The 83,407-nt window shown below is 60.8% G+C and carries 64 protein-coding genes and 1 pseudogene; 25 read left to right on the plus strand and 40 right to left on the minus strand.

What is annotated here, in order from left to right:
- Positions 1–201 precede the first annotated feature (201 nt).
- On the minus strand, positions 202–1,548 hold the full coding sequence (locus Q8K09_RS04440) for a class II 3-deoxy-7-phosphoheptulonate synthase (RefSeq protein WP_305253774.1): 1,347 nt from the start codon (positions 1,546–1,548) through the stop codon (positions 202–204).
- Positions 1,549–1,809: 261 nt separating this feature from the next.
- Here Q8K09_RS04440 and Q8K09_RS04445 point away from each other — a divergent pair, with 261 nt between their 5' ends.
- Entirely contained in the window at positions 1,810–2,583 is a 774-nt protein-coding gene (locus Q8K09_RS04445; protein ID WP_370869484.1) for a spermidine synthase, read from the plus strand.
- On the opposite strand, the gene Q8K09_RS04450 is transcribed toward Q8K09_RS04445, so the two are convergent.
- A complete protein-coding gene (locus tag Q8K09_RS04450) occupies positions 2,580–3,371 on the minus strand; it encodes a crotonase/enoyl-CoA hydratase family protein (protein WP_305253775.1) in 792 nt (263 codons plus the stop codon). The two genes, Q8K09_RS04445 and Q8K09_RS04450, sit on opposite strands and share 4 nt — an antisense overlap.
- Before the next feature lie 457 nt (positions 3,372–3,828).
- Here Q8K09_RS04450 and Q8K09_RS04455 point away from each other — a divergent pair, with 457 nt between their 5' ends.
- Positions 3,829–5,547, plus strand: coding sequence for a DEAD/DEAH box helicase (locus tag Q8K09_RS04455; RefSeq protein ID WP_304868984.1), 1,719 nt, complete (start codon positions 3,829–3,831; stop codon positions 5,545–5,547).
- 105 nt (positions 5,548–5,652) lie between these two features.
- Here Q8K09_RS04455 and Q8K09_RS04460 read toward each other — a convergent pair whose 3' ends face one another.
- Positions 5,653–5,871, minus strand: coding sequence for a hypothetical protein (locus tag Q8K09_RS04460; protein WP_305253776.1), 219 nt, complete (start codon positions 5,869–5,871; stop codon positions 5,653–5,655).
- A 138-nt stretch (positions 5,872–6,009) separates the two neighbouring features.
- Positions 6,010–6,777 (minus strand): class III extradiol ring-cleavage dioxygenase, encoded by a 768-nt coding sequence (locus Q8K09_RS04465; protein ID WP_305253778.1) that lies wholly within the window; start codon positions 6,775–6,777, stop codon positions 6,010–6,012.
- Between the two features lie 102 nt (positions 6,778–6,879).
- On the opposite strand from Q8K09_RS04465, the gene Q8K09_RS04470 reads away from it, so the two are divergent.
- Complete coding sequence (locus tag Q8K09_RS04470) at positions 6,880–7,539, plus strand: thiopurine S-methyltransferase (protein WP_305253779.1); 660 nt, start codon at positions 6,880–6,882, stop codon at positions 7,537–7,539.
- Positions 7,540–7,668: 129 nt separating this feature from the next.
- On the opposite strand, the gene htpX is transcribed toward Q8K09_RS04470, so the two are convergent.
- From htpX to Q8K09_RS04490, 4 genes are all read right to left on the minus strand, one after another.
- Positions 7,669–8,541, minus strand: a complete 873-nt coding sequence (gene htpX / locus Q8K09_RS04475; RefSeq protein ID WP_305253780.1) for a protease HtpX — start codon at positions 8,539–8,541, stop codon at positions 7,669–7,671.
- 90 nt (positions 8,542–8,631) lie between these two features.
- Positions 8,632–9,084 (minus strand): hypothetical protein, encoded by a 453-nt coding sequence (locus Q8K09_RS04480; protein WP_305253781.1) that lies wholly within the window; start codon positions 9,082–9,084, stop codon positions 8,632–8,634.
- Positions 9,084–9,827 carry an SDR family NAD(P)-dependent oxidoreductase gene (locus Q8K09_RS04485; RefSeq protein WP_305253782.1) on the minus strand — a complete coding sequence of 248 codons (744 nt, stop codon included), beginning with the start codon at positions 9,825–9,827 and terminating at the stop codon, positions 9,084–9,086. The genes Q8K09_RS04480 and Q8K09_RS04485 overlap by 1 nt, the downstream gene beginning before the upstream one ends.
- Positions 9,828–9,839: 12 nt before the next feature.
- On the minus strand, positions 9,840–11,051 hold the full coding sequence (locus Q8K09_RS04490; protein WP_305253783.1) for a pyridoxal phosphate-dependent aminotransferase: 1,212 nt from the start codon (positions 11,049–11,051) through the stop codon (positions 9,840–9,842).
- Between the two features lie 242 nt (positions 11,052–11,293).
- Here Q8K09_RS04490 and msrB point away from each other — a divergent pair, with 242 nt between their 5' ends.
- The 3 genes from msrB (at position 11,294) to Q8K09_RS04505 (ending at position 12,795) form a co-directional block, all read left to right on the plus strand.
- Entirely contained in the window at positions 11,294–11,692 is a 399-nt protein-coding gene (msrB, locus tag Q8K09_RS04495) for a peptide-methionine (R)-S-oxide reductase MsrB (protein ID WP_305253784.1), read from the plus strand.
- 150 nt (positions 11,693–11,842) lie between these two features.
- On the plus strand, positions 11,843–12,328 hold the full coding sequence (locus Q8K09_RS04500) for a glutathione peroxidase (protein ID WP_305253785.1): 486 nt from the start codon (positions 11,843–11,845) through the stop codon (positions 12,326–12,328).
- The gene (locus Q8K09_RS04505; RefSeq protein WP_305253786.1) at positions 12,325–12,795 is read left to right on the plus strand and encodes a MarR family winged helix-turn-helix transcriptional regulator; all 471 of its coding nucleotides are present in this window, start codon (positions 12,325–12,327) and stop codon (positions 12,793–12,795) included. Before Q8K09_RS04500 ends, Q8K09_RS04505 begins: the two co-directional genes overlap by 4 nt.
- Here Q8K09_RS04505 and Q8K09_RS04510 read toward each other — a convergent pair.
- Positions 12,779–15,112, minus strand: coding sequence for a response regulator (locus Q8K09_RS04510; protein ID WP_305253787.1), 2,334 nt, complete (start codon positions 15,110–15,112; stop codon positions 12,779–12,781). The two genes, Q8K09_RS04505 and Q8K09_RS04510, sit on opposite strands and share 17 nt — an antisense overlap.
- Before the next feature lie 99 nt (positions 15,113–15,211).
- Between Q8K09_RS04510 and Q8K09_RS04515 the strand changes: the two genes are divergently transcribed.
- Both Q8K09_RS04515 and Q8K09_RS04520 read left to right on the plus strand, forming a co-directional pair.
- Complete coding sequence (locus Q8K09_RS04515) at positions 15,212–16,102, plus strand: ATP-binding protein (RefSeq protein ID WP_305253788.1); 891 nt, start codon at positions 15,212–15,214, stop codon at positions 16,100–16,102.
- Complete coding sequence (locus Q8K09_RS04520) at positions 16,099–16,575, plus strand: GAF domain-containing protein (protein ID WP_305253789.1); 477 nt, start codon at positions 16,099–16,101, stop codon at positions 16,573–16,575. The genes Q8K09_RS04515 and Q8K09_RS04520 overlap by 4 nt, the downstream gene beginning before the upstream one ends.
- A gap of 102 nt (positions 16,576–16,677) precedes the next feature.
- Here Q8K09_RS04520 and Q8K09_RS04525 read toward each other — a convergent pair whose 3' ends face one another.
- Positions 16,678–17,088: a PA2817 family protein gene (locus Q8K09_RS04525; RefSeq protein WP_305253790.1), complete on the minus strand. Its 411-nt coding sequence runs from the start codon at positions 17,086–17,088 to the stop codon at positions 16,678–16,680.
- A gap of 166 nt (positions 17,089–17,254) precedes the next feature.
- Entirely contained in the window at positions 17,255–19,702 is a 2,448-nt protein-coding gene (locus Q8K09_RS04530; protein WP_305253791.1) for an acyl-CoA dehydrogenase, read from the minus strand.
- Positions 19,703–19,863: 161 nt separating this feature from the next.
- Here Q8K09_RS04530 and Q8K09_RS04535 point away from each other — a divergent pair, with 161 nt between their 5' ends.
- On the plus strand, positions 19,864–20,520 hold the full coding sequence (locus Q8K09_RS04535; protein ID WP_305253792.1) for a transglutaminase family protein: 657 nt from the start codon (positions 19,864–19,866) through the stop codon (positions 20,518–20,520).
- A gap of 120 nt (positions 20,521–20,640) precedes the next feature.
- Here Q8K09_RS04535 and folE read toward each other — a convergent pair whose 3' ends face one another.
- From folE to Q8K09_RS04555, 4 genes are all read right to left on the minus strand, one after another.
- Complete coding sequence (gene folE, locus Q8K09_RS04540; protein ID WP_305253793.1) at positions 20,641–21,189, minus strand: GTP cyclohydrolase I FolE; 549 nt, start codon at positions 21,187–21,189, stop codon at positions 20,641–20,643.
- Positions 21,190–21,264: 75 nt separating this feature from the next.
- Complete coding sequence (locus tag Q8K09_RS04545; RefSeq protein ID WP_305253794.1) at positions 21,265–21,840, minus strand: Smr/MutS family protein; 576 nt, start codon at positions 21,838–21,840, stop codon at positions 21,265–21,267.
- Positions 21,841–21,994: 154 nt separating this feature from the next.
- Positions 21,995–22,315, minus strand: a complete 321-nt coding sequence (locus Q8K09_RS04550) for a hypothetical protein (RefSeq protein ID WP_305253795.1) — start codon at positions 22,313–22,315, stop codon at positions 21,995–21,997.
- Between the two features lie 113 nt (positions 22,316–22,428).
- Positions 22,429–23,025 carry a cysteine hydrolase family protein gene (locus tag Q8K09_RS04555; RefSeq protein ID WP_305253796.1) on the minus strand — a complete coding sequence of 199 codons (597 nt, stop codon included), beginning with the start codon at positions 23,023–23,025 and terminating at the stop codon, positions 22,429–22,431.
- A gap of 149 nt (positions 23,026–23,174) precedes the next feature.
- Between Q8K09_RS04555 and Q8K09_RS04560 the strand changes: the two genes are divergently transcribed.
- Positions 23,175–23,312: a hypothetical protein gene (locus tag Q8K09_RS04560; protein WP_305253797.1), complete on the plus strand. Its 138-nt coding sequence runs from the start codon at positions 23,175–23,177 to the stop codon at positions 23,310–23,312.
- A 32-nt stretch (positions 23,313–23,344) separates the two neighbouring features.
- Here the strand turns inward: Q8K09_RS04560 and nhaD are convergent, their stop codons facing one another.
- Positions 23,345–24,574 carry a sodium:proton antiporter NhaD gene (gene nhaD, locus Q8K09_RS04565; protein ID WP_305253798.1) on the minus strand — a complete coding sequence of 410 codons (1,230 nt, stop codon included), beginning with the start codon at positions 24,572–24,574 and terminating at the stop codon, positions 23,345–23,347.
- A 237-nt stretch (positions 24,575–24,811) separates the two neighbouring features.
- Here nhaD and prmB point away from each other — a divergent pair, with 237 nt between their 5' ends.
- Entirely contained in the window at positions 24,812–25,732 is a 921-nt protein-coding gene (prmB, locus tag Q8K09_RS04570; protein ID WP_305253799.1) for a 50S ribosomal protein L3 N(5)-glutamine methyltransferase, read from the plus strand.
- Between the two features lie 78 nt (positions 25,733–25,810).
- Here prmB and Q8K09_RS04575 read toward each other — a convergent pair whose 3' ends face one another.
- Both Q8K09_RS04575 and Q8K09_RS04580 read right to left on the minus strand, forming a co-directional pair.
- Entirely contained in the window at positions 25,811–26,437 is a 627-nt protein-coding gene (locus tag Q8K09_RS04575; protein WP_305253800.1) for a LysE family translocator, read from the minus strand.
- A gap of 139 nt (positions 26,438–26,576) precedes the next feature.
- On the minus strand, positions 26,577–27,926 hold the full coding sequence (locus Q8K09_RS04580) for an NCS2 family permease (protein ID WP_305253801.1): 1,350 nt from the start codon (positions 27,924–27,926) through the stop codon (positions 26,577–26,579).
- Between the two features lie 694 nt (positions 27,927–28,620).
- Here Q8K09_RS04580 and Q8K09_RS04585 point away from each other — a divergent pair.
- The gene (locus Q8K09_RS04585) at positions 28,621–29,391 is read left to right on the plus strand and encodes a GntR family transcriptional regulator (protein ID WP_305253802.1); all 771 of its coding nucleotides are present in this window, start codon (positions 28,621–28,623) and stop codon (positions 29,389–29,391) included.
- 226 nt (positions 29,392–29,617) lie between these two features.
- Here the strand turns inward: Q8K09_RS04585 and guaD are convergent, their stop codons facing one another.
- The 4 genes from guaD to xdhA form a co-directional block, all read right to left on the minus strand.
- Positions 29,618–30,922: a guanine deaminase gene (gene guaD, locus Q8K09_RS04590; RefSeq protein WP_305253803.1), complete on the minus strand. Its 1,305-nt coding sequence runs from the start codon at positions 30,920–30,922 to the stop codon at positions 29,618–29,620.
- An 89-nt stretch (positions 30,923–31,011) separates the two neighbouring features.
- On the minus strand, positions 31,012–31,845 hold the full coding sequence (gene xdhC / locus Q8K09_RS04595; protein WP_305253804.1) for a xanthine dehydrogenase accessory protein XdhC: 834 nt from the start codon (positions 31,843–31,845) through the stop codon (positions 31,012–31,014).
- Positions 31,846–32,069: 224 nt separating this feature from the next.
- Positions 32,070–34,466: a xanthine dehydrogenase molybdopterin binding subunit gene (xdhB, locus tag Q8K09_RS04600; protein ID WP_305253805.1), complete on the minus strand. Its 2,397-nt coding sequence runs from the start codon at positions 34,464–34,466 to the stop codon at positions 32,070–32,072.
- Entirely contained in the window at positions 34,459–35,898 is a 1,440-nt protein-coding gene (gene xdhA, locus Q8K09_RS04605) for a xanthine dehydrogenase small subunit (RefSeq protein WP_305253806.1), read from the minus strand. Before xdhA ends, xdhB begins: the two co-directional genes overlap by 8 nt.
- A 429-nt stretch (positions 35,899–36,327) precedes the next feature.
- Between xdhA and Q8K09_RS04610 the strand changes: the two genes are divergently transcribed.
- The 4 genes from Q8K09_RS04610 to ligA all read left to right on the plus strand — a co-directional run bounded on the left by Q8K09_RS04610 (position 36,328) and on the right by ligA (position 44,599).
- Positions 36,328–36,987, plus strand: a complete 660-nt coding sequence (locus Q8K09_RS04610; protein ID WP_304868924.1) for a GntR family transcriptional regulator — start codon at positions 36,328–36,330, stop codon at positions 36,985–36,987.
- A gap of 1 nt (position 36,988) precedes the next feature.
- Entirely contained in the window at positions 36,989–40,477 is a 3,489-nt protein-coding gene (smc, locus tag Q8K09_RS04615) for a chromosome segregation protein SMC (RefSeq protein WP_305253807.1), read from the plus strand.
- A gap of 422 nt (positions 40,478–40,899) precedes the next feature.
- Positions 40,900–41,727 (plus strand): cell division protein ZipA, encoded by an 828-nt coding sequence (zipA, locus tag Q8K09_RS04620; protein WP_305253808.1) that lies wholly within the window; start codon positions 40,900–40,902, stop codon positions 41,725–41,727.
- Between the two features lie 493 nt (positions 41,728–42,220).
- On the plus strand, positions 42,221–44,599 hold the full coding sequence (gene ligA, locus Q8K09_RS04625; RefSeq protein WP_305253809.1) for an NAD-dependent DNA ligase LigA: 2,379 nt from the start codon (positions 42,221–42,223) through the stop codon (positions 44,597–44,599).
- Positions 44,600–44,701: 102 nt separating this feature from the next.
- Here the strand turns inward: ligA and Q8K09_RS04630 are convergent, their stop codons facing one another.
- The 6 genes from Q8K09_RS04630 to Q8K09_RS04655 form a co-directional block, all read right to left on the minus strand.
- Entirely contained in the window at positions 44,702–46,348 is a 1,647-nt protein-coding gene (locus tag Q8K09_RS04630) for a BatD family protein (protein ID WP_305253810.1), read from the minus strand.
- Positions 46,345–48,084: a VWA domain-containing protein gene (locus Q8K09_RS04635; RefSeq protein ID WP_305253811.1), complete on the minus strand. Its 1,740-nt coding sequence runs from the start codon at positions 48,082–48,084 to the stop codon at positions 46,345–46,347. The genes Q8K09_RS04630 and Q8K09_RS04635 overlap by 4 nt, the downstream gene beginning before the upstream one ends.
- Positions 48,081–49,112, minus strand: coding sequence for a VWA domain-containing protein (locus Q8K09_RS04640; RefSeq protein ID WP_305253812.1), 1,032 nt, complete (start codon positions 49,110–49,112; stop codon positions 48,081–48,083). Before Q8K09_RS04640 ends, Q8K09_RS04635 begins: the two co-directional genes overlap by 4 nt.
- Positions 49,105–49,599, minus strand: coding sequence for a DUF4381 domain-containing protein (locus tag Q8K09_RS04645; RefSeq protein WP_305253813.1), 495 nt, complete (start codon positions 49,597–49,599; stop codon positions 49,105–49,107). Before Q8K09_RS04645 ends, Q8K09_RS04640 begins: the two co-directional genes overlap by 8 nt.
- Positions 49,596–50,480, minus strand: coding sequence for a DUF58 domain-containing protein (locus Q8K09_RS04650; RefSeq protein WP_305253837.1), 885 nt, complete (start codon positions 50,478–50,480; stop codon positions 49,596–49,598). The genes Q8K09_RS04645 and Q8K09_RS04650 overlap by 4 nt, the downstream gene beginning before the upstream one ends.
- Positions 50,481–50,623: 143 nt before the next feature.
- A complete protein-coding gene (locus Q8K09_RS04655; protein ID WP_305253814.1) occupies positions 50,624–51,583 on the minus strand; it encodes a MoxR family ATPase in 960 nt (319 codons plus the stop codon).
- A 529-nt stretch (positions 51,584–52,112) separates the two neighbouring features.
- On the opposite strand from Q8K09_RS04655, the gene Q8K09_RS04660 reads away from it, so the two are divergent.
- Positions 52,113–56,966: an NAD-glutamate dehydrogenase gene (locus Q8K09_RS04660; protein ID WP_305253815.1), complete on the plus strand. Its 4,854-nt coding sequence runs from the start codon at positions 52,113–52,115 to the stop codon at positions 56,964–56,966.
- A 158-nt stretch (positions 56,967–57,124) separates the two neighbouring features.
- Here Q8K09_RS04660 and Q8K09_RS04665 read toward each other — a convergent pair whose 3' ends face one another.
- Positions 57,125–58,030 (minus strand): DUF6685 family protein, encoded by a 906-nt coding sequence (locus tag Q8K09_RS04665; protein ID WP_305253816.1) that lies wholly within the window; start codon positions 58,028–58,030, stop codon positions 57,125–57,127.
- Between the two features lie 150 nt (positions 58,031–58,180).
- Between Q8K09_RS04665 and Q8K09_RS04670 the strand changes: the two genes are divergently transcribed.
- Both Q8K09_RS04670 and Q8K09_RS04675 read left to right on the plus strand, forming a co-directional pair.
- Positions 58,181–58,402 carry a DUF2835 domain-containing protein gene (locus Q8K09_RS04670; RefSeq protein ID WP_305253817.1) on the plus strand — a complete coding sequence of 74 codons (222 nt, stop codon included), beginning with the start codon at positions 58,181–58,183 and terminating at the stop codon, positions 58,400–58,402.
- A 111-nt stretch (positions 58,403–58,513) separates the two neighbouring features.
- The gene (locus tag Q8K09_RS04675) at positions 58,514–59,542 is read left to right on the plus strand and encodes a quinone-dependent dihydroorotate dehydrogenase (RefSeq protein WP_305253818.1); all 1,029 of its coding nucleotides are present in this window, start codon (positions 58,514–58,516) and stop codon (positions 59,540–59,542) included.
- Between the two features lie 161 nt (positions 59,543–59,703).
- On the opposite strand, the gene rmf is transcribed toward Q8K09_RS04675, so the two are convergent.
- Positions 59,704–59,919, minus strand: coding sequence for a ribosome modulation factor (gene rmf / locus Q8K09_RS04680; RefSeq protein ID WP_305253819.1), 216 nt, complete (start codon positions 59,917–59,919; stop codon positions 59,704–59,706).
- Positions 59,920–60,359: 440 nt separating this feature from the next.
- Between rmf and rlmKL the strand changes: the two genes are divergently transcribed.
- On the plus strand, positions 60,360–62,633 hold the full coding sequence (gene rlmKL, locus Q8K09_RS04685) for a bifunctional 23S rRNA (guanine(2069)-N(7))-methyltransferase RlmK/23S rRNA (guanine(2445)-N(2))-methyltransferase RlmL (RefSeq protein WP_305253820.1): 2,274 nt from the start codon (positions 60,360–60,362) through the stop codon (positions 62,631–62,633).
- Between the two features lie 196 nt (positions 62,634–62,829).
- Here the strand turns inward: rlmKL and Q8K09_RS04690 are convergent, their stop codons facing one another.
- The 5 genes from Q8K09_RS04690 to Q8K09_RS04710 form a co-directional block, all read right to left on the minus strand.
- Positions 62,830–63,069, minus strand: a complete 240-nt coding sequence (locus tag Q8K09_RS04690; RefSeq protein ID WP_305253821.1) for a YheU family protein — start codon at positions 63,067–63,069, stop codon at positions 62,830–62,832.
- Positions 63,070–63,233: 164 nt separating this feature from the next.
- Positions 63,234–65,987, minus strand: coding sequence for a hybrid sensor histidine kinase/response regulator (locus tag Q8K09_RS04695; RefSeq protein WP_305253822.1), 2,754 nt, complete (start codon positions 65,985–65,987; stop codon positions 63,234–63,236).
- A 90-nt stretch (positions 65,988–66,077) separates the two neighbouring features.
- Positions 66,078–67,268 carry an osmoprotectant NAGGN system M42 family peptidase gene (locus Q8K09_RS04700; RefSeq protein ID WP_305253823.1) on the minus strand — a complete coding sequence of 397 codons (1,191 nt, stop codon included), beginning with the start codon at positions 67,266–67,268 and terminating at the stop codon, positions 66,078–66,080.
- 111 nt (positions 67,269–67,379) lie between these two features.
- A complete protein-coding gene (gene ngg / locus Q8K09_RS04705; RefSeq protein WP_305253824.1) occupies positions 67,380–69,116 on the minus strand; it encodes an N-acetylglutaminylglutamine synthetase in 1,737 nt (578 codons plus the stop codon).
- 146 nt (positions 69,117–69,262) lie between these two features.
- Positions 69,263–71,032: an N-acetylglutaminylglutamine amidotransferase gene (locus Q8K09_RS04710; RefSeq protein ID WP_305253825.1), complete on the minus strand. Its 1,770-nt coding sequence runs from the start codon at positions 71,030–71,032 to the stop codon at positions 69,263–69,265.
- Between the two features lie 111 nt (positions 71,033–71,143).
- Between Q8K09_RS04710 and Q8K09_RS04715 the strand changes: the two genes are divergently transcribed.
- Positions 71,144–71,617, plus strand: a complete 474-nt coding sequence (locus Q8K09_RS04715; protein ID WP_305253826.1) for a MarR family winged helix-turn-helix transcriptional regulator — start codon at positions 71,144–71,146, stop codon at positions 71,615–71,617.
- Positions 71,618–71,861: 244 nt separating this feature from the next.
- Here Q8K09_RS04715 and Q8K09_RS04720 read toward each other — a convergent pair whose 3' ends face one another.
- The 3 genes from Q8K09_RS04720 to mnmC all read right to left on the minus strand — a co-directional run bounded on the left by Q8K09_RS04720 (position 71,862) and on the right by mnmC (position 74,752).
- Positions 71,862–72,131: a metal-sensing transcriptional repressor gene (locus tag Q8K09_RS04720; RefSeq protein WP_305253827.1), complete on the minus strand. Its 270-nt coding sequence runs from the start codon at positions 72,129–72,131 to the stop codon at positions 71,862–71,864.
- Positions 72,128–72,688, minus strand: coding sequence for a DUF3365 domain-containing protein (locus Q8K09_RS04725; RefSeq protein WP_305253828.1), 561 nt, complete (start codon positions 72,686–72,688; stop codon positions 72,128–72,130). The genes Q8K09_RS04720 and Q8K09_RS04725 overlap by 4 nt, the downstream gene beginning before the upstream one ends.
- An 81-nt stretch (positions 72,689–72,769) precedes the next feature.
- Positions 72,770–74,752 (minus strand): bifunctional tRNA (5-methylaminomethyl-2-thiouridine)(34)-methyltransferase MnmD/FAD-dependent 5-carboxymethylaminomethyl-2-thiouridine(34) oxidoreductase MnmC, encoded by a 1,983-nt coding sequence (gene mnmC, locus Q8K09_RS04730; protein WP_305253829.1) that lies wholly within the window; start codon positions 74,750–74,752, stop codon positions 72,770–72,772.
- A gap of 200 nt (positions 74,753–74,952) precedes the next feature.
- On the opposite strand from mnmC, the gene pap reads away from it, so the two are divergent.
- Entirely contained in the window at positions 74,953–76,440 is a 1,488-nt protein-coding gene (pap, locus tag Q8K09_RS04735) for a polyphosphate:AMP phosphotransferase (protein WP_305253830.1), read from the plus strand.
- A gap of 155 nt (positions 76,441–76,595) precedes the next feature.
- A complete protein-coding gene (locus tag Q8K09_RS04740; RefSeq protein ID WP_305253831.1) occupies positions 76,596–77,780 on the plus strand; it encodes a thiolase family protein in 1,185 nt (394 codons plus the stop codon).
- A 191-nt stretch (positions 77,781–77,971) separates the two neighbouring features.
- On the opposite strand, the gene Q8K09_RS04745 is transcribed toward Q8K09_RS04740, so the two are convergent.
- A complete protein-coding gene (locus tag Q8K09_RS04745) occupies positions 77,972–78,181 on the minus strand; it encodes a DUF6316 family protein (RefSeq protein WP_305253832.1) in 210 nt (69 codons plus the stop codon).
- Positions 78,182–78,435: 254 nt separating this feature from the next.
- On the opposite strand from Q8K09_RS04745, the gene Q8K09_RS04750 reads away from it, so the two are divergent.
- Positions 78,436–79,425, plus strand: a complete 990-nt coding sequence (locus Q8K09_RS04750) for a DMT family transporter (RefSeq protein ID WP_305253833.1) — start codon at positions 78,436–78,438, stop codon at positions 79,423–79,425.
- Positions 79,426–79,841: 416 nt separating this feature from the next.
- Positions 79,842–82,016 carry a catalase/peroxidase HPI gene (gene katG / locus Q8K09_RS04755; protein WP_305253834.1) on the plus strand — a complete coding sequence of 725 codons (2,175 nt, stop codon included), beginning with the start codon at positions 79,842–79,844 and terminating at the stop codon, positions 82,014–82,016.
- A 324-nt stretch (positions 82,017–82,340) separates the two neighbouring features.
- Here the strand turns inward: katG and Q8K09_RS04760 are convergent.
- Positions 82,341–83,070: pseudogene (locus Q8K09_RS04760) on the minus strand (WYL domain-containing protein).
- Positions 83,071–83,407: the final 337 nt, after the last annotated feature.

An 83,407-nucleotide genomic window follows, 5' to 3' on the forward strand; every position in this document is an offset into this window, starting at 1 on the left:
CTGGAACACCTGCTTTGCCAAATCGACACCAATTCGCTTAAATTTCATGGTGACTCCTCCCTTCGTGACTTTTGTTTTGACAACTCTAGTCTGGCGCATAGACGCCGTAGGAGGGGGGAGTCCATTTCATTGGGCTACAAATAAGTGCTGCTCACTTGGCTTAAGTGAACAGCATTGGGCTCCTACGGAGGGCTTTGCGCTCTAGCGTCTTACCTGCTTCAGCGTTTCGGCGATCAGGAAGGCCAGTTCCAGGGATTGGTCGGCGTTCATCCGCGGGTCGCAGTGGGTGTGGTAGCGATCCGACAGGCCATCTTCGGTGATCGGTCGGGCGCCGCCGATGCACTCGGTGACGTTCTGTCCTGTCATCTCAATATGGATGCCGCCGGCATAACTGCCCTCGGCCTGGTGCACGGCGAAGAACTGCTTCACTTCGGCGAGAATCTGCGCAAAATCCCGGGTCTTGTAGCCGCTGGACGCCTTGATGGTGTTGCCGTGCATCGGGTCGGAGCTCCACAGCACCTGCTTGCCTTCGGACTGCACCTTGCGCACCAGGCGCGGCATATGGGCTTCGACCTTGTCCGCGCCCATGCGCACGATCAGGTTGAGGCGGCCCGGATCGTTGTCCGGGTTGAGGATGTCGATCAGGCGGATCAGCTCGTCCGGGTCCATGCTCGGGCCGACCTTGACCCCGATCGGGTTGCGGACGCCGCGCAGGAACTCGACATGGGCACCGTCCAGCTGACGGGTGCGATCGCCGATCCACAGCATATGGGCCGAGCAGGCGTAGTTGCCGCCGGTGAGGCTGTCCTTGCGCACGAAGGCTTGTTCATAGTTGAGCAGCAGCGCTTCGTGGGCGGTGAAGAAGCTGGTCTCGCGCAGTTGCGGCGAAGTGTCCATGCCGCAGGCGCGCATGAAGGCCAGGGTTTCATCGATGCGGTCGGCCAGGTGGCTGTATTTTTCCGCCAAGGCCGAGTTGGCGATGAAATCGAGGTTCCACTGGTGCACCTGGTGCAGGTCGGCAAAGCCGCCCTGGGCGAAGGCGCGCAGCAAGTTGAGGCTGGCGGTGGACTGATGGTAGGCCTGCAGCAGGCGTTCCGGGTCTGGCACTCGGCTTTTTTCGTCGAAACCGATGCCGTTGACGATATCACCGCGGTAAGCCGGCAGGGTTACGCCGTCGATGGTTTCATCGTTGGCCGAGCGCGGCTTGGCGAACTGGCCGGCCATGCGCCCGACTTTCACCACCGGACAGCCGGCGGCAAAGGTCATGACGATGGCCATCTGCAGCAGCACCTTGAAGGTGTCGCGGATTTTCGCCGCACTGAACTCGGCGAAGCTCTCGGCGCAGTCGCCACCCTGCAGCAGGAAGGCGCGGCCCTGGGTCACCTCACTGAACTGTCGGCGCAGCTCACGGGCTTCGCCGGCAAACACCAGTGGCGGGTAGCCAGCCAGGGTTTGCTCGACGTTGGCCAGGTGGGCGGCATCGGGGTAGTGCGGCTGCTGCTGGATCGGTTTGCTTCTCCAGCTTTCGGGGCTCCAGGCTTGCGACATGATGATTCTCGGCTTCAGACAGTTTATTGGCAGACGGGCATGGTAACCGATCAGCCTGCGCCTTCAAGCCGATAGCCGTGATAGAGCCGCTGCATGACGCCGCTCAGTTGTGCGCCGGGATGCCTCGGTTTGGGTGTGGCGCAAGCACCGGCCAAGCACGTCGCAGTGAATTATCGCGTGACCCGGCGCGGGTGCTTCACTGACAATTGCCACCTTTACCCGAGTACGATTGGTCGGGGTTGTCAGGCTGGAGAGCGATGAATGCCAGGTTTACCCCCTGTGGAAGAAATGAAAGACGAAGTATTGCTGGCCGAAGTCCAGGATGAGTTCGGCGTGATCCGTGTGGTCGAAATCGGCGAATACCGTTTTTTGGAGTTTGGCGACTCGATCGAGCAGAGCTGTGTGTTCACCGCTGACCCGAGTTGGCTGGAATACGATTACACCCGCGCCATGCTGCTCGGTGCTTTGTGCCATAGCGCACCAGAGAGCGCGCTGTTTCTCGGGCTTGGTGCCGGCAACCTGACCCAGGCGTGCCTCAAGTTCTTGCCGCTGGATGATGTCGAAACCATCGAGCTGCGCCCCGAGGTGCCGCGCCTGGCCATGCAGTACCTCGGTCTGGAGGACGACCCGCGTTTGACCATCCGCATCGGCGACGCCCTCGACCTGCTGGAAACCGCGGAAAGCGCTGATCTGATCTTTGTCGATCTCTATACCGATCATGGCCCCGGTGTTGGCCACCTGGCCTGGCGCTTCCTGGAAAACTGCCAGAAGCAGCTGAATCCCGGTGGCTGGCTGATCATTAATCAGTGGGCTGGCAATGACGGTAAGCCGCTCGGCGCCCCGCTGCTGCGCGGTCTTTATCATCGGCATTATTGGGAATGCCCGGTCAAGGAAGGCAATGTCATCCTGCTGGTGCCGGCTGATCTTGAACAGCAGCTCGATTTGGGTGATCTGTGCGCTCGAGCTACGGCCCTAGCGCCACAGCTGGGTTACTCCCTGCAGCCGCTGATCGAGGCGCTACGCCCAGCCAGTTAGCGACCCTTGAAGTCGCCGGGGCGGCGCTCAAGCATGGCTCGCACGCCTTCCTGGGCGTCCTCGCTGGCCATCAGGCGAACTACGGTTGGGTGCAGGTTGGTCGCGGCGGCGGCTTCACCGTCGCTTACGGCCTGCCGCGCCGAGGCCAGGGTAGCTTGCACGCCGAGCGGTGCCTGGGCGGCGATTCGCTCGGCCAGTTTAAGTGCGCGAGGCAGCAGGTCTTCGCTGGCCAGTACTTCCTGCACCAGGCCCAGGCGGTAGGCTTCGTGGGCGTCGAACTCGTCGCCAGTGAGCAGCCAGCGCATGGCGTTGCCCCAGCCGGCGCTCTTGTGCATGCGCAAAGTGGCGCCGCCGAACGGAAAAATCCCGCGCTGCACTTCCATCTGGGCGAAGCGGGTATTGCTGGCGCACAGGTTGATGTCCGAGGCGAGCATCAGTTCGATGCCGATGGTGTAGCAATAGCCCTGTGCCGCCACTATCACCGGTTTGCTTACCCGCGGGCCGCCGAACACCCCCCAAGGGTCGCAGCCTCCGGTCGGAACCTGCCAGCCTGCGGTAAAGCTGGCGGCGACATTGGCCAGATCCAGTCCGGCGGTAAAGTGTTCACCATGGGCGAAGACCAAGGCCACGCGCGCCTCGTCGTCGCGCTCGAATTCGCCATAGGCCAGGCACAGGTCATTAAGCAGATCGAGATCGAAGGCATTGCGCTTGGCCGTGCGATCCAGGCCGATCAGCATGATCCGCTCGCGTTTCTCACGGCTGACGCGACCACTAGTGCTTTGATTCATGGCAGAAATCCTTGCGCAGAAAATGTCATGCAACAGGGTATAGCAGGGCGCCTGAAAACCGCACGCCGCGACACTCATCTAGCGTTATTGGGCGGGTTTTTTGCGCTGTTCGGGCCACGTTAGTCGGCATGTGGCGGTGTTCACAACGCTATATAGAGGCATTCATAAAGCAGGAGAGAGCTTTTGTTTGCAGTGCGAGGTGAAATACCGTCTGGCGGTGTAATTGTTTTAATTATAGGAAAACCATCACAACTGCCAGGTTTTCCGGTATAGTGCGCGCCGGTCAATTCATGGCCACGTTCAGGTTACACAACTCGCCCGGAGGTCACCTTCGGCAGTCGGTTCGCTTAGCGGACTATCCTTGACGATTCACTTACAACCACGTTTTCGCAAATCCCCGCCGACACGGCTGCCAGGGTGACTTTAAAGTCTTACACGGCATGCGCAGCTTTGGAGCATGGGTCTTTGCGGATGCACTAGAGGCAGACCCATGACCCAAGAACTCGGCGGCTTCGCCGCTCTTAACCTTCATCCAAACATCCTGGCCGCAGTTATCGCGACTGGCTACGAAGAGCCTTCGGCAATTCAGTTGCAGTCGATTCCGGTAATTCTCGCTGGTCACGACATGATTGGTCAGGCGCAAACCGGCACCGGCAAAACCGCTGCTTTCGCGCTACCAATTCTCAGCCGTATCGATCCGACCAAGCGTCAGCTGCAGGCGTTGATTCTTGCGCCAACCCGCGAGCTGGCTCTGCAGGTCGCTACCGCTTTTGAGACTTACGCCAAGCAAATGCCTGGGCTTAACGTCATCGCCGTATACGGCGGCGCGCCGATGGGCCCGCAACTGAAAGCCATCCGCAATGGTGCACAGGTTGTAGTTGCTACTCCGGGCCGCCTAGTCGATCACCTGCGCCGTGACGAGAAAGTGTTGTCCACCATCCAGCACCTGGTGCTTGATGAGGCGGACGAAATGCTCAAGCTGGGCTTCATGGATGACCTTGAGGTCATTTTCAAGGCCATGCCGGAAACCCGTCAGACCGTATTGTTCTCGGCTACCCTGCCGCATTCGATCCGCGCCATTGCTGAAAAGCATTTGCGTGATCCGAAGCATGTCAGGATCGAAACCAAGACCCAGACCGTGACTGCCATTGAGCAGGCTCACTTGCTGGTTCACGCCGACCAGAAGCACGCCGCCGTACTGCGTCTGCTGGAAGTCGAAGAGTTCGATGCGCTGATCGCCTTTGTGCGTACAAAGCAAGCGACTCTGGATCTGGCCGCCGTGCTCGAAGCCCGTGGCTACAAGGCCGCTGCCCTGAACGGCGACATCGCCCAGAACCAACGTGAGCGGGTGATTGAGTCCCTCAAGGATGGTCGCCTGGACATCGTTGTCGCCACCGACGTAGCAGCCCGTGGTCTGGACGTGCCGCGCATCACTCACGTGATGAACGTCGACATGCCCTACGATCCGGAATCCTACGTACACCGTATCGGTCGTACCGGCCGTGCCGGTCGTACTGGTCGCGCACTGTTGCTGGTAACGCCGCGCGAGCGCCGCATGCTGCAGGTGATCGAGCGTGTGACTGGGCAGAAAGTCAGTGAAGTACGCCTGCCCGACGGCCAGCAAGTGTTGGATGCGCGGATCAAGAAGCTGACCTCAAGCCTGGCACCGCTGGTCGCCGACGCCGAAGCCAGCCATGGCGAGCTGCTCGACCGTCTTACCGCTGAAATCGGTTGCAGCCCGCGTGCCCTGGCCGCTGCGCTGCTGCGTAAGGCGACCAATGGTCAGGCTTTGACCTTGGCCGAAGTCGAGCGCGAGCAACCGCTGGTACCAACCAGTGCGCCGCGTGAACGTAGCGAGCGGAGTGGCGAACGCAGCAGTGAGCGCTCCGATCGCGGCGACAGCCGTGAGCGTCGTGCACCAGTAGCATTGGCCGAAGGCCGTGCCCGTTGCCGTACTGCGCTGGGCGCGCGTGACGGTATCGCCGCCAAGAACTTGCTGGGCGCCATCCTCAATGAGGGCGGTCTGGTTCGCGAAGCCATTGGTCGCATCCAGGTGCGTGAAAGCTTCAGTCTGGTCGAGCTGCCGGAAGACGGTCTGGAGCGTTTGCTGAGCAAACTGAAAGACACCCGTGTTGGTGGCAAGCCGCTGAAGCTGCGTCGTTATCGCGAAGATTGATTCGCGTTAAGCGCTAAGGATCCGCATTAGCGTTAATTAAAAAGCCCCGCATTGTTGAGATGCGGGGCTTTTTTGTTTTGCGTCTAGCGGTCTATAGCGGCGCTATTATCGTTTGCTGCCTACTGCGAGCATAAGACCGCCGGCCACTATGGCGGCAATCCCGGCCCACATAGGAATGTTGACGGTTTCCTTCTCTTGAACTGAAAGCTCGAGCGGGCCGAGTTTGACCGCGGTGGTGTCCTTGGTATAGCTGAAACCACCATAAGTCAGCGCCAGAGTTCCGACTACCACAAGTGCTATGGCTGCAAGCCTGATTGAGTTCATGTCGTCCACACCTTCTGCGTGACACCTGAGCCTTGTGGCCGAGGGTTGTGCAGATGATTGAAGCACAGATAGCTGAGGTTCCGTGATCGATACCCTTGGGCGCTGGCTCATGCCTTAGTTTGAACGTGCCTTGAGTGTTCAGGCAAAGCTGTAGATGTCCATGCCCAGGGCGCCGAGGGTGAAGCCGCTGTGCTCGACCTTGAATTGCCCGCCAGCGCCGCGGGCGAAGAACAGCGGTAATAGATGCTCATCGCTGGGGTGGTTGTGTGCGGCCGCCGGAGCGCGTTGGCGATAGTCGTGCAATGCCTGCTCGTCGTTGGCTGCGAGTCGAGCCACCATCCAGTCGCGAAAATGTTGAGCCGATGGTTCGATCACCTCGGGGCCAGCGTGCCGGTCGAGTGCGCCGAGGTTGTGGGTGATGCTGCCGGAGCCGATCAGCAATACGTCTTGCTGGCGCAGGGCGGTGAGGGCGCGACCGATGCGCGTTTGAAGTTCAGGGCCCAGGCGACTGGGCAGCGACAGTTGTACGACCGGGATGTCGACGGCCGGATACATCAGCGACAACGGTACCCAGGCGCCGTGATCGAGCGGGCGGTCGGGGTCGAGTTGTGCGCGAAGGTCGGCTGCGCCGAGCAGCGCCTGGATATCTGCGGCAAGCTGCGGATTACCGGGCGCGGGGTAGCGCACCTGATACAGCTGCAGGGGGAAGCCGCCAAAGTCATGCCAGGTTTCCGGTTGGGCGGCGCTGGTGATGCGCAGCGCAGTGCTTTCCCAGTGCGCGGAAACCACCAGGATGGCCCGTGGTCTGGGTAGCGCTGCGGCCAGGCGGGCCAAGGCCGGACCGCTGGCGCCGGGCTCCAGAGCGAGCATTGGCGAGCCGTGGGAGATAAAGAGTGAAGGCAGCATGAGCTAGGTTCCTGCAGTAGGATGTTGCTATCTTCGTGGTTGGTATTATCAAATTCCAGTATAAATTATTGAGCTATTTGATCGAATTTTAAGGAGGCAAGAGTGGACGAGGCATTCTGGCAGACACGCTGGGCGCGCGATCAGATCGGTTTTCATCTGGATCAGGTCAATCCCTATCTGCAGCGCCACTGCTCGGTGCTAGAGCTGCAACCTGGCGCGCGAGTGCTGGTGCCGCTATGCGGCAAGAGCCTTGATCTGGTTTGGCTAGCGGGGCAGGGCTATCGCGTGTTGGGCGTCGAACTGGCGCAGAGGGCGGTCGAGGATTTCTTCGCCGAACACGGCTTGCACCCAGAGATCAGCCAGGACGGCGAGTTCAAGGTCTATCGCGCTGGTGCGGTGGAACTCTGGTGTGGCGATTTCTTCGCCCTGAGTGCAGAGCACGTCCACGACTGCCAGGCGCTTTATGATCGTGCGGCACTGATCGCCTTGCCGGTCGAGATGCGTAAGCGTTATGCGGCGCATTTGCAGGCAATTATGCCGACCGCGAGCCGGGGGTTGTTGATTACCCTGGATTATCAGCAGGGTCAGATGGATGGCCCACCCTTTGCTGTGACGGATGCCGAGGTGCATGGGTTGTTTGGTGCGGGCTGGCAGGTCGAGACGCTCGAGCGACTGGATGTGTTGCAGGGCAACTGGAAATTCATCAAGCACAACCTGCAGGCGCTGGATGAGGTGGTATACCGGCTGGTCAAACGCGGGTAAATACTGCGCACTGATCTGCCTGGCCGTCGCTGCGCTACGGGCAGATATCTGCTCGGATCAGTCTGGGTTGGTGAGTGTGGTGCAACAAAAAAAAGGCGACCCGAGGGTCGCCTTTTGCGTGCAGGTGGTTTAGCGCAGCTGGCGCAAGGCTTCGATGCGTGCTTCCAGTGGCGGGTGAGTCATTAGCAGGCCAGCGAGGCCGTTCTTCAGGCCGCCGTTGATACCGAATGCGGTCAGGCTATCTGGCATGTTCACCGGCACGCCCTGTTCAGCGCGCAGGCGCTGCAGAGCGGCGATCATGGCGCCGGTACCCGCCAGTCGCGCGCCGGCTTCGTCGGCCTTGAATTCGCGCTTGCGCGAGAACCACATGACGATGATGCTGGCCAGGATGCCGAGTACCAGTTCGGCGAAGATGGTCGCGACGAAGTAACCAATACCGTGGCTGCCTTCGTTTTTCAGGATTGCCTTGTCTACGAAGTTGCCGAAGATCCGCGCAAAGAACATCACGAAGGTGTTCACCACGCCCTGGATCAGCGCCAGGGTGACCATGTCGCCATTGGCCACGTGGCCGATTTCGTGGGCCAGGACGGCTTTCACCTCATCCGGCGAGAAGCGCTCCAGCAAGCCCTGGCTGACCGCAACCAGGGCATCGTTCTTGTTCCAGCCGGTGGCAAAAGCGTTGGATTCGTAAGCGGGAAAAATCCCCACTTCCGGCATTTTGATACCGGCATTACGCGACAGCTCTTCAACGGTCTGCAGCAGCCACTGCTCGTGGCGGGTGCGTGGTTGGGTGATGATCTCGGTACCTGTGCTCATTTTCGCCATCCACTTGGACAGCAGCAGCGAAATCAATGAGCCGGCAAAACCGAATACCGCGCAGAAAATCAGCAGGCTGCTGTAGTTCTGGCCGGTGAAGCGGTCTACCCCCAGGAGCTTGAGCGTGATACTGGCGATGATCAACACCCCCAGGTTGGTAGCCAGGAACAGCAAAATGCGCATCATGGTGTGAAACGACTCCTCACGGGATAAGACTTGCTAGATATGCCGGCTATATAAGGGCGCGCCCCCTGTCTCTTCAACCGGGGGACTATTTCAAACTGTGTCGCTTGTAGCGTTCAGGCTGCTTTCGAAGAGCAAACGAGTGAGGCGGGCGAGGCGTTCGCCGTGTTTTTGGCTAAGCGCTTCACGCAGTTGAAAGGCCAGCGTGGCATGCACCCGGCGCACGCTTGGTGGCAGTGCTTGGCCTTCATTCAAGGCGTAGGGCACGCTACGGCTAAGGCGCAAAAAGCCTTTCTCGCTGAGTACTGCCTGATCGAGGGCGTCGTAGGCAATGATCGAGTCGAAGCGCAGGTAGCCTTCTTCCGCCAGCCACAACAGCGTACCCAGGCAGCTCTCGTGGCGCTTGCTCGGCAGGCCGAACTCATCAGTATCTTCGCGGCCGATCAGGTCTTCGATGTAGAGCGCGGTCTTGCGCGGAAAGAACTGATAAAGCTGCAGCATGCCGGCCGCTGCATCTTTGTAAAAGTCATCGATGTGTAGGTCCATCAGAATTTGGCAATCAGTGAGGTGGGTAGTAGGGGCAGTAGGCGACCAAGAATCGCCCAAGGCCAGCCGGGAACGTAGGCGCAGTGGTGGCGTTTGTCGATATGCCGGGCGATCAGGGCGGCGCCGCGCTGCGCATCGATCAGAAAGGGCCGCTTGGGCATATCACTGTTGAGCGGGGTATCGATAAAGCCGGGTAGCAGCAGTGTGGTGTCGATGCCCTTGCCTCGCAGCTCGGCGCGGCTGGCTTGCATGTAGCTGATCAGGCCGGCTTTGCTCGCCGAGTAGGCGGCGGCATAGGGTAGGCCGCGCTTGCCGGCGACGGAAGCGACAGCGACCAGATGGCCATGGCCTTGCTGGCGAAAAAGCGCAGTCGCGGCATCCAGGCAGGCAACGGCGCCGATCAGATTGGTTTCCAGGGTCAGCCTGGCGCGCTCGAAGTGACCGCCACCGACTTTTCCGTTCAGGGCTATACCTGCGTTGGCGATTATCCCGTCTAGCCCGCCCAGGGCGTTTGCAGCCAGGCCTACGGCGTCCTGGCAGGCCGCGTAGTCGGTAACGTCCAGCGGCAGGACTACTGCCTTGCATCCGAAGCGCGTCTGCAGTTCAGCTGCCAGCAGGTGCAGGCTGTCTGTACTGCGCGCCGCCAGAGCCAGGTCATAGCCTTTGCTAGCCAGGTCGCGAGCGAGTGCCGCGCCGATGCCGGAACTGGCGCCGGTGAGTAGATAACGCTTGCCCTGGGTCATGGCGATCTCCGGTTACTGGCGGTAGCCCTTGAGGAAGCTACCGATGCGGCCAATGGCTTGCTCAAGGTCGTCGACCCGCGGCAGGGTGACGACGCGGAAGTGATCCGGCCACGGCCAGTTGAACGCCGTGCCCTGGACGATCAGCAGCTTTTCGGACAGAAGCAGATCCAGGACGAATTTCTCGTCGTTGTGGATCGGGCAGACCTTGGGGTCGATCTTGGGGAAGGCGTAGAGCGCGCCCATCGGTTTGACACAACTGACGCCCGGAATGTCGTTGAGCAGCTCCCAGGTGCGGTTGCGCTGTTCCAGCAACCGCCCGTTGGGCAGCACCAGGTCATTGATGCTCTGGTAGCCGCCCAGCGCGGTCTGGATCGCATGTTGGCTCGGTACGTTGGCACACAGGCGCATGTTGGCGAGGATGTCGATGCCTTCGATATAGCTCTGCGCGCGGTGTTTCGGACCGGAGATGGCCACCCAGCCGGAGCGAAAACCGGCTACCCGGTAGGACTTCGACAGGCCGTTGAAGGTCAGGCAGAGCACGTCCGGGGCCAGCGAAGCGGTGCAGATGTGCACGGCATCGTCGTAGAGGATCTTGTCGTAGATCTCGTCGGAGAACAGCACCAGGTTGTGCTGGCGCGCCAGTTCGACGATGTCTTCCAGTACTTCTCTGGAGTAGACCGCGCCGGTCGGGTTGTTCGGGTTGATCAGCACCAGGGCCTTGGTGTTCGGCGTGATCTTGGCGCGCATGTCGGCGATGTCTGGAAACCAGTCGGCCTGCTCATCACACAGATAGTGCACTGGCTTGCCGCCAGACAGGGCTACGGCGGCGGTCCACAGCGGGTAGTCGGGAGCCGGGATCAGTACTTCGTCGCCGTTGTTGAGCAGCGCCTGCATGGCCATCACGATCAGCTCGGAGACACCATTGCCCAAGTAGATGTCTTCGATGCCGACGCCTTCCACCTGCTTCTGCTGGTAGTACTGCATGATGGCTTTGCGTGCGCTGAAGAGACCCTTGGAGTCGCTGTAGCCCTGGGCTGTCGGCAGGTTGCGGATGACATCCTGAAGGATTTCTTCCGGTGCTTCGAAACCGAACGACGCCGGGTTGCCAATGTTCAGCTTGAGGATGCGATGACCTTCCTCTTCCAGGCGCTTGGCGTGCTTGAGCACGGGGCCACGGATGTCGTAGCAGACATTGGCCAGCTTGTTCGATTTACTGAACTGCATGTAAGTGATCCCGAGTGGTGAGACGCCGTTGAATTACCGTGTAAAAGACTCGAGCAGACGAGCCTTGGCAGGTTGTAGCGTGGGTGACAGACTGGGAGCGAATGATACGTTGCAGCCTGACCTTGGCAAAGGTACTGGTTGGGTTTTTTATGGCGTGCCATCCATGGCCGCCACCCTGCGGGCGCGTTGCTACGCGACGTTAAAAATCGCTGCTGGCGATTTTTCTATTGAGGATTATGCCTTTGGACAAGCTCGAAAAACCCTTGGAAGCCTGGCGCGAAGAGCTGTCGGATACGCAGTTTCATGTCTGTCGGCTGGGTGGCACGGAGCGAGCCTTTTCCGGCGAATACCATGACAGCAAGACGCCGGGTATTTATCACTGCGCCTGCTGCGGCACTGAGCTGTTCGATTCGGATGCCAAGTTTGACTCCGGGAGTGGCTGGCCCAGCTACTTTCAGCCGCTCAGTAAAGATGCCATTACCAGCCTGGATGATTTCAGCCACGGCATGCACCGCATCGAAGTGAAGTGTGGCAAATGCGATGCTCATCTGGGCCATGTGTTCCCCGACGGGCCAGCGCCGACCGGTTTGCGTTACTGCATCAATTCGGCATCGCTGAAGCTGGTTGCGCATCCGCAGTAGGTGTGGATTGGGTGGGCTGAAGCGGAACGCCGCCCAACCTGCCCGGAGGTTGGTATATCAATGAGGTTTATAGTTGGTCAATTGAATTGTATGCAATTTAATTGACCGCTATGTTGTTCGTCCCTTTCTGGTCAATCGAGAGCCAACAGCATGAGCAACGAATTGTTCGATATTCCTGTCACCACCATCAAGGGCGAGCAGAAAACCCTCGCCGACTTCGGTGGCAAGGCCGTGCTGGTGGTCAATACGGCGAGCAAGTGCGGGTTTACCCCGCAATACAAGGGGCTGGAAAACCTTTGGCAGCAGTACAAGGACAAGGGGCTGGTGGTGCTGGGCTTTCCCTGCAACCAGTTCGGCAAGCAGGAACCAGGGAATGAAGGGGCGATTTCCGAGTTTTGCGAGCTGAACTTCGGCGTCAGCTTTCCCTTATTCAAGAAGGTCGATGTCAATGGCGGCGCTGCTCACCCGCTATTCGTCAACCTGAAGAAAAGCGCACCTGGCCTGCTCGGCAGCCAGGGGGTGAAGTGGAACTTCACCAAGTTTCTGATCAGCGGCGATGGCAAGCAGGTCAAGCGCTTCGCGCCGACCACCAAGCCGGAAGATCTGACTGCCGAGATCGAAGCCCTGCTCAAATGAAACCCGCACGATTGGGGGAGGAAGATGCCCTGCGGCTGGACAACCAGCTGTGCTTCAAGCTCTACGCGGCCTCGCGGGCGGTGATTCGTGCCTACAAGCCGATGCTCGATCAACTAAACCTCACCTACCCGCAGTACCTGGTGATGCTGGTGCTCTGGGAGTGGCAGGTTGCCCCGCCAGCGCAGCCTACGGTCAAGGCCTTGGGCGAGCGTTTGCTGCTTGATTCGGGCACTTTGACGCCGCTGCTCAAGCGCTTGCAACAGCTTGGTTTGCTGTTGCGCCAGCGCTCGGTAGTGGATGAGCGCGAAGTGCACCTGACGCTGACAGACGCGGGTTGTGTCTTGCGTGAACGCGTGCTGCCGTTACAGCAGCAGTTGCTTTGCCAGCAGGGCGTCGAGGTTGATGAGCTGGCCGAGCTGCGTGGTCGTGTTGGTCAGTTGCTCGAGCGATTCATGGCGCTGCGTTAGGGTCTTTTGATGCAGGCAGCCAACGTTCGAGCAGGGCTGCCAGCTCTTCACGGCGAAACGGTTTGGCCAGGTAATCGCTCATGCCGGCGGCACGACACCGCTCGCGCTCATCGGACAGTGCGTTGGCGGTCAGCGCTATAATTGGCAGTCCGGGGTGATGCCCGCCCTGGCGAATCCTGCGGCTAGCCTCATAGCCGTCCATGATCGGCATGTTGCAGTCCATCAGCACCAGGTCGATGTTGTCCTGTTGCAGTTGGCTCAGCGCTTCGCTGCCGTGATTTGCCAGCACAACCTCGCAGCCGAGTTTGCTGAGCATGCCTTTGGCTACCAATTGGTTGACCGGGTTGTCTTCCACCAGCAGCACGCGCGCTCGTCGCCCGCTCTGTTGCTCGGTAGGGCTTGGCACCGGTGAGTTTTCCATTTGCTGGCTGAGGCCGCTACGCAGTGCCTGGAGCAAGGTGTGCCGCGACAAAGGTCGGGCGATTTGCTCAAGCGGCGCCAAGGCGCGTGCCTGCTCGCCGGGCAAGAAGCTGCCGTAGGCGGTGACCAGCAGGATTGGCGCGCTACACATCGGGCGCATGCGCGGCAGGCACTCCGGGCAATCGCTGATCAGCATGTCGGCTGTTATGCCGAGCAGGTTTGCATCGGTGTCCAGTCGTTGGTAGTCCACTCCCCATGCCGGTAGCAGCTTGCCAAGCAGTTCGCTCAGGCCTGAATTGGCCGAGCTGAGTACGGCTACTCGGCCTCTCAGTGCTGGCAAGGGGCGTGTTGGGGCATAGCTTGTTAGTGGTAGCTCAGCGCAGAATTTACTGCCGAAGCCCTCCCTGGATTCCAGCTCGAGCCGACCCTGCATCGCCTCGCACAGGCGACGAGTGAGTGCCAAGCCCAGGCCGGTGCCGCCGAACTGACGGGTAATACCGATATCTGCCTGAGCAAAGGGTTGATAGATGCGCGCGCGCGCGTCTTCGGCAATACCGATACCGGTGTCTCGGACGGTAATGCGTATACCGGTCGGGCTGCTGTCTACGTAGATATCGACCCGGCCGAAACGGGTGAATTTCAGGGCGTTTGACAGCAGATTGCTGATGATTTGCCGCACCCGTGTTGGATCGCCAAGCACTTGTGCGGGCAGTCGAGGGTCGATCAGGCAGGTCAATTCGACGCTTGGCAAGGCGTTTTGCGAGAGCAGGCTGGCAGTGTCTTCGGCCATGGTGCCGAGGTCGAAGGGCAGGCTTTCCAGCTTGAGTTGACCCGCTTCGTATTTCGACAGGTCGAGAATGTCATTGAGCAGTTCGACCAGTATTTTTCCAGAATCGTGGGCAATGGATAGCTGCTGGCGTTGCTCGTTGCCCAGTGGGCCGTCGAGAGACAAGGCGAGCATGCCGAGCAGGCCGTTGAGTGGGGTGCGGATCTCGTGGCTCATGTTGGCGAGAAACGCCGAGCGGGCCTGGGCCATGTCCAGCGCGATGCGTTTTGCCTGTTGCAGTTCCTGATTGGTCTCGAGCAGGCGTGCGTTGCTGGCCTTTAATTCGCGTGTGCGAGCCGAGACGATATTTTCCAGCTCATTCAGGTACTCAGTTAGGCGGTTCTCCGCAGCGTAACGTTGCTCGATCTCCATGGCGATGCTGGATAATTGTTGATTGGTGGTGTCGATCAGGATGCCGATCTCGTCGTGCTCATGACCGCGCGGGTAGGGCAGCCTGCTGTGGTTGGGGGCGTGCAGGTCGCGACCGCTAAGCGCACGGATTACCTCGATCAGCGGCTTGGTCAGCATGAAATAGAACAGCACCAGCAGGATCAGTGAGAGCAGCAGGCTGCGGGCGAAACCGGTCAAGAAGGTGAGCGTCGCGCGGCGCAGGAAGTGACTGCCGAATGCATAGGTGTCGACTTCCAGGCGAAGCAGACCAAGCGCTTCCTGGGGCGAGTGACTGACGAATAAGGGCGTTTCAAAGTGACGCCTCTCGCCGAACAGGAAATCGCTTAGCAATCGGTAGCGGTCTGTATCCGCTGGGCGGCTTACCCTGGCCAGGGTCATGTTGCTGTTGTCTATGATTTCGGCACCAATCACCGCCGGTGAGCGCAGCAGTCCCAGCACCAGTTCCTGAGCCAGCTCGGCGTCGATGTTATAGGCAATGCGTGCGGCGGGGTTGTGGCTGATCTCCATCAGTGCGCTAATCTCGCGATCGATGGAGGCATTTTCACTGGCATAATCAATGCCCACTTGAATCAAGCTCAGCGCAGTGCCGAGGATAAATGCCACTAGTACGGTCAAACTGGCCTGTTTGAACGACAGGCGTTGGGTGAGCGATATATCCATGGGTGGCCGTAATCTCGTGTCCGTGCGCCTGCAAGCATAGCCCATTCGTTCCTGCTGTCGGCAGGAGTGGTTACAGGGCGAAATACCAAGGAGCAAGTTGTGGACTCCCGTTTAAACACTTTTCTACAGCGCGCCGAGAGCGTGCTGGCGCGACTTGAGCCGCTGTTGCCGGCCCAACGTGGCGATATCGACTGGCAGCATAGTCTGGCTGCCCGCTGGCATCGTGAGGGTCGCAGTGGGTACTTGCAGCCGTTGAGCATCGACCTTGATCTGAATCTGAGCGATCTGATCGGAGTGGACACTCAGCGCGAGCAGTTGGCACGTAATACCCGACAGTTCCTTCAGGGCCTGCCGGCCAACCATGCTTTGCTCTGGGGTGCGCGCGGCACCGGGAAATCATCCCTGGTGCGCGCATTGTTGGCCGAGCATGCCACGGCTGGCCTGCGCCTGATCGAGATCGAGCGTGATCATCTGGCGGACCTGCCGCGCGTGGTCGAGCAACTTGTCCGTTTGCCGCAGCGCTTTGTGCTGTTTTGTGACGATCTGTCTTTCGAAGCCGGCGAGGGCGATTATCGGGTGTTGAAAAGCGTATTGGATGGCTCGCTGGAGCGCTCGCCGGATAATGTGCTGCTCTACGCCACGTCCAATCGCCGCCATCTGTTGCCGGAGAAGCACAGCGACAACCAGGCCTCGCAGATAGTCGACGGCGAACTGCACCCCAGCGAAGCGGTGGAGGACAAAATCGCGCTGTCTGATCGTTTTGGTCTGTGGTTGTCTTTCTACCCCTTCACCCAGGATCACTTTCTCGATGTGGTGCGGCACTGGGTTGAGGTCCTGGCGGTGCAGGCTGGGTTGAACTGGCAGTGGAATGAATCACTGGAAAAAGCGGCGATCCGCTGGGCGCTGGGGCGCGGTAATCGCAATGGCCGTTGTGCGTATCAGTTCGCCCGGCACTGGGTCGGGCTGCAACTTCTGGAGAGCCAAACATGATTGACCTTGCGCAAACAGAATCTGACGGCTACCCACTGTTAGCCGCGCAACTGCAGGCGCTGTTGGCCGATGAGCGGGATTTTATTGCCAATTCCGCGCAGTTTTGCGCCTTGCTGTTCCAGGAGCTGGCCGAACTCAACTGGGCTGGTTTCTATCTGATGCGCGGTGAAGAACTGGTGCTGGGGCCATTCCAGGGGCGGGTCGCCTGTGTGCGCATTCCCCTGGGGCGTGGGGTGTGCGGGGCAGCTGCGGCTACCCGGCAAACACAGCGGGTGGACGATGTGCACGCCTTTACCGGGCATATCGCCTGCGACAGCGCCTCGCGCAGCGAGTTGGTGGTGCCGCTGATAAAGGCCGGCCGACTGATCGGTGTGCTTGATCTGGATAGTCCGCAATTGGCCCGCTTTACTGCCGCGGATCAGGCCGGAATCGAACGCCTGGTCGAGATTTTCTTGCGGCTCAGCGACTGTTGATATCGCCGCAGCATGCCGGGCTTGGCCGCGCATGCTGCGGCTCGGCACTGCGCGTGTATTGCCTGCGGGCGAGCCGCATGATTGGCCTGCGCGCAGTGTGGCTTAGTGCTTGCTGCCTTGGGTGGGCATGGCGAGTAACTGTTTTTCCTGGTTCCAGTCGAACGGTTCGTCGTTTTCCAGCGCATCGAAGCGTCGTTCTTCCAGGGTCTGGTACATCTCGATTTCTTCGTCGGGCATGAAGTGCAGGCAATCGCCGCCGAAAAACCAGAGTAAGTCGCGTGGAACCAGGTGGGCGATTTGCGGGTAGCGCTGGAAGATCTGGCTGATCAGATCCTGGCCGAGGTAGAGGCTGGCTTCCGGATCGTCCGGCAGGTCGCCCAGCAGTTCGTCGTAGCGCTCCAGGTACATGGCGTGGCTGTCGTCGAGAATCTGCTCGGCTTCACCCAGGGCAACCAGAATGGTGCGCAGATGGGCGAGCAGGGCGAGGTGATGATCGAGGTGGGCGTTGGCCATGGAAAAAATCCTGTAGGTAAAACGGGCGCGCAAGTATAAGGCCCGCGCGGCCCGCTGTCCCAACCCTTGAACAATTGCTGCGTTTGGCGGGTAGGGTGCGCTGTGCGCACCACGTGTGCGCGCACTATTGCTGCGCGCAGTGTCCGCGGCTGCGGGTCGCTCTTCGCTAGCGCACCTTGTCGCGGCCCAGGGTCAGTTCTTCCTTGGCGAAGTCGTCGACGTCGATCACCACGCGTCTTGCTGTTTCGGCCTGTTGCAGGCTTTGTGCTTCTTCTGCAGTCAGCACGCCAGCACTGGCCGCTGTTTCGATCAGGTTCTGTCCTGGCATCTCCCGCAGCAGGCCTTCCTTGAGCGCCTTGTGCAGCTTTTCCTGCAGGGGTTGCACGCGTTGCAGCAGGTTCATCGCCTGCTGCAGGGCGGCGACCGGGTCGTTCTCCGCTTGTGGGCGATAGCAACCTGCAAGCAGCTCTTCCAGGGCCGGATCACCGCTGTTACGGCCAATGATCTCGGCAACCTGGGCATCCTGTGCATCGCTTGGGCCTTTGTGTCGACGGCCGAAGGGGAAGACCAGTACGCGCAGGGCGCAGCCGAGCAGCTTGTTCGGGAAGTTGCTGAGCAGTTCATCCAGTGCCTGTTCGGCGTGGCCCAGGCTTTCTTCCATGGCCCAGCACAGCAGTGGTCGCGAATGCTCCGGGTAACCAAGGTCGTGGTAGCGCTTGAGCGCCGCCGAGGCCAGGTACAGGTGGCTGAGCACGTCGCCCAGGCGTGCGGACAGGCGCTCACGGCGTTTCAGTTCGCCGCCCAACAGCATCATGCTCAGGTCGGCAAGCAGGGCAAAGGCGGCAGCCAGGCGATTCAATGCGCGGAAGTAGGGGCGGCTGAGGCTATCGCCCGGCGCTTCGCTGAACCGACCCAGGCCGAGGCTGAGGATCAGGCTGCTGGCCGCGTTGCTCACGGCAAAGCCGATGTGCTGCAGCAGCAGTTGATCGAATTCCAGCAGTGCCTGCTGCTGGTCTTCGCGACCGGCCAGGGCCATTTCTTTAAGGACGTAGGGGTGGCAGCGAATTGCGCCCTGGCCAAAGATCATCAGGTTACGCGAGAGGATATTGGCGCCTTCCACGGTGATGAAGATCGGCGCGCCCTGCCAGGAGCGCGCCAGGTAGTTGTTGGGGCCCATGATGATGCCTTTGCCGCCATGCACGTCCATGGCGTGGCTGATGCACTCGCGGCCCCGCTCGGTCAGGTGGTACTTGAGAATCGCCGACAGCACTGAGGGTTTTTCGCCCAGATCTACCGCGTTGGCAGTCAGGATACGCGCACTGTCCATCAACCAGGCATTGCCGCCGATACGCGCCAGAGCCTCCTGAATCCCTTCGAAAGCGGCCAGCGGCACATTGAACTGCTCGCGTATCTGGCTGTACTGGCCGGTGACCAGGCTGGTGAATTTGGCCGCGCCGGTGCCGACTGCCGGGAGGGAGATGGAGCGCCCGACCGACAGGCAGTTCATCAGCATCATCCAGCCTTTACCGAGCATGTCCTGGCCGCCGATCAGGTAGTCCAGCGGAATGAACACGTCTTTCCCCGAGTTCGGTCCGTTCATAAAGGCAGCGCCGAGTGGCAGGTGACGACGACCGATTTCTACCCCGGGCGTGTCGGCTGGCACCAGCGCCAGGCTGATGCCGAGGTCTTCCTGCTCGCCGAGCAAATGATCCGGGTCGTAGGCCTTGAAGGCCAGGCCGAGCAGGGTCGCGACCGGACCCAGGGTGATATAACGTTTTTCCCAGGTCAGACGCAGGCCGAGCACTTCTTCGCCTTGCCACTGGCCCTTGCAGATGATCCCGCTGTCCGGCATGGCCCCGGCGTCGGAGCCGGCCAGCGGGCCGGTGAGGGCGAAGCAGGGGATGTCATCGCCGCGGGCCAGGCGCGGCAGGTAGTGCTGGCGCTGCTCGTCGGTGCCGTAGTGCAGCAGCAACTCTGCCGGGCCGAGGGAGTTGGGTACCATCACGGTGGAGGCCAGGTCGCCGCTGCGGGTGGCCAGTTTCATCGCCACCTGGGAGTGGGCATAGGCGGAAAAACCCTTGCCGCCATATTCCTTGGGGATGATCAGGGCGAAAAAGCCGTGCAGCTTGATGTGATCCCAAGCCTGGGTTGGCAAATCCATCTGCTGGCCAATCTGCCAGTCGCTGACCATGGCGCAGAGTTCTTCGGTGGGGCCATCGAGAAAGGCTTGCTCCTCCTCGCTCAGGTGCGCCTTGGGGTAGGCCAGCAGTTTGTCCCAGTCCGGGCGACCGCTGAACAGTTCACCATCCCACCAGACGGTGCCGGCCTCAATAGCGTCGCGTTCGGTGGCCGACATGGGCGGCAGCACCCGTTGAAACCAGGCGAACATGGGCGCGCTGAACAGTTTCCGGCGTTGTTCCGGCAGGGCCAGCAGGAGTGCTACCGCCAGGAGCGGCAGCCAGAAGATCAGTAAAAGCCAAGTGGGTGCATGGCTGAACACACTCATGATAACCAGGTACCCGGCAATCACGCCGAGAGCGGGCAGCGCTGCAGTGCGGCGGTGGGCCAGGTAGGCCGTGCCAATTAGCAGGACGAGTAACCAGACAGCGAGCATGCAAAATCCTCCATGACGACAATGAGGTGGAATGAGTCAGTGGTGAGTTTAGTCGGCATCCATACATGGATGGCCGCAAGGACGGCGAGCTTGGCCGGAGTGTCGTGACATATGTTGGCGCAGCGTCGTTAGACTGGGTGTTCTATCACGGAGAGCCAGCGATGCGTGAATACCTGGAACCCAGCCACTGTATTGATAGTGACCACCCGGCGCTGGTGGAGTTCGCAGAAAAAGTGCGCGGCAGCAGTCGCGATCCCGTGGCGCAGGCGGTCAGGCTGTATTACGCGGTGCGCGATGGTATTCGTTACAACCCTTATACATTCAGTCGTGATCCCGAGACCTTGAAAGGCAGCCATGCGCTACTCGGTGGCGAGAGCTACTGTGTGCCGAAGGCAACGCTGCTGGCGGCCTGTGCGCGGCATTGTGGGATTCCTGCGCGGATCGGTCTGGCTGACGTGCGTAACCATCTGGCCACCCCGCGGCTGCTGGAGTTGCTGCGCAGCGAAGTGTTTGCCATGCACGGCTATACCGAACTGTATCTGCAGGAGCGCTGGGTCAAGGCCACCCCGGCGTTCAACCTGGAACTGTGCCAACTGTTCAAGGTGGCGCCGCTGGCGTTCGATGGGCTTGGCGACAGTGTGTTCCAGCCGTTCAATCCGGACGGCCAGCGATACATGGAGTATCTGGTCGACCATGGCTGCTTCGCCGACGTGCCGCAAGAACTGTTCTTCAGCCATTTGGCGGCGGTCTATCCACATCTGTTCGCCGAAGATACGCCGCTGCTTGTGGGGGATTTTCAGGGCGAAGCCGCCTTGTAGAGACTGCGCTCGGTGCAGGCTCTACAAGGCGGTTGGCGGTGCGTCAGCGTGATCAGCGCGGATCGTCTGCGACTGGCTGGTAATTGTCCCCAGCCAGGTTTTCTCAGGCAATAGCGCGGGTCAGTTTTTGATCAGGCTGAGAAATTCGCTGCGAGTGGCGGCATTCTCGCGGAATTCGCCGAGCATCACCGAGGTGACCATTGAGGAGTTCTGCTTTTCCACGCCGCGCATCATCATGCACATGTGCTGGGCTTCGATCACCACGGCTACGCCAAGGGCACCCGTTATTTGCTGGATGGCTTCGGCGATTTGTCGGCTGAGGTTTTCCTGGATTTGCAGGCGCCGGGCATACATGTCGACGATCCGCGCGACCTTGGACAAGCCGAGCACCTTGCCGTTTGGAATATAGGCGACGTGGGCCTTGCCGATGAAGGGCAGCAGGTGGTGCTCGCACAGCGAATACAGTTCGATGTGCTTGACCAGCACCATCTCGCTGTTGTCAGAACTGAACAGTGCGTTGTTGGTAACCTCTTCCAGGGTCTGTTGATAACCGCGGCAAAGGTACTGCATGGCCTTGGCTGCACGCTTAGGGGTATCGAGCAGGCCTTCGCGGGATGCGTCTTCGCCAAGCTGACCGAGAATTTCAGTGTAGTTTTGTTCCAGGGACATGGATCTTCCTGTGGCGTTCGGGAGTAATACGCAGGGTCTGAGGTGAGCGTCAGGCTGGCACGGTTTTAACGGCTACTACCACTCATCGCGGCCATCCATCATGGTGCGCTTGAGCATCACATACACCGCACCGGTGCCGCCATGCTTGGCCACGCAGGAGGTGAAGCCGAGCACCTGTGGATGTTGGCGCAGCCAGGTGTTGACGTGGCTTTTGATCATTGGCTTGCGGCCATCCATGCGCACTGCCTTGCCGTGGGTGATGCGCACGCAGCGGACTTCCAGCTTGCTGGCTTCGGCGAGGAATTCCCACAGGGTATCGCGGGCTTTTTCTACGGTCATGCCGTGCAGGTCAAGACTGCCATCAAAGCTGATCTGGCCGAGCTTGAGCTTGCGCATCTGGCCTTCCTGGACGCCATTGGCAGCCCAGTACAGCGGGTCTTCAGGGCCGACGTCGATGACAAACTGATCGGACAGGCCATCAACCTTTATTGCATCCACACGCATGGTTGCAGCCTGGCGCAGGCCTGCCAGCTGTTTGCGATCGGGTTTGGCTTTGCCGGTGTCGGCGCGATCATGTTTGATCGGTTTAACGCCGCGCAACTCGGCTTTGAACAGAGCGCTGTCGTTGTCTTCTCTGATGTCGTCTTGCATCTGGGCCTCCGCTAAGGCCGCTAGTGTAACCAAGCCCTGGGAGACTGTGAAAAAACTCTCGCCTGCTACGGCGGGCTCTGCGAACACGAGGTCCAGCGCTTCTCGATAGGTACATCGCTTATTACGCCAAGTGTCAGCCTGGCCAGAGGAAGGATCAGTCGCGTCTCTTCATTAAATGCGGGGCCATGCTCAAGTCGCTTGGGCGACGCAGGCGGCGTCGACACATGCGCCACACCGCGATGCCGGCCCATAGCAGCAGCAGACCGAGCACCAGCAGTGTGGTCGCCGTTGCGGTCGAGTCGTTCAGCGCGGCAAGGCTCGGCGCCCGGCCGAGCAGGCTGGCTGCGCCGGCCATCGTCAGTAGCACGCCAACCGCGGCAAACAGCGCTGCCAGTATGGCTGCGAAACGCATGCGCCAGTTGCCTGGCCCGCGTGGGCGCAGGCGGCGAGCATCGAAACCATCGGATAACTTCATTCCGATTTCCTCAAGGGTATCGGCGATAAGACCGGCAGGCGCTGTCGCGGTTCCCGGCGGGCTTCTGGTTTGCGCTGTGATGCGGCCTGGCCGCCGCTTGTTCAGCGTCCGCTTCAGACCAGCGCGCTGGCTTGTCCGACTACAGCTGCGAAGTTGTCAGCCAGGGCGATGATCTCTGCGCGGTGCATGTCGGCGGCGCTGATGATCTTGCCATCCAGTGTTGGCAGGTCGCGGGTGGCGCAGGCGGCATCGACCACCGTGCAGCGATAGCCGTAGTCCTTGGCGGCGCGCACGGTAGTGCTGATGCTCGAATGGGTCATGAAGCCGCAGACAATCAGATCCAGGTGACCAAGCGCTTGCAGTTGGTCATGTAAAACGGTCCCGGAGAAGGCGTTGGGCATGCGCTTTTCTACCACGATCTCGCCGGGCAGCGGAGCTACCTCAGGCAGGTGGTGGCCGCGGGGGCCGCGGGGGTCGAGCAGCCCGTCGGGAATTCCCAGGTGCTTTACGTGGACAATAGCGGCGCCGGTGTTACGCGCGGCGGTCAGTAGTTTGGCGATTTCTGCGAGTGCCGGATCCAGCCCTGGCAGTTTCAGCACGCCGCTGCGGTATTCCTCCTGGGCATCGATGATCAGGAGGGTCGCATTGCCCAGAGTGGCAGGCGCATGGCTGCGCCCTGTGAGCTGAAACAGTGTTTGTGGGTGAGACATGACCTAACTCCTCGCGGACGACAGCGTCTATTGTCCGCTTGTGTGACGCCGCTGTGAACCTCTTCGGCGCAGCATTGCGTGGTAGAGCGAGGGCGAACAGAATCGAACCTATCCAGTGGGTCTGGAGTCGTACGCAAAAGGAGTTGTTTATGCACCTACTGTCATTGTTGTCTGCACATTTCTGGTTGTTGTTCGCGCTCGCGGTTTCGGTCGCGGTATTGCGTGAACTCAAGCGCGAGCGCAATCAGCGGTCTTTGCCCGTGACACGCCGCAAGAACCGCGAGTAATGGCCCGGCGATTTGCCAGGCCTCCAGCTCGGTCAGTAAAGACCCAGTACCTCGAATTGCAGGTACCAGATGCCCAGCGAAGCAAAGAAGTTGACCAGGATGGCTGGCAGGAACTTCAGGTGCACGCCAAAGCTGTAGCTCTTGTCCAGCGACATGGCCATGATCCCGGCGGCCGAGCCAACTACGGTCAACGAGCCGCCAATCCCGACCATCAGGGCGTTTAGTGCCCACTGATCCAGCCCCAGTTGCGGGTTGGACATCAGGGCCGCGGCTTCTACCGGCACGTTATCCATGACCCCGGAAGCGATGCCGAGAATCACGTTAACCCCGGTTGGGTTCATGACCTCGAACAGTTGCGATATATAGGTCAGCCAGCCGACGTGGTTGAGGCAGGCAACCGAGGTGATGATGCCGATAAAGAACAGCAGGGCGTTCCATTCGACCTTCTGCAGTTGGTCCTGCCAGGGCAGTTCAATGCCCTGGCGCATCAGCAGCCAGGCATAGAGTGCAACCATGCCCAGGCCGATACCGATGGCGAACTCGATGCTGACCTTGAGCAGAATATTGCACAGCACTGCCCCGACCACAGCGAAGAAACTGACGATGGCCAGACCCGCGCCGCCGGGCTTAAGGCCCGTTTCAGAGGCGTCGGCAAGGTGGATCAAGTCCTGGCCGTCGAGCTTGCGCAGGTAGAAGAAGTGCAGGGTAGCGGCGCACAGCAGCCAGCCGATCAGTGCCGAGGGAATCAACAGCAACAGCCCTGCGATACTGATCTTGCCGGCCAGCACCACCATCAGGCTGGTCGAGGTGCCGAGAAACCAAACGCCGCTGTTGGATGCCACGATGATGTTGCACAGCGCCACATGGGTGTAACGCTGATTGGTCGAGATGCTTTTTACCGTTTTGCCGAAGATCATCGCGGTGGTGATGTTGTTGAGAAACGGCGAGAGCAGCGCCGACAGAGCGCCAGTGGCCCAGAACATGCCTTTGGCGCCCAGGCCCTTGCGCATCAAGTAGCCGTTGAGCGCGGTAAACACGTTTCGCTCGTTTAGTAACTCCACCACCATCCACATAAAGGCCATGAAGGCGATCAGGCCGAACAATTCCTCCTTGGTTTCGTTTTGCGCGTCGAGGAAATACTGGAAGCCGTTGGGGTCGTTAATGGCGTAGTGAGCACCGATAACGATCAAGCCGGACATCATGAACATGGCAGGCTTGAATTTATCCATCTCCAGTTGTGCTTCAAAAACGATAAGTGTCATGCCAAACAGAAATATCGCCAGCACGAGCAAGCCCGTGAGCGAGAAGGGTTCTATGACCATTTTGGGTGAGTCTCGGAAGGAAATAGCGAGGAGGGTTAAGAATTGGTTACAAATTATATCTGAGCCGCAGGCGCGCGGGCAGTGGCTGAAGCTTTACCGGGCAGATTTATTTTCGTCTCTGCGTGCGGGGCCGATGGTTCGGCTAAACTGCGCCGACTTTTGCCCGGAGAGACTCTTGTGACTGCAGCACCTACCCGTTTACGTACCCTGCGTGATTACATCCGCTGGGCTGTCAGCTGTTTCAATCGCGAAGAGCTGTTTTTCGGTCATGGCAGCGACAATGCCTGGGATGAGGCCCGTCAGTTGGTGTTGGGGGCCGTGCATCTGCCGTGGGAGATCGCCGACAGTTACCTCGATTGCCGTCTGGAGGATGACGAGCATGCGCACCTGTGCGCCTTGCTCAAGCGCCGCATCGAGGAGCGCGTACCGACCGCCTACCTGCTGGGCGAGGCCTGGTTCTGTGGCTTGCCATTCATCGTCGATGAGCGCGTGCTGATTCCCCGCTCACCGATTGCCGAGCTGATCGAACAGCATTTCCAGCCCTGGCTGCCCTACGAGCCTGCGCGGATTCTCGACCTGTGCAGCGGGTCTGGTTGTATCGGCATTGCTTGCGCCTACGAATTCCCCGAGGCCGAGGTTGTATTGGCTGACCTGTCGTATCCGGCGCTGGAGGTGGCCAACCAGAATATCGAGCGGCATCAGCTCGATGAACGCGTCTACACCGTGCAGGGCGATGGTTTTGACGGGTTGCCGGGGCAGCGTTTCGACTTGATCGTATCCAACCCGCCCTACGTGGATGCCGAGGATTTCGCCGACATGCCGGCCGAATACCAGCACGAGCCGGCCCTCGGCCTGGCGTGTGGCGAAGATGGACTGAATCTGGTTCGGCGCATGCTGGCCGAAGCGGCCGACCACCTGAATGAAAAAGGCCTGCTGATCGTCGAAGTTGGCAACAGTCAGGTGCACGTCAGCGACCTGTACCCGGAAGTCGACTTCACCTGGCTGGAGTTCGAGCGCGGCGGCCATGGCGTGTTCCTGCTGGCGGCCGCGCAGTGCCGCGAGCATCAGGCGATCTTTCGCGAGCGTCTGAACGGCTAATGGCCCTGTCTCGACGGTAACGCGCAGGCCTTTAACGTGTGCAGCGGCTGCCTCAAGTGCGTCGCTACACGCGTGTTATCAGCGGCTCAGCAACGAAGCCGCGCCGGCACCGCCAAACAGGGCCGCGCTTACTCGGTTGAACCACACCTGGCCTTTGCCTGTGCGTAGATAGCGCGCTGCGCCGCGGGCGCTGAGGCCATAGAAAAGTTTGCAGCTCAGGTCGAGCACTGCCCACGTGGCGATCATCACCAGCAGTTGGCTCAGCATCGGCTGACCGGCGCTCATGAACTGCGGCAGGAAAGCGGCGAAGAACAGGATGTCCTTGGGGTTGCTGGCGCCTAGGCCGAAGGCCTTCCAGAACATGCCGCGAAAGCTCGGGTTAACCGGCTGCTCTTCGGCATCAAGCGGTTTGGCGGCCTGACGCGAGGCCTGCCAGCTCTGCCAGGCGAGGTAGAACAGGTAGAGCGCGCCGACGATCTTCAGGGCGCTGAATAGCTGCTCCGAAGCCAGTAATAGGGCCCCCAGGCCAAGCGCCGAGGCGCTGAGCAGGCAAATCGAGGCCGACACCCCGCCGAGAAACGCCGGTGCCGAACGGCGCAGGCCATAGTTCAGGCTATTGCTGACCATCAGTAGCGACAGCGGCCCTGGGATCAGGATCACGATCAGCGCGGCGCTGCTGAACAGCAGCCAGGTTTCCAGACTCATTCATTCTCTCCAGTTGTGGAAAAGCCCCGGCGGATACACGCCGAGGCTTTTTGCTACTCAAGTCATCTTATTTGCGCTTTGAAAATGTAGCGAGCGATGGCTAGCCTGACTTCAACGACTGCATAGTCGAGCGCAGCAGTTAGAGGAAGGCGAACTTGGCGATAAAGATGATGCACAACACATACAGGCTCACAGAAACCTTGTCACGTTGACCCGTCAGCAGCTTCAGTGTGGCGTAAGTCAGAAAGCCCAGGGCAATGCCGTTGGCGATGGAGAAGGTCAGCGGCATCATGACCACGGTGACGATCGCCGGGATGGTGTCGGTGTGGTCTTTCCAGTCGATTTCGCCCATGCCGCTCATCATCAGCATGGCCACATAGATCAGCGCACCCGCAGTGGCGTAGGCGGGGATCATGCCGGCCAGTGGGGCGAAGAACATCGCGGCGAGGAACAGCACGCCAACCACCACGGCAGTCAGGCCAGTACGGCCACCAGCCGCTACACCTGCAGCACTTTCCACATAGCTGGTAACGGGTGGGCAACCGAAAAAGGTACCAATCACGCTTGAGGTACTGTCGGCCTTGAGGGCTTGTGACAGGTTCTGGATTTTGCCGTCTTCTTCAATCAGGTTGGCACGGTGCGCCACGCCCATCAGGGTGCCGGCAGTGTCGAACATGTTAACGAAGAGGAAGGACAGAATCACAGTCACCATGCCGATCTGGAAAGCACCGGCAATATCCATGGCCAGGAAGGTAGGTGCCAGGCTTGGCGGCATGGAAACCAGGCCGCCGTATTCAACCAGGCCAGTAGCCAGGCCAATACCGGTAACTGCCAGCATGCTGAACAGGATGGCGCCAAATATGTTGCGGTGACTTAATACGCAGATCATCAGGAAGCAGACAGCGGCCAGCAGCACTTTGGGATCAGAGAAACTGCCCATGGTCAGCAGGGTGGCATCGCTGTTGACCACGATACCGGCGGTCTTCAGGCCAATCAGGCCGAGGAACAGGCCTACGCCGGCACCCATGGCAAAACGCAAGCTCATGGGAATACTGTTTAGCAGCCACTCACGCAGACGCGTAAAGCTCATGATCATAAACAGAATACCGGCTATGAATACCGAGCCCAGCGCGACCTCCCAGCTATAGCCCATCTCACCGACGACGGTGAAGGTAAAGAAGGCATTCAGCCCCATGCCCGGTGCCAAACCGACTGGCCAGTTGGCATACAAGCCCATCAGGAAGCAAGCCAGGGCAGCACCGATACACGTAGCGACGAAAACCGCGCCCTGATCCATACCGGCCATGGCCATGATGCTCGGGTTTACAAAGATGATGTAGACCATGGTGAAGAAGGTAGTAATGCCTGCTACCACTTCAGTTTTTACAGTGGTGCGATGCTCGCTCAGCTTGAAAAAACGATCGAGCAGACCTGGTTTGACTAGCCCTTGGACGTGAGTCGCCTGTTGTTCTTGTTTAGTGCTTTCCACAGTGGGTACCCCTCATCGCTTTTGTTGTATACCACCCAGCGTCTGTGCCGTGTACGGTTCGACTCTCTGAGGTAAGTGGTACGTTTGGGTGTGCTCACTGGCTAATTAGTTGACCAATAGGTCAGAAAGTCACACTGGCGCGATTATGATGTTGTATACAAAAAAAGCAAATAATGTTTTGTTTTTAAGCGAGATGTGTAAGGTTATTTTGACCCGTTGGGCGCTGTTTCACGGGCCAGATTTGCCTGGCGGAGATTGTTTTAACGCGATTCAACTCAGTCCGATAAGGCTATCTACACGCCATGTGCTCGCCAGGTTGGCGTTGAGCGCAGCAGGCAACGGCATCTCTCGTTGGGCCGCGTCGCTCCGACCTCAGCGTTTACAAAGCACTGGATCCATGGTGTTTCCAGCAGGCGCATGGATGTCGTTGGCGCGGCTTTTGGAAAACGAATCGATTAGCTGAAAAATCCACACAGAAGTGTCAGTTGGCTCGTTGGGCAGGCTGCTAAGCTTGGCGTCAAGTTTCGATCAGGCAGCGTCGTGACGGGTATACAGAACCTGTTCGGATTGATCGAATTGTGTACAATGGCCCGGCATTTTCCTGTTGTTTTTCACCCTATACGGCTTGCCCGTCACTGGGTGAATAGCAGTAAAGTTCTCGGAAACAGGCCGAACCCCTATAGCGCGAGCCAGAATGAACGAGCAATTGCAGCCCCTCAAGAAGCAGCCGGGTATTGGGAAAACCAGCCATAGCGGAACCCAGGACGATATCGTCTATGCGCATATTTTCGACGCGATCCTTGAGCAGCGCCTGGCGCCAGGTACCAAGCTGAGCGAAGAGGCACTGGGTGAAATATTCGGCGTTAGCCGCACTATCATTCGTCGCGCCCTGTCGCGCCTGGGCCATGAAAGTGTCGTGCTGCTGCGGCCCAACCGTGGCGCGGTGGTAGCCAGCCCGAGCGTTGAAGAAGCTCGACAGATTTTCTATGCGCGGCGCATGGTCGAACGTGCAATTACCGAATTGGCGGTCTTGCATGCCACGGTAGAACAACTGGCCGAACTGCGGCAGATGGTCAAGGATGAGCAAGACAGCTTCTCCCGTGGCGACCGTGGTGCGGGCATACGGTTGTCCGGCGAGTTCCACCTCAAGTTGGCCGAGGCTGCTAAAAATGCGCCCTTGGTCAGCTTCCAGCGCAGCCTGGTGTCGCAGACGTCGTTAATCATCGCGCAGTACGAAAGCGGCAGCCGTTCGCATTGCTCCTATGACGAACACAATCAGTTGATCGATGCCATCGAGGCCCGTGATGCGACTAAGGCCGTGAGCCTGATGATGCATCATATGGACCATATCGACAGCAAGCTCAACCTCGACGAGGAGAGTGCCTCGGACGACCTGCATGCGGTGTTCTCGCATCTGTTGCAGACCGGCAAGAAAAAGCCGGGGCGTACGCCGGCCAGTCGTTGATTGGTGCCATCCCTGCGGCGGGGCGCTGCGGGTTCGTAGGTTGGGTTAGCGGCATTGCGATACATGAATATGCACCACGGTTCCGGCGCCGCGTAACCCAACAGCGACATACGCACCTCCACATCATGGCGGGCAATCGCGGCGGGTTACGCTGCGCCTTGAGCCTTGCGTTGTTGCACAGCATGACTTCCATGCGCCGCTAACCCGCCCTACGGAATCGCATTTCTCAATCCCTACGATGTACCGACACCCCGGCGGCGAAGGTCTGCTTGATCGCACGGTCATCGCCGAGCATGGTCAGGGCGAACAGCTTTTCGTCCAGCGTCTTGGCCTGCTGCATGCGGTAACTGATCAGCGGCGTGGCGTTGTAATCGAGCACCACGAAGTCTGCATCCTTGCCGCTCGCAAAGTTGCCCAGTTTGTCGTCCAGGTACAGCGCGTTGGCCCCGCCCAGAGTGGCCAGGTACAGCGACTTGAACGGGTCGAGCTTTTTGCCCTGCAACTGCATGATCTTGTACGCCTCGTTCAGCGACTGCAGCTGGCTGAAGCTGGTGCCGGCACCCACGTCGGTGCCCAGGCCGACGCGTACGCCGTGCGCTTCCAGCTTGTTCAGGTCAAACAGGCCGCTGCCGAGGAACAGGTTGGAAGTTGGGCAAAACGCCACGGCCGAGCCGGTCTCGGCCAAGCGCTGGCATTCGTCGTCGCACAGGTGCACGCCGTGGGCGAACACCGCGCGCGGGCCGATCAGCTTGTAATGGTCATACACATCCAGATAGCCCTTGCGCTCGGGGAACAACTCCTTGACCCATTCGATCTCCTGACGGTTCTCGGACAGGTGGGTGTGCATGTACAGGTCCGGGTACTCGCCCAGCAGCTTGCCAGCCAGGGTCAGTTGCTCGGGGCTGCTGGTCGGGGCGAAGCGCGGGGTGACGGCGTAATGCAGGCGACCCTTGCCGTGCCAGCGTTCGATCAGCTCCTTGCTGTCGGCGTAGCCGGATTCCGGGGTGTCGGTCAGGTAGTCCGGGGCGTTGCGGTCCATCAGTACCTTGCCGGCGATCATGCGCAGATTCAGCGCCTGGGCGGCCTCGAAGAAGGCGTCCACCGACTGCTTGTGTACGCTGCCGAACACCAGTGCGGTGGTGGTGCCGTTGCGCAGCAGTTCTTTCAGGAAGATACCAGCCACGTCCGCGGCATGGGTCTTGTCCTCGAACAGGCGCTCGGTGGGGAAGGTGTAGGTGTTCAGCCAATCCAGCAGCTGCTCGCCGTAGGAGGCGATCATCCCGGTTTGCGGGTAGTGGATATGGGTGTCGATAAAGCCGGGGGTGATCAGTGCATCGCGGTATTCGGTGATTTCCACGCCCTTGAGCGTCGGCAGCAGGTCGGCGGCGTGGCCAACGTTGGCCACCTGACCGTTGTCGATGACCAGCAGGCCGTCTTCGAAATACTCATAGGAGTGCTCAACGCCGACCACGGCAGGGTCGGCAATGCTGTGCAGGATGGCGGCGCGGTAGGCTTTGACGTTGGTTGTCATCTATTACATCTCGACTTGGGGAAGGCGCTGCGTAGGGTGCGCCGTGCGCACCACAGGCAATGCGGTGTTATCGGTGCGCGCGGCGCACCCTACTGGGCGCGGCGCGAATTGGGTAGCAGCTTGGCAACGCTGCTTTCACCCTTTTTCACGTCCTGGCCAAAGGCGGCGTTGTAGGTGGCGATCACTTCGCCGGCGATGGACACGGCTATTTCAATTGGCAATTTGCCTTTCACTTCGGGCAGACCCATCGGGCAGCGCATGCGCGTCATCAAGGCCTCCTCGAAGCCTCGTTCGCGCAGGCGGTGTTCGAATTTGGCGCGTTTGCTCTTAGAGCCGATTAATCCGTAGTAGGCGAAATCATTGCGCTTGAGAATGGCCGCGGTCAGTTCCAGGTCGAGCTGGTGGTTGTGGGTCATGACGATAAAGTAGCTGCCGGTCGGCATGCGTTCGACCTCATCGACCACGTCGTCTTCGACCACTTTGTCGACCCCGACGGGAATCTGCTCGGGAAACTCATTCTCCCGCGAGTCAATCCAGCGCACCTTGCACGGCAGGCTGGCCAGCAGCGGAACCAGGGCGCGGCCAACGTGGCCGGCACCGAATACGGCGATCTGCGCCTGGGGCTGGCCCATGGGTTCGAATAGCAGCACGGTGGCACCGCCACAGCACTGGCCAAGGCTGGCTCCCAGGCTGAAACGCTCCAGGCGGGTGTCCTGGCTGCGGCTTTGCAACATCTCGCGGGCCAGCTCCATCGCCTTGAACTCCAGATGACCGCCACCGATGGTCTCAAAGATGCGCTCGGTGGTGACCACCATTTTCGAGCCAGCATTGCGCGGGGTAGAGCCGCGTTCTTCGATGATGGTCACCAACACGCAGGGTTCACCGCGTTGCTGCAGGTCGGCGAGGGCGCTGATCCAGCTCATTTGCTCAGCCTCCAGGTGGGTGGCAGTTGTCCGGGGCGCGGTAAGCGCCAGTTGCTTGGCGACGGGTCCAGTATCGCTAGCGGAATGGGTCGCGGTGTTTGCGCTTTCGTTTCAGTGTGTTTTTTCATTGTTATGCACCTTCGGCTGTTTGTAGGAGCAGTGGGGGGGACGCCAAGTCCCATGCCCGCGATGCGGGTTCGCGGGCATGGCCCGCTCCTACGGTTCTATGCCGTTTCGACTTCTGCCGCAGCGACCTTGGCCGGTTGCTGGAGTTTCTTCATTTGCTCCACACCCCAGAGCACCCGCTCAGGGGTTGCCGGGGCGTCGATGTTCGGTTGTACGCGGTAGTCAGCCAGGCTGGCCACGGCGTCTTTGATCGCACACCACACGGCGATGCCGAGCATAAACGGCGGCTCACCGACGGCCTTGGAGTGAAACACGGTGTCTTCCGGGTTCTTGCGGTTTTCCACCAGCTTCACGCGCAGGTCCAGCGGCATATCGGCGATGGCGGGGATCTTGTAGCTGGCCGGGCCATTGGTCATCAGTTTGCCCTTGCCGTTCCACACCAGCTCTTCCATGGTCAGCCAGCCCATGCCCTGAACGAAGGCACCTTCTACCTGGCCGATATCGATGGCCGGGTTCAGCGAGGCACCGACGTCATGCAGGATGTCGGTGCGCAGCATCTTGTACTCACCGGTCAGGGTATCGACGATCACTTCCGAGCACGCTGCGCCGTAGGCGAAGTAGTAGAAAGGACGACCGGCGGCCTTGTCGCGGTCATAGAAGATCTTCGGCGTGCGGTAGAACCCGGTGCTGGAGAGCGACACCTGGCCGAAGTAGGCCTTCTGGATCACGTCCTCGAAGCTCAGGAACAGATCGCGCACGCGCACCTGGCTGTTGCGGAACTCGACGTCTTCCGGGGTGACCTTGTATTCGCGCACCAGAAAATCCACCAGGCGCTGCTTGATGGTTTCAGCCGCATTCTTCGCGGCCATGCCATTCAGGTCGGTGCCGCTGCTTGCGGCGGTCGGTGAGGTGTTTGGCACTTTGTCGGTGTTGGTGGCGGTGATCTGGATGCGCGAGATGTCCACCTGCAACACTTCGGCGACGATCTGCGCGACCTTGGTGTTAAGGCCCTGGCCCATCTCGGTGCCGCCGTGGTTCAGGTGGATCGAGCCATCGGTGTAGATATGGATTAGCGCGCCGGCCTGGTTGAGGAAGGTGGCGGTAAAGCTGATGCCGAATTTAACCGGGGTCAGCGCCAGGCCTTTCTTCAGTACCGGGCTTTTTTGGTTGAACTCGATAATTTCCCGGCGGCGTTTGGCGTACTCGCAGCTCTCTTCAAGCTCGGCGGTCATCTCGTGGATAACGTTGTGCTCCACCGTCTGGTGGTAGTGGGTGACGTTGCGCTCGGTCTTGCCGTAGTAGTTGGTCTTGCGTACTTCCAGCGGGTCTTTGCCCAGGCTGCGGGCGACTGCATCCATGATCTCCTCAATGGCGACCATGCCCTGCGGGCCGCCGAAGCCGCGGTAGGCGGTGTTCGACGCAGTGTTGGTCTTGCAGCGGTGGCCATTGATGGTGGCGTTGCCGAGGAAGTAGGCGTTGTCCGAGTGGAACATCGCGCGGTCGACGATGGAGCCGGACAGGTCCGGCGAGTAGCCGCAGTTGCCGGCCAGTTCGATTTCGATGCCGTGCAGCAGGCCGTTGTCATCGAAGCCGACGTCGTACTCGACGTAGAACGGGTGACGCTTGCCGGTCATCTGCATGTCTTCGACGCGCGGCAGACGCATTTTGGTCGGCCGACCGGTGAGGTGGGCGATCACCGCACATAGGCACGCCGGGCCTGCGGCCTGGGTTTCCTTGCCGCCGAAACCGCCGCCCATGCGGCGCATGTCGATCACGATTTTGTGCATGGGCACGCCGAGCACTTCAGCCACCAGCTTCTGCACTTCGGTGGCGTTCTGCGTCGAGGTGTAGACGATCATGCCGCCGTCCTCAGTCGGCATCACCGAGGAAATCTGAGTTTCCAGGTAGAAGTGTTCCTGGCCGCCGATATGCAGGCTGCCTTGCAGGCGGCGCGGTGCATTGGCCAGTTCGGCGGCGGAGTTGCCGATCTTGTGCTGGTGGCTGTCGAGGACGAAGTGCTTCTTGCGCAGCGCATCGACCACATCCAGCACCGGCTCAAGGTCTTCGTATTCGATGATTGCAGCCATGGCCGCCTTGCGCGCGGTGTCCAGGCTGTCGGCGCCGACGGCTATCACCACTTGACCCACATATTCGACCTTGCCGTCCGCCAGCAGCGGATCACCGGCGACCACCGGGCCGATGTCCAGCTGGCCGGGTACATCCTTGCTGGTGATCGCAATAGCCACGCCGGGGATGGCGTAGCAGGGCGTGGTGTCGATGCTGACGATGCGCGCATGGGCGCGGTCGCTCATGCGGGCATAGACGTGCAGCTGATTGGGGAACTCCAGGCGGTCGTCGACATACACGGCTTCACCGGACACATGTTTGTCCGCGCTCTCGTGTTTGACGCTGCGACCGACGCCGGTGGTGATATCGGCGCGGAACAGTTCGGCCAGTTCGGCTTGGGTTTTGCTGGTTTTGTGATGACTAGACATAGGCGGTCACCCGGGTTTCGACGTCGGGAGCTTGCAGCTCGAGGAAGCATTTACGCAGCAGGTTCTGTGCGATGAGCAGGCGGTATTCCTTACTGGCGCGGAAGTCGCTGAGGGGGGTGAAGTCCTCGGCCAGGGCGGCGCAGGCGCGTTCGATTACGCCTGGATACCACGCCGAGCCTTGTAGCGCGGCTTCGCAGGCAGCAGCGCGTTTTGGAATGGCCGCCATACCGCCGAAGGCGATACGCGCGCTTTTCACCACACCATCTTCGACCACCAGGTTGAAGGCGGCGCAGACGGCGGAAATGTCGTCGTCCAGACGCTTGGACACCTTGTAGGCGCGGAACGTCTGGCTGGCCTGCTGGCGCGGCACGATGATCTTTTCGATAAATTCAGCTTCCTGACGGGCAGTCACCTTGTAGTCGAGGAAGTAGTCTTCGATCGGCAGGGTGCGGCTGCTGTTGCCTTTGCGCAGCACAATTTGCGCGCCGAGGGCGATCAGCAGCGGTGGGGCGTCGCCAATCGGCGAGGCGTTGCCAATATTGCCGCCCAGGGTGCCCTGGTTGCGGATTTGCAGGGAGGCAAAGCGATGCAGCAGCTCGCCGAAGTCCGGGTAATCCTCGGCCAGCGCTGCGTAGCAATCAGACAGCGCGGTGGCGGCGCCGATTTCAATGTGCTCGGCTGTCACTTCGACGCGCTTCATCGCCTCGATATGGCCGACGTAGATCATCACCGGCAGCTCGCGGTGGAACTGGGTGACTTCCAGGGCCAGGTCGGTGCCGCCAGCGAGCAGACGCGCATCGGGGTTGGCGGCGTAGAGGTCGGCCAGATCGGCCACGGTCAGCGGCAGCAGGCAGCGCTTGTCGCCGCTGTTGAGTTCGGCGGTGTCTTGTGGGGCGATGGCTTTCAGTTGGGCGACGGTTTCGGGCTCAAAGGCGTCGAACTGGTCCGGCTGCTTCTGGCAGCAGGCTTGCTCGGCAGCGTCGATAATTGGGCGGTAGCCGGTGCAGCGACAGAGGTTGCCGGCCAGCGCTTCCAGGGTGTCGGCTTTGTCAAAGCGTGTACTGTTTTTTTGCAAAGCGAACAGCGACATAACGAAGCCTGGGGTGCAGAAGCCGCACTGCGAGCCGTGGCAGTCGACCATGGCCTGTTGCACGCTGTGCAGTTGGCCCTGGTGCTTGAGGTCTTCAACCGTGATCAGCTGTTTGCCATGCAAGGAGGAGACGAAGGTCAGGCAGGAGTTGAGAGTGCGATAACGCACACGCTCGCCATCCAACTCGCCGACTACTACGGTGCAGGCACCACAGTCGCCAGACGCGCAGCCTTCTTTGGTTCCGGATTTGCCGACATGCTCACGCAGGTAATTGAGCACGGTGATGTTTGGGTCCAGGGCATGCTCATTACGCAGCTCCCGGTTGAGTAAAAACTGGATCAAGGACGACCTCCAGGCACTTTATTGTTCTCGTATCAGGCACTGTGAAAACGACTGCGCGAGGCAGCACCAGGTTTCACATGGCTTGGCATGAGGCAAATCTAGATTTTTCTGACTCAAGGGTCAACAAATATTTGACCTTGTGGTCAAGCGATCTTCATGCGGTTCAGTTATGACTCGCGCAGACGCTAAAAAAGGATTAACCAAGGCTAGCCGATTTTATACCGGCAGCACTTTTGGGGCGGCATGATCAGGGCTGTGCTGCAAGCGGGCGCCGACGCTTTTTTCAGTCTGCGCGTCGTTCCCTATGGCCTTGGCCCGGCAATACCCTGTGTTACACTTGCAGCCCTTATTTGCTAGCTCGCGCCAAGCCTGGCGGGGCTCATAGCCATTCTTCATGCCCCGATAGATCCGTAGAGTCAAAGGAAAATCATGACGTCCAAGGCACCGGACAGCCTCGCTGAACAGATCGCTCATCACCTCGCCGAACGCATCATTCGTGGTGAACTGAAGGAGCGCGAGCGGATTCAGGAGCAGAAGGTTACTCAAGCGCTCAACGTCAGCCGTGGTTCGGTGCGTGAAGCCTTGCTGATTCTTGAGCGTCGTCACTTGATTGTGATCCCGCCGCGGCGCGGTGCTCACGTCAGCGAACTGACCCCGCATAACGTCAAGAGCCTCTACGGCCTGGTGATCGAGCTGTATATCCTGCTCGCGCGGGCGGTCGCCGATGGGTGGCGGGTTGAGGCTGATCTTGCGCCTTTTCGGGATATTCAGCAGCGTCTGGTCGCAAGCCTGCAGCGTGAAGACATCAACGCATTCGTTGAAGACAGCTTCAACATAATGCGCGCCGGCTACCCGTTCTCGAATAATCCCTATCTGCATGAGACCGTTGAGAACCTGCTGCCAGCCATCAGTCGCACCTATCACTTGGCGCTGGAGCGGCGCAGAGGCGAAATGGGACAGTTCCTCAATACCTTTGGCGAGTTGCTGCAGGCGATTATCGCCCGCGACCACTTGCGCGCGCGCGAAGTGTTGCTGGCCTATGGCGAGCAAAATTGCAAACTGGTCCTGGCGACCCTGGCTGAGCGCTGATATGCGGCTGAAATGCATCAAACTGGCCGGTTTCAAGTCGTTCGTCGACCCGACTACGGTGAGTTTTCCGAGCAACATGGCGGCGGTGGTCGGGCCCAACGGTTGTGGTAAATCCAATATTATCGATGCCGTGCGCTGGGTAATGGGCGAGAGTTCGGCGAAGAACCTCCGTGGCGAGTCGATGACCGATGTCATCTTCAACGGCTCCACCACCCGCAAGCCAGTGACCCAGGCCTCCATCGAGCTGATCTTCGACAACTCCGATGGCACCCTGACCGGTGAATATGCCGGCTATAACGAGATTTCGATTCGCCGCCGCGTCACCCGCGATAGCCAGAACACCTATTTCCTCAACGGCACCAAGTGCCGCCGACGCGACATCACCGACATTTTCTTAGGCACCGGCCTGGGGCCGCGCAGCTACTCGATTATCGAGCAGGGCATGATCAGCAAGCTGATCGAGGCCAAGCCCGAGGACTTGCGCAATTTCATCGAGGAAGCCGCCGGCATCTCCAAGTACAAGGAGCGTCGCCGCGAGACCGAGAACCGTATCCGTCGCACCCACGAAAACCTGGCGCGCCTGAGTGACCTGCGCGAAGAGCTGGAGCGCCAGCTGGAGCGCTTGCACCGCCAGGCCCAGGCGGCGGAGAAATACCAGGAATACAAGGCCGAAGAACGCCAGCTCAAGGCTCAACTGACGGCCCTGCGCTGGCAGGCGTTGAACGAGCAGGTCGGTCAGCGCGAGGCGGTGATCGGCAATCAGGAAGTCAGTTTCGAGGCTCTGGTCGCCGAACAGCGCAATGCCGATGCCAGTATCGAGCGCCTGCGCGATGGCCATCATGAACTGAGCGAGCGCTTCAACCTGGTGCAGGGGCGTTTCTATTCGGTGGGTGGTGATATCGCCCGGGTCGAGCAGAGTATTCAGCACGGCCAGCAGCGCTTGCGCCAATTGCAGGATGACCTGCGCGAGTCGGAACGCGCGCGCCTGGAAACCGAATCGCACCTGGGCCACGACCGTAGCCTGCTGGCCACCCTCGGCGAAGAGCTGGCCATGCTCGAACCCGAGCAGGAGCTGACTGCCGCTGCCGCGCAGGAGTCGGCGGTCATTCTGGATGAATGCGAAACCACCATGCGGGGCTGGCAGGAGCAGTGGGACGGCTTTAACCAGCGCAGTGCCGAGCCGCGCCGTCAGGCCGAGGTGGAGCAGTCGCGGATTCAGCAGCTGGAGCAGAGCCTGGAACGTCTGGCCGAGCGCCAGCGCCGTCTCGGCGACGAATTGCAGCAACTGGCGGCCGATCCTGAAGACGCCGCCATTGTCGAACTGGGCGAGCAGATCGCGGTCAGCGAACTGAGCCTGGAAGACCTGCAACTCGCCGAAGAACAGCAAGCCGAGCGTCTGCAGCATCTGCGCAATGAGCTGCAGCACGCCGGTCAGGCCCAGCAACAGGCGCAAGGCGAGCTGCAGCGGCTGAATGGTCGCCTGGCCTCGCTGGAGGCCTTGCAACAGGCGGCGCTCGACCCGGGCAAGGGCGCCAGCGACTGGTTGCGCGAACAGCATTTGAGTGAGCGCCCACGCCTGGCCGAAGGCCTGCGAGTCGAGGCCGGCTGGGAGTTGGCGGTAGAAACCGTGCTTGGCGCCGACCTGCAAGCGGTGCTGCTCGACGATTTCACTGGCCTGGACTTCGCCAGCCTGGCCCAGGGCGACCTGCGCCTGGCCAGCCCCAATCGGGGCGGTGTGCGGGTGGCCGGCAGTCTGCTCGACAAGGTCGAGGCCAGCGTCGATCTGGCGCCCTGGCTGGCCAAGGTCAAACCGGTGCAGACCCTGGACGAGGCACTGGCGGCACGCGCCAGCCTGGGCGAAGGCGAAAGCCTGATCAGCCGCGACGGTTACTGGGTCGGCCGGCATTTTCTACGGGTACGCCGTGCCAGCGAAGCAGAAAGCGGTGTGCTGGCGCGTGGCCAGGAGCTGGAGCGCCTGGGCCAGGAGTGCGAGGAACGTGAGGCGGCGCTGGCGCTGCTCGACGAGCGCTTGCTGCACTTGCGTCAAAGCCAGGGCCAGCAGGAGGAATTTCGCGAGCAGCAGCGCCGCCAACTACAGGATCAGGCCCGCCGACTCGGTGAGCTGAAAGCTCAGCTTTCCGCTGGCCAGGCCAAGGTCGAGCAATTGACCCTGCGCCGTCGCCGCCTTGACAGCGAGTTGCTTGAGCTGGGCGAACAGCGTGAAATCGAACAGGAGCAATTGGCCGAGTCACGCTTGCAGCTGCAAGATGCCCTCGACGCCATGGCCACCGACAACCAGCAGCGCGAAAGCCTGTTGGCCAGCCGTGATGCTCTGCGCGAGCGGCTCGATCGGGTGCGTCAGGAGGCTCGTCAGCACAAGGACCACGCCCACCAGTTGGCCGTGCGCCTGGGTTCGCTCAAGGCCCAGTACGATTCCACCCGTCAGGCGCTGGAGCGCCTCGAGTCGCAGGCCGAGCGGCTGCACGAGAAGCGCGAACAGCTCAGCCTCAACCTGGAAGAGGGCGAAGCGCCGCTGGAAGAGCTGCGCCTTAAACTTGAAGAGTTGCTCGACAAGCGCATGGCCGTGGATGACGAACTCAGGCTGGCGAGTCTGGCTCTGGAAGATGCCGACCGTGAACTGCGCGATGTGGAAAAGCGCCGCAGTCAGGCCGAGCAGCAGTCGCAACTGCTGCGTGGCCAACTGGAGCAGCAGCGCATGGAGTGGCAAGCGTTGACCGTACGGCGTAAGGCCCTGCAGGATCAGCTGCTGGAAGACAATTACGATTTGCATGGTGTGCTTGCGAGCTTGCCCGCCGAGGCCAGCGAAAACGCCTGGGAAGAAGAGCTGGAGCGCTTGGCTGCGCGGATCCAGCGTCTCGGCGCGATCAACCTGGCGGCCATCGACGAATACCAGCAGCAGTCCGAGCGCAAGCGCTACCTGGACGCGCAAAACGCCGACCTGGTCGAGGCGCTGGACACGCTGGAAAACGTCATCCGCAAGATCGACAAGGAAACCCGCAACCGCTTCAAGGAAACCTTCGACCAGATTAACGGCGGCCTGCAGGCCTTGTTTCCCAAGGTTTTTGGTGGCGGTAACGCATATTTGGAACTCACCGGCGAAGATCTACTCGATACAGGGGTGACGATCATGGCGCGCCCGCCGGGCAAGAAGAACAGCACGATCCATCTGCTGTCCGGTGGTGAGAAGGCACTGACCGCACTGGCACTGGTGTTCGCCATCTTCCAGCTCAACCCGGCGCCGTTCTGCATGCTCGACGAAGTCGACGCGCCCCTGGACGATGCCAACGTCGGGCGCTACGCCCGCTTGGTCAAGGAGATGTCGGAAAAAGTACAGTTCATCTATATCACCCACAACAAGATCGCCATGGAAATGGCCGATCAACTGATGGGAGTGACCATGCATGAGCCGGGCTGCTCGCGTTTGGTGGCGGTGGACGTCGAGGAGGCCTTGGCCATGGTGGATGCATGAGGCAGCTGGTCGTCGCTCGCGCAGCAAACTGGGTCACTCAAGGATCAAGACCGTAGGATGGGTTAGGCGTCCGCAAATTGACCTGCTGTCAGCAGAACAAAGGCGCCGTAACCCATCAAGCGGGTACAGGCATAAACTGCCCGATGGGTATCGCTGCGCTCAACGCCATCCTACGGGCTGGAACGCTTGCTCCTGTAGGAGCGCCCGGGCGGCGTTTAGCCGCGACTAAATGGATACAGAGCGCTTTTAACGGCTTGTTGGCTGTGTAAAGTTATCATTCGTCGTGCTAGTTTATCCCCCACTTTTATTACGCGTGGAAAACGCCTGCCAGAACATGGAGTTGGCACCACGTTTTACAGTTGATGCAGTTAGGGCAGGATGCCTTCTTTCATACAATTTTCAATTAAGGGTCAAGGTACTTCATGGAATTCGGTCTGCGCGAATGGCTGATAGTCATCGGCATTATTGTGATCGCTGGCATCTTGTTCGATGGGTGGCGGCGCATGCGCGGTGGCAAAGGCAAGTTGAAGTTTAAACTCGATCGCAGTTTTGCCGATCTGCCGGAAGCCGATGGCGACCCAGGTTTGCTCAGCACTCCGCGGGTTATCGACCGCCACCACGAGCCGTCGTTGGACGAACTTGATCTGCCCTCGATGAGCGCTCGCGAACTGAGTCGCCACCGCAGCGGCGAACCGCACCAGGGTGACCTCAATCTGGATACGGATGAGCCGGTGCCGACGCTGCTTAATCCGGTACGCGAGGGCGTGGCTGAAACGCGCAAGGACAATCTGAGCAGCGCGGGTAAAGAACTGCCGCCGGTCGAAGAAGTGCTGGTGATTAATGTTGTCGCTCGCGACGATGATGGTTTCAAGGGCCCGGCGCTGTTGCAGAATATTCTGGAAAGTGGCCTGCGTTTTGGCGAAATGGATATTTTCCATCGGCACGAAAGCATGGCTGGGAATGGCGAAGTGTTGTTCTCCATGGCGAATGCGCTCAAGCCAGGCACTTTCGACCTTGATGATATTGAAGGCTTTAACACTCGCGCAGTGAGCTTCTTCTTGGGGCTGCCGGGGCCGCGTCATCCCAAACAGGCGTTCGACGTGATGGTCGCTGCCGCGCGCAAGCTGGCTCACGAGCTCAACGGCGAACTCAAAGACGACCAGCGCAGTGTAATGACCGCGCAAACTATCGAGCATTACCGCCAGCGTATTGTCGAGTATGAGCGCAAGCAGTTGACCAACAAGCGTTAAGCCGGCTGCAAAGAATAAGCCCCAAGCTACAAGCCGCGCGCTTGGCTTGGGGTTTTGTTTTTTCACGCTGGGCGTGGGAGCGATCAATGCGCTGCCTGCTGCTCTTTGTAGGAGCGGCTTCAGCCGCGAACAGGTGCGGTTCGCCATCAAGGCAAGGCCTCGCTGCTGCCTGCGCTCCACCTGGGCGCGCAGCCCGGATGCTCCGCGATCCGGCACATTCGGGGCAGAGCAAAAGCTTCGCGGCTGAAGCCGCTCCCACGGCGGCGGTGTTTGCGCAGGGCCGCTCCGGCGCGATGTTTTTGGTTTTTCGGCTCCCGCCGACTGACCGCTGTTGCGCGGTGCAAGCCTTGCGCTCAGATAGCCAAGGCAGGTCCGCCTGCAAACGGCTAGAATCCTGCGCCTGAATATCAACCAAAGGTTAAGTTGGACGCCCGTGCCGGAACTCCCTGGCAACCGCCTCCAGCTTCACGCCTGCTGCTACGGCTTGTGAATTATGCCCGTCATCCAAACTGCCGCCGAGCGCATCGTCCAATTGCGTAGCGAGCTTGATGCACACAACCACCGTTATTACGTACTCGACGAGCCAAGTGTGCCGGATGCCGAGTACGATCGCCTGTTCAACCAGCTCAAGGCGCTGGAGGCGGAGTATCCCCAGTTGGTGACGGCGGACTCGCCGACCCAGCGTGTTGGCGGTAGCGCATTGAGCGCCTTCGGTGAGGTCAAACACGAAGTGCCGATGCTCAGCCTCGGCAACGCCTTCGAGGAAGCCGACCTGCTGGACTTCGACCGTCGGGTGCGCGAGGGCCTGGACCTGCCGTCCGGTGACTTGTTCGGCGGCGGCGCCGAGGTGGAGTACAGCTGTGAGCCCAAGCTCGACGGCCTGGCCGTCAGCCTGCTGTATCGTGATGGCCTGCTGGTCCGCGGCGCCACGCGTGGCGACGGCAGCACCGGCGAGGACATCAGCGTCAATGTGCGCACCATCCGCAATATTCCGCTCAAGCTGCAGGGCAGCGGTTGGCCGTCGGTGCTGGAAGTGCGCGGCGAGGTGTTCATCTCCCGAGCCGGTTTCGAGGCGTTGAACGCGCGGCAACTGGAGAACGGTGGCAAACCGTTCGCCAACCCGCGCAACGCCGCAGCCGGCAGCCTGCGTCAGCTCGACCCGAAGATCACTGCCAGTCGTCCGCTGCAGCTGTGCAGCTACGGTATTGGCCAGGTCCAGGGCGAGTTGCCGGACAGCCATATCGGCATCCTCCAGGCGCTTAAGGGCTGGGGCCTGCCGATCAGCAACGAGCTGAAACTGGCCAAGGGCGTCGCAGAGTGCCTGGCCTATTACCGCGCCATCGGCGAGAAGCGCGATGCGCTGCCCTATGAAATTGACGGCGTGGTGTTCAAGGTCAATAACCTGGCCTATCAGCGCGAACTGGGTTTTCGTGCGCGTGAACCGCGCTGGGCCATCGCCCACAAGTTCCCGGCGCTAGAGGAGCTTACCGAGCTGCTGGATGTCGAGTTTCAGGTCGGTCGTACCGGTGCCGTTACCCCGGTGGCGCGCTTGAAACCGGTCAAGGTGGCGGGCGTCACGGTCTCCAATGCGACCCTGCACAACATGGACGAAGTGGCGCGACTGGGGTTGATGATCGGCGATACGGTGATCATCCGCCGTGCCGGCGATGTGATTCCGCAGGTGGTGCAGGTGGTGGTCGAGCGGCGTCCTGCCGATGCACGCGCGGTGCAGATTCCCGAGAGTTGCCCGGTATGCGGCTCTCACGTCGAGCGCACCCAGTTGGTCAAGCGCAGCAAGGGCAAGGAGTCATTCAGCGCAGGCTCGATCTACCGCTGTGTCGGCCGCCTGGCCTGCGCGGCCCAGCTCAAGCAGGCGATCATCCATTTCGTCTCGCGGCGCGCCATGGACATTGATGGCCTGGGTGAGAAGAGCGTTGAGCAACTGGTCGATGAAGGCCTGGTCAGTTCGCCGGCGGATCTGTACACCCTCACGTTCGAGCAGATCGTCGGTCTCGATGGTTTTGCCGAGCTGTCGAGCAATAACCTGCTGGCGGCCATCGCTGATAGCCGCAAGCCGAGCCTGGCGCGCTTCATCTATGCCCTGGGTATCCCCGATGTCGGCGTGGAAACCGCCAAAGTGCTGGCCCGCGCCCTTGCTTCGCTGCAGCGTATCGAGCAGGCGCTGCCGGAAGTGCTGACCTACCTGCCGGATGTCGGCCTGGAAGTCGCCTATGAAATTCACAGCTTTTTCCGCGACGAACACAACCGCAAGGTGATTGCCCAGTTGCTTGAGCGCGGTATCGAGCTGCAGGAGGAGGGCGAGGTGCATCCAGAATTCGCGGGCTGCGCAACCCTGGCGGGCCTGCTCGACAAGCTGAATATCGCCGGCATCGCCGTCACCGGGGCGAAGAACCTGGCGGACAAGGCCGGCAGCCTCGAACGGGCGATCGAGCTTAGCCAGGACTGGCTGGAACTCAGCGTGATGAAGGGCCTCAACGAGAAAGGCAAGCAGGCACTGCGCGAGTTCTTTGCCAAGCCGGCCCATGTCGAGCATGCCCGCGCCATCGAGGTGCAGTTGCGCGAGTTCGGCATGCATTGGCAGAGCGAGAAGAAAGCCATCTCAGGCCTGCCCCTGGCCGGGCAGACCTGGGTGCTGACCGGCAGCCTGGAAATCATGAGCCGCGACATCGCCAAGGACAAACTGGAAAGCCTGGGCGCCAAGGTGGCCGGCTCGGTGTCGGCCAAGACCAGCTGTGTGGTTGCCGGGCCAGGCGCCGGCTCCAAGCTGGCCAAGGCCAGCGAGCTGGGCGTGCGGGTGCTGGACGAAGCGCAGTTCGTCGCGCTGATGGCGGATTACGCTGTAATTGTCTGAAGCCGAGCTACAGCTATTGCCGGCGTGACCAGGCGGCGTTCCTTGACCCGGCGTGATGCTGTGGGTTTTTAAGCGGGTTGCGCTTGGGTGAAACCCTGCAGTTCAGCGCGGGTACAGCGGTGGCAGTGGGCTGGTTTCCTGAGCGGTGGCAGTCGTGGTGCCGGCTTGGTTGCTGGGCAGGGTGCGAATGGCCAGCCACAGGTCTTCACCTTGCCAGTGCTGGCCGGTTTCGCTGTAGAGCGCGCCATTCAGGCCGTCCAGGGCGTCGGACAGCGGCACGAAGCGGGCGGCCATTTCGGCCAGGGTTTCCGGTTGCTGGCGGGCCCAGGCGTCAAGGGCGTGGCGGGTGGCTTGCGAGTCGTTGGCCAGGCAGGCGCGTTTGAGGTCGTCGAGCAGGCTGCGCGGGCTGGGGCCGGTCTGGCTGGCGCGGGCGATGGCTGGCTGGCGACGGGCATGCCACCACAGGCCAAAACCGAGCAGGGTCGTGATGGTCAAGATGCCGCTGCTCAGTTGCCAGGGCCACAACGGCGGGCCTTGCACCCACATCGGGCTCGGCATTTCGCTGGGCGCGGGCGCGCTTTCAAGTCTTGGCACCGGCAAAATTTCGAGGCTGCGTGGTGGCAGGCTGGTGCGCTCCAGGCGATCTTCGACGGTATTCCACCAGATGATGTCTACCGCTGGCAGCTCAAGCTGGCCGCTGCGGTTGGGCACCAGGGCTTCGCGCTCCTCGCGGCTGCCGATCACGCCACTGTCGCTGATCTGGTTGGCCAGTTGCGGTTGATCCGGGTAGCGGCGTAGGCCTTTGACTGCGGTGGCGGGCAAGGGGTTGAGTTGTGCACTGGACAGGCCGTCGGCCTTGAGCATCAGGCTGCGGGTCAGCGAATCGCCGACCTTGGCGCCGTCTGGTTGCGGGCTCCAGACTTCTGTCAGGCTCAGCGTGCGGGCCGGTAGCCAGGAGGCATCGGCGGGGTAGCCTGCGGGTTTGGCTTTGACTGTCAGGGGGATTTCCGGTGACTTGACCCGTGCCACCTTGCCGGGGCGTTGGCCGAAGGGTTGGACGTCCTTGCGGCTGGCGCTGTCGACCAGGGTGGCGCTGAACGCCTGGGCGGGAATGATCAGTTCGCCGCTGCGCTGGGGGAATATTGCGTAGCGCAGTTCGATCACGCCATGGCGGATGCCATTGATGTCTTTTTCATAGGTACGCGGCTCACCGAGCTGTTCGATGCGAGCGTCGGGCATTTCCAACGGGCTCAGGCTGCTGTCGTCATACAGCGATACGGAGTGGTAAATGTGCAGGGTTAGTACGCTTTGTGCCTGGACGTAGACGCTGGGCTGATCGAGGCTGGCATCAATGAAGACCGGTGCCAGCTTACTGGCCGCGTTGTCGGCGTTGGCTTCCTGAACGTGCAGGGTGAGTGGCAGGGTTTGCAGCTCGCCCAGGCTCAGCGGCGGTACGATTACGTAGCCGCTCTGTTTCGGTTGCAGGGTGATGATCCAGCGAGTGATGGCGCGGGACTCGCCGTTGAGCGAGGTCAAACGGTTGACCTGACGGCTGCCGAGCATCTCGAACAGGGTCTCGAGCGGACTGAGATCGGGCTTGCCGAATTGGGTGGCATCGTCGGATTCGAGGGTCAACTCGAAGGTCTCGCTGGCACTCAGGCGAGTGCGGTCGATACTCGCGGTGAAACTTTGCGCGCTGACTTGGAATGCCAGCAGGCTGACGAGGAGTGTGCAAAGCAGGCGGGTCATTGGGTCTGTTCCTGACGCTGTTGCTGTTCGTACCAGAATTTACGTCGCAACAATTCGCCCGGTTCATCGGGAATTTGCCGCAGCCATTGTTCCAGAGACTGACGCCGCTCATCACCGAGGGGCAGTGCGGTACTGGCGATCTGTTCTTCGCCCTGCAGGTTATCGTCCGGCTCGCTGGGCGTCGGTGCGTCGCTATCGTCGGGAGTGGGTTGGCCGGGGGCCTGTTCCGGGGATCGGTCGGGTGCGGGCGGCGGGTTGTCCGCAGCCGGTTCGGTTGAGCCTATCTGTGGCTGTGGTGGCGGTGTTGAGTCGTTGTCCGCTTGTGGCTGCGACTTTTGCTGCTGGCTCTGTTCGTCTTGGTTTTGCTGCAGCAGCTGTTCGATCAGGGCCTTGTTGGTTTGCGCCGGGAGCAGGTCGGGCTGAAGTTCCAAGGCTTGACCGTAGGCATCAAGGGCAGCTTCCAGTTCATTGCTGCGGGCCAGAGCGTTGCCGCGGTTGTAGTGGGCGATGGCGTTGTCGCCTTGGACGAAGCGCGCGGCCGCAGCCGGGTAATTACCCGCCTGGTAGAGCGCCAGGCCCTGCCACTGGGGGTCGGCGAAGCGTGCGGCAGCTTCGTCTGGGCGTTGCGCCTCAAGCAGACGCTGGCCTTGTTGATCGGCGCGCCACCAGAGGTCGTCAAAGCTGAAAGCGTAGCTGGTTTGCGGCACGCCGAGCATCACCAGAGGCAGGCAGAACAGCCAGCCACGACGCCCGGCGCAGGCGGCCAGCAGCAACAGCGGCAGGAGCAGCCAGTGGCCCTGGTCGGCCCAGGCTTGCAGGCGCGTCTGTTCGCCGTCGCTGCGCAGTTGCTGGGGCGGGTCGAGCAGGCCGAGGCCGTGCAGGTCGCGGTCATTCAGGCTGGCCTGACGGTAACGTCCGCCGATCTGCCGGACGAAGCGGTCGAGGTCGGCGCTATCGAGACGCGGGATGAGGATCGCGCCCTGGGCATCTTTGAGAAATGAGCCGTTTTCTTGAACGATAGGCGCCCCCTCGGCACTGCCGATACCAAGCATGTGCAGGCGCACGCCGCGATTGCCGAGTGCCTGGCTGATGCCGAGACGCTCCTGCTGATCCAGGCCACTGCCGATCAAGAGGATGCGGCCTTGGCCTTGGCCCCCCTGTTCGAGCAGTTGCAGGGCTTTTTTTAGTGCCAGGTCTGCACGCCGCCCTGGCTCGGGCATGATCGAGGGCGCGAGTGATTCAAGCAGGTTGCGACTGGTGGCCAGGTCGTCTGATAGCGGCACCAGGGTGTGAGCACTACCGGCAAACACGACGATTGCGGTCTGCGCATCGCGGCGTGCCTGGAGCAGGTCGAGCAGCTTGCGTTTGGCCTGTTCAAGGCGGTTGGGCGGGCTGTCACTGGCGAGCATCTGTGGGGTCAGTTCGAGGAGCACTACCAGCGGGTCGGCAGGTTTCAGATTGCTCTGCTCCAGGCGTTGCCAGCTGGGTCCGAGCAGTGCCAGCAAGGCCAGCAGCCAGGCCAGTCCCAGGGCAATCCACGGCAGGCGGCTGGCACGACCCTGGCCGCCGCTCAGCAGCGCTGCATGAAACGCAGGCGGCAGTAACAGTTGCCAGCGCCCGGCACGCTTTTCCCGGTGCCAGAGTTGCCAGAGCAACCCTGCCAGCAGCGGTACTACGAGCAGCCAGTAAGGGCGTAACCAGTGGGGCCATAAAGCCAGTAGCCAGTCTTCGATCATGGCTGTCTCCGCCAGGGACGTTGTGCCAATTGGCGTAGCCTTTGGCGCAGTGGCGGCCAGTGTTCGCGGCCCACCAGTAACATGCTCAGCAGCAATGCGGCGCTCAGTGGCCAGGCGTATAAGGCGCGCGCCGGACGGGCCAGGGTCGGCTGTTGCGCCACTGGCTCAAGTCGGTCGAGTTGCTGCTCAATGGCGCGCAGTTCTTCGCCGTCACGGGCGCGGAAGTATTCGCCGCCGGTCGCATCGGCTATCGCGCGCAGGCTTGGTTCGTCCAGATCCAGACCCGGGTTGAGGCCGAACAGGCCGGCGATCCCGCCTTGTTGTGGGTCCGCGCCAATACCGATTGGATAGATCTTGATGCCCTCCTCGGCGGCCAGTCGTGCTGCAATCATCGGCTCAATCTCACCACCAGTATTGGCGCCATCGGTCACCAGCACCAGTACACGACTTTCTGCGGGACGCTCGCGCAGGCGCTTGACCGACAGGCCGATGGCATCGCCGATGGCGGTGTTCTTGCCGGCGATGCCGATCACCGCCTCGTCGAGCCAGGTGCGTACGGTGCGTCGGTCGAAGGTCAAGGGCGCTTGCAGATAGGCCTGGCTGCCAAACAGGATCAGACCGACGCGATCGCCCTGACGGCCCTCGATGAAATCCCCCAGCAGGTGTTTGACCAGGGTCAGGCGGTCGACTTCCTGGTCTTCCCAGCGCATGTCGGCGTAGGCCATGGAACCGGATACATCTACCGCAATCAGTAGGTCGCGGCCGCTGGCGGGTATCGGTAGTGGTTCGCCGACCCACTCCGGGCGGGCAGCAGCAGTAAGCAGGAGTAACCAGAGCAGGGCGAACGGCGCTTGCTGTCGCCAGCCCGGCAGATTGACCCGCGCGCGACGCCCGGCCAGCCCCTCAAGCTCGCCGAGGAAACTGACTTTCAGCGCCGCCTCGCCGCTGTCCGCCGCCGGCAGCAGCAGGCGCAGCAACCAGGGCAGTGGCGCGAGCAGGATGATCCAGGGCCAGGCGAATTCAAACATGCTTGCGAATCCAGATGGCGACCGCCTGGTTGAGTCCCTCGATGGCCTTGTCATCGAGTGTGCAGTGCGGTTTATAGGCGCCCTCGACCAGAATCATCCAGCGGGTCAGGCCGGCCGCCGGGCAGCGGCTGTCGAGAAACGCCAGCCAGCCGCGACTGCTCAGGGTGTGGCTGTGGCTTTGCGGGTAGTGCTGGCGGCACAGGCGTTTGAGCAGGCCATTGAGTTGCTGCAACCAGGGGCCCGCGGGTACGCCGTCGTAGGGCTTTGTCAGTTGTTCGAGTTCTGTCAGGGCGGCTACCCGCAGTGGGTCGAGGGTGTTGTCGCTGGCAGTCCGGCTAGGCGTGCGCCGTAAGCGTTGCAGCAGGTGAGTCAGCCCCCAGAATAGCAGTGGCACGAGCACGGCCAGCAGCCACCAGCCTGGCGCGGGCGGCCACCAGCCGATCGGCGTCGGGGCGATCAGGGGTTCGAGCTGATCCAGCGGGTTCATAGCCGTTTACCGGGGCGTTGCGCGTTGAGGTGGTCGCGCAGTTGTTCAATCATCTCACGCTGGGTGCTCAGCGCCAGCAAGGGCACGCCGAGCTTTTGCGCCAGGCGTTGCCAGCGCGCCTGACGTGCCTCGCCCTGGGCGCGGTAGGCCTGGCGCAGGCCCGCGTCATGGGTGTCGAGCTCCAGTTGCGCGCCGCGTTCGGCGAAACGCAGCAAGCCGGCGGCCGGCAGGGCATGGTCGAGCGGGTCACAGATCGGCAGCAGTAACAGGTCGGTGTGCCGGGCCAGCAGGATCAACTGCTGTTCGCCACTGTCGCTCAGGGTGCGCTCATCGCAGATGATCACTGCCAGGCTGCCGGGGCGCAGGACTTCGCGGGCGCGACGCAGGGCCAGGCCAAAACTGTCACGGTTGGCTTGGCCTTCGCCGTGCAGCGCCTGGTTGGCACGGGCCAGGCGATTGAGCAGCTGCAGCAGACTCTGCTTGCTGCGCCGGGGCTTGATTTCGTGCTGCTCCTGATCGCCAAACACCAGGCCGCCGATACGGTCATTGTGACCCAGTGCAGCCCAGCCGATCAGGCTGGCCGCCTGGGCGGCGAGCACTGATTTGAACATCAGTCCCGAGCCGAAAAACAGACGCGGACTCTGCTCCACAAGGATATAAATTGGCCGCTCACGCTCCTCGTGGAACAGCTTGGTGTGCGGCTCCTGGGTGCGTGCGGTGACCCGCCAATCGATGGTGCGCACGTCGTCGCCAGCCTGATACACCCGCACCTGGTCGAAGTCCACGCCGCGCCCGCGCAGCTTGGAATGGTGCAAGCCGATCAGCGGGCTGCGTTGCGCCGGGGTAGAGAACAACTGCACCTCGCGCACGCGGTGACGCATCTCGATCAGTTCGGCGAGATTGACCCGGACGCCGGGTTGGCTGGGCAGGTTGTGCACGGCGGCTCAGCATGTCGCCCGAAGGCGATCCGGGCGCGTTGCGCGCTGATTCCCGGCGTGCATCCGGGCTAGGTGGGCGCTGGGCATCAGGCGACCGCCACCACATCGAGTATGCGTTGCACCACCCGGTCCTGGTCGATCCCGGCTGCTTCGGCCTCGAATGACAAAATGATGCGATGGCGCAGCACGTCAAACAGCACCGCCTGGATGTCTTCCGGGCTGACGAATTCGCGCCCGGCCAGCCAGGCATGGGCGCGCGCGCAACGATCCAGGGCAATCGAGCCACGCGGGCTGGCGCCATAGGCGATCCACTCCGCCAGCTCCGGGTCGAACTTGCCTGGGGTGCGCGAGGCCATCACCAGTTGCACCAGGTATTCCTCCACGGCATCGGCCATGTACAGGCCGAGGATTTCCTTGCGTGCGGCGAAGATCGCCTGCTGGCTGACCCGGTGCTCGGGTTTGGTTTCGCCATGCAGCGCTTCGCCGCGAGCCTGGGCGAGGATCTTGCGCTCGACACTGGCATCCGGAAAGCCGATCTTGACGTGCATCAGGAAGCGGTCGAGCTGGGCTTCGGGCAGCGGGTAGGTGCCTTCCTGCTCGATCGGGTTCTGCGTGGCCATCACCAGGAACAGCGGCGACAGCTCATAGGTGCTGCGACCTACGCTGACCTGGCGCTCGGCCATGGCCTCGAGCAGCGCCGACTGCACCTTGGCTGGCGCCCGGTTGATCTCGTCGGCGAGCACCAGGTTGTGGAAGATCGGCCCCTGCTGGAACACGAAACTGCCGGTCTCCGGCCGGTAGATCTCGGTGCCGGTGATATCGGCGGGCAACAGGTCGGGGGTGAACTGAATGCGATGAAACTCCGCCTCGATACCTTCGGCCAGTTCCTTGATCGCCTTGGTCTTGGCCAGCCCGGGCGCGCCCTCGACCAGCATGTGTCCATCGGCGAGCAGGGCGATCAGTAGCCGGTCAATCAGTTTTTCCTGGCCGAGGATCTGGGTTGAGAGAAAAGTTCGCAGCGCGAGAAGCGCTTCACGGTGTTCCATCGTAGGTTTATTCCTGGCGGGATTGGCTGCTGGTCGCCACAGCAGGGTGACACTTTAATGCATCGAAGAGGGGCCTGCCATGCGTGGTGTTTGCTGGGTGCCGAGCGACGTGAACCCTGTCCATTATTGATGGTTGCCGTGGTTGCTGATTTTCCCCGGTGCGGTGATGGGAATCACTGCAGGCTCAGCCTGCGCGACCCTCGTCGTCCTGCAGGGGTGTCGGTTTTTGCGGGTAGTAGGCGAGCACTGCGGTATCGATTGGTTGGCGCAGTTGGCATGACCGCCTGCATTCGACCGAATTCTTCCAGGCGGTGTTTCTGGTTGAAAGAAAATGTCGCAGCGCGGCAAGCGCTGTAAGGTGTTCCATCGTTAAGCTCATGCAGCAAATGTGACCAGCGAGTCGATGATGTCGCCATAACCTTAGGGGCAAGCGTTCAGTTGCCATGTGTACTAATGTTGTGGCGCAAGTCCAAGACTCGCGACTGCCCTAAGCCTGCTAATCGAATCACAAGCCAAATGGAGCTCAACCATGGCGTTCTTTACGGCGGCCAGCAAAGCCGACTTCCAGCATCAACTGCAAGCGGCCCTGGCGCAGCACGTCAGTGAACAAGCATTGCCACAAGTCGCGCTGTTCGCCGAGCAATTCTTCGGCATCATCGCGCTTGACGAACTTACCCAGCGGCGGCTTTCCGACCTGGTCGGCTGCACCCTGTCATCCTGGCACCTGTTGCAGCGTTTCGATCACAGCAAGACTGAAATTCGCGCCTTCAACCCCGATTACGAAAAGCACGGCTGGCAGTCGACCCATACCGCCCTGGAAATCCTGCGCGGCGATATTCCGTTTCTGGTCGACTCGGTGCGTATGGAGCTGAACCGCCGTGGTTACAGCATCCACACCCTGCAGAACAGTGTGTTCAGCGTACGCCGCAACAAACAGGGCGAGCTGCTGGAAATCCTGCCCAAGGGCACCCAGGGCGAAGGCGTGCTGCAGGAAGCGCTGATGTTCCTGGAAATCGATCGCTGTGCCAGCGCCGGCGAACTGCGCATTCTGGAAAAAGCCCTGCGTGAAGTCTTCGCTGAAGTGCGTCTGAGTGTGGCTGACTTCACGGCCATGAAGACCAAGGCTCAGGAAGTACTGGCCTGGCTGGGCAGTGCAAAACTTAATGTCGAGGCTGCTGAGCTCGAGGAAATCAAGGTTTTCCTCAACTGGCTTATGGATGACCACTTCACCTTCCTTGGCTATGAAGAGTTCACCGTGGTCGATGCGCCGGAAGGTGGCACCATCGTCTATGACAAACAGTCCTTGCTCGGTCTGTCCAAGCATTTGCGCAGCGGCCTCAAAGATGAGGACCTGAGCATTGAGCCGGAAGCCCTAAGCTACCTGCGCGAGCCGTTGCTGTTGTCCTTCGCCAAGGCTGCGGTGCCGAGCCGCGTACACCGTCCGGCCTACCCTGATCTGGTGTCGATACGTGAGCTGGACAGCAATGGCCGGGTGATCAAGGAATGCCGCTTCATGGGGCTGTACACCTCGGCGGCGTATGCCAAGAGCGTGTGGAGCATCCCTTATATTCGCCGCAAGGTGGCGGTAATCGAGCAGCGTGCAGGGTTTGACAGCAAGGCGCACTTGGGCAAGGAGCTGGCTCAGGTATTGGAAGTGCTGCCGCGTGACGACCTGTTCCAGACTCCGGTCGATGAGTTGTGCGATACCGCCATGGCGATCGTGCAGATTCAGGAGCGCAACAAGATTCGCGTGTTCCTGCGCCGCGATCCGTATGGCCGTTTCTGCTACTGCCTGGTCTATGTGCCGCGCGATGTCTATTCGACCGAGACACGGATGAAAATCCAGCAGGTGTTGATGGAGCGCCTGCAAGCTACCGATTGCGAATTCTGGACCTTCTTCTCCGAATCGGTGCTGGCGCGAGTGCAGTTCATTCTGCGCGTCGACCCGAAGAACAAGCTGCTGATCGACCCGGTTCGCCTGGAGAAGGAAGTGATCCAGGCTTGCCGTTCCTGGAAAGACGATTACGTCAGTCTGATGGTGGAAAGCTTCGGCGAAGCCCAGGGCACCAATGTGCTGGCGGATTTCCCCGGTGGCTTCCCGGCCGGTTACCGCGAGCGTTTCGCCCCGCATTCGGCGGTGGTCGACATGCAGCACCTGCTCAGCCTGAGCAGCGATCGGCCTCTGGTGATGAGTTTCTATCAGCCGCTGGCCCAGTCCGGCCAGCAGTTGCATTGCAAACTGTTCCACGCCGACACACCGTTGCCGTTGTCGGACGTGCTGCCGATTCTGGAAAACCTCGGTCTGCGCGTGCTTGGTGAGTTCCCGTACCGTCTGCATCAGCAGAATGGCCGCGAGTTCTGGATTCACGATTTCGCTTTCACCTATGCCGAAGGCCTGGATGTCGATATCCAGCAGCTCAACGACACTCTGCAGGACGCCTTCGTCCACATCGTCGGCGGCGACGCGGAGAACGATGCCTTCAACCGCTTGGTGCTGACTGCAGCCATGCCGTGGCGTGATGTGGCGCTGCTGCGTGCCTACGCGCGTTACTTGAAACAGATTCGCCTGGGCTTCGGCCTCGGCTATATCGCCAGCACCCTGGTCAACCACGCCAACATCGCCAAGGAATTGGTGCGGCTGTTCAAGACGCGCTTCTACCTGGCGCGCAAGCTCGGCGCCGAAGACCTGGAGAGCAAGCAGCAGAAGCTGGAGCAGGCCATTCTGGCTGCGCTGGACAACGTCGCGGTGCTCAACGAAGACCGCATCCTGCGGCGTTACCTGGACCTGATCAAGGCCACCCTGCGCACCAACTTCTACCAGGCCGACGCTGCGGGGCAGAGCAAGTCCTACTTCAGCTTCAAGCTAAACCCGCGGGCGATTCCGGACATCCCAAAGCCGACGCCCAAGTTCGAGATTTTCGTCTATTCGCCACGTGTTGAAGGCGTGCACCTGCGCTTCGGTGATGTGGCCCGTGGCGGCCTGCGCTGGTCGGATCGTGAAGAGGACTTCCGCACCGAAGTGCTCGGGCTGGTTAAAGCCCAGCAGGTGAAGAACGCGGTCATCGTGCCGATGGGTGCCAAGGGCGGCTTCCTGCCACGGCGGATGCCGGTAGGTGGCTCGCGTGATGAGATCATGGCCGAGGGCATTGCCTGCTACCGGATATTCATCAGCGGCCTGCTCGATATCACCGACAACCTCAAGGACGGTGCGGTGGTGCCGCCGGCCAACGTGGTGCGTCACGATCAGGACGATCCATACCTGGTGGTCGCCGCTGACAAGGGCACCGCGACCTTCTCCGATATCGCCAACGGCATCGCTGCCGATTATGACTTCTGGCTGGGTGATGCTTTCGCCTCTGGCGGCTCGGCCGGCTATGACCACAAGGGCATGGGCATTACCGCCAAGGGTGCCTGGGTTTCGGTGCAGCGCCACTTCCGCGAGCGCGGCATCAATGTGCAGCAGGACAACGTCACGGTGATCGGCATCGGCGATATGGCCGGTGACGTGTTCGGCAACGGCCTGCTGCTGTCCGACAAGCTGCAGATGGTCGCCGCCTTCAATCATCTGCACATCTTTATCGACCCTAATCCAGATGCGGCCAAGAGCTTTGTCGAACGCCAGCGTCTGTTCGATCTGCCGCGCTCAAGTTGGGCTGATTACGACACTGCGCTGATTTCGGCAGGCGGCGGACTCTTCCTGCGCAGCGCCAAGAGCATTGCCATCAGCCCAGAGATGAAGCGACGTTTCGATATCAGTGCCGACAAGCTGGCACCGAACGAACTGCTCAATGCGCTGCTCAAGGCGCCGGTTGACCTGATCTGGAACGGCGGCATCGGCACCTACGTCAAGTCGAGCAATGAAAGCCATGCCGATGTTGGCGACAAGGCCAACGATGCGTTGCGCGTCGACGGTCGCGAGTTGCGGGCAAAAGTCATGGGCGAGGGCGGTAACCTCGGCATGACCCAGCTGGGGCGCGTCGAGTACGGCCTCAATGGCGGGGCGAGCTATACCGACTTCATCGATAACGCCGCCGGGGTGGATTGCTCCGACCATGAAGTGAACATCAAGATCCTGCTCAACGAGATCGTTACCGCAGGCGACATGACCGGCAAGCAGCGCAACAAGCTGCTGGTCGAGATGACCGACGCGGTGGGCGGCCTGGTGTTGGCCAACAACTACAAGCAGACCCAGGCGCTGTCGCTGTCCGAGCGCCGCGCCCGTGAGCGTCAGGGTGAGTACAAGCGTGTGATGGCTGCGCTGGAATCGGCTGGCAAGCTGGATCGTGCCTTGGAGTTTCTGCCGTCCGACGATGAACTCAACGAACGTGCCGCCAAAGGCCAGGGCCTGACTCGTCCGGAACTGGCGGTGTTGATCTCCTACAGCAAGATCGACCTCAAGGAGTCGCTGCTCAAGTCCCAGGTGCCGGACGATGAATACCTGGAACGCGAGATGGAAACTGCATTTCCGCCGCTGCTGGCGCAGAAGTTCGGTGAGCAGATGCGGCGTCATCGCCTCAAGCGCGAGATTGTCAGTACGCAGATTGCCAACGACTTGGTCAATCACATGGGGATCACCTTCGTACAGCGTTTGAAGGAATCCACCGGCATGAGTTCGGCCAATGTTGCCGGTGCCTATGTCATTGTGCGCGATGTGTTCCGCCTGCCGCATTGGTGGAAGCAGATCGAGGCGCTGGATTACCAGGTGCCGGCCGAACTGCAGCTGCAAATGATGGATGAGCTGATGCGTCTTGGACGCCGGGCCACTCGTTGGTTCCTGCGTAGCCGCCGCAATGAATTGGATGCGGCGCGTGACGTGGCGCATTTCGCACCGCGCATCGAATCGCTGGCCATGAGCCTTGATGAGTTGCTCGAAGGTCCGGCGCGTGAGCAGTGGTTGGCGCGATTCCAGTCGTATGTCGAGGCCGGTGTGCCTGAGGTGCTGGCGCGTATGGTGGCTGGGACCAGTCATCTGTACACCCTGCTACCTATCATCGAGGCCTCGGATGTCACCGCCCAGGAGCCGGCGCGGGTTGCCGCGTCCTACTTCGCGGTTGGCGGGGCATTGGAACTGTCCTGGTACTTGCAGCAGATCACCGGTCTGTCGGTAGAAAGTAACTGGCAGGCCTTGGCGCGAGAAGCGTTCCGCGACGATCTGGACTGGCAGCAGCGGGCAATCACTGTGTCGGTGTTGCAGATGGTTGAGGGGCCTGCGGAGATCGACGCGCGGGTGGTGGTCTGGTTGGATCAGCACCGTCGGCTAGTTGATCGCTGGAAAGCCATGCTTGGTGATTTGCGTGCGGCAACAGGCAGCGATTACGCCATGTATGCGGTCGCTAACCGCGAGTTAATGGACCTTGCACAAAGCGCCCAGCGCGGCGTCTGATTGTCCTGAGTTAGATCTGAGCTGAACCAGAGCCCCGCCTAGTGCGGGGCTTTTTGCTAAGTGCGCGCCTGGTATGGCGCTGTTCGGTTTACCTACTCGATGACCGCCCGGCTAAAGCCACCCCCGCAGAGGATTGCGGGGTGTTGGCGATGGGGCGGTTAGGGTGTAGGGCTTGCTTTGACGTCCTGTGCCGCCAGCCCCTGCAGGTAGAGCACCACATCTGGTGCGCCTGCCAGGCGCAGGCCTTCGCCCAGTGCGGTGGCCTCGGCAGAGTGTTTGGGTAGCAGGAGAAACTCCGGCGCGTCCGGGGTGCGTAGCAGTGATAGCCGGGCATAGGGCAGGCCGCTATCGAGCAGCAGGCTCATGAATGCAGGGTCGCTCCAGGCCGCGCTTGGCATGGCCAGAACGTGATAGCGCTGTTGCAGCTGGGTCAGGCCGCTGCTGCTCAGGCGGTAGCGTGACAGCTCTGCGGGCAGGCTGATTTCCAGTTGACGACGGCGGGCATAGGTTACGGCGCAGGCGAAGGCTTCGCTGTGCTGCTCTCCAGCCCAGAACACCCGATCGCCATGCCAGCTGGCCTGGCGCAGGCTGATGGCTTCGCCAGTCAGAAAGCGCGGCAAGGCCAGGCTGATGGTTTTGACAAAGTCTTTATAGCTGATAATGCGCACCTGGCGGCAGGCTTCGCTGGCGGCATAATCCTCAAGGCGGGTGAAGCAGGTCTGCTCAGGGTCACAGCTGCTCAGCCCGTCGATCAGGCGCAGGTCGAACGACTCCAGTCGCTGCTGTTGTACTTCGACGGTTTTGATCAGTACGGCATGGGCTTGGGCTTTGTCTTCCTGTACGGGACCGGACAGGGCGCCGCGAGGCAGTTCAACCAGGCGCTGCAATGGTGGGCCCTCTAGCCAGCAGATGCTGTCGCGGGTTGCAGGCATGGCATTGAAGGGCAGGTGCAGGCGACTGGCACGCTCGAGTATCAAACGCGACGCGCGGTTAGTGCCGCCCAGCCGCTGGATCAGAGCGGCAAGGCGTGAGCTGAAAAAAGCGGGCGGGCCGAACAGGCTCATAAGCGGGTGCGAACTCCATTGACATCTACACAAGTGTGGCAGAGCTGCAAGGCCGTTGCACAGGCTTTGCTGAGCAGAATGGCAGGATCTGCACTGGGCTTGAGGGTTGCTTGTGGCAAGATTGCTGCACTCAATTACCAAGGTGTCAGTATGGCCAGCCTACTGTTTGATCTCGCGTTATCTGCCGAGCGCATGCTGGCGGTCTATCAGGGGCGGGCCAACCGTATTCTGGTGCAGAGTCGTGACGGTAGACGGGTCAGTGTACCGGCCCATCACTTCAGGCCTTTTCTGACTCATGAAGGCGTCTACGGCTGCTTCGAGCTGGAGTTTAATCAGGCGGGCCAATTGCTCAGCCTGCGCCGCCTGAGCTGATGTGGCGTGCCGTTTCAGCGGGTGTTGCCGTCCACCTTCGCTCGCTAGCTGTCCCCCCTGCCTGTATAATCGCGCCTTTGCGAATTCACCATTATCGAGCTAAGCCTGCCCATGTATACCCTGGCCCGCCAGCTACTGTTCAAACTCTCCCCGGAAACCTCTCACGAGCTGACTATCGACCTGGTCGGCGCGGGTGGGCGTCTGGGGCTTAATGGCCTGCTGAGCAAGGCGCCGGCCAGCTTGCCTGTCAATGTGATGGGGTTGGAGTTTGCCAATCCAGTCGGTTTGGCTGCCGGCCTGGATAAAAATGGCGATGCGATCGACGGTTTCGCTCAGCTCGGTTTTGGTTTTGTCGAGATCGGCACCGTGACGCCACGCCCGCAGCCGGGCAATCCCAAGCCGCGGCTGTTCCGTTTGCCAGAGGCTGAGGCCATCATTAACCGCATGGGCTTCAATAACCTGGGTGTCGACCATCTGCTGGGCAGGGTGCAGGCGGCTAAATACAAAGGTGTGTTGGGGATCAATATAGGCAAGAACTTTGATACGCCGGTCGAGCGCGCGGTGGATGACTACTTGCTGTGCCTGGACAAGGTCTACGCCCACGCCAGTTACGTCACGGTCAACGTAAGCTCGCCGAATACCCCCGGCCTGCGTAGCCTGCAGTTCGGCGATTCGCTCAAGCAGTTACTCGAAGCCTTGCGCCTGCGTCAGGAAGACCTGACCCGCCAGCATGGTAAGCGCGTGCCACTGGCAATCAAGATCGCCCCGGATATGAGCGATGAAGAAACCGTCGAAGTGGCCAAGGCGCTGGTCGAGGCCGGTATGGATGCAGTGATTGCCACCAATACCACCCTGGGCCGTGAAGGTGTTCAGGGTCTTGAGTTCGGCGATGAGGCTGGTGGTTTGTCCGGCGCACCCGTGCGCGACAAGAGCACCCATATCGTCAAGGTTCTGGCTGCTGAGTTGGCTGGGCGTTTACCGATCATTGCCGTAGGCGGCATCACTGAAGGCAAGCACGCAGGCGAGAAGATCGCCGCTGGAGCGAGCCTGGTACAGATTTATTCCGGGTTCATTTACAAGGGCCCGGCGCTGATTCGCGAAGCGGTGGATGCGATTGCCGGATTACCGCGCAAGGGATAAGCGACGCGAGGTGTGCGGCGAAGGGTTCGCGGCTAAAGCCGCTGCTACAGCGAGGGTTGGTAGGGCCGGCAATAAAAAGGGCTCCCTGAAGGAGCCCCTGGGCTCTCGCCCGCCGCCCGGATGGGGCGTGCTTGATGAAGTCGGTAGAGTCCTTGAGTGAGTTAGCCGACAGCGTGAAGTTCGTTAAGTCGGTGGATGCCGGCGGTGCCGGTCAGTCCGTCCCAGTTGTCACCGCGACCTTCGCGCCAGCCGTTCAACCAGGCTTGACGTACTGAAGGGAGTGTAAATGGACACATTTCTCGGGATTTGCCATGGACGCCGTATTGGTAGCCGCGCAAAAAAGCTCTTTCTAACGGATCACGCTTTAGTCTTCTCATCGGGTATTGCCCTCAACGTTGACTGTAATGTCCCTTAGACCTCGGCGACCTCGTCGCGAGGTCAGGCAGAAAGATTCTGCCAGAGGAGAAGTCCGCTGCCGGCGTGGCGGTTCTTCCTCGTGCTTTTGTCGTTGCGACAAAAGCCTGGGTAGATTTCTATCTAATGCTTGGATGCATGTGAATGATCGTTTTGTCATAAGGAAGTAACAGTTTTGCTGATCAAGCCATAAGGCGTCGCGCAGAAGGCCCGGCTTCTTGCGGCTACCACCGATGATGCGGGCGTTTGCAGCGTGTGTGTAGGTGTTTTGCCACTGCGAATTAATCGCGGCTGGATGCTTTGTTTATTCCGATGAAGGGTCGCCTTGCGACGTTTTGTCACTTATTTTGGCTGTGTTGACTCGCTCACCTGCCGTTTACTGCCTTAGGCACTGGATATTCCCATGTCGGATCGTTACGAACTCTTTCTCACTTGCCCCAAGGGCCTGGAAGGCTTGCTGCTTGAAGAAGCCGGCAACCTAGGGCTCGAGGAGGCGCGCGAGCATACGTCCGCCATTCGGGGTGTTGCCAGTATGGAGACGGCTTATCGCTTGTGCCTGTGGTCGCGCCTGGCCAACCGGGTATTGCTGGTGCTCAAGCGCTTCCCGATTCAGGACGCCCAAAGCCTCTACGAGGGTGTGCTGGAGGTCGACTGGTTCGAGCACCTGGAACCCACCGGCAGTCTGGCCGTGGAGTTCAGCGGTAATGGTTCGGGAATCGACAATACCCACTTCGGTGCGTTGAAGGTCAAGGACGCCATCGTCGACAAACTGCGGCAGAAGGACGGCACGCGGCCATCGATCGACAAGCTCAACCCGGACATGCGCGTGCACCTGCGCCTGGATCGCGGCGAGGCGATTCTTTCCCTCGACCTGTCCGGGCACAGCCTGCATCAGCGTGGTTATCGCCTGCAGCAGGGCGCTGCACCATTGAAGGAAAACCTTGCCGCGGCGGTTCTGCTGCGTGCCGGCTGGCCGCGCATCGCCGCTGAGGGTGGTGCGCTGGCCGACCCCATGTGCGGCGTCGGCACGTTCCTGGTGGAGGCCGCGATGATTGCCGCCGACATCGCGCCAAACCTCAACCGCGAGCAGTGGGGTTTCAGTCATTGGCTGGGTCATGTACCGGCCTTGTGGAAGAAGCTGCACGCCGAAGCCGAGCAACGCGCCGCCGCAGGCATGGCCAAACCGCCGTTGTGGATCCGTGGCTACGAGGCTGACCCGCGCCTGATTCAGCCCGCGCGCAACAATATCGAGCGGGCTGGTCTGAGCCACTGGATCAAGGTCTATCAGGGCGAACTGTCGACCTTCGAGCCGCGGCCCGATCAGAACCAGAAAGGTCTGGTTATCTGTAATCCACCCTATGGCGAGCGCCTGGGCGAAGAGGCCAGCCTGCTGTATCTCTACCAGAACCTCGGCGAACGCCTGCGTCAGGCATGCATGGGTTGGGAGGCGGCGGTGTTTACCGGCGCGCCGGATCTGGGCAAGCGTATGGGTATTCGCAGCCACAAGCAGTACGCCTTCTGGAATGGTGCCTTGCCGTGCAAGTTGCTGTTGATCAAGGTGCAGCCGGAGCAGTTTGTTACCGGTGAGCGGCGTACCCCGGAGCAGCGCGAGCGTGAGCGTGAACAGGCCGAAGCCGACAAGTCCCCGCTTGAGCCGCTGGAGCGTCAGTACAACAAGAACGGCAATCCGCTCAAGCCGGCCCCCGTACCCGCTCCAGTGGTCGAGCTGGCGCGCCTGAGTGAAGGCGGGCAGATGTTCGCCAATCGCCTGCAAAAGAATCTGAAACAGTTGGGCAAGTGGGTGCGTCGCGAAGGCATCGACTGTTACCGCCTGTACGACGCCGATATGCCGGAATACTCCATGGCGGTGGATTTGTATGGTGATTGGGTGCATGTGCAGGAATATGCCGCCCCCAAGTCAATTGATCCTGAAAAAGCTAAAGCCCGTATGTTTGACGCCATAGCCGCGATCCCGCAGGCGCTGAATGTCGACAAGAACAAGGTGATCATCAAGCGCCGCGAGCGCCAGGCTGGCACCAAGCAGTACCAGCGCCAGGCGACCCAGGGTCAGTTTCTGGAAGTCAGCGAGGGTGGCGTAAAGCTGCTGGTCAACCTCACCGATTACCTAGACACCGGACTGTTCCTCGATCACCGCCCGCTGCGTCTGCGCATCCAGAAAGAGGCCGCCGGCAAGCGCTTCCTCAACCTGTATTGCTACACCGCCACGGCTACCGTGCATGCGGCCAAGGGCGGCGCGCGCAGCACCACCAGCGTCGATCTGTCGAAGACCTACCTGGACTGGGCGCGGCGTAACCTGTCGCTCAATGGCTTCTCTGACAAGAACAAGCTGGAGCAGGCCGATGTGATGGTCTGGCTGGAAGAGGATCGTGGCGAATACGATCTGATCTTCATCGACCCACCGACCTTCTCCAATTCCAAACGCATGGAGGGCGTGTTCGATATCCAACGCGATCACGTGCAGTTGCTCGACCTGGCCATGGCGCGCCTGGCACCGGGCGGCGTGTTGTATTTCTCCAATAACTTCCGCAAGTTCGAGCTTGATGAGGGGCTGGCGGCACGTTACGGTTTGGAGGACATCAGCGCCACGACCCTGGATCCGGACTTTGCCCGTAACCCGAAAATCCACCGTGCCTGGCGTCTGACCACCCAAGGCTGAGCGCTGTTGGAAAAACGCACGCCTACTACGGTCGTCTTGGCGTGACGCAGTAGGCGCCGACCCATTACCTCGAGCAGTCTGCGATCCGCAGGCAGTGCACCAGGGTTATTAGTGCGGTACAGAAGCTGGCGGGTTGTCGCTGCGCTCCGAACGGATCGCCGGCCTAGGCTCCAAGCCAGAAAGGCTGATACGCCTGTCAGTCGCTGAGCGCTTGCAGCCACTCCTTGGGCACATCGCGTTTCAATGCCAGCTGGCATTGCTGGCTTTCCGGATCGAAGACGATGACGGCTTCGCCTTTATCGAGGGCGTGGCGCACCCGTTGCACACGGGTTTGCAGTGGGGTTTCGTCGCCGTTATCGGTGCCTTCGCGGGTGACGAAGTCCTCGATCAGGGAGGTGAGGGTGTCGGCTTCGAGCAGGGATGCAGGGATTAGCACGGTTTGTTTCTCCAGAACGCAGCGGCGATGCTAACGCGCCTTGGACGTGCTGGCCATGCCGCAGATTACGGCCACTAGCAGCGTAGTGTTGGGAGCCGCCAGAGCGGCTTTCCGTTTGCCGCTTACTGACACCGTATAGGTCGCACGGCTTCTGCGATCTCGGGTCAGTTGTCTTGCAGGGTCTGCCTGAGCAGATAATGCTCAAGGGTGGCGTAGAGTCGGGTACTGTCCAGTGGCTTGCCGAGGAAATCGTTCATGCCGACCTGCATGCCATGCCGGCGATGCTCGTCGAGCGTATGCGCGGTCAGTGCGACGATGGGTACCGCGACGAGGTTTTGCTGGTGCTCAAACTGGCGAATCTTTTCGGTCGCAGCAAAACCATCCATTACCGGCATTTCACAGTCCATCAGGATCAGTTGTATCGCCGCCGGGTCGCGTTGATATTCATCGAGGGCGGCCAGCCCATTGCTCACCAGGCGCACGTTATAGCCGCGTTTCCTCAAGAAGCCCTGCACCACCAACTGATTAACCTGATTGTCTTCGGCGACCAGGATGCACGGAGTTCCAGCCTGCTCGGCATGTGCTGCTCGCGGCAGGTGTTCCACGTTGGCGCGGTGCTCTGCATAGAGTTCGACCAGTGTGGCCCGCAGGGCGCTGACTGTTAGCGGTTGCGCCAGGCTGAGCAGGCGCATACCGGCACAGGGGGGTAACTGCTGGGATTGCTGTGGGGGGCAGAGCAGTAATATGCGCTGGCCGGGCTGCAGGTAAGGGTGCAGCGAGTCCAGCCAATGGTTGGCGCTGCCGGGCCAGGGTGACATCAATACAAGCAGAGGCGCGGTGCTGACATCTTCCAGGTAACCGTGCAGCTTGTCCGGGTTGTGACAGAGTTCGGTGTGCATGCCCCAGCGACCGAGCAGGCGAGCCAAGGCGTCCAGGCCGAGGCCGTCAAGCGAGCAGAGCAGGGCGGTACGGCCCTTGAGTAGCCGGGTCAGGGCATCGGCTTCACGCACTGGGTCGCCTAAGGGGATATCGAAGGCGAAGCGGCTGCCCTGGCCCGGCGTGCTCTGTACTTCCATGCGCCCGCCCATCATTTCTACCAGCTCTTTACTGATTGCCAGGCCCAGGCCGCTGCCGCCGTAGCGCCGGGTGGTACTGGAGTCGCCCTGGGAGAAGGACTCGAAGAGGCGGGCCTGATTCTCCGGGTTGATGCCCACGCCGCTGTCGCTTACCGAGAACACCAGATGGGCTTGGCCGAGTGAGTCGCTGCGGCGGCAGACATTTACCCCGACATAGCCCTCATCGGTGAATTTCAGGGCGTTGCTCAGCAGGTTCATCAGCACCTGCTTGACTCGGGTGGGGTCGCCGCGGGTGTATCGGGGCACGTCTGCATCCAGACTTATATATAGACGCAGGTTCTTGTCCAGCGCTTGCCCGGTGAACAGGCTAAGGGTGTCGGAGGTCAGTTGTTCGAGGTCGAAGTCGATATGTTCCAGGCTGAGCTTGCCGGACTCGATCCGTGCGTAGTCGAGGATGTCGTTGATCACCGCCATCAAGGAGGTGCCGGAGCTGGATATGGTATCGACATAGAAGCGTTGGCTGCGATCCAGTGAGGTTTCTCGCAGCAGTTGCAGCATGCCCAATACACCATTCAGTGGGGTGCGGATCTCGTGGCTCATCATGGCCAGAAAGCGGCTTTTCGCCAGGTTTTCGATTTCCGCCTGTTCGGCAGCACGGCGTGAATGGAAGCCCTCTTCTTTGAGGATGTTGATGCGGTCTGCCAGGCCGATGGACAGAGTGATCAACTCGATGGTTACGCCGATCTTGACCACCGCAGCGCCGTACAGGCCAAACACCTCGAACCCCAGTGAACCCGAGGTGGCAATGATGAACGAAGCCAGCAAAATGCCCCAGGCAAGAATGTAGTAGGAGCCGTAGCGCAAGCCGCGGCGCCACACATAAGCGCCGCTGAGAAGCAGTACAAGTGAGACTGCCAGTACGGTCAGGCTAGCCAGGATATTCCAGGCTTGCAGGCCGATCAGCGGCAGCGATAACAGGCAGCCGAGTGTGGCCAGCATGAACAGGCGCAGGCCCTGGTCGAGACGCGGAAAATGTTGCCGGGTATGCAGGAAGTGACGGCTGAACTGACTGGCGCTCAGGCAGTGGAGGAACATCAGTATGTAAATACTGATCGACTGCAGACCAATATGCTGCGGCAGCAGTTTGAACAGCATGCCATCGAAACTGATGATGAACAGGCCGATATTCAGGCTGTAAACCAGGTACCAGAAGTACGCTGGTTCGCGCAGGGAGATGAACAGGAACAAGTTGTAGAAGAACATCGCGAACAGCACGCCGTAGAAGGCGCCATTCAGGCCCATGAGGTTTTCCTGGGCGGCTGCGCTGGCATTGTGGGTGCTGAAGAACAGCGGCACGAATACCGTACTGCTGGTGTTCACGCGGACCAGCAGGGCGTTTTCGCCTGGGGGCAGGGTCATCGGGAACCAGAAATTGCGCACCTGAACCGGGCGCTGGGAGAAGGCATAGCGGTCGCCACTTTCTTGCGCTAACCACTGGCCGTCACTGCCGCTTAGATAGACCTGAATATGATCGAGCAGCGGATAGTTGACTTCCAGGTAGCCAGCCAGGTCCTGCTCCAGGCTGTTGTGCAGGCGCACCTTGAACCACCAGACAGAGCTGCTTTTGCCGAGGTTGGCATGCTCGCCCTTAACGCTTTCAAAGCGCTCGTCGCCCAGCCCACTGACCTGTTCGAGAGTCAGGCTGCCATCAGGGTCTTGCAGGTAGCCCATGGTGGCGCCGAGTGATAGGCGCAGCTCAGGCTTGTCCAATTGCGCGGGCAATAATGCCCACGCCGGGCCACACAGCCAGAGCAACAGCACTGCCAGGCAAATACGCGGCATCCGCGCTCCCCTTATCGTTAGCGGGAGCGCATGAAACACGCCACGCCGGTCATCATCTATCGGCCACTGTGCCTTTATGCGGGGTGTCCTTCAAGCGTCCTTGTCGCGCTGGCCGAGCAGGCTGTCGACGGTTGGAACGCGGGTCTCGCTTTCCATCTGCGTGTTGTGCTCCAGTTGATGACTGAAACGCTCCAGTGAACCCTGGGCAGGTTGGGCGTCGCTGGCGAATACCGGCGGGCTGAGCAGGTAGGCGCAGAGTAGGCGGCAGAGGCTGGCGAGGCTGTCGACATGGGTGCGCTCGTAGCCGTGGGTGGCATCGCAGCCGAAGGCCAGCAGGGCGGTGCGGATATCATGGCCGGCGGTGACGGCCGACTGCGTGTCGCTGTGGTAATAGCGAAACAGGTCACGGCGTACCGGTATTTCGTTATCGCTGGCCAGGCGCAGTAGATGCCGCGACAGGTGATAGTCGTAGGGGCCGCCGGAGTCCTGCATGGCCACGCTGACCGTGTGCTCGCTGGACTGCTGGCCGGGTGCGACAGGGGCGATATCGATGCCGACGAACTCGCTGACATCCCAGGGTAATACTGCGGCGGCACCGGAGCCGACCTCCTCGGTGATGGTAAATAGCGGATGGCAGTCGATTTCCGGTTCCAGGCCGCTTTCCTTGATGGCCTTGAGCGCCGCGAGCAGGGCGGCAACGCCGGCTTTGTCATCCAGGTGACGGGCGCTGATATGGCCGCTTTCGGTGAATTCGGGCAGCGGGTCGAAGGCGACGAAATCGCCAACCGAGATACCCAGCGATTCGCAGTCGGCGCGGGTGGTGGTGTAAGCATCCAGGCGCAGTTCGACGTGATCCCAGCTGATCGGCAGTCGATCCACCTCGGTGTTGAAGGCATGTCCCGATGCCATCAGCGGTAACACGCTACCGCGGATCACCCCGTGATCGGTGAATAGACTGACCCGGCTGCCTTCGGCGAAGCGGCTCGACCAGCAACCCACCGGGGCCAATGCCAGCCGACCAGTGTCCTTTAGCTCACGGACAATCGCCCCGATGGTGTCGAGGTGGGCTGATACTGCGCGGTCCGGGCTGCTTTGCTTGCCTTTCAAGGTGCCGCGAATAGTGCCGCGGCGGGTCATCTCAAAAGGAATGCCGAGCTCTTCCAGGCGCTCGGCAACGTAGCGCACGATGGTGTCGGTGAAACCGGTCGGGCTGGGGATGGCGAGCATCTCCAGCAGAACTTTCTGCAGGTAGGCAAGGTCGGGTTCGGGTATCGGTTGCATGGCAATCTCCAGTTCGGGCCGATGTTGGAGCCAGGGGGACGCCTAGTCCTTGCTGGCGATCAGGGGCGTTAAGATCGCCAGCAAGGACTAGGCGTCCATGGGCGTGTTGGCTCAGCCCACCTGGCTGAGCGGGAAAAGCAGGTCGATAAAGCGCTCGGCGGTCGGTTGCGGTTGGTGGTTGGCCAGGCCGGCGCGTTCGTTGGCTTCGATGAATACGTGTTCCGGTTGGTCGGCGGCCATCACCAGCAGGTCGAGCCCGACCACTGGGATTTCCAGTGCGCGAGCAGCTTTAACCGCCGCGTCGGCCAGCGCCGGGTGGAGGATCCCGGTGACGTCCTGCAGGCAACCACCGGTGTGCAGGTTGGCGGTCTTGCGCACGGCCAGACGCTGGCCCTGGGGCAGGATGCTGGCGTAGTCGACCCCGGCGGCATGCAAGGTACGCAGGGTTTCCGCATCCTTGGGGATCCGGCTTTCACCATCGGTGGCAGCCTGGCGGCGGCGGCTCTGCGCGTCGATCAGGTCGCCGATGCAGTGGCGGCCGTCGCCGATCACTTCAGCTGGGCGGCGGATGGAGGCGGCGACCACGTCAAAGCCAATCACCAGAATGCGCAGGTCATGGCCTTCATGGAAGCTTTCCAGCAGCACGCGGCTGTCGAAGACCTTGGCACGTTCGATTGCGTCCTGCACCTCGGTCGGGCTGCGCAGGTCGACTGCAACGCCCTGGCCCTGTTCGCCGTCGACTGGCTTGACTACCAAGCTGCCGTGCTCGGTCAGAAAGGCCGCGTTCTCTTCGGCGCTACCTGCCAGGCGCTGCGCTGGCAGGCTGAGGCCGGCGCGACTGAGGGCGCGATGCGTCAGGCGCTTGTCTTGGCACAGGGTCATGCTGACAGCGCTGGTCAGGTCGGTCAGCGATTCACGGCAGCGGATGCGTCGGCCGCCGTGGCTGAGGGTGAACAGCCCTGCTTCGGCGTCGTCGACCTGCACCTCAATGCCCCGGCGCAGGGCTTCGTCGACGATGATTCGCGCATAGGGGTTGAGGTCTGCCTCGGGGCCGGGGCCGAGAAACAGCGGCTGGTTGATGCTGTTCTTGCGCTTGATACTGAAGGTCTGCAGCTCGCGAAAGCCGAGCTTGGCATAGAGCGCCTTGGCCTGGCGGTTGTCGTGCAGTACCGAGAGGTCGAGGTAGCTCAGGCCGCGGCTCATGAAGTGTTCGATCAGGTGGCGTACCAGCACTTCACCGACCCCTGGGCGGTTGCAGCGGGGGTCGACCGCCAGGCACCAGAGGCTGCTGCCGTGCTCCGGGTCCTGGTAGGCCTTGTGGTGGTTGAGGCCCATGACGCTGCCGATCACCGCGCCGCTGTCTTCGTCCTCGGCCAGCCAGTACACCGGGCCGCCCTGGTGCCGTGGGGTGAGTTTTTCCGGGTCGATCGGCAGCATGCCGCGCATCTGGTACAGGCAGTTGATCGCCTGCCAGTCCTCGGCATTTTGCGCACGGCGGATACGGTAGCCACGAAAGCCGCTGTGCGCCGGGCGATAGTCGCTGAACCACAGGCGCAAGGTGTCCGAGGGGTCGAGGAATAATTGCTGTGGCGCTTGCGCCAGCACCTGCTGCGGCGCCGCGACATACAGGGCGATATCGCGCTCGCCCGGTTGCTCGCTCAACAGGGCTTGCGCCAGCTCGGCGGCGTCAGGGTAGGTGTGACCAATCAGTAGGCGGCCCCAGCCGCAGTGCAGGGCCAGGGGTTGGCAGGGTTCGGTCCCGTGATCTTCGGCGAAGCGTGCCTGCAGGCGCTCGTAGGAGGGCGCCTGGCCGCGCAGAAGACGTTGGTTGAAGGCAGTGGCGCGCATTGGAAACGTATCCTTTGCTGTTTAGTCGCGCCCGGACTGGTTGCCGGTAGCGAAGGCTGTCGTGACATCCCCGGGTTAGCTCCGGGCTACGGCGACGGTGCGCGCGCCATCAGGGGCTCGCGCGTTTTACATCCACGTTAACGGTGTTACAGGCCTTGCTCGCTCAGCCACAGGTTGAGCGCCGCCATTTGCCATAGCTTGGAGCCGCGCAGCGGGGTGAGTTGGCCGTGCGGGTCGCTCAATAGGCGGTCGAGCATGGCCGGGTTGAACAGCCCGCGATCCTGGCTTGGGTCGACCAGCAGGTCGCGCACCCAGCCCAGTGTTGCGCCGTCCAGGTGCTTGAGGCCCGGCACTGGGAAGTAGCCTTTCTGGCGGTCGATGACCGCCGCAGGGATCACCTGGCGCGCCGCTTCCTTGAGTACATGCTTGCCGCCGTTGGGCAGCTTGAAGCGTCCGGGGATGCGCGCGGAGAGCTCGGCCAGGCGGTAGTCGAGGAACGGGGTGCGCGCCTCCAGTCCCCAGGCCATGGTCATGTTGTCGACCCGCTTGACCGGGTCGTCGACCAGCATCACCGTGCTGTCCAGGCGCAGCGCCTTGTCCACCGCAGCGCTGGCGCCGGGCTGGGCGAAGTGCTGGCGAACGAAATCGCCGGCCGCGTCGTTGGTCAGCCACTCGGGCTGCACGCAGGCAGCGTACTCGTCGTGCTCACGGTCAAAGAAGGCCTTACGGTAGGCGGCGAAGGCATCGTCGGCACCATCCACCAGCGGGTACCAGTGGTAGCCCGCGAACAGCTCGTCGGCGCCCTGGCCGCTTTGCACCACCTTGCAATGCTTGGCCACTTCGCGCGACAGCAGATAGAAAGCGATGCAGTCGTGGCTGACCATCGGCTCGCTCATGGCGCGAAAGGCGGCAGGCAATTGTTCGAGAATCTCGTTTTCGCCGATGCGCAGTTGGTGGTGGCGGGTCGTGAAGTGCTCGGCGATTAAGTCGGAATACTGAAACTCGTCGCCACGCTCGCCGCCGGCATCCTCAAAACCGATGGAGAAGGTCGACAGATTCTCCACCCCGGCCTCGCGCAGCAGGCCGACCAATAGGCTGGAATCGACGCCGCCGGAGAGCAGTACGCCGACTTCCACAGCCGCACGCTGGCGAATCGACACCGCCTCGCGCATGCCGTCGAGCACTCGCTCGCTCCAGTCTTGCAGGCTGAAATCAACTTCGTCGCCCTGCGGCCCGAACTGCAGGCTCCACCAGGTCTGCTGTTCGCAGTTGCCCTGGGCATCGATGAGCATCCAGCTGGCCGCAGGCAGCTTCTCCACGCCGGCAAGGATGGTGCGCGGCGCCGGGACCACGGCATGAAAATTCAGGTAATGATTGAGCGCGATGGGGTCGAGGGTCTTGCCGATGTCGCCGCCGGCAAGCAGCGCCGGCAGGCTGGAGGCGAAGCGCAGGCGCTGGCCGGTACGCGACAGGTAGAGCGGCTTGACCCCCAGGCGATCCCTGGCGATGAACAGTTGCTGGGTGTCGCGCTCCCACACAGCGAAAGCGAACATGCCATTGAGCTTGGGTAGCAGGTCCTTGCCCCAGGCGTGATAACCCTTGAGCAGCACCTCGGTGTCACCACCCGAAAAGAACCGATAGCCAAGCGCTTGCAGCTCGCTACGCAGTTGCGGGTAGTTATAAATAGCGCCGTTGAATACCATCGACAGGCCCAGGTCGCTATCTATCATTGGCTGGCCGGAGGCTTCGGCCAGGTCCATGATCTTCAGTCGACGATGACCGAAGGCGATCGGCCCCTGGCTGTGAAAACCGTGGGCATCGGGGCCACGAGGAGCCAGGTGGTGGGTGATTCGCTCGACCGCAGCCAAGTCGGCCGGTCGTTGATCAAAACGCAGTTCTCCAGCTATTCCGCACATAATTCCTTACCGGTATTGCCGTTGGGGAGTGGCTCGAAGTTACCGAGCTTGTTACAGGTAAACAAATTAATGCTTTCATGTCAAAGCGATAACTTCTTATAAAAGGCCTATATGTCAGATAAAATAGTTCCTACTGAAATTAATTTGTCATCCGTGATGGCGCTTGATCTGCCGATTTTTCAGTCGCTCAGGCGTCTGCAACAGGCCGGCGAGGTGCATGCCAAGCGCCTGGCCCGTTTCGGTGGGCTGACGCCCATGCAACTGATGATCCTGCAGGTGCTGGCCGGTGAGACACGACTGACCGCCAGCGACCTGAGTGGACGGGTCAGTCTGACGGCGGCGACCCTGTCTGGCATGCTCGACCGTCTCGAGGAGCGCGGCCTGCTTCAGCGCCAGCGCGACGACCAGGATCGCCGCCGCCAATGGTTGCTGCTCAGTGATGCCGGCCGCGAGCTGGTGCACAAAGCCCCGACGCTGCTGCCACCAGAGTTCCGCCAGCGCTTCGCCGCGCTCAAGGAGTGGGAGCGACACAGCCTGACAGCCGCGCTGTTACGCGCGGCGGAACTGTGCGGCGAGATGGAGTGAGCGAACGGCGGGAGATGCCGCCGAACGACAGTTACCAGATACGAGGCAATCGGCGATCTATAGGGTGTCACTCGCCGCAGGCAGTGCACCGTGGATGACCGCCGCAGCATAAAGCTGGCGGGCTGTCGCTGCGCGCCGCCTGGGCTGCCCTACGATCTCGACAATTCGCCGGATTTGGACCAAAACGCTCAAGCCGCACTTTGCTTGCAGGAACCCGCAATGGCTTGGCGTCCGCTCCGGTACTTCAGGTGTACTTGGTGAAAATGGCGCGAACCTGGGCCAGGGTTTCAGTGGGGTCATGCTCGGGGTCGAGTACGGCTTCTTCCAGCAGGCAGGCGAGCATTTCCTGATAAGCCTTGTCCAGCGCCTTGCGGGCGGCTGCGAATTGCTGGGCGATGGCCTCGCAGTCCTCATGACGGCGGATCATCGCCTGGATACCGCGGATCTGCCCTTCAACTCTGGCCAGGCGCTTGAGCATTGCATCTTCATGGGCTGCACGGGTTTGTTCGCTCATGGGCTGACCTGCGCAAGTGTGCGGCGCAGGGTGAACGCACCACGCAGTTCGCCCAAGGTAAAACCGATGGCCTGATCGTCGGGGTAGCTTTGTTCGATCTTCGCCGCAACCTCGGCCTTGATCGCCTGGCCATGGCAGGCCAGGCACGGCTCGCCAGTGGCAATGGCTTGCATGTAGCGGAACTCACCGTCGACAACTGCCGAGGCATTCATCTGCATCAGGTCTTCACCAGCGCCTTGGCGCTGCGCAAACTCTTGCAGTACCTGGCGTTCCCACGCATCGGGTTGATTGTCCGGGTTGCGCAGGCGCAAGGCCGTGCGTCCGACTTTCCAGGGCTGCTGGCTGTGCTCGACAGCAATTGTTGGCGCTAGCAGTTGGCAGGCATGCACGGCGTGCACTGGGCCACCTTCGGCGACTGCTTGTTTTACCGTTTGCATCAGCTGTTGCTGGAACGCTGGAACCAGGCTGGCAGCTTCGCGTTCGAGGCTAGCCAGGTCAGCCCCAGGAGCGGCCCAGGCCATGGTGGGCAGGGCGGCGAGTACAAGTATTAGGCGCATGATTGCTGAACTCTTCAAATACATACCCCGCAGGGTATTTGCGACGAGTGATATGTGCAAGTACCGCGCCTCTGGTTATGGCTATTGGCCGCGTATTAATAGGCGAAGGGCGAATCGGTTGGGGTGGCAGGCCTCGGCGACATCTCGCGGCACCGGCAGCGGTTCGTTATCCAGCCAGGCGGCAATCAGCTCGCCAGACAAGGGCGCGGTGATCAGCCCGCGTGAGCCGTGGCCGCTGTTGATGTATAAACCCTCAAGCCAGGGGCAGGGGATATCCGGCACCTGGCGGGCATCCTTGGTCAGTACCGCGTAGGCCTCGACGAAGGCCGAGCGATTTGCCAGCGGGCCGACGATCGGCAAGTAATCCGGGCTGGTGCAGCGAAAGGCGGCACGGCCCTCAAGCTTAGCCGGGTCGAGCTGAGCGCTGTGCAGGCGCTCGGCAAGGTCGCTCGAGATTTCTTCAAGCAGGACAAGATTGTCCGCATTGTCGAGGCTGTTGAGTGCCAGGTCGTCGCTTTTGAAATCGAAACTGGCGCCCAGGGTGTGTTCACCCAAGCGCGCGGGGGCGATATAACCCGAGGCACAGACCACGCTGCGCAGTGCGGTGCTCTGTGTGGTTGCGGGTATTCGGCTGATTTGTCCGCGAATACGTTTGAGTGGCAGTTCGGCGCTGTAGGGGAAGCGCTTGATCTCAGCGGCGCCGGCCAGCACTACCACGGCGGCACTGGCCAGTAGCTCCGTATTGTTCCAGGCCTGCCAGGTTTGGCCGTCGCGGCGCAACTCGAGTGCTTCCTGGTGCAGCTGCAGACGAATATTGGGCTGCTCGGCGAGCAACCGGCACAGCGCCGGAGGGTGAACCCAGCCGGCCTGCGGGTAGAACAGCCCGCCGGCCGGCAGTTGGATGCCGGCTTTGGTTTCGGCTGCGGCCCGGTCCAGGTTGATCAGCAGATCGCTTGGGAACGCTGCCGCCAGTTGCGCCTGGCGTTGTACTTCCTTGTCGTCGAGGGCCAGTTGCAATACCCCACAGTTGTCCCAGTCATGGCCTTTTTGTAGCCGCTCGAGCAGGCGGCGGGTATGCCCAAAGCCGCTGACGATCAAGCGCGAGAGTGCCGTGCCGTGGGCCGACAGCTTGAGGTAAAGCACCCCTTGCGGGTTACCCGAAGCCTCTTCGGCAATAGTCGCGTGACGTTCCAGCAGGGTTACCTGCCAGCCGCGTGCGGCCAGGCTGGATGCGGTGGCGCAGCCGGCCATGCCGGCACCTATGACCAGCGCACGGCGCTCACACAGGTGCTGCGGTGGGCGAGCAAACCAGGGTTTACTGGCGCCCGTTGCGCTGCCGACGAATTGGCCCTTAAGCACTTCCCACTTGCTGCCCAGGCCCGGTACGCGCTTCATCTTGAACCCGGCATCATTCAGGCGCCGGCGCACATAGCCGGTACTGGTGAAGGTGCCGATGCTGGTGCCGGGGGCGCTTAGCCTGGCCAGTTCGGCGAACAGTTCCGCAGTCCACATCTGCGGGTTTTTCGCCGGGGCGAAGCCGTCAAGAAACCAGGCATCAATGTGTGCGTCGAGTTGCGGCAGCATCTCGAGGGCATCACCGATCAGCAGGGTCAGGACAACCCGTCCGCCAGCGAGGTTCAGACGCTGAAAGCCCGGATGGAGGGCGACATACTGGCCCAGCAGTTCATGGGCATAGGGTGCCAGTTCGGGCCACAAGGCCAGGGCGCGCTGCAGATCGGCGTAGTCGAGCGGGTATTTTTCGACACTGACAAAGTGCAGCCGTGCACCCGCTGGCGCCTGCTGTTCGAACAACTGCCAGGCGCAGAGAAAGTTCAGCCCGGTGCCGAAGCCGGTTTCGCCTATCGTCAGTTGCTCACCCTCACTCAAGGCGTTGAAACGCGCCGGCAAGTCGTTATTGACGAGAAACACATGGCGGGTCTCGGCCAGACCATTCTCATTGGAGAAGTACACATCGCCAAATAGCCGCGATAACGGCTGCCCTTGTGCGTCCCAGTCGAGCTGTGCGGGGCGGGTTTCGGGTAAGTCGAGCGGGGCGTCAGGCATGACAGATACACCAGATTGAGCAGGCGGGCATTCTAGCGCGGTTGTCCGGGCTCCTCAGCTGCGTTGTGGCTTTTGTCGAATGGCCAGCCTTGGCGCGCGGCGGATTGCTTGCCGGATGAATCTGCTGCGCAGCAGCATATGGCTCACCCTGTCGCGTACGCGATCCGCTAGGCTCTGCAGATCACATCAGGGAGCACGTCATGTTCGAGTCCGCGGAGATTGGTCACGCCATTGATAAAGCCACGTTCGACGAGGCTGTACCGGAGTTGCGCGAGGCATTGCTGGAGGCACAGTACGAACTGAAGCTGCAGGGGCGTTTTCCGGTGATCATCCTGCTCTGCGGGATTGAGGGCGCCGGTAAGGGCGAGACGGTCAAGTTACTCAACGAGTGGATGGACCCGCGCCTGATCCAGGTCAGTACCTTCGATCAGCAGACCGATGAAGAGTTGGCCCGGCCGCCGGCTTGGCGTTATTGGCGGCAGCTGCCACCCAAGGGGCGCATCGGGGTTTTTTTCGGCAACTGGTACAGCCAGATGTTGCAGGGGCGGGTGCACGGGAATTTCAAGAATGCTGTGCTGGATCAGGCAACCGACACGGCCTCGGCGCTGGAGCGCATGCTGTGCGACGAGGGCGCACTGATTTTCAAGTTCTGGTTTCATCTGTCCAAGAAGCAGATGAAGGCACGGCTCAAGTCGCTGCAGGACGACCCCTTGCACAGCTGGCGAATCAGCCCGCTGGACTGGCAGCAGTCCAAGACTTACGACAAATATGTGCGGTTCGGCGAGCGGGTATTGCGCCGCACCAGTCGCGACTATGCACCCTGGTATGTGGTTGAGGGCATGGATGAGTATTACCGCAGCCTGACGGTGGGGCGGATTCTCCTCGATGGCTTGCAAGTCGCACTCAAAACCAAGAACCGCCCGGTGCCGCAGCCCCATGCGGCGCCACTCATATCCAGCCTCGATCACTTGAGTTTGCTCGACAGCCTGGACATGAGTCAGGCGCTGGACAAGGCCGAGTACAACGAGCAACTGATCACCGAACAAGCGCGCCTGTCGGGCTTGCTGCGTGACAAGCGCATGCGCAAGCACGCGCTGGTGGCAGTGTTCGAGGGTAATGATGCGGCCGGCAAGGGTGGCGCGATTCGCCGTGTTACGGCGGCGCTTGACCCGCGGCTGTATCGCATCGTGCAAGTGGCGGCCCCCAGCGACGAGGAGCGCGCGCAACCTTACCTGTGGCGTTTTTGGCGGCACATTCCGGCGCGTGGCAAGTTCACCATGTTCGACCGCTCCTGGTACGGCCGCGTGCTGGTGGAGCGGGTCGAGGGTTTTTGCAGTTCCGCCGACTGGTTGCGTGCCTATGGCGAGATCAACGACTTCGAGGAGCAGCTGACCGACGCTGGCGTGGTGTTGGTCAAGTTCTGGTTGGCAATCGATTCGGAAACCCAGCTGCAACGCTTCACTGAGCGTGAGCAGATACCCTTCAAGCGCTTCAAAATCACCGAGGATGACTGGCGCAATCGCGACAAGTGGCCGCTTTACCGCGATGCGGTAGGCGATATGGTCGACCGTACCAGTACCGAAATCGCGCCCTGGACCCTGGTCGAAGCCAACGACAAACGTTTCGCGCGGGTCAAGGTACTGCGCACCATCAATGAAGCACTGGAGGCAGCGTTCGCCAAGGACTGACCGCGATCCGGGCTAGCTTATTTGTGGCTGGCAGTGCGGCCTTGGAATCTGGCAGAAGATGGGCGCGCATACGGCTGATGAATGATCGTCGCCGGTTGAGATTGTTCGGTCTTATTCTCGCCCGATATCCAACGTCAATAATAATGAGGTGCGTCATGCGTGAAGTGGTGATTGTCGATAGCGTGCGGACTGGCTTGGCCAAATCCTTTCGTGGCAAGTTCAACCAGACCCGTCCCGACGATATGGCGGCCCATTGTGTGAATGCGCTGCTGGCGCGCAGCGGCCTGGATCCTGCGCTGGTCGAGGATTGCATCGTCGGTGCCGGCTCCAACGAGGGCGCCCAGGGCATGAACATCGGCCGTAATGTGGCGGTGCTCTCCGGTCTGGGTACCCAGGTGGCGGGCATGACCCTCAACCGCTTCTGCTCTTCGGGCCTGCAGGCCATTGCCATCGCCGCCAATCAGATTGCCTCGGGTTGCAGCGAGATCATCGTCGCTGGCGGCGTCGAGTCGATCACCATGACCATGAAAAGCATGAACACCGACAAGCTGTTCAACCCCATCCTGCAAAAGGATGTACCGGGGATCTACTACCCCATGGGTCAGACCGCCGAAATCGTCGCGCGGCGCTACAACGTCAGCCGCGAAGCCCAGGATGCCTATGCTCTGCAGAGCCAGCAGCGTACTGCACGGGCCCAGGCCGAAGGCCTGTTCGACGACGAAATCGTGCCGATGAGCGTCAAGTACCTGGTCGAAGACAAAACCACTGGCGAGAAGACTATCGTTGATGGCGTGGTCGAGCGTGACGATTGCAACCGTGCCGACACTACCCTGGCAAGCCTGGCTTCGCTCAAGCCGGTATTTGCCGAGGACGGCTCGGTAACGGCCGGCAACGCCTCGCAGTTGTCCGATGGCGCCTCCATGACCCTGGTGATGAGCCTGGAAAAAGCCCTTGAGCTGGGTCTGAAGCCAATAGCCTACTTCCGCGGTTTCACCGTAGCCGGCTGCGAGCCGGACGAGATGGGCATCGGTCCGGTGTTTTCGGTGCCTAAGTTGCTCAAGGCCAAGGGCCTGAGCGTTGCCGATATCGACCTGTGGGAACTCAACGAAGCCTTCGCCTCGCAGTGCCTATATGCCCGCGACTGCCTGGGAATCGACAACGACAAGTACAACGTCAATGGTGGCTCTATCTCGATCGGCCATCCGTTCGGCATGACCGGCTCGCGCCAGGTCGGTCATCTGGTGCGCGAACTGCAGCGCCGTAATCTGCGCTACGGCATCGTCACCATGTGTGTGGGTGGCGGCATGGGCGCCACCGGCTTGTTCGAGGCGTATCGCTGAAACGCAGCCTTGTAAGCGTGGGTTAGCCATAAAACCGCGTCGAATCAGGCGCGGTTTTTTATGGCGATACCCCGTCAACTTTTGCATGCAACGAGTCGCGTGCGCCGGATACATGCGCGTCAACCTACGACTTAACGCCTTGTAACGGCTAACAGGTGCATCGCCTTTATTTTGCGCGGCACATCCTTAATTCAGAATGCTCGGCTCTCGATGATCTCGTTGGCCTGCACCATGCGACGAATATAAAAGGCGATTTCTCGCTCTGCGTCGACGCGTGTGAAGTAGGGCCCTTCGAGAGTACCCTCGCGGGTGGCGAAGAAGTACTGGCCGTTGACCGCACTGACCCGTTCGCTGCGGTAATGCGTGCCTGGGCTGGGGTCGATGGTACGTTGACCGAACATGGTGAGAACCTCATGCAATGCGCTGATCAGTTTGAGTCTAATCCTCGCGGATCAACGCGCTCGAGTTGACGACCAATGGTTAGTTTTTTGACTTTGACTGCACAATCTTTGCTGGCTAAACGTCAAGCTTATGACGAAATGTTGTGTGCAAGCGGTACAGTTACCGTGTGCGAGCCTGCGGAGCTGTGACTGTTCCGGTGAGCCATGGCGGCATAAAATGTCATTTTCGCCGTTAGCGTTCGCTCGAGGCAGTCATGCATATCTCTTCTGGTCGTTGGCTCCATGGGCTTTTTCTGGCGCTGCTCACCGCGCTGCTCTGGGGCGTGTTGCCGATCAAGCTCAAGGAAGTACTGCAGGTGATGGACCCGGTGACAGTCACCTGGTATCGACTGCTGGTGTCCGGTTCGATCCTGCTGGCTTACCTGGCTGCATCCGGGGGCTTGCCACGTTTTCGTCCTCTGGGGCGCAAGGGTGGCGGGCTTCTCGTCTTGGCGATTGCCGGGTTAAGTGCCAACTATGTGCTCTATCTGATGGGCCTGAGCTTGCTCAGCCCGGGCACCACGCAACTGGTGATCCAGGTTGCGCCGATCCTATTGCTGGTCAGCAGTCTGTTGATCTTTCGCGAGCGTTTCAGTCTCGCTCAAGGCATTGGCCTGGCGGTGCTGCTGTTGGGTTTTGCACTGTTTTTCAATCAGCGCCTGGCTGAACTGCTGACATCATTGACCACTTACACGGCTGGTGTGCTGATCGTGCTGCTGGCGGCGGTTGTCTGGACATTTTATGGCTTGGCGCAAAAGCAGTTGCTGACCGTGTGGAACTCATTGCAGGTGATGATGGTGATCTACCTGGCGTGCGCGCTGTTGTTGACGCCTTGGGCGCAGCCACTGCAAGTCGTCGAGTTGAGTGCGCTGCAGGGCTGGCTGCTGTTTGCCTGCTGCTTGAACACGCTGGTGGCTTATGGCGCGTTCGCCGAGGCGTTGGCGCACTGGGAGGCCTCGCGGGTCAGTGCGGCGCTGGCGATTACGCCGCTGGTAACGTTTGGCTCGGTCGCGCTGGCGGCGACCTGGTGGCCGGAGCATGTTCAGCCCGAACAGATCAATTGGATCGCCTACGGTGGCGCGGCCTTGGTGGTGCTGGGGTCGGCACTGACGGCCATCGGCCCATTATTGATGGCCAGCTTGCGTGCCCGACGGGTTCGCGTGGCGGTGCAGTCGCGAGAAGTCTCCCCGTCTTCTAATGAGTAAACGTTGTCGGTGAGCATCAGCGCAGCCGCTCCGAGACGTTGCGCTTCCCTTGATCCGACAACAGCCGTGCCGCTGAGAGGCGGCAGCCCACCGCGCTTGAGAGCGGGCGGGCAGGGTCATTGGCACCCGCCGGTAGAATCTCCGACAGCATCAATCCACCTACAAGGCCACCGCTCAAGCCTTGTGCGCCCGGTGAGTGGCATCAAACAGCGCAAGCCAAGCCTCGGGTGTAATTTTTACTAACGCAACTATAGGCAATATCAATACCCCCCAATGTATTTAAGGCCGTCTTGAGCTGCTAACCTGAATCTGAAATCGCTAAACGATTGGCCTTGAATTTACTGCCAGTTGTGAACCTGATCGGCAGTCTGTGGCCTTATTAACTAGCTGATCATCTGCAAACCTAGGAGCTCGATATGGATCCCAAAAGTCAAACATCTGCTGGCCAATGCCCGGTTATGCATGGCGGCAATACGTCCAGCAGCAAGTCGAACATGGCGTGGTGGCCGAACGCTCTCAACCTCGATATCCTGCATCAGCACGACAGCAAGACCAATCCGCTGGGGCACGGCTTTGAGTACCGCGAGGAGGTCAAGAAACTCGATGTGGCAGCCCTGAAGCGCGACCTGACCACCTTTATGACTGACAGCCAGGATTGGTGGCCGGCCGACTGGGGTCATTACGGCGGTCTGATGATTCGTATGGCCTGGCACGCTGCCGGCTCCTACCGTGTGGCGGACGGGCGCGGTGGTGCCGGTACTGGTAACCAGCGTTTCGCTCCACTGAACTCCTGGCCGGATAACGCCAACCTCGACAAGGCGCGCCGCCTGCTCTGGCCGATCAAGAAGAAGTACGGCAACAAGATCAGTTGGGCCGACTTGATCGTGCTGGCCGGCAACGTGGCCTATGAGTCGATGGGCTTGAAGACCTTCGGCTTTGCCTTTGGTCGCGCAGATATCTGGCACCCCGAGCAGGACATCTACTGGGGTTCGGAAAAAGAATGGCTGGCGCCCACCGGTAGCGAAGGCAGCCGTTATTCCGGCGAGCGCGACCTGGATAACCCGCTGGCAGCGGTCATGATGGGCCTGATCTACGTTAACCCTGAAGGTGTCGACGGCAAGCCCGATCCGCTGAAAACCGCCCATGATGTGCGCGTTACCTTTGAGCGCATGGCGATGAACGACGAAGAAACTGTCGCCCTGACTGCGGGTGGCCACACCGTCGGCAAGTGCCACGGTAACGGCAGCGCCGCTAACCTCGGTCCAGAGCCAGAAGCAGCAGGCATAGAAGAGCAGGGCCTGGGCTGGGTCAACCACAAGACCCGTGGCGTTGGCCGCGATACGGTCACCAGTGGCCTTGAGGGCGCCTGGACAACCAATCCAACGCAGTGGGACAACGGTTACTTCCATTTACTGCTCAACTACGACTGGGAACTGAAAAAGAGCCCGGCCGGCGCCTGGCAGTGGGAGCCGATCAACATCAAGGAAGAAGACAAGCCGGTTGATGTCGAGGACCCAACTATCCGCCACAACCCGATCATGACCGATGCCGACATGGCCATGAAGATGGATCCGGAGTATCGCAAGATCTCCGAGCGTTTCTACAAGGACCCAGCCCATTTCACTGAAATGTTCGCCCGTGCCTGGTTCAAACTGACCCACCGCGACTTGGGGCCGAAGACCCGCTATATCGGGCCAGAAGCACCGCAGGAAGACCTGATCTGGCAGGATCCGGTACCGGCAGGCCGCAGCGACTACGATGTCGCCGCCGTCAAGGCGAAGATCGCTGCCAGCGGCCTGACCCTGAGCGAAATGGTCAGCACTGCCTGGGACAGCGCCCGGACGTTCCGTGGCTCCGACATGCGTGGTGGGGCAAACGGTGCGCGCATTCGTCTGGCTCCGCAGAAAGACTGGGAAGGCAATGAGCCGGCGCGCCTGGCCAAAGTGCTGGCTGTGCTGGAAAGCATTGCCAGCGATACCGGCGCAAGCGTGGCCGACGTGATCGTACTGGCCGGCAATCTCGGCATCGAACAGGCTATCAAGGCCGCCGGCTTCGACGTTAGCGTGCCATTCGCACCGGGCCGTGGCGATGCCAGCCAGGCGATGACCGACGTTGACTCCTTCGAGTACATGGAGCCAGCGGCCGATGGCTACCGCAACTGGCTGAAAAAGGACTACGTGGTCAGCGCTGAGGAGTTGCTGCTTGATCGCACCCAGTTGATGGGTCTAACCGCGCCTGAAATGACCGTATTGGTAGGTGGCATGCGGGTGCTCGGCACCAACCATGCGGGCAGCAAGCACGGTGTGTTCACCGACCGCGAAGGCCAGTTGACCAATGACTTCTTCGTCAACCTGACCGATATGGCCAATACCTGGAAACCGACTGGCCGCAACCTCTACGAGATTGTCGATCGCAACACTGGCGCCGTGAAATGGACGGCGACCCGCGCCGACCTGGTCTTCGGCTCCAACTCGATCCTTCGCGCTTACGCTGAGGTGTATGCACAGGACGATAACCGCGAGAAGTTCGTCAATGACTTCGTCGCGGCCTGGACCAAAGTAATGAACGCCGATCGCTTCGACCTGGCGTAACCCACCTTCCTCCGCAGCGCGCAATGCCTGCGGGGGAACCTACTTGCCGATTACCGCAACTGCCCAGCGTTACTGATAACTTCATTAATGCTGGGCCCACCCAACAGGTTTATCAGCCTCGCCTAACCCTGCACACATGCACGCTTTCTTTACACATACCTGGCCTGCCGGTCGTGCCCGTTTAGCCGGCCCGCGTCGTTTCGTTGGCTAGCTGCGCGGGTACAAGCGGTTGGCTGGGCTAACGGTGCTGGTACAGAAATTGTTGGGTTAGCGGCGGGCACCCACCTTCCAAGTATCGTAAGTCGGCGATTAACCGCCAAGGCCTTACTGGTATAGCCACTGCTTCAGTTCATCCAGATTGGCCACCACGATCTGCTGCGCCGTCGCCTTGGCATGTACCTTGTTTGGATCGATCTGGTAGCGCTGCAGCACTTACTGCACCAGGGCGCCGCGGGTGTCGATCACCAGTTGGCCATCCTGCATGCCGTAGTCGCTTTCGATGATGACTTGTTGTTCCGGTTTGAGGCGCGAGTCGGCTGCACGGCGGTATTCCATCCGTCATCGCCGTGGCGGCCATGCGCGGAGTCATCGGCCATCAAGTCCGGAGTCCCTCGGAAGCGGCTCAGCACAAAGTCCCGGTACTCACCGGTGCGCTCGCAATAGGCGCGCACATGCCAGCGCATGCCGGTGTCGACCAGGGTGTGCGGGGCGATCAGGCGTGATATTCACATTCCAGGCACAGGTCTTCACGGCAGGCTTTCAGCAGTGGCCGGAGGACTTCGGGACGTATTGTGCGATCTGGCACCTGCAACACCTCCGTGTGGGCGTAAGCCAGGGCCAGCTCCTCGATATAGTGCGCGCGCTCATGGTTCTGGTTGAGCAGATGCAGGTAAGCGCTGGCACTGTCATCGATGACCCGTGGGACGAACTGCGCGCCGGGGACGTAGCCCTTGAGGCGCTTGTCGTACGCCATGTTTTCCGGCGCATGTTGATTAATGTAAGGAAGGCTGCACCATGGATGAAGCCAAGGCGGTGCGTGAAGCGTGGTTGTAATGGGCGGGCTTGCGTAGGCAGGGCTGGGGGTGAGCCAGAGTAGAGCAGCTGGGAGAATCTAATAGTAGTCGTTGCTCTCGTTTGTTCAGGCAGAAGCTAGCCTGTCTGGTACCTGAGCATCACGCCGAACTGAGCATTTCTGTATTGCCTACCCTGACCTGCGAACTTAATGTTCACCATACACTTAGCCCGCTACAGGTATTAAATGAGAGCAGGGCGTTGGGGCAGTAAATAACTTCGAATAAAGCCTTGACGTAGATTCTGCTGGGCCTATAATCCGCACCTCTTCTGGCGCAGGCCTCTCGGTAAACCTCTTGTAAAACAAGAAGTTAGCTTAA

This window comes from Pseudomonas sp. (genome assembly GCF_030683065.1).
In the GTDB taxonomy this organism is placed as follows: Bacteria; Pseudomonadota; Gammaproteobacteria; order Pseudomonadales; family Pseudomonadaceae; genus Aquipseudomonas.

Bases quoted from the DNA above. Each gene is read 5' to 3' on its own strand.
- Q8K09_RS04485 (WP_305253782.1), bottom strand. From the start codon at position 9,827: ATGACCCAGGGCAAGCGTTATCTACTCACCGGCGCCAGTTCCGGCATC.
- Q8K09_RS04670 (WP_305253817.1), top strand. From the start codon at position 58,181: ATGGCCAGCCTACTGTTTGATCTCGCGTTATCTGCCGAGCGCATGCTG.
- Q8K09_RS04460 (WP_305253776.1), bottom strand. From the start codon at position 5,871: ATGAACTCAATCAGGCTTGCAGCCATAGCACTTGTGGTAGTCGGAACT.
- Q8K09_RS04695 (WP_305253822.1), bottom strand. From the start codon at position 65,987: ATGCCGCGTATTTGCCTGGCAGTGCTGTTGCTCTGGCTGTGTGGCCCG.
- nhaD (WP_305253798.1), bottom strand. From the start codon at position 24,574: ATGACACTTATCGTTTTTGAAGCACAACTGGAGATGGATAAATTCAAG.
- smc (WP_305253807.1), top strand. From the start codon at position 36,989: ATGCGGCTGAAATGCATCAAACTGGCCGGTTTCAAGTCGTTCGTCGAC.
- folE (WP_305253793.1), bottom strand. From the start codon at position 21,189: ATGTCCCTGGAACAAAACTACACTGAAATTCTCGGTCAGCTTGGCGAA.
- Q8K09_RS04720 (WP_305253827.1), bottom strand. From the start codon at position 72,131: ATGAGCGAACAAACCCGTGCAGCCCATGAAGATGCAATGCTCAAGCGC.
- Q8K09_RS04505 (WP_305253786.1), top strand. From the start codon at position 12,325: ATGAAACCCGCACGATTGGGGGAGGAAGATGCCCTGCGGCTGGACAAC.
- Q8K09_RS04510 (WP_305253787.1), bottom strand. From the start codon at position 15,112: ATGGATATATCGCTCACCCAACGCCTGTCGTTCAAACAGGCCAGTTTG.
- Q8K09_RS04630 (WP_305253810.1), bottom strand. From the start codon at position 46,348: ATGACCCGCCTGCTTTGCACACTCCTCGTCAGCCTGCTGGCATTCCAA.
- Q8K09_RS04710 (WP_305253825.1), bottom strand. From the start codon at position 71,032: ATGTGCGGAATAGCTGGAGAACTGCGTTTTGATCAACGACCGGCCGAC.
- htpX (WP_305253780.1), bottom strand. From the start codon at position 8,541: ATGATGCGCATTTTGCTGTTCCTGGCTACCAACCTGGGGGTGTTGATC.
- Q8K09_RS04655 (WP_305253814.1), bottom strand. From the start codon at position 51,583: ATGGAACACCGTGAAGCGCTTCTCGCGCTGCGAACTTTTCTCTCAACC.
- Q8K09_RS04480 (WP_305253781.1), bottom strand. From the start codon at position 9,084: ATGGACCTACACATCGATGACTTTTACAAAGATGCAGCGGCCGGCATG.
- Q8K09_RS04745 (WP_305253832.1), bottom strand. From the start codon at position 78,181: ATGTTCGGTCAACGTACCATCGACCCCAGCCCAGGCACGCATTACCGC.
- pap (WP_305253830.1), top strand. From the start codon at position 74,953: ATGTTCGAGTCCGCGGAGATTGGTCACGCCATTGATAAAGCCACGTTC.
- ngg (WP_305253824.1), bottom strand. From the start codon at position 69,116: ATGCGCGCCACTGCCTTCAACCAACGTCTTCTGCGCGGCCAGGCGCCC.
- katG (WP_305253834.1), top strand. From the start codon at position 79,842: ATGGATCCCAAAAGTCAAACATCTGCTGGCCAATGCCCGGTTATGCAT.
- guaD (WP_305253803.1), bottom strand. From the start codon at position 30,922: ATGACAACCAACGTCAAAGCCTACCGCGCCGCCATCCTGCACAGCATT.
- Q8K09_RS04635 (WP_305253811.1), bottom strand. From the start codon at position 48,084: ATGATCGAAGACTGGCTACTGGCTTTATGGCCCCACTGGTTACGCCCT.
- Q8K09_RS04500 (WP_305253785.1), top strand. From the start codon at position 11,843: ATGAGCAACGAATTGTTCGATATTCCTGTCACCACCATCAAGGGCGAG.
- rlmKL (WP_305253820.1), top strand. From the start codon at position 60,360: ATGTCGGATCGTTACGAACTCTTTCTCACTTGCCCCAAGGGCCTGGAA.
- ligA (WP_305253809.1), top strand. From the start codon at position 42,221: ATGCCCGTCATCCAAACTGCCGCCGAGCGCATCGTCCAATTGCGTAGC.
- Q8K09_RS04450 (WP_305253775.1), bottom strand. From the start codon at position 3,371: ATGAATCAAAGCACTAGTGGTCGCGTCAGCCGTGAGAAACGCGAGCGG.
- Q8K09_RS04490 (WP_305253783.1), bottom strand. From the start codon at position 11,051: ATGCAGTTCAGTAAATCGAACAAGCTGGCCAATGTCTGCTACGACATC.
- Q8K09_RS04610 (WP_304868924.1), top strand. From the start codon at position 36,328: ATGACGTCCAAGGCACCGGACAGCCTCGCTGAACAGATCGCTCATCAC.
- Q8K09_RS04575 (WP_305253800.1), bottom strand. From the start codon at position 26,437: ATGAGTCTGGAAACCTGGCTGCTGTTCAGCAGCGCCGCGCTGATCGTG.
- Q8K09_RS04740 (WP_305253831.1), top strand. From the start codon at position 76,596: ATGCGTGAAGTGGTGATTGTCGATAGCGTGCGGACTGGCTTGGCCAAA.
- zipA (WP_305253808.1), top strand. From the start codon at position 40,900: ATGGAATTCGGTCTGCGCGAATGGCTGATAGTCATCGGCATTATTGTG.
- Q8K09_RS04700 (WP_305253823.1), bottom strand. From the start codon at position 67,268: ATGCAACCGATACCCGAACCCGACCTTGCCTACCTGCAGAAAGTTCTG.
- Q8K09_RS04560 (WP_305253797.1), top strand. From the start codon at position 23,175: ATGCACCTACTGTCATTGTTGTCTGCACATTTCTGGTTGTTGTTCGCG.
- Q8K09_RS04660 (WP_305253815.1), top strand. From the start codon at position 52,113: ATGGCGTTCTTTACGGCGGCCAGCAAAGCCGACTTCCAGCATCAACTG.
- Q8K09_RS04550 (WP_305253795.1), bottom strand. From the start codon at position 22,315: ATGAAGTTATCCGATGGTTTCGATGCTCGCCGCCTGCGCCCACGCGGG.
- Q8K09_RS04440 (WP_305253774.1), bottom strand. From the start codon at position 1,548: ATGTCGCAAGCCTGGAGCCCCGAAAGCTGGAGAAGCAAACCGATCCAG.
- Q8K09_RS04725 (WP_305253828.1), bottom strand. From the start codon at position 72,688: ATGCGCCTAATACTTGTACTCGCCGCCCTGCCCACCATGGCCTGGGCC.
- Q8K09_RS04555 (WP_305253796.1), bottom strand. From the start codon at position 23,025: ATGTCTCACCCACAAACACTGTTTCAGCTCACAGGGCGCAGCCATGCG.
- Q8K09_RS04520 (WP_305253789.1), top strand. From the start codon at position 16,099: ATGATTGACCTTGCGCAAACAGAATCTGACGGCTACCCACTGTTAGCC.
- Q8K09_RS04525 (WP_305253790.1), bottom strand. From the start codon at position 17,088: ATGGCCAACGCCCACCTCGATCATCACCTCGCCCTGCTCGCCCATCTG.
- Q8K09_RS04640 (WP_305253812.1), bottom strand. From the start codon at position 49,112: ATGTTTGAATTCGCCTGGCCCTGGATCATCCTGCTCGCGCCACTGCCC.
- Q8K09_RS04750 (WP_305253833.1), top strand. From the start codon at position 78,436: ATGCATATCTCTTCTGGTCGTTGGCTCCATGGGCTTTTTCTGGCGCTG.
- xdhC (WP_305253804.1), bottom strand. From the start codon at position 31,845: ATGAGCTGGATCAGCGCCCTCGCCGACCTGCAGCAACGCGGTGAACCC.
- Q8K09_RS04675 (WP_305253818.1), top strand. From the start codon at position 58,514: ATGTATACCCTGGCCCGCCAGCTACTGTTCAAACTCTCCCCGGAAACC.
- Q8K09_RS04665 (WP_305253816.1), bottom strand. From the start codon at position 58,030: ATGAGCCTGTTCGGCCCGCCCGCTTTTTTCAGCTCACGCCTTGCCGCT.
- mnmC (WP_305253829.1), bottom strand. From the start codon at position 74,752: ATGCCTGACGCCCCGCTCGACTTACCCGAAACCCGCCCCGCACAGCTC.
- Q8K09_RS04530 (WP_305253791.1), bottom strand. From the start codon at position 19,702: ATGCTCGCTGTCTGGTTACTCGTCCTGCTAATTGGCACGGCCTACCTG.
- Q8K09_RS04545 (WP_305253794.1), bottom strand. From the start codon at position 21,840: ATGCAAGACGACATCAGAGAAGACAACGACAGCGCTCTGTTCAAAGCC.
- Q8K09_RS04535 (WP_305253792.1), top strand. From the start codon at position 19,864: ATGCGTGAATACCTGGAACCCAGCCACTGTATTGATAGTGACCACCCG.
- Q8K09_RS04715 (WP_305253826.1), top strand. From the start codon at position 71,144: ATGTCAGATAAAATAGTTCCTACTGAAATTAATTTGTCATCCGTGATG.
- Q8K09_RS04645 (WP_305253813.1), bottom strand. From the start codon at position 49,599: ATGAACCCGCTGGATCAGCTCGAACCCCTGATCGCCCCGACGCCGATC.
- rmf (WP_305253819.1), bottom strand. From the start codon at position 59,919: ATGAGAAGACTAAAGCGTGATCCGTTAGAAAGAGCTTTTTTGCGCGGC.
- Q8K09_RS04465 (WP_305253778.1), bottom strand. From the start codon at position 6,777: ATGCTGCCTTCACTCTTTATCTCCCACGGCTCGCCAATGCTCGCTCTG.
- Q8K09_RS04445 (WP_370869484.1), top strand. From the start codon at position 1,810: ATGCCAGGTTTACCCCCTGTGGAAGAAATGAAAGACGAAGTATTGCTG.
- Q8K09_RS04455 (WP_304868984.1), top strand. From the start codon at position 3,829: ATGGGTCTTTGCGGATGCACTAGAGGCAGACCCATGACCCAAGAACTC.
- Q8K09_RS04650 (WP_305253837.1), bottom strand. From the start codon at position 50,480: ATGCGTCACCGCGTGCGCGAGGTGCAGTTGTTCTCTACCCCGGCGCAA.
- xdhB (WP_305253805.1), bottom strand. From the start codon at position 34,466: ATGTCTAGTCATCACAAAACCAGCAAAACCCAAGCCGAACTGGCCGAA.
- Q8K09_RS04585 (WP_305253802.1), top strand. From the start codon at position 28,621: ATGAACGAGCAATTGCAGCCCCTCAAGAAGCAGCCGGGTATTGGGAAA.